The sequence below is a fragment of the Neorhizobium alkalisoli genome (genome assembly GCF_002968635.1).
GTDB lineage: Bacteria > Pseudomonadota > Alphaproteobacteria > Rhizobiales > Rhizobiaceae > Neorhizobium > Neorhizobium alkalisoli.
In genome coordinates, this window is record NZ_PVBN01000006.1 from 57672 (window position 1) to 169262 (window position 111591).

Consider the following 111591-nt stretch of genomic DNA (forward strand, 5'->3'; position numbering starts at 1 on the left):
GCTGATCATCGCCGCGATCGGGGCAATCTCCGACAACCCGATCATCGTGCTGCTGATGATCAACATCATCTTGCTGATCCTTGGTACATTCATGGACATGGCGCCGATGGTCCTCATCGCGACCCCCATCCTGCTTCCGGTCGTCAAGGCCTTCGGCATTGATCCCGTGCATTTCGGCGTCGTGATGATCCTCAATGCCGGCATCGGTCTGAACACGCCACCGGTGGGCACGGTGCTCTTCGTCGGTTGCGCGGTCGGCGGCATCTCGATACGAGAGGCGATGCGTACGATCTGGCCTTTCTTTGGAGCCAGCGTCGCAGTATTGATGGCGGTAACTTATATCCCGGCCCTATCGCTCTGGCTGCCAAGCCTCTTCAAGTGAGCGCCGGAGCATAACGTTTCCTGACGGTCCCGCCTTAAGAAGCGGGACCTTTCACATGAGAGGAGAGGTCTATGACCATCTACCAGAACCTGATTGCCGGCGAATGGGTCGGTTCCGATGCTTCCAAGAACATCAACCCATCCGACACCAACGACGTCGTGGGCATGTATGCGCAGGGCAGCGCCGAAGACGCCAAACAGGCGATATCAGCCGCGAAAGCCGCCTTCCCGGCCTGGTCGCGTTCCGGCATCCTCGAACGCCACGCGATCCTGCGAAAGACCTCCGACGAAATCCTGGCCCGCAAGGACGAACTCGGCGCGCTGCTCGCCCGCGAGGAAGGCAAGATCCTTCCCGAAGCAACCGGCGAAGTCATCCGCGCCGCCCAGATCTTCGATTTCTTCGCCGGCGAGGCGCTGCGCCTGACCGGCGAACTGGTGCCCTCCGCCCGTCCGAATATCGGCGTCGAGATTACCCGCGAACCCCTCGGCGTCATCGGCATCATCACGCCCTGGAATTTCCCGATCGCCATTCCGGCCTGGAAGATTGCCCCGGCCCTCTGCTACGGCAATACCGTGGTCTTCAAGCCGGCCGATCTGGTTCCGGGTTGCGCCTGGGCGATCGTCGACATCCTGCACCGCGCCGGCCTTCCGAAGGGCGTGCTGAACCTCGTCATGGGCCGCGGCTCGGTCGTCGGCCAGGCCATGCTCGACAGCCCGGACCTCGCCGGCATCACCTTTACCGGCTCCACCGGCACCGGCAAGCGTGTGGCACTTGCTTCCATCGAGCATAACCGCAAGTTCCAGCTCGAAATGGGCGGCAAGAACCCGATGGTCGTCCTTGACGACGCGGATCTCAATGTCGCCGTCGAGGCCGCGGCCAATTCCGGCTTCTTCTCGACCGGCCAGCGCTGCACCGCCTCCTCACGCCTGATCGTGACGGAAGGCATCCACGACAAGTTCGTCGCCGCGCTGACCGAGAAGCTGAAGACGCTCAATGTCGACAACGCTCTGAAGGCCGGCAGCCATATCGGCCCGGTTGTCGACGACAAGCAGCTGAAGCAGGACACTGACTATATCGACATCGGCAAGTCGGAAGGCGCCAAGCTCGCCTTCGGCGGTGAGGTTATCAAGCGCGATACCCCCGGCTTCTATCTGCAGCCGACGCTGTTCACGGAAGCGACCAACCAGATGCGCATCTCCCGCGAGGAGATTTTTGGACCGGTCGCAAGCGTTATCCGCGCCAAGAACTACGAGGAAGCGCTGGCGATTGCCAACGACACGCCATTTGGTTTGTCCGCCGGCATCGCCACGACCAGCCTGAAATACGCCACCCATTTCAAGCGCAACTCCGAAGCGGGCATGGTGATGGTCAACCTGCCGACCGCAGGCGTCGATTTCCACGTGCCGTTCGGTGGCCGCAAAGCCTCCTCTTTCGGCCCGCGCGAACAGGGTAAGTATGCTGCGGAATTCTTCACTGTCGTGAAGACCGCCTACACCTTGGCCTAAACAAAAAAGGCGCTGCCATTTTGACATGGCAGCGCCTCCGATTCATGAATTGAGATAGGTTATTCGGCAGCAGCCACTTTGGCACTCTCGCTGCGCTTTGGCAGCTTCCAGTTCGGACGCGGGAAATGGCATGTATAGCCATTCGGATAGCGCTCCAGATAATCTTGGTGTTCCGGCTCCGCCTGCCAGAAGTCACTGACCGGTTCCACTTCCGTCACGACCTTGCCCGGCCACAGTCCGGATGCGTTGACATCGGCGATCGTGTCTTCGGCGACGCGCTTCTGCTCGTCGTTCTCGTAGTAGATCGCCGAACGATAGCTCATGCCGACATCGTTGCCCTGGCGGTTTTTCGTGCTCGGATCATGGATCTGGAAGAAGAATTCCAGGATATCGCGGTAACTGGTTCTGGCCGGATCGAAGATGATCTCGATAGCCTCGGCATGCGTACCGTGATTGCGATAGGTGGCATTCGGGACGTCGCCGCCGCTATAGCCGACGCGAGTGGAGATTACCCCCGGCAAACGCCGGATCAGGTCCTGCATGCCCCAGAAACAGCCGCCTGCCAGGACGGCCCGTTCGGTAGTCGTCGCCATGCTTTCCTCCTTCAGTTTTGGATTTGCCCCTAAAATGGCGATGCAGGCGGGGAAATTCAATGACGCCATGCCGGGCAGCATCGACTGGATGATCATCCGGGCGCTGTTCGCAATTATCATACTTATTCCAGATCACCCCTCGACAGGACGCCAGGCGGCAGGCTATCGAAAGGGCCGAAAACGCATCCGGAGGAATGACATAGCCATGCCGCAACCGACCTCGATCATCTTGGACTGGGGCACGAGTTCGCTGCGTGCCATGCTGGTTTGCGAAGCCGGCGAGACGCTCGATACGCGTGAGAGTTCCGAAGGCGGGATCCAGTTCGTCAAGGACGGCGCCTTTGAAGCGGCTCTCATGCGCACGGTCGGCGAGTGGTTTTCGGCTCACGTGGCCCTCCCTGTCCTTGCGACCGGTATGATCACCAGCCGCAACGGCTGGATCGAGGTGCCATACGTCGATGCACCTGCCGGCATCGCGGAATTGGCGGCCGGCACGCGCAAAAAGACGCTCGAAAACGGCGCCGTCATCACCTTCCTGCCAGGCATGCGCAACCCGGCCGCACAGCCGTTCCCAGATGTCATGCGGGGGGAAGAAACCCAGATCGTCGGTTTTGGCCTGGACAAGGACAGGACCCTGGTCCTGCCCGGCACCCACAGCAAATGGGCGCGCATCGCATCAGGTCGGATCGCCGGCTTCCAGACCTATGCAACAGGCGAGGTCTTCGCGCTTCTGACGAAACACTCGTTCATCGCCAAGGCCCTCGAGCCGCAGCCAGGCAGCGACACCAAATGGAGCGCCTTCGACAAGGGCGCCGAATTTGCAGCAAGCGACGCGGCCGGCGCCGACGCATTCCTCTCGGCGATCTTCAGCGCCCGCACCGGCATACTCGACGGCAAGCTGAAGCCCGAGGATATTCTCGACTACGTTTCCGGCCTCGTTATCGGCTCCGAGTTCCGCCAGGCCCGCGCCGCCGGCTGGTTTCAAAACGGGGATGAGATCGGCATCGTCGGCAACAATATCCTGAACAGCCGTTATGGCCGTGTCGCGCCGCTCTTTGCTCTGACTGTCGAGCCCGGCCCGGAAAACGCCGCCAAACGCGGCATTCTCTTGATTGCTGCCGAGGCGGCAAAGCACTGAAGCATTAAGGAGTTTCGACATGACGTTTGAAGAAGCACTCAAGGCCTGCAACCTCGTCGCCATCCTGCGCGGCATCACGCCGGGGGAAGTCGAAGCGGTGGGCGAAACGTTGATCGCCGCAGGATGGCGCATCATCGAAGTGCCGCTCAATTCGCCGGAGCCCCTGAAAAGCATCGAGAAATTGGTGAAACGTTTCGGAGAACAGGCAATTATCGGCGCAGGCACCGTATTGACGCCTTCCCAGGTCGCTGACGTGGCCGCTACCGGCTCCCGGGTCATCATATCGCCCAATGCCAATCCGGAAGTCATCAGAGCCACGCGCGCAGCCGGCATGGTGAGCCTGCCCGGAGTAGCCACGCCGACAGAGGCCTTCGCGGCGATCGAGGCCGGCGCCACCGGGGTCAAAGCCTTTCCCGCCGAGTCGATCCCGCCGTTGATCATCAAGGCCTGGAAAGCTGTCTTGCCGAAGGAAATTCCGGTACTCGCCGTCGGGGGCGTAACGCCGGAAAACATGACCGCTTACAGCCAGGCCGGTGCAGCCGGCTTCGGCATTGGCTCTTCTCTCTATAAGCCAGGTACGGATCTCGCCACCATTGCCGAAAGAGCAAAGAAGTTTATCGAAGCCATGCGCGCCGCATGAGCAAAGTCTGATTGCACCGTCGTAAAACGGCAATCTGCGGGAACCATCATCCCCCATCGAGAGTTTCACGGAACGTGACGAACTATCGATGGGGGGCGATCTTGGCAGAAATCCGGAACAATGTAGAGCATCAGCGAAAGGTCTATCAGCGCTGGGCTCCGATTTACGATCGTGTCTATCGCGGGCTCCTGCGCGACAGCCATCGGACGGTTGCGAAACTGGCGGCTGAAGCCGGAAGCGATATTCTGGAAGTCGGCGTCGGCACCGGCCTCATGCTTTCTTACTACCCCAAGCAATGCCGGGTGACGGGCGTTGATCTTTCAGAACCCATGATTGCCGAAGCCCGGAAAAAGGTCGCCCGCGATGGGCTGGATCATGTCGTGGCGCTGCATGTGATGGACGCCCACCGGCTTGAATTTGCCGATAGCTCCTTCGACGCCGTCTGCCTGCCCTTCGTCGTCACCCTTATTCCCGATCCCGAGTGGGCGCTGGATGAATGCGCCCGCGTATTGAGGCCAGGCGGTGAGATCATCATCGCCAGCAAGCTTGGCGACGGACGGGGTATTCAGGGCGTAATAGAGGAAGCGGTCGCGCCGCTCGTCCACAAGGTCGGCTGGAGTTCGGCTTTCCGTATCTCACGGATCTCCGAATGGGCTGAGCGTCGAGGCAATTTCGAGGTTGCCGATATCCGCCGGACCTTTCCGAACGGCTTCTTCAAGGTCATGCGCCTGAAGCACCGACCGGCTTCCGTGTAGATATCTATCTGGCCTTCAAGACCGAAACGGCGGTCTCGCTGTTGTGGACATAGTCGTTGGCGTCGGGCTGGCGCTGTATGAGGAGAATGAAAAGAAGGTCCGTCAGCATGAGCTGCGCATCGCGCGCCGTGATGGACGACGAACGCACCCTCTCCTCGTCGGCGACGGTATAAAGCCGGATATTGGCGACCTGCGTGAGCGGTACGCCGTTAAGGCCGGTGACAGCAACGACGGTGGCACCTCGCTCTCGCGCGAGTTCCGCAATCCTCAGCGTCTCGATGCTCGCGCCGGAATAGGAAAATGCGAACAGGACATCAGCCGCATTCAGGGTGGAGGCGTTGGCCATCTGGACATGGCTGTCGCTGTCATGCAGCACATTGCGGCCGAGCTTCATCAGCTTGTAGGAGAAGTCCCGGGCAACCAGCGACGATGCTCCAACGCCAGCCATGTGAATACGGCGCGCGTCGTTCAAAGCCGTCAACGCCCTCTCGATTTCCTGTTCGCCGTTGACCGCAAGCGTCTGCTGCATCGCAAGCATCTTGCTGCTGATCAGCTTCTGCAGGATCGTGAGATAGCCGTCTCCCACTTCGATCGAGCCGTGAATCATGCCTGGAGGAGCATGCCATTCCTGGGCCTTCGCCTTGCTGACGGCGAGCTTCAGCTCCTGGTAGCCCGCAAAACCCAGCTTCTGGCTGAATTTGACGACGCTCGATTGACTGCGGCCCGTTTCCGCCGCGAGCGCCGCCGATGACAGTTTCAGCATCTGGTCCGGGTGGTCCAGGATGAACCGACCGATCTGGCGATCCGCTGGAGCCATATCCTCAAGCTGTGCGTTGATCTTCCGTAGGACTGACATTGGCCTTTCCGTCGCGCCTCTCGTGTCGACATATCACACTAGCAGCAAAAAGTCGGAATAAAAAATTCCAAAAGATTGACACCGCAGATAGTGCGTTTACTTTCGTTGTCTAAGCAGAATCCCTGCACTCCTTCGGCAGGCTCCATCATGGACAGATTGCGAATTATCGGCGGTCATAAGCTTCAAGGCGCCGTCACCATTGCCGGCGCCAAGAATGCCGCGCTTCCCCAGATCGCAGCAGCCCTCCTGAGCCCCCACCCGGTCGAGCTCACCAACCTGCCGCAGGTCAGCGACGTCGAGAATATGCTTGGCGTCATCGGCCTGCATGGCGCCCAGGTGACGCGATCGGCACATTCCACGATTATCGATGCCGGCTCCATCGTCTCGACGGAAACATCCTACGATACCGTGCGCAGGATGCGGGCTACCGTTCTCGTGCTGGCGCCGCTCCTTGCCCGCTTCGGCCATGCGCGCGTGTCACTGCCCGGTGGCTGCGCCATCGGCGCCCGTCCCGTCGACATGCATATCAAGGTTCTGGCTGCACTCGGCGCGGAAATCCGCATCGAAAGCGGGCTCATTGTCGCCTCTGCCCCCAATGGTCTCAAAGGTGGACGCGTCGTTTTGCCCTCACCTTCGGTCGGCGCGACCGAGACGGCGATGATGACGGCAACTTCGGCAAAGGGTGAGACGGAAATCCTCAATGCCGCTCGCGAGCCGGAGGTCGCCGATCTTGCCGCCTGTCTCGGTGCGATGGGAGCCCGCATCGAGGGAGCCGGCACCCACCGTGTGCTCATCGAAGGACCGACGAATTGGCGGCCGGCCAAACACCACGGCATCCCCGACCGCATCGAGGCCGGAACCTATGCCGTTGCAGCGGCCATTACAGGCGGCTCGCTGGAATTGATCAATGCCCGGCTGGAAAACGTGGCTTCGGTCGTTCAGGTGCTGGAGGCCATGGGCGCCAGCGTCTGGCCGAGCGACCGTGGCCTTGTCGTGTCGCGCGACGGACCGCTCAGAGCCGCCGACATCACCACGGAACCCTATCCCGGCTTCCCGACTGACCTTCAGGCGCAGTTCATGGCGCTCGCCGCCTGCGCGGACGGCGCGTCCCTGATCCGCGAGACGGTGTTTGAGAGCCGGTTCATGCACGTTCCGGAATTGATGCGGCTCGGAGCTAACATTTCCCTTCAGGGCACTACCGCGCTGGTGCGGGGCGGCACGTCCCTCAAGGGCGCCCAGGTCATGGCGACCGACCTTCGCGCATCGGTTTCACTCGTATTGGCAGGACTTGTGTCGACCGGCGAAACCGTCGTCAACCGGGTCTACCATCTCGACCGCGGTTATGAGCAGCTCGACCGGAAACTGCGCCTCTGCGGCGCCGATATCGAACGGCTCAGCGAATGACGGCATCGGGCGAACACTATTTCCTGGGCGTCGACGGGGGCGGCACGGGTTGCCGTGCACGCGTCGAGGACGGTTCAGGCGCCGTGCTGGGACAAGGCCTCTCCGGTCCTGCCACCACCCGCCTCGGCATCGAAGAGGCTTGGGCCTCCATATCGCGCGCCTTCAACGCTGCATTGGACGAAGCCGGATTTGGTCCAGATGAGGTCGCCCAAACCCATGTCGGCATCGGCCTTGCCGGAATAGGTCGCAAGGGCGCGCTGGAGGCCCTGACGGCAATCCCGCATCCGTTTGCAAGCGTTGAATTTACCAGCGACGGCATGGGCGCCTGCCTCGGCGCGCATTCCGGCCGCGACGGCGCGATCGTGATCGCCGGCACCGGCTCGATCGGGCTGGGTGTCGTGGAGGGAAGGAACCTTCGCGTCGGCGGTTACGGCTTTCCCATCTCCGATGAGGGCAGCGGTGCCGACCTCGGCCTGAAAGCCATCCAGCTCGCATTGCGCTCCCACGACGGTCGGCTTGAGAAAACTGCCCTGCTCGGCGAAGTCATGCAGCGCTTCAAAGGCGACCCGATGGAGGCCGTCGCCTGGATGGATCGGGCAACCGCCACCGACTATGCGGCACTGGCGCCAATGGTGATGCGCCATGCGGATCAGGGCGATTCAGCCGGTCGCCGGATAGTCCAGTCTGCAGCAGAGCAGATCGACACGCTGGTCCGCACCCTGTTCGAACTTGGTGCGCCGCGCGTCACGCTGCTTGGCGGCCTCTCGAGCCCACTTGAGGCGTGGTTGGCCCCGGACGTCCGTCGGCGGCTGAAGCCGGCGGATGGCGATGCCGTATCGGGCGCAATCATCCTCTCGCGAAAAGCTGCTGTTAGCCGCTGAGCCGCTACTGCCGAGCCACGCGAACATCGTAGAAGTTAGGAATATAATATTCCTTTTCTGATTGACAGACGGAATGAACGATCCTACTCCTTTACCAAGGTTAACGGCGGACGGAAAAGGGCGCTCCGCCCGAGGTCGAAGGCAGGAACATGACGGAAGCGCAGCTGATATCCGAGCTGGAAGGACTGGTCTCGGAAGACCGCAATCCCCGCTCCATGGAGATCGATCTGTTCCCGACTGCGGAGGTCCTCCGATCGATCAACGAGGAGGACAAGGGCGTCCCCGCGGCTGTCGAAGAAGTCATCCCGCAGATCGCGGAGGCGGTCGACGAGATCGTCAGAGCTTTTCAGAAAGGCGCGCGGCTGGTCTACATCGGGGCCGGTACCAGCGGCCGACTGGGTGTCCTTGACGCGTCGGAATGTCCGCCGACCTTCAGCGTGCCGGAAGGCATGGTCGTGGGATTGATTGCCGGCGGAACCGAGGCCCTGATGCATGCGATCGAAGGCGCCGAGGACGATCCGGATCAGGGTCGCCAGGCTCTCCTGGATATCGGGCTGACGGCGGATGACGTGGTCGTCGGCATCGCCGTCAGCGGCCGCACGCCCTATGTCATCGGCGCGCTCACCTATGCGAAGACACTCGGGGCCAAGACCGTCGCCCTCTCCTGCAACCCGAATTCGGTGATTGCAGCCATTGCCGATATCGCCATTTCACCGGTTGTCGGTCCCGAAATCCTGACCGGTTCGACGCGGTTGAAATCAGGCACGGCGCAAAAACTGGTCCTCAACATGCTGACCACCGCCAGCATGATCCGCATCGGCAAGACCTACCAGAACCTGATGGTCGATCTCCACGCCAGCAACCAGAAGCTCGTGGCGCGCGCCGCCCGCATCGTCATGCAGGCGACCGGCTGTTCGCCCGACGAGGCAAGAGAGGTGCTCGATCTGACGCAGAACGACGTCAAGCTCGCGATCCTCATCCAGCTTACGGGAATGGAAGTCGGCAACGCGCGTGCGGCGCTTGAGGGTGCCGGAGGCTTCCTTCGCAAGGCTATAGGTGGAAAGACAGCGTAAAGCTGCGGAAGAACGGCTTTGCCGCTTGCTGCGGTCCGGCCGGAAGGGCAAACCAATCTCAGAGGGAGAATGAAATGGGAAGGCATTTTTCTACACGGCTGATATCCGGTTTCGCATTCGCTGCGACGCTCGGCGTCTCGTTCGTCACGTCGCCGGCGTCGGCGGCGACGCTCCGCATGGCATGGTCGCAGGACGCGACCGGCCTCGATCCTCATAAACAGACCGCGTTCTCGTCGATCCGGCTGCTCGAGCTGATTTACGAACCGCTGGTGCGCCTGGACAAGGACCTGAAGATCGTTCCGGCGATCGCATCGTCGTGGGAATTCTCCGACGGCGGCAAGCAGCTGACATTCAAGCTTAATCCGAACGCAAAGTTCCAGGACGGCAAGCCTGTCACGCCGGCGGACGTGAAGGCCTCCTTCGAGCGGGTCCTGGATGAAAAGACCGCGGCGGCAGCGCGCGCCAATTTCCGGTCCATCGCGTCGATCGAAACACCGGATCCGACGACCGTCGTCTTCAAGTTGTCGCAGCCGGACGTGCCTCTTCTGACGGCGATGGCAAGCATCAACGCCGCGATCGTTCCGGCAAGCGAGATCACCGCTGGATCGGTCGGCACGAAGGCGCTCGGTTCCGGGCCATTCAAACTGGAAAAATGGGATCCCAACTCGAAGGAAGTGTTGACTGCCAACAAGGACTGGGCGGGCGGCAAGGTCGGCGTCGACGGGATCGACATCAGTGTGCTTCCCGACGAAACGGCGATCCTCGCATCGCTGCGGACAAAGCAGATCGACTTCGCGCTCCTGAACGATCCGCTTGTGGCCACGCTCGTCCCCAAGGAAACGAACCTGACGCTCAACCGCACGCCGGTGCTTGCCTACCACGTTCTCCAACTGAATGCTTCACGCAAGCCGATGAACGAACTCGGTGTTCGTCAGGCGATCTCCTGCGCCATCGATCGCCAGGATGTCCTCGACACGGCTTCCGTGGGTGAAGGCAAGGTGACCGGTCCGCTGACGGCGCCCGGCTATACGACGGACGCAAGCCAGCTCTTCTGCTACAAGCGCGATGTGGAGAAGGCCAAGAAGCTGATGGCCGATGCCGGCTATGCCGATGGCTTTTCCGCAACCGTGATCGCCGCCAATGGCGAACCGGCGACGGCCGCCTCCGAAGCGCAGGTCATCCAGTCGCAGCTTGCGGAAATCGGCGTCAAGCTCGACATCAAGATGATGGAGCTGAATGTCTATGTCGATGCGTGGCTGAAGGGCGACTTCGACATGGCCGTCGCGCTGAACGGCGGACGGGCCGACCCCTATTCGATGTACAACAGGTACTGGACGAAGGCAGGCAATCTGCAGAAGGTCGCGAACTACATCGACGACACTCTCGACAGCCAGATGCAGAAGGGACGCGAGGAGACCGATCCCGCCAAACGCAAGGCGATCTTTGCCGACTTCGAGAAGCATTTGGTCGAGATGTCGCCCTGGGTCTGGCTCTACACGTCCTACAGCTACACGGCTCAGCAGAAGAACGTTCAGGGCTTCGTCCCGACGCCGGAAGGCTCCTTGTTCGGACTGAGCAAGGTCACGGTTCAGCAATGACGTCGACCTGAAGGAAAAGACAAAAGGCTGGCTGACCTATGAGTTACCTGACGCGACGGCTATCGACCTTCCCGCTCGTTATGCTCGGGGTCTCCATCCTCGTCTTCGTGGCGATCCGCATGGTGCCGGGTGATGCGATCACCGCAATGCTCGGCACCGAAGCAGGCCTTCTGACGCCGGCACAGAGAGAGGCTCTGGCAAACTATTTCGGCATCGACCAGCCGATTGCCGTGCAGTATTGGCACTGGCTGCTCGGCGTCTTCCGCGGCGATCTCGGCATCTCCGTCACCTACGGAAAGCCGGTACTCGGCGTGATCCTGGAACGATTTCCACTCACTCTGCAACTCGCTCTCATGTCGATGTGCGTCGCGCTTCTCGTCGGCTTGCCGGCGGGAGTTTTCGCTGCCACGCGTAACGAAAAGATGTCCGATCTCGCTGTGCGCATCTTTGCGATGATCGGCCAGTCTACGCCCAACTTCGTCGTCGGACTGCTGATCATCTACGCCTTGTCGGCCGGCTTCGGCATCCTGCCGACCATGGGCGAATTCACGCCGCTGCTCGTCGATCCCTTGCGCAATCTCGGACAGATGATCCTGCCCGCTGTAACGCTCGGCTTTGCCTTTGCCGCGTCCGTGACCCGTATCTCTCGCTCCGCCATGCTTGACGTCCTGAGTGACGACTATGTCCGAACCGCCCGCAGCAAGGGCGTGCCGAAGCGCAGCGTCATCTGGCGCCATGCGCTGCCGAACGCCTTGATCCCGGTCGTCACGCTGAGCGGCGTGGAATTCGGTTATCTGCTCGGCGGCGCCGTGCTGGTCGAGCAGATCTACGCCCTGCCCGGCCTCGGCCGGCTGGTGCTCGATGCGATCCTGCAACGTGACTATGCGCTGGTGCAGGGCTGCGTGCTCTTCATTGCCTTCAATTTCATGGTGGTCAATCTGATCGTCGATCTCGTCTATGTCGCACTCGACCCGCGCATCCGTCTTGGAGAAGGCGGCTGATGCTGCGGGCCATCTTTTCCCATCCGAGCGGCAGGATCGGCGGCACGATCGTCGTGATCTATGTCGTCGTCGCATTGCTCGGCATGTTTGACGTCACGCCGCACAATCCGCTGCAGCAATACCGCATCGACCGTCTGCATGCCCCGAATGCGAGTTACTGGATGGGCACCGATCTCTTCGGCCGCGACGTCGCTAGTCGCTTGATGAAGGGTGTCGGCCAATCCTTCTTCGTCGGCTTCTGCTCTGTGACGCTCGCAACGCTCGCCGGCACCGTGCTTGGTCTGACAGCCGCCTGGTTCGGCAAGGCCTGGGATGGCCTCGTCATGCGCATCATGGATGTATTGCTCGCCTTCCCCGCGATCCTGCTTGCGCTGCTGATCATCGCGATCGCCGGTCCGGGCACCTGGACAAGCATTGCAGCAATCGCGATCGTCTATACGCCGATCTTCACCCGCGTCGTGCGCGGCCCGGCGCTCTCCATCAAGGCACGAGAATTCGTGGACGCCGCTCGCACCTTCGGCAGCAGCAGGCGCTATATCCTGACCCGGCATCTTCTCCTGAACCTCGTCGCGCCGCTGACGGTGCAGGTCACCCTGGCGCTCGCGTGGTCGCTGCTGACGGAAGCCGGTCTGTCTTTCCTCGGCCTCGGAACCCAGCCGCCGGCCTCTTCGCTGGGCCTCATGCTTGCCGATAGCCGCAACCTGATGGAAACGGCCCCCTGGTTGCTGATCTTCCCGGCACTGGCGATCATGATCAGCATCCTCGGCTTCAACCTTCTCGGCGATGCGTTGCGCGACATTTTCGATCCCAGGACACGCAGGTCCGCCGCATGACTCCGCTTCTTTCCGTCTCGAATTTACGCGTCAGCTTTGGTCGAAACCCCTTGGAAAACGAGGTCGTTCGGGGCGTGAGCTTCGACCTGGCCGCTGGAGAAACTTTGGCGATCGTGGGCGAAAGCGGATCCGGCAAATCGGTCACCGCGCTCTCAATCAATCGCCTGGTCGATTTCGGCGGCGGCAAGATCATCAGCGGCACCATCAATCTCGCCCGAACCGGGAACAGCATTCTCGACCTCGCCCAGGCTAGCGAGCCCGTACTGGAAAAAATCCGCGGCTCCGAGATCGGCATGATCTTTCAGGAGCCGATGACCTCGCTCAATCCGGTGCTCACGATCGGCACGCAAATTGAGGAATCCTTCCGGCTCCATCGCGGCCTGACCGGCAAGCAGGCGACCGCAGCGGCAAAGGACGCGCTTGACCGGGTGCGCATCCCCGATGCCGCGCGCAGGCTCAAATATACGCCGAACCAACTCTCGGGCGGCATGCTTCAGCGGGTGATGATCGCGACGGCACTTGCCTGCAATCCGCGTCTGCTGATCGCCGACGAGCCGACCACCGCGCTCGACGTTACCGTTCAGGCGCAGATCATGGCGCTGCTCGCAGAATTGAAACGCGAAACCGGCATGGCGATGATCTTCATCACCCACGATATCGGGCTCGTCGCGGGCATAGCGGACAAGGTGATGGTGATGCAGGCCGGCGAAGCGGTCGAACAGGGTGCGCTGGGCGATGTTCTCGACCGGCCGCAGCACCCCTATACCCGGCACCTGCTCAGCGCCGTGCCGCATTTCGAATCCGGTCGTGCTGCGCGCTCGGATTACGCTCGCGGCCAGTCGGAAATGACAAGCCCGGCTCTCAGGGTGGATGGCCTGACCGTTCGTTTCAAGGTGGCCGGAGGCGTGTTCCGCCGCTCGCCCGGCTCCGTCCATGCCGTGGAAAATATCGACTTCGATCTGATGCCGCGCGAAACGCTGGCGATCGTCGGTGAAAGCGGTTCGGGCAAGTCCACCACGGCGCGCGCCATCCTCGGTCTCGTCCATCCGACCAGCGGCGGCTTCTCGACACATACAGGCAGGATTGCCGAGGCGACCGATCCGAGCGTCCAGATGGTGTTCCAGAACCCCTACGCCTCGCTCAATCCCCGGCTTCGCATCGACAGCATACTCGCCGAACCGGTAATCGCGGCCGGTGGGCGGGTAAACGGGGAGACACGCGCCAAAATGGCCGCGTTGCTGAAGCGCGTCGGCCTGCCGGAAAACTGCCTTGAACGCTACCCCCACCAGTTCTCGGGCGGCCAGCGGCAACGCCTCTGCATCGCACGCGCGCTCGTGCTCAATCCATCCATTGTCGTTCTTGACGAAGCGGTCTCCGCGCTCGATGTTTCCGTGCAGGCAAAGGTACTGGAACTGCTCGTGGACCTGCAGCGAGAATACGGGCTCGCCTATCTCTTCGTGTCGCATGACATGGCGGTGGTCGAGCGGATCGCCCATCGCATCGCGGTTCTTTATGCCGGTGAGATCGTCGAGATCGGCGATGCCGCTTCGGTGCTTTCCAATCCGCAGCACTCCTATACAAAGCGACTCATCTCCGCTGTGCCGAGCATCGATCGCCGCAACCAGCATTTCGAACTCGACACGCGCCAGGTGCCGTCGCTCGTCCGGCCGCCGGGTTTCGAGCCCCCGGTGGCGCAATGGCGTAGCTTCGGGCCGGATCACCGCGCGCGGGCGGAAGTTTGAGGTGGAACCATGGACGAGCAACTAGCTGCCGATGCCGAACTGATGGACACGTTCGATCGTGCCTTCGCACCCCTCGAAGGGGCGGTTGCGGATGGTCGCATACCGGGTGGTGTATTCGGCCTCGTCGACCTGAGCCATGGCCGCGCGACACGCGCCACAGGCTCGGCGCAGATCGTTCCGACAATCCGTCCCATGACGCTCGAAACCTGGTTCGATCTGGCATCGCTGACCAAGGTCATATTCACCACGCCGCGCATTCTTGAGCTCGCCGAGCAGGGCACGATCGATCTCGACGCGCCGCTGACCACGGTGCTGCCGGACCTGCGCCAGTACAATGCAGACGCCTGGGAACGGAAGGTGACGTTCCGTCAATGCCTCGGTCACCAGACGCCCTTTCCGGCGGTGGAAGCGATCTATACCTATGGCAGCGATCCGGAGCTCTTGCGCGCCTTTGTCCTGCAGCGCGAGTGGCGCCACGGCCCGCCCGTCTATTCCGACATCAACTTCATTCTGCTTGGGTTGGCGTTGGAGCGCCTGACCGGCAAACCTATCCGGGACCTCGATCCCGGCCAGGGTTTTGCGTTTTCTGCCGACCCCCACCAATCGGCGGCGACGGAAAACTGCACCTGGCGGCAGCGCGTACTCTCCGGCGAGGTGCATGACGAAAACTGCGCCGCTCTCCAGGGCTCCGGTCACGCGGGCCTGTTCGGTACAGTGAATTCCGTTCTCGATTTCGCCGAAGGTTTGCTGAACGGCACCGGTGTCTCGAAGCACGCGATTGCGCTGATGCGCACGCCGCTCTCGGACAAGCGGACGCACGGCTGGGAGCATCCCTATCAAAACTGGTCGGGCGGCCACGCATGCAGCCCCGGCACCATTGGGCATACCGGCTTCACCGGTACCGGACTCTGGATCGACTTCCACCGGTGCTGCGCCTGGACATTGCTCACCAACCGCGTCCATCCGACCCGCCATTTCGACAGCGGCATCGTTCAGTTGCGACAGACTGTGGGCGATCTTATCAATCAATCCTGAGGATCTCGATCATGGAGCCTATCTGGGCCGTCGGCCTGATGACCGGAACCGTCCTGGACGGCAATATCGACGTGGCGCTCCTGAAGACGGACGGCGAAACGATCGACACCTTCGGCGCCTATACGCTCGCCCCCTACCCTCCGGAAATCCGCGCTCTGCTTGAAGAGACGCTCCGGCAGGCGCGCGCCTGGAACTTCGAGGGGCCGGAGCCGGCGATCTTCCGGGAGGCGGAGGACGCCCTGACGCGTGCCCAATCGAAGGCGGTAAAAGACCTCGTCGAAAGCACCGGCCTTGGCATGGCAGATATCGGCATCGTGGGCTTTCACGGACAGACGGTGCTGCACCGCGCGCCGACGAGCACGCGACTGGGCGATACACGCCAGCTCGGCGATGGAGAACTCATGGCTTCCATCCTCGGCACCAAGGTCGCTTACGACTTCCGCTCTGCCGACGTTCGCGCCGGAGGCCAGGGCGCGCCCCTTGCCGCCGCATATCACGCTGCCCTGCTGCGCAGCGTGGACACAAGCGGCGAGACGGCCGTGCTCAATCTTGGCGGCGTCGCAAACATCACCTGGTGGGACGGCAGCGACACCGTCATCGCCTTCGACACCGGTCCGGCAAACGCCCCGCTCAACGATTTCATCAAGGCACGGGGCCTGGGCGAGATGGATCGCGACGGCGCGCTGGGTGCGGCCGGCAAGGTCGACGAGGAACGCCTCGCCCATCTCCTGCAACATCCCTACCTGACAGCCGCTTATCCGAAGTCTCTCGATCGGTTCGACTTTACCGCCGCCATGGCCGATGGTCTCGACCCGACCGATGGCGCAGCAACCCTGTCGGCCTTTACGGCGTCCGCCGTCGGCAAGGCTCTCGATCTTTTACCCCGCCGGCCGAAACGGCTGATCGTCAGCGGCGGCGGACGCCACAATCCGACGATCATGAGCATGATTGAGAGCAGAGCGGGTGTTGTTGCCGCCTCTGCAGATCAGTTCGGCTGGCGCGGCGATGCGGTGGAGGCGGAATGCTTCGCCTTCCTCGCCGTTCGCGTCCTGCGCGGCCTGCCGATCAGCTTCCCGACCACGACGGGCGCACCTCGCCCCTTGCCAGGCGGCAGACTGGCCGGATAAGCCACCCTCGATACAGTCCTGAGTCGGAGCGCTCGAACATCATGAACAAAAGAGTGGCTTCCACTTTGAGCGGCAACGCGGTGCTTCTCGGCGTGCTGCTGATGCTGCTCGGCGACTTCATGTTCTCGCTGAACGACGCCATGGGCAAATGGCTGGTTGCGAGCTTTTCCGTCGGCCAGGTTCTGGTCATCCGCTCGCTCGGCGCTTTCTTGGTCCTCGGCCCGATGATCGCCCGCCAACCCATTGCAGTTCTCTACAATGTGGAACGGCCGGGACTGCAGATATTGCGGGTTGTCTTCGCCACCGGCGACCTCGCGCTTTTCTACGCCGCCGTGGTCTACCTCCCGCTCGCCGACGTCATGACGTTCTACATGGCCGGCCCCATCTACGTTGCCGCTCTTTCTCATTTTCTGCTGGGAGAGCGGATCGGATGGCGGCGCTGGCTCGCGGTGCTCGTCGGTTTCGCGGGCGTGGTGATCGCGCTGCGCCCGTCCTCCGAGATGCTGACATGGCCCTCGGTCTTCGGCCTGATCGGCAGCTTCTCCTTCGCCCTGACGCTGGTGCTGAACCGCAGGCTCCGCGGCACTTCCGACGCGACCTTGGTGACCTGGCAGACGGTGGCTGGTCTCATCGCCGGGATTTTCCTCAGCGTCGGCAACTGGAGCCCGTTCAACGTGGGCGAACTCCTGGCGCTGCTCTTGCTGGGCATTGTAGCCTGCATCGCGCACCTGCTCATTACCCGCTCGCTGAAGCTTGCCCCCGCCTCGGTACTTGCACCGCTGCAATATACGCTGCTGCTATGGGCCGTCATCCTCGGCTGGCTATTCTTCGGCGATCTGCCGGACACTCAGACCTGGATAGGTGCAGGCATCATCGTTTTTGCCGGCCTGTTCATCTTCCATCGCGGCAACGTCAAACAGGATACCGAAGCTGTCGTTCCGACGGATTCGAGCCACGGCTAGGTTTGGCGATTACGGCATACTCGAAATCATCGAGCGCCGGCGCGGCGCGCCAGCAGGCCTTCCACGGCCGATAGTCCGTCATAGATCAGGACGGCCAAAGCTCCGACGATCAGGCCGCCCTGCAGTATGAAGGCCAGGTTGTTCGACTGCAGTCCGGCGATGATCACCTCGCCTAGCGTTTTTGCCGCAACCGTCGAGCCGATCGTCGCGGTCGAAAGGCTGATGACGACCGACAGCCGAATGCCACCGACGATAATCGCCAGCGACAGCGGCAGTTCGATCTGCATCAACCGCTGGAAACCCGTCATGCCGGCGCCGCGTGCCGCCTCTATGACCGACTGGGGCAGATTGGTGAGCGCGGTAAGGGTGTTCTCGAAGATCGGCAGGAGGCCATAAAGGAACAGTGCGATCAGGGTCGGCTTTTCGCCGAAGCCCACCGCCGGCACAGCCAGAGCCAGGACCGCAACCGGCGGAAACGTCTGACCGATATTCACGAGACTCCGAGACAGCGGCAGGAACTCGCTCCCGAACGGTCGGGTGACGAGTATCGCCAGAAGCACTGCGATGATCGTCGCCATCAGCGTGGCGAAAAATACGGTCTTCAGGTGCAAGAGCGTCAGGCTGAGCAGACTGCCCTGGTTGTAGATGGCCGGCGCGTTCGGCTGCACCAGAGACCTGAATAACGGCTCGAAACTCTCCGGAAAGAGCAGAAAGGCGATCAGCAGGAGAAGCAGCAGTGCCCGCAATGCAGTCGGCAACCAGACCTTCATAGAGGCCTCGCTGCCCGCTTGAGAAGAGCGTCCAGGGTGACACGCCCCATCGGCGTTCCGGTGACCGAAACGACGGGCAATGCCCTTCTTCCGCTCCAGAGGAGATCGGCGAGTGCCTCCTGCTGCGTCCTGTCTTCCCGAATTGGCTCGCCGGAGGCCTCACCCGGCTCCGCGGCCGTTCCTGCCGTTGATATCGAAAGCAGACGGAATGGCCGCTCCGCATCGCCGATCAGGGTTTCTACGAAAGATGTCGCCGGCATCTGCACAAGCTCGGCCGGTGGTCCGTATTGAACAACCTTGCCCTGATCCATCACGGCGATCTTGTTGGCGAGATGGAAAGCCTCGTTCATGTCGTGGGTCACGAGCACGATCGTCGTGCCGAAATGCTTCTGGATCGCAAGCAGATCCTCCTGCGCCTTGGCACGGATGATCGGATCGAGGGCGCCGAAGGGTTCGTCCATGAGGAGCACATTGGGTTCCGCCGCCAAGGCGCGCGCCACTCCCACCCGCTGCTGCTGCCCGCCGGAGAGCTCATGCGGGTAACGCGGCCCGTAGACTTCCGGCTCAAGCTGGAAGAGCGTCAGCAGTTCCGCGACCTTGAGGTCGATCCGTCGTCTTTCCCAGCCCAGCAGACTTGGCACGGTCGCAATGTTCTGCGCCACCGTGCGATGCGGAAACAGCCCGTGGCCCTGAATGGCGTAACCGATCCGCCTGCGAAGTTCGTAACCTGCGATCGACCGGTTGTCTTCGCCATCCAGCCTGATCGCTCCCGAACTCGCTTCCACCAGCCGATTGATCATTCGCAGCAGCGTGGTCTTGCCGGAACCGGACGTACCGACGACGACAGTAATCGTGCGCGGTTCGATCACCATGGAGACGTTATCGACGACGGCTACGCCGTCATACTGTTTGGTAATGGCGTCGATCTCGATCATGCCGACCTCGCTCCGTTTACGGCTCGGGAATTAAGCTCGATAAGTGCATCCAGTATTACGGCGGCTGCAAAGGAGAGTGCCACGGTCGGCACGGCGCCAAGCAACACGAGATCCATCGCCGTCTGACCGATGCCCTGAAAAACGAAAACGCCAAAACCTCCGCCGCCGATCAGGGCCGCGATCGTTGCAAGGCCGATATTCTGAACGAGCACGATACGGATGCCGGTAAGGATCACCGGCAGCGCAAGCGGAAACTCGATCTTCAAGAGCCGCTGCCGATTTGTCATGCCGATCCCGCGGGCTGCATCGACCGCGTCTTTCGGAACGCCGGAAAGTCCGATGACGGTGTTGGCGACCACCGGCAGCAGCGAATAGAGGAAGAGCGCGACAAATGCAGGTGCCGCCCCGATGCCGCGAATGCCGAGCGCCGCCGCACCGGGAACCGTCACGGCGATCCAGCCGAGCGGCGCGATGAGAATACCGAAAAGCGCGATGGACGGGATCGTCTGTATGAGATTCAGCGTGTTCAGAACGCTTGCCCGCAAGGGCTCGACCCGGTGACAGAGGATGCCCAGCGGCAGGCCGATCGCCACGGCGGCCACCAGTGACCCGAGCGCGAGCGTGACGTGTTTGCCCGCTTCGACCCAAAAGACATCGGCCCTGCCTGCATATTCCTTCATCATCGAAAGTCCGTCCCAGCTTCCCGAAACCAGGAGGCCCCCGACACCCGCGGCCGCCAGTATCAGAAACAGCACCCGCATCCACGGCGGCGGCTTCAGCCGCGTGATCGCATCGGCGGCCAGAAGCGCGAAGGCGAGAAGGAGAATCCAGAAACCTGAAGCCGGGGACACGCGCGCGTAAGTATTGCCCGGCGGCGTGAGGAAGTGCCCCGCCAACCCCATGGCAAGAGCAAGCGCCAGCAGCGTTGCCGCCGCCGCGAGGAGCTTGATCCAGGCGGCTGTGCGCAGCAGTGCCGCGACCGCGGCCACAAACAATAGCGCCATCAGGGCCCATGCGGCCCAGGACGGCAGCGCATCCAGTATCGGTTTCGCCTGCCCCTGCACGATGCGGTTCGGCTTCGATACGGCGAAGGAAGCCCCAAGCCCTCCATAAGCCGCAAGAAGAGCAATGACGATGCCGAGTTTATCGAGCCGAATTCTCAAACCGCCCCTGCCCCCTACCCGATCAAAAAGCCGGACACTTGGAAGCGTCCGGCCCATGTCGCATGAAAACCCTTGGAAGGAACTATTTCAAGAAGCCGTTTTTCTTCAGGAAATCCTCGGCAACCGCCTTGGCGGGTTCGCCGCCCACCTGCACGCGGCCATTGAGGTCCTGCAGCGTAACGAGATCGAGCTTCTCGAAAACCGGCTTCAACAGCGCTTCGATGTTCGGGGCCTTCTTCAACACCTCCTCGCGGATGATAGGTGCCGGCTGATAGACCGGCTGCACGCCCTTGTCGTCCTCGAGAACAACAAGCCCGGAGGGCGCGATACCGCCATCGGTTCCGTAGACCATTGCCGCGTTCGCGCCACTGGTCTGATTGGCGGCCGCCGCGATCGTAGCGGCCGTGTCGCCGCCGGATAGGGTGATGAGCTGGGCGGGCTGGAGCTTGAAACCATAGGTCGTCTGGAACGAAGGCAGCGCCGCAGCCGAATTCACGAATTCGGACGAGGCTGCCAATACGATCTTGCCGCCACCTGCGACATACTTGCCGAAATCGGTGAGCGTCTTCAGCTTGTTCGCGTCGGCAACATCCTTGCGGACGGCAATGGCCCATGTGTTGTTTGCCGGCGATGGTGAGAGCCAGACGATCTTGTTGGCGTCGTAGTCGAGTTTCTTGACCGTTTCGTAAGCTTTTTTCGGATCCTTCCAGGCGGGATCCTCAGCCTTCTCGAAGAAGAAGGCGCCATTGCCGGTATATTCCGGATAGATATCGATCTCGCCTGCGGCGATCGCCTTGCGGACAACCGGAGTGGCACCCAGCTGGATGCGGTCCGTCGCCTGGATATTGTTGGCCTTCAACACGGCAAGCACAATATTGCCGAGTACACCACCTTCGGTGTCGATCTTCGAGGAAACCACCACCTGGGCATGAGCCATTGTAGCCGAAGCACCCAGTGCAAAAGCGATACCCAGCAACTGCTTTTTCAGGGACATGACTAAATTTCCTCCGAACAGCGGGCGTCCCCCGCGAAAGTTAGAGCCGAAATGAGTTAGAGCCTTCCCTATGTAGGGTCAGCTTTGCACTCTACGAGTTCTGAATCCAGGCGGACCGCTAATTTTTTCGGCTTATGTAGCAAATGTCACTAACGCCCCTCCAGTCGAAGCGGCCTAGGTGGTTGAAAGCAAGATCCTGAGCTTCGCTTGAAGCTCAGGATCTTGCGCAGCCGGTATGATCTGGACTGTGTGTCGGAGCTTCGGTTTTCGATGCTCAGATTCCGAGGCCACCGGCTACATTAATGGTTTCACCGTTGATGTAACCCGCATGTGGTCCGGCGAGGAAAGAGATGGTTTCCGCCACTTCCTCGAGGGTTGCAATGCGACGGACCGGATGCATGTCCAGGATGGCGTCACGGTTCGGAAGCTCACCGGCAACGTCCGCGGCCATGTCCGTCGGCATGATTCCCGGCTGGACCACGTTCACAGTGATATTGCGCCGGCCAAGATCGCGGGCAATGCCCTTCGCGTATCCGGCGAGCGCCCACTTTGTTCCGGCGTAGTCGGCGACGCCGGGGAAGAGTACGTAGGAGCCGAGGAGTGAGCCGATGAAGATGATCCGGCCACCGTCGGTCAGCTTTTGCGCCGCCGCGCGGGTGTTGGCGATTGTGCCCATGACATTGACCTGCCACTGGCGATTATATGCCTCCCCGTCGAGCTCCGGATCGTCCACCATGTGACCCTGAACCGCTATGCCGGCGTTGTTCACGAGGATATCGAGCTTTCCGAATTCAGCAATCACTCGGTCGATCAGAGGCTTGGCGGAAGCAAGGTCCGCTTGATCGCTCTTGACCGCGATCGCGCGGACACCCTTGGCCTTGAGCTTCTCGACAACGGCTTCCGCCTTGTCGGCCGAGGCAGCGTAGCTGATTGCAACGTCTGCTCCGTGATCGGCGAATGCTTCTGCAGTCGCGGCACCAAGGCCGCGTGAACCGCCGGTGATGAGGGCGACCTTCCCCTTGAGTATATTCGACATGAGTATCCTTTCTCTTCAACTGGGTTCCGCTCGATCCTTCGAGCAGCGCCGGATATCTTAATGAGCATTACGATAACGACCGGTATGAAATTTGACAGCGACGGTCAAGAGGTTTAATAACGATCATTATGAAAAGGATTGAGTTGAGCTGATGGGACGCCATCGCGAATTTGATGTGGAGAAGGCGCTCGACGCCGCGTTATGCGTCTTCTGGCGCAAGGGCTACGAGGGTGCTTCCTACGCTGACCTGACCGAGGCCGCCGGCGTCGAGAGACCAGCCCTCTATTCTGCATTCGGCAACAAGGAAGCGCTCTTTCGCAAAGTCCTGGTGCGCTACTATGAGCGATACCTGGATTACCTTCCGGTAGCGCTGAAGCTCCCGGCGGCACGGGACGTTGTCACGCACCTCCTCTACAGCGCTGTCGACCTCAACACGCGTTATCCCGAACATACGGGGTGCCTGGGCATCAACGGTGTCCTGGCGGGATCGGATGAAGCTGAGCCTGTCCGGCAGGCCCTGATCGAGGCTCGCGCTGCTGCTGAGATGCAACTTCGTGAACGCCTTCAGCGAGCAAAGGCCGAGGGCGATTTGCCGGAGACAGCCAAACCCGATGCCCTTGCCGCATTCATCCTGGCTGTGCTTCACGGCATGGCGGTGCAGGCGAAAGCAGGCTTCAGCCGCGACATGCTCGAGGCTGTCGCCGAGCAGGCGCTTTCCACCTGGCCCCAGCCAGTTTCGCATGAACATAGCCGAGACGTACAAAAACCCCGCCATCGCTGACGGGGTTCGACGAGTTCGACAGAGACTTACTGATGAATGGTATAGGAGCCCATCGCGCAGAGATTCTGGCTATCTTCAAGATCCTCGAAGCCGGAGTCTTCGGTGAACTCGAAGCGCATGTCGTACTTGCAGACATCGCGGCCGTCGCCGATGGTCACCTTTATGCTCTCGCCCGGGCCTAGCACATCCTCACCGAATACGTCTTCTTCCCAATCGCCGACGCCAACCGGCGACGTATAGAAGCGCTCCAGCGTGCCCTTCGTCTTGTTCGTGAGCGTGAATACCAGATCCTCGGCACTGGATGCGCCGGCCGAAGCGAAGATGGCCACGAAAGCACCCGCGGCCGCATAGATAAACTTAGTCAATTGAATATCCCCTCTACCCAGAATCGGGCAGAAATACTTCTAGCACAGGTATTAAAACCCACAATATCGCCCTGAATTAACTATTAATCTTAAATTCAGAAGATCCATCCGACGTACACGCCCCCAATCCTGCGCATGGAGGTCTTATCAGCCCTCGGGACGGACTGAATCGGGATCGCGGACGAGAAGAAAGAAATAGCCCCCGCCGCCGCCCTGGATTTCCATCACCCCCACCAGTCGATGGTCATCGATCCTGCGGAAATGATCTGCAATCGGCTGTCGATCATAGACCATTGCCGCACTGGTCTTGCCTCTGTAATGCAGGGGCTTCAAAGACGCGACAGGCCCCCGCGCCCGCAGCGCTCTCTGCAGGTGGGTGAACCCGTTGCGGGCCATCCGGGTGCGGCCGAAATGGGCAGCAAGTTGAAGAACGAGCCTCAGCGGAAGCCCCCCGGGATCGAGCGGCGCCAATCTCTGGCGACCGATCTGGAACAGCAACGGGTCAGCGCGTAAGTCCGCGTTGAACCGCTTTCCATACCACCCAAGGTTTTCGAGAACCCCATCCAGCCGGTGCTGCGTGGGAATCGTATGTCCGCGCCACAGCCCGACAAGCCTCTCCGGCAATACCGGCTCGAGCCGGTCGAAAAAGGCGAAGGCGGCCTCCCGCGAAGCCTGAGGAAGCGGCAGGTCCGCATGCGTGATCGGCGGCAAGGTCTATTCCTCCCGGTCCTCCTCTTCCTCTGAGAGAAGGTCGACGAGTTCGGCAACCTTTCCGTTCGGAAGACGTCGGCCTTCGCCGATCAGCGCTTCGTCGCTATTGACCCAGGCCCATGCTTCGGCGAGCTCCTCCGCCTCGGCTCCGGTTGCAATGATCTCGGCAATCAGCGCCCGGTCAACAGGCCCAAGCACGGCGATGACGTCCTGCGAAGTTATTGTCATATCTTCCTCCGTTCTTGTTACCATCCAAGATCTGGATGACACTCGATATAGGAGGTCGCGTGACGAAGTCGAACCCGGCCGTCGTGAGGAAGAAGCTCTGGAACGGAGCCGGCTATTGGGCCAACGCCACCAGCCTTCCGCTCGATGGCTGGCGCAGGATATCCATACGCACGTCGTAAATGCGGACGAGTTCCTCCGGCGTCATGACGTCTTCCGGCGCGCCGTGGGCGATCAGGCGGCCCGAATGCAGGGCGACGATCTCGTCGCAGAACCGCGCCGCCATGTTCACGTCGTGCAACACGGTGATGATCGTGATCCCCTTGTCGCGGCACAGGTCATGGGCCAGCGAAAGAACGTCGAGCTGATGACCGATATCGAGGGCCGAAATAGGTTCGTCCAGCAGCAGACAGGCCGCATCCTGCGCGACCAGCATGGCAAGCCAGACACGCTGGCGTTCGCCGCCTGAAAGGCTGTCCACCATCCGCTCCGTAAACGGGGCGATGCCCGTAAGCTCTATCGCCTCCTCGACCTTCTGGCGGTCGGTCGGACTGAACCGGCCCAGTGCGCCGTGCCAGGGATAACGGCCAAGCGCCACGAGCTCCTTGACCAACATGCCAGGGGCTGCCGGCGTCCGTTGCGGAAGGTAGGCAAGCCGGCGCGCGAAGGCCCGCGAACCCCAGCTTTCCAGGGGTTTTCCCTCGAATTGGATGGTGCCGCCGCTCGATGCCTGCTGCCTGCCGATCAGCTTCAGGAGAGTCGACTTGCCGGAACCGTTGTGGCCAATCAGAGCAATGGATCTGCCGGCGGCAAGATCGATCGTCAGCGGATGCAGAAGGACGCGGCCCTGCACGGCAAAACTGACGTTTTTGAGCGACAGGAGCGGAGATTTTCCATCCGCGAGCTCTGGTTGCTTTGCATTGAGCGTCATAAGGCACTATCCGTCCGGGCTTGTCTTCGAATATGAGAAACGAACTCATGTTTCGCGAATTTTCCCTCCCCGGTCAACCTGCTGCCGGACCTGGAGCCATTTCGAGAGTTTAAAAATGGTACGCCGTTTCTTTTCATACTATCGGCCCTATCGCGGGCTTTTTATCCTTGATTTCGGTTGCGCCATCCTCTCCGGTCTCCTGGAACTCGGCTTTCCGATGGCGGTAAAGTTGTTCGTCGACCGGCTGCTTTTGAGCCAGGAATGGCTGCTGATCCTGTTGGCTTCCGCGGCCTTGCTCGTCGTTTATGCCGTCAATACGGGCCTGATGGCGGTCATCACCTACTGGGGACACATGCTCGGCATCAACATCGAAACGGACATGCGGCGGGCCGCCTTCAATCACCTTCAGAAACTGTCCTTCAGCTATTTCGATAACCAGAAAACAGGCCATATCGTCGGCCGGCTCACCAAGGATCTGGAGGAGATCGGCGAAGTTGCCCATCACGGGCCGGAAGACCTCTTCATTGCACTGATGACCTTTGCCGGCGCGCTGGTCCTGATGTTCTCGGTAAACGGGCAGCTTGCAGTGATGACGGCGATCATCGTGCCGCTGACGGCCTGGGTTACCAGCCACTACGGCAGCCGGATGACCAATAACTTCCGCCGGCTCTTTGATCGGGTCGGAGACTTCAACACGCGCATCGAGGAGAATGTCGGCGGCATCCGCGTCGTGCAGGCCTTCGCCAACGAACACTACGAGCGCACGCTCTTTGAACAGGACAACCAGAACTACCGCCGCGTGAAGCTCGAAGCCTACCGGCTGATGGCGGCCAGCAGCTCGCTGAGCTATATGAGCATGCGGCTGACCCAGATGGTGGTCATGGTCGCCGGAGCCTATTTCGTGCTGTCGGGCGAACTGACCGCCGGTGGGTTCATCGGCTTTCTCCTGCTGGTCGGCGTGTTCTTCCGTCCGGTGGAGAAGATCAATTCCGTGATCGAGACCTACCCGAAGGGCATCGCCGGATTTCGCCGCTTCACCGAACTCATCGACACGGAACCGGATATTGCCGATGCCCCGGATGCTATCGAGGTCAACCATCTGAGGGGCGAGATCGCCTATGAGGGCGTCTCGTTCGGCTATAGCGCGGAAAAGCCCGTGCTCGAAGAGGTAAACCTGACGATCCGGGCAGGCGAGACGATTGCCTTCGTAGGTCCATCCGGTGCCGGCAAGACGACCGTCTGTTCGCTGCTGCCGCGCTTCTACGAGGTCGCCGCGGGCCGCATCACCGTCGACGGCATCGATATCCGCAAGATGACCATGGTGTCGCTGCGTCAGCAGATCGGCATCGTACAGCAGGACGTTTTCCTGTTCGGCGGCACGATCCGCGAAAACATCGCCTATGGCAGGCTGGGCGCGAGTGAAAAGGAGATCCTCGAGGCGGCTCGCAAGGCGCGGCTCGAAGAGATGCTCGCAGGCCTGCCGGATGGCCTTGATACGGTGATCGGCGAGCGCGGCGTCAAGCTCTCGGGGGGCCAGAAGCAGCGGGTAGCGATCGCCCGAATGTTCCTCAAGAACCCGCCGATCCTGATTCTCGACGAAGCAACCTCGGCGCTCGACACCGAGACCGAACGCGCCATTCAGCGTTCTCTCGCCGAGCTGTCGACAGGCCGGACGACGCTGATCATCGCGCACCGGCTCGCGACCATCCAGGGTGCCGACCGGATCGTCGTGATCGACGGCAATGGCATCGTGGAACAGGGAACACACCAGGATCTGATCGCGCAACGCGGCCCCTACACCCGGCTGCACGCAGCGCAAGCGGCCGGATTGTCGGCCAGCCCATATCATACCGATTGATGGCCCCTTAAAAACTTGATAAATCCATACATGTTTTTATCGCTTGGGATATCCAGATGACATTCCAGCCACGAATGCAGAACAGGATCGAAGGTTTTTCTGTTCTTGGCGGGCTTCGTCGCCGCAATTGGAACGGCATAACCGCCGACCTCTGGGATGTGGAATGTGCATCTTACGCAGGCGGCTACTATGTCGCGCGCGATCCCCGGCTGTTCATCCTGCTCGATCATCGTGGCCGGGGCCGGCCGAGCGTCAAGCTTTCCCCCAAGGCGTCAGGATCACCGCAGGACAGACGCGAGAGCCCGATCTCCTATATTCCTGCCGACATGGATCTGTGGGTGGATATTACCGAAGTCCAGTATGTCCGCCACCTCGATATCCATTTCGATGCGGATGTGGTCAGCAAGCGGCTGATGGAGGATATCGATCCAAAGAAACTCAAGAATCCGCAGTTGCTCTTCTTCGACCAGAGGGTCATGGCGCTCGCCGAGCTCATAGCGGCGGAGATCGTCAACCCGGTCCCCCTGCACGACCTCTACGGCGACGGGCTGGCGCTGGCGCTGGTCATCGATGTTCTGAAGATGATGAAGACTCCGCCCCGCAAACGCGGCTCGCTTGCGTCCTGGCAACTGCGGCGCGCCACCGATTTCATCACCGCCAATTCCATGCGCAATATTCGCCTGCAGGAACTGGCGGATCTGACCGGCCTGTCGCAATCGCATTTCAGCCATTCCTTCAAGGCTTCCACCGGTATGGCGCCCCACGAATGGCAGATGAGCGTCCGCCTCGACCGCGCCAAAGAACTGCTCCTGGCCGACGATCAGCCCCTGACCTCCGTTGCCGTCGAGGCCGGTTTCTCCGATCAAGCGCATTTCACGCGCGCTTTTCGCAAGCACGTCGGCGCCACGCCGGCGCGCTGGAAGAAAGCTCGGCAGGCGTAATTTCTTGCAAAGATCTGCTCGCGCCTTCGAAATTTGCCCAAAATCGTTCAATTCCTGCAGACCGAACCAAGCCCAAAAAATAAAATTGAGTTAATTACTCACGTTATTGCAGTGCCGCATTCGGGGGCGGCCAATAGGAAATCGTGAGTGGGGTCGAGAAAATGGGTAAGAAAAAGAGGCTTTTCGGGATGAGCTTTGGCTTGCGGGCAAGCGTCGCTTTGATCGGCGTCTGCGCCGGCTGGTCGGCGCAGGCACAGAACGCCGATACGACACTGGCGCCGATCGTTCTTCAGGGCGAAGGTGCGGCGGAAAGTGCGACCGGTCCGGTCAAGGGTTATGTCGCGAAGAAATCGGCCACCGGCTCCAAATCCGACACGCCGTTGAACGAAATCCCGCAGGCCGTTTCGGTCGTCGGCAAAGAGGAAATGGACGATCGCGGCGTCGTCAACAAGATCGATGAGGCTCTGCGCTACACGCCGGGCGTGACCGCCGAGCCTTTCGGCGTCGACCCGGATACGGATTGGGTCTATATTCGCGGCTTCGATGCGACGCAGACCGGCGTCTTCTTAGACGGCCTCAACCTCTTCTCGTACGGCTTTGGCGGCTTCCAGATCGATCCGTTCATGCTGGAGCGGGTTGACGTCCTGAAAGGGCCTGCTTCGGTGCTCTACGGCGGCGGCAATGCCGGTGGCATCCTCAACTATGTCCGCAAGCGCCCGACCGACGAGCCTTATTATTACACCGAGACGGGGATCAACAGTACCGGCAATGCCTTCGGCGGCTTCGACATTTCCGATAAGGTCGGCAGCAGTGACACGATGACCTACCGGCTGACCGGCAAGGTATCCGGCGGTGACAACTATTCGGATTTCTCCCACGACCTGCGCGGCTTCATCATGCCGCAGCTCACCGTTTCGCCGGATGAAGCAACGAAGCTGACCGTCTGGGGCTCGCTTTCCGGCCTCGACCAGGTTCATACCGGGAACGGCTTCTTTCCTTATTACGGTACAGTAAAGGACGCGGCCTTCGGCAAGATCGATCGCGATGCCTTTTATGGCGAACCCGATATCGATGAGGGCAAATATACCCAGCAGATGCTGGGCTACGAGTTCGAGCACGAATTCGACAATAGCCTGAAGTTCGTCTCCAATGCCCGCTACGGTCACCTTTGGAAGCACGAACAAGGCCCATATCTCTACGGATATGATACCGGCAACCCCTATGTTCCGGGATCGGATGGCAGCGTGCTGAACCGTCTTGGCTTCGAGCACACCTCGAAGGCCCATTCGTTTGCCGCCGACAACCGTCTGGAAGGCGAAGCAGACACCGGGCCGATCAGCCACAACTTCATGTTCGGTTTGGACTACAGATACTACCAGCTGGACAACAAGCAGGCCTCGTCTCCATCGACCCCGATCAGCGCGACTGATCCGATCTACGGTACGCCGCAAGGTCCGAATGCCGTCTATAGCAACCAGCTGATTACGCAGAACCAGCTCGGCATCTACGCCCAGGATCAGTTGCGCTTCGGCAATGGGTGGCTTGTTACCTTGAACGGACGCTACGACTACGTTCATACGGATACAGACAATCGCGAGACTGCCTTCGGGACTTCGCCTGACTACGAATTCACCAAATCGGCCTGGAGCGGCCGTGCTGGTCTTGCGTATGAATTCGACAACGGTCTGACCCCCTATGCCAGTGTCGGCACCTTCTTCAATCCGACGGTCGCGGTCAGCGCGACGCCCAACAATGCACCGGAAGAAGGTGAGCAGTACGAAATCGGTCTGAAATACGATCCAACCTTTATCGATGGAACGTTTACCGCTTCGCTTTTCCATTTGACGAAGAGAAACGTCGTCGTCAGCAGCGGCGCTCCGCTATTCCTGTCCAGCCAGATCGGCGAGGTGGAATCCCGCGGGATCGAGCTTGAGGGTAAGATCAACCTCAACGACAACTGGAAACTTCTCGGCTCGTTCTCCTATACGGACCTCGAGGTCAAGGACGACATCGTTGCAGCCTATATCGGCAAGAAGCCTTATCTCGTACCGGACATGACCGCTTCTCTCTGGCTCGACTACACGGTTACCGAAGGTGCGCTTGAAGGCTTGAGCCTTGGCGGCGGTGTTCGTTATCAGGGTGAAAGCTGGGCGGATCGCCTGAACACGCTGAAAGTTCCTGACGCGGCGGTGGTCGATGCGGCTATCCGCTACAAGAAGGACGGATGGGAAGGCTCGATCAACGTCGCCAACGTCTTCGACAAGGAATACGTCAAGGGTTGCGGCGGCGAATTCACCTGCGGCTATGGCGATGCCCGGACCATCACGTTCAAGCTGAGCAAGGTCTGGTAGCCGAGCGGATCGGGACGAGTTAGCAGGAGGGCCCGTTTTGGGCCTTCCTTTGTCATTGGAGATACATCGAGAGTGCCGCAATTCACGCGTAGAAACTTGCTTTCCTGCACGACTGCGGCGTTTCTCGCCGCACCCGCCGTCCTTCGCGCGGAGACCAGCGGAAAACGCGTTGCCACGCTTGATTGGGCGCTTCTCGAAACCCTACTCGCAATCGGAGCTGATGTCGTGGCTGCAACCGAGCTTCGACAGTTTCGGCAGATCGCGGTCACGCCCGAAGTTCCGGAACATGTGACTGACCTCGGCCTGCGCGGCTCGCCGAACTTCGAGGTGCTGCGGTTTGCCCGCCCGGATCTGATCTTCAACTCGAATTTCTACGCCTGGGCCGATCCCCTGATGAGCCGCATTGCCCCGGTCGAAAGCCATGCGATCTACAGTCCCGGAGAGAGCCCCTACTCCCTTGCCGAGCGGGCGACACTTGCCATCGGCGAGCGGCTTCAGCTTTCGACGGCCAGAAAAATGGTCGAAGATCTTGCAGCCAAACTCGACAGGCTCCGACCACTCTTTGCGCGCGGCGATGGCCGGCCTGTGCTGCCGATCAATCTCGGGGATGCCCGGCACTTCCGCGTATTCGGCTCCGACAGCATGTTCGGCGAAGTTTTGAAACGCGTCGGCCTCGACAATGCCTGGACAGGCGCAACCAGCTATTCCGCTGCCGCGCCGGTCGGTATTGAAACTCTGGCATCCATGCCGGACGCCTGGATCATCTTCATCCCGCCTCATCCGGAAGACGCCTTCCGGTCGTTGACGCTAAGCACCTTTTGGAACGCCTTGCCGGCGGTGCGCGAGAAACGTGTCCTGAGGATCGGCTCCATCAACCCCTACGGGGCGCTGCCGTCCGCAAGCCGCTTTGCCGATTTCCTGGCGGAGGGATTTTCGGATGTCCGCAATGGCTGACCTGGCACCACCCGTCAGGGCTCAGGCAATGCCGCTGGTTGTAGCTGCCGGCCTTGGAATTGCCTGCATCGCCGGCTTCGTCCTGTTGGTGTTGCTCCGTCCGCTGGTCCCCGGCGGCGGGGCGGCTCTCGACGAGATCCTTTTATGGCAAAGCCTGCTGCCGCGGGCCGCGATTGCGCTGTTCTCCGGCGCGGCCCTCGGCCTTGCCGGCGCTTTGCTCCAACGCGTCCTGCGAAACCCGATTGCCGACGCGTCGACCTTGGGGATCGCTTCGGGAGCCGAACTGGCGCTCACGCTCGGCTTGAGCTTCTCGCCGCTCCTGACCGTTCTTTCGCGGGAGCTGCTGGCGTTCACGGGCGGGCTCGCAACGGTTGCAACCGTGCTTGCTCTCAGTTGGCGGCGCGGACTGGATCCTGTCACCGTGGCCATCTCCGGCATGATCGTCAGCATGATTGCGGCATCGCTGAGCGTTGCTCTGGTGCTTGCCCGTGGCGAATATGCCCTGTCGATCCATATATGGGGTGCCGGCGTCCTTAATCAGGGCGACTGGAGCGGCGTCGCTTCGCTCGCGCCCCGACTTGTCGCCGGCATAATTGCTGCCTTTCTCCTGCTGCGGCCGCTCAATGTCCTCACCCTCGATGATTCCAGCGCCCGGAGCTTGGGGGTTACACTGCATGCCGCCCGGTTCGCGATCCTCATCCTCGCTGTCTGGCTTTCGGCCTCCGTCACGGCAATGGTCGGGATCATCGGTTTCCTCGGGCTTGCCGCACCGACGATCGCCAGGCTGTGCGGCGCGCGCACGACCGGCCGGATCATGATCGCCGCACCTCTGACCGGCGCAGCGGTGCTGTTCCTCGCGGATTGCCTGACGCAACTGCTTGGGCCGGGTTTTACCGATCTTGCCCCGACCGGCGCTTTCACGGCGCTACTTGGTGGGCCTCTGCTGTTGATCATGCTGCCTCGCCTTCACGGCTTCTCTGCCGTCACGGCAAGCTCCGATACCATGCTCCGACCGCTGCGAAAGCCGGCAGCCGCTCTGGCTACTCTCGCCATTCTGCTGATCGCGATTTTCGCTGCCGCTCTGGCCTTCGGCCCGACGCCGGACGGTTGGCATTTTGCGACCGGCCCACTGTTTTCCGAGCTTCTGCCATTCCGCCTGCCTCGCATAGTCGCGGCAGGCTGTGCCGGCGCCCTGCTCGGGGTTGCCGGCCTTATCATGCAGCGGGTAACGGGCAACCCGATGGCAAGCCCGGAAGTGCTGGGCGTATCGACGGGCGCGGGCGCCGGCCTGACGGTTGCACTCTTCGTTTTTGGCTTTCCGTCGTCCGTCGTGATGCTGACCAGCATGGCGCTAGGCGCGCTCGTGGCATTCCTCGTGATGCTCACTGTCACCGCACGCTCCGGCCTCTCGGCTGAACGATTGCTGCTCGCCGGTATCGCGATCGGCGCCCTGTCCATGGCAATCATCGGCATGGCGCTGGCCCAGGGCGACATGCGCAGCTACATCCTGCTGACCTGGATTTCCGGATCCACCAACCGCGCCGGCGCCTTCGAGGCATGGATGGCGATTGCTTCCTTTGCCCTGCTGACCGCCCCCCTCTTCCTGACGACACGCTGGCTTTCGATCCTGCCGCTCGGCACAAGCCTGTCGCGCAGCGTCGGTCTGCGCATCATGCCCTCCCGTCTCCTGCTTGCCGTCCTGGCGGCGCTGATGACGGCGATCTCCTCGTTCCTGGTAGGCCCCTTAAGCCTTGTCGGACTTGTCGCGCCGCATCTCGCCCGGCTGATCGGCCTTCAGACGCCGCGCCAGCAGATCGCCGCGTCGATCTTGATCGGTGCCAGCGTTCTCATGCTCGCCGACTGGCTGTCCCGCGTAGTGATCTTTCCCTATCAGATCCCCGCTGGTCTCTTGGCCTCGCTGATCGGTGGGCCGTATCTTCTCTGGCTGCTTGGCAGGAAGGCAAAGCGCATGTGATCGACAAGCGTGCCGCGGATACGCGGCACCGTCGAATGCAGCGCAATGAAGGTCGCGAAATCCAGCAGGAATTCGCCTCTACTGCTGCCAGAAGAGAACGCCCGCTATGGCCACGGAGAACACGACGGCGGCGAACGAACTATAGCCCTGCAGAACGCCCATTCGCTTCAAGGCGATGGCGAATATGATGATGATCGGAGCGGCCATCAGAAGGCCGAGCTGTGCGTCAGACATGACAGATCCCTAATTTTGCCCGCATTCTAACCGGCCGACCTCCGATTTCTTTGCGAAAAGACAAAGAGCGGCGGCTGAGTTGCCTTCATTTTCCAGTCCGGCGAACAGCGGAGGCAGGTGAATGGCGGCGATTTCGACGACCGAGGAGTCGGATGAAGGTGGCGACCTTCTTCTTTGGGTGCTGGTATGGGGCGAACTGGCAGCTTTCGGAATCCTGCTGCTTGGCTATCTCGTGATGTCGGTATTGCATCCGGAAAGTTTCGCGCTCGCCAAGCTGCATCTTGCGCCACGTCTGGCCGGCTTCAATACCATCGTCCTTCTGACAAGCAGCTGGCAGGCGGCACTGGCGGTCCGTTATCAGGACAAGCCGCAGCTGCAGCGCCTGTTCCTGCTCCTTGCTGCGACACTGGGCTTTGTCTTCGTCGCGCTCAAATTCGTCGAGTACGGCTCCGAGTGGAGCGCCACCGGCGATCCGAACCTGCAGACCTTCTTTGAGCTCTACTTTCTCGTCACCGGCTTCCACCTCGCCCATGTCGCCTTCGTAGGTCTCCTTTTCGTGTTCGCGTCGATCCGGCTCGAGCGTTCAACGATCATCATCCTGACAACCGTCTGGCACGTCATCGATATCGTCTGGCTGGTGATGTTCCCCGTGATCTACCTGACCTAGGAGCACCGCAATGAACGGCTCGAAACTCTTCAGCAGCGCCAACTGGGTCATAATGCTGGGTATCGTCGCTGCGTTGATCGCAGCGCAATGGAAAGATCAGGCCATCCCGGTCGTGGCGCTCGCAGTCATTCTGGCCTTCACTATCGCCAAGGTGCGCCTCATCGTCCTCGATTTCATGAGCCTGCGCGGCACCCGGCCTAATCTCGCTCGGGCGCTGGTGATGTGGCCGGCCTTCTTTGCCGTCGCGGGGCTGGCGAAAGCTCTTGCTCCTGCCGTTTGGCAGTGATGCGGGAGCGGTAGATGGCACTGCTGCACTTTTTCGCCTGAAGTTGACATACGTCAACTAACGATTGCCGTTCCTGGCTATTGTCAAATGCAGCGCAAGCAAGACCGGGCAATCTGATCCTGACTGCGTATGGCAATCGTAAAAGGACAAGACGATGCATTCCGCTCGCCGGGCCGGATGGCTCACAACCGCGTTCACGCTTCTGCTGGCGGCCGAGCCAGCGTCCGCTCATGTCAAATGGTTCGCACCCTACATTGTCGGCGCCCCGCCTCAGGCGATTGGCGTGACCCTCTCCAATACCTGGTTCTGGCTGGGTATCGCACTTGTGCTGGTCTTCTTCCTCGCCACTCGGATGATTGAGAAATCCTCTGCGGGAGAGATGATCCTGGCAGGCATGGACCGGATTTCAGACCCTCTCTGGCGGCGCCTGGACGACTTTGTAAGGGTCGTCATCGGAGCGTTTTTCATCGCGATCTTCGCCGTCGGCGGCGTTTACCTCACGCCTGATTTGAAGACGCCATCGGAACTCGTCTCCTGGGGTCAGTTGCTGATCGCCATGCTGATCTTTTCGAGACGAACCCAGCCACTCGCCGCCGCGGGCATCATCAGCCTCTGGCTGCTCGCCCTTCGCGATTATGACATCTTCCATCTTCTCGACTATCTGGCATTGGGCGTTGGCGTGGCGGCCTATCTCGTTCTGGAGGCCTCGCCCAACCCCGAACTGCGCAAACACCGGTTTCAGGCTCTGCGCTGGGGCGTCGCCATCGCCTTGATGTGGTCGAGCCTGGAGAAATTCGCTTATCCGGACTGGTTCTATCCGCTGGTCGAAGAAAAGCCCTTTCTGACTTTTGGTCTGCCGCGTGACGTTTTCATTCCGATGGCCGGCGTCGCCGAGTTTACGATGGGTTTCGGTCTTCTATGGACGCCGCTCATCCGCCGGCTCTCGGCAATCGCGCTCTTCGTGATCTTCAACGCCGCGGTCTATCCCTTCGGCCGTATCGACCTGATCGGCCACGCCCTCATCATGGCCGTGATCGTGGCAATTGCTGCCGATCACACACGCGACGTTTTCTTTATGCCTCGACTGAAGAAGTTGCTCGCGGGGGTACCTGTTGGTCTTGCCGCCGCCATGATCCTATTCGTTTCGTCCTATTGGGGGCTGCATGTCGCCATCTACGGAAGCGAGGGGATAGTCGGCTCTACCGTGGAACGAGTCACGCACACGCCTGATCCCGAGCATCCTCATGCGCCGACCGGCCATGCAGCCGACTGAACCGACGAGTTTCCATACCTCCCGCCGCAGGCCAAGCCCGGCGGGAGTATCTTTTATTTGGTAAAACGCAAAGAACCCATCCCGGAATCCCCTCATAGAAGCTGTACGGGGTCCACGTCCGCAATTGCCGACGCAGCCCCCTGCACTTGCCGAAAGGCTTCCGTACATAGGGGACATGAGGATGTCAGAACGCCTCACAAAGACCGGGGCACGCAACGTCTTTTATGGCGGCTCCGCGTTCTTCTTTGCAATCTTCCTGGGGCTAACCGCCCACAGCCACTACTACATGCGCACCTCCTCCACAGACGAGACCACGCTGACCGACGCGGTCGCGCGCGGCAAACACGTCTGGGAGAAGAACTCCTGTATCAACTGCCACACGCTTCTCGGTGAAGGCGCCTATTTCGCGCCGGAACTCGGCAACGTGTGGAAGCGCTGGGGTGGAGATACCGACCCGGACACCGCCCGCTCCACGCTGAAGGCCTGGATGGCTGCCCAGCCGACCGGGATCGAAGGCAGACGGCAGATGCCGCAATTCAATCTGACCGAACAGGAACTCGACGATCTCGCGGATTTCCTGGAGTGGACCAGCAAGATCAAGACCCAGAACTGGCCGCCGAACGACGCCGGTTGATCTCAGGGGAAGGAAATCATCATGAAATATCAAACCCAGAAGGTCGCGATGCTGTATTTCTACGGCGCGCTCGGCCTCTTCGTCGCCCAGGTCCTGTTCGGCGTGCTTGCAGGCACCATCTACGTCCTGCCGAACACGCTCTCCGAACTTCTTCCCTTCAACATCGTTCGCATGGTGCACACCAATGCGCTGATCGTCTGGCTGCTTATCGGTTTCATGGGCGCCACCTATTATCTCCTCCCGGAAGAGGCGGAGACGGAACTCTTCAGCCCGAAACTCGCCATCGCGCAGTTCTGGATCTTCCTGGGAGCGGCGGCGGTCGCTGTCGTCGGATATCTTTTCAAGATCCACGAGGGCCGCGAGTTCCTGGAACAGCCCTTCATCATCAAGGTGGGCATCGTCGTTGTCTGCCTGATGTTCCTGTTCAATATCACCATGACAGTATTGAAAGGTCGCAAGACGGTCGTCACGAACATCCTGATCTTCGGCCTGTGGGGTGTGGCGATCTTCTTCCTGTTCGCCTTCTATAACCCGGCCAACCTCGCACTCGACAAGATGTACTGGTGGTATGTCGTCCATCTGTGGGTGGAAGGCGTCTGGGAACTCATCATGGCCTCCGTTCTGGCCTTCCTGATGATCAAGCTGAACGGCATCGACCGCGAAGTGGTCGAGAAGTGGCTCTATGTCATCGTCGGTCTTGCCCTGTTCTCGGGCATTCTCGGCACCGGCCACCACTTCTACTGGATCGGCGCTCCGGGTTACTGGCAGTGGATCGGTTCGCTCTTCTCGACGCTGGAAGTCGCCCCCTTCTTCACCATGGTCATCTTCACCTTCGTGATGACCTGGAAGGCCGGCCGCAAGCATCCGAACCGCGCAGCCCTCCTGTGGTCGATCGGTTGCTCCGTCATGGCCTTCTTCGGCGCCGGCGTCTGGGGTTTTCTGCATACGCTCTCCTCCGTCAACTACTACACGCACGGAACACAGGTCACCGCAGCCCACGGTCATCTCGCCTTCTTCGGCGCCTATGTGATGCTGAACCTCGCCGTCATGGCCTATGCCGTACCGGAAATCCGCGGCCGCGCGCCCTATAACCAGATGCTTTCCATGGTCAGCTTCTGGATCATGTGCACGGCGATGTCGGTGATGACCTTCGCGCTGACCTTTGCGGGCGTCCTCCAGGTTCATCTGCAGCGCGTTCTCGGCGAAGGCTACATGGACGTGCAGGACCAGTTGGCGATGTTCTACTGGATCCGCCTGGGTTCGGGGGTCTTCGTGCTCCTCTCCGCGCTGATGTTCCTGTGGGCGCTCTTCGTTCCTGGTCGGGAACGCCAGCCTGCCGGTCGTGCAGCCATCCAGCCTGCCGAATGATGCGATGCGGCTCCATCCTCGTGGTGGAGCCGCTCATCCCCCTAAAAGATCAAGGACACTCCGATGAACGCGATCCCCCAGATCAAGACCGCAACTGCCGAGGCGACGCCTCTTTATGTCCCTGCCGGTAACGAATGCGAACTGTTCGAAACGGCCTGGAGGCGGCAGCTCCCGTTGCTTCTGAAAGGTCCGACCGGCTGCGGCAAGACCCGCTTCGTCAGCCATATGGCAAAGCGTCTTGGCCTGCCGCTTTCGACCGTCTCCTGCCATGACGACCTGGCGGCCGCCGACCTTACCGGCCGCTTCCTCCTCAAGGGTGGCGACACGATCTGGGTTGACGGGCCCCTGACCCGAGCGGTCCGCGAAGGCGGCATCTGCTATCTCGACGAGATCGTGGAAGCCCGCAAGGACGTCGCCGTCGTGATCCATCCGCTGACGGACGATCGGCGCATTCTGCCGCTCGAAAGAACCGCCGAAGTGTTGGAAGCCCCGCCTGAGTTCATGCTGGTCGTCTCCTACAACCCCGGCTACCAGAACATCCTCAAGACTTTGAAACCCTCGACCAAACAGCGTTTCGTCGCAATCGAGTTCGACTTCCTGCCAAAGGATCAGGAGATTGCGATCGTTGCTGCCGAAAGCGGCCTCGAAGAGCGTCGGGTCGCCCCGCTGGTGGCACTCGCCCATCGCCTGCGCGCCCTCAAGGGGCACGATCTCGAGGAAGGAGTCTCCACCCGTCTGCTGGTCTATTGCGCCTCTCTGATCGAAAGCGGTCTGTCGCCGCGTGACGCGATCCGGGCCGCCTTGATCGAACCGCTGACCGACGATGCGGATGTCCGCGCCGCGCTATTCGAACTGGCGAAAGCCGTCGTCGCTTAAAGGATATCGCCATGCTGGACTTCCTCGAGCTGGAAGAAACTGTCGGCAAGGCCTGGCATCGGCTGGTCGGCCGGACACGGAGCATGCCGCGCTATCCCGAACACGCGGTCCCTCTGGACGAGGTCAAGACGATCCTCGCCTCCTGCTTTCGCGGCTTTGGCGGCGACCACGCCGTCCAGCTCGTCGCAGCCCATCAGCGCACGTCCAAGCATCGCCTGAAGCTTCGCCAGTTGGTCGGCCTCGGCGAAGAACGGATCGCCCGCTCCGGCAGGGATTTCGCGCGAGCGATGCTGCCGGAGACGATTGATCTCTTTCCGGACCGCGGTCTGAACCGGGAACTGTTCATCTGGCTCACGGCGTCTATCGCCACGCTGCCCGAAACCCTTCCCACTTCCGGCGATCCTCTCGTCAGGGATCTGGAGAGGTTGCATCTGTCATCCGCCAACGTGGACAGGACGCTTGCGGCATTCCCAGGCCTCCGGCCGGTCTATCGCAAGCTGTGCGAGGCAACGCTTGCAGAACGTCGGCGCGGATCGCTTCCCGCAGTCGAACGGCTTCTGGAAAGCAGGATCGTCAGCTTGCTCCGCAGCGGGGCGGGTTTTCCGGACGACACGCCGAAGGCGATCTTCCCGCGCCATGCGCCGTCCGGCTACCAGCCAATGATGGACGTTCCGCTCTGGCCGGAATTCTTTCCTCAAGAGGAAAGTCGTTCCAGCGCCCCGGATTCCGATCTGCCCGTCGATGATCCGCAAGATGGCGGCGGAAAGAAGCGCTTTGCCGCCGAACGCGAGCGCGAGGACGGCAAACGGTCCGAAAGAAGTCCGTTCATCCTGAACCGTTTCGAAAAGATCCTGTCTATGGCCGAAATGGTCAATGTCGACCGTCCGACCGACGATTCGCCCGAGGAGAATGGCAAGGCAGCCGAAGACCTTGACGAAATGATCCTCGGACGGCGTCGGGAGCGCCCCTCCTCCCGCTTCCGCTTCGATCTGGATCTTCCGCCGGAAATGGTCGACCTTGCGGAAATTGCCTCCGAATTGAGCTATCCGGAATGGGATTATCGAAAGGCTGCATACCTGAGGGACCACTGCCGCGTCCTCGCCGTTCCCGCCTCGGCAACGGGCGAGCATTCGGAAATCAGTCAAGAAACAAAGGCGCTGATCAGAAAGGTACGCAAGCAGTTCGAACTGCTTCGGCCAGGTCACGAGATGCTCAAGGCGCAGCTCGATGGCGTCGAACTCGACCTCGATGCAGTCGTCCGCTGCAGGACCGATCTTGTGGCCGGCGGTCAGGGGACGGATCGGATCCATCTCACCACGCAGCCGCGCACGCCTGATCTCGCCGTCAGCATCCTCGTGGACGTCTCTCTGTCCACCGACGCATGGATCGACAACCGGCGGGTGCTCGACGTTGAAAAGGATGCACTGCTGGTTCTTTCCCAGGGACTGTCGGCCTGCGGCACGGATCACTCCATAGTGACATTCACGTCGCGGCGACGTTCCTGGGTCAGGATGGAAACCGTCAAGGGTTTCGATGAGCGGACATCGCCTCTTGTCGAAGACCGGATTGCCGCCCTCAAACCCGGTTACTACACCCGCCTCGGCGCGGCTCTGAGGCACACCACCTCCCAGTTGACGAAACGTCCCAATCGGACCCGCTTGCTGCTCGTGCTGACCGACGGCAAGCCAAACGACATCGACCACTACGAGGGCCGGTTTGCGCTCGAAGACAGCCGGAAGGCTGTTCAGGAAGCACGCCGTCTGGGGGTCAATGTGTTTGCGGTAACGGTGGACAAGGAAGCGAAATCCTACCTCCCGGCCATGTTCGGTCGAAACGGATACGCCCTGGTCGGAGACATCGCCAAGCTCCCGGCCGCCTTGCCCGCTATTTATCGGGGTCTGACCGCATAACGAGGCGGCGGGCCTAAAAAAAGGCGCGGCAGCCCGTGACTGCCGCGTCTTTTTTCGTTTGTCTGATGGGACCCTCGCAGATCGGAAGCTCAGGCCGCCTTGCTGAAGGTGCGGCCGGTCTTGTTAAGATAAGCATCGAATGCCGAAGCCACGGCGCGGACAATGAACCGGTGCTGCTCCGACACCTTGATGGTGGCGTCCTCAAGGGTGATGAGACCGTCTCGCTGCAATGCATCCAGCCGTTCGTTCCCAGCCAGCAGAGTGTCCGCGTCAAACCCGTGAGCCAAGGCAGCAGCCGCAACGTCGACGGAGAAGTCGCACATCACCCGCTCGATCACGTCGGCTCGCAAACGGTCCTCCGCGGTTAGGCAATAGCCCTTCGAGGTCGGCAGCTCGCCACCCGCCACGCGGGAAGCATAGAGACCGGGAGGCACTTCGTTTTGAACATAGCCCTGCGGCAGCTTGCCGATCGAGGATGCTCCAAGGCCGATCAATGCGTCGCAGCCATCCGTCGTATATCCCTGGAAATTCCTGTGAAGTCGGCCTTCCTGCTGCGCGAGCGTCAGCTCGTCGGCTGGCAAGGCGAAATGATCGAGACCTATTCTCTGGTATCCTGCGGCGATCAAGGTCGCCGCAATTGCTTCGGCTTGCAGCGCGCGCTCGCGAACATCCGGAAGTGTCGCTTCATCGATGAGCCGCTGATGCTTCTTGAATGTCGGGATATGGGCATAGCCGAAAACTGCAAGACGATCGGGGCGCAGGCGGATCGCTGTCTCCACGGTCTCGATGCAGGATTGGACGGTCTGATAAGGCAGGCCATAGATGAGGTCGAAGTTGATCGCCTGAATGCCGTTTCCGCGAAGCCGCTCCACCGCCGTCATCGTCGTTTCGACGCTCTGTATCCGGTTGATGGCCTTCTGCACCTTGGGGTCGAAGCTCTGGACGCCGAGGCTCGCACGGGTCACGCCCGACGCGCCCAGGGCGTCCGCCATTTCGGCCGTCAATGTCCGCGGGTCGATCTCGACAGCGGTGTTGACATCCTCTGCAAATCCGAGACGATCCCGGAGAGCCTCCATCAACTGCACGAATTCTTCCGGCTTGATGATGGTGGGAGTGCCGCCGCCAAAGTGGATTTCGCCCACATGGAAGCTGTCGCCCCTGACCGCGGCCAGCAGTTCGACCTCCCGGTGGAGCACCTCCAGATAATCGAGGATCGGCTTGTCCCGCTCGGTAATCGTGGTGTGACAGCCGCAATACCAGCACATGGACCGACAGAAGGGGATATGGAGATAAAGGGAAGTGGCCCGCCCTTCCGGCAACGCCTTCAGCCACCCGTGATAGTCGGCAGGATCGAAGTCGCTCGAGAAGTTCGGCGCCGTCGGATAACTGGTGTAACGCGGCAATCGCGCATCGCCGTATTTTTCGATGATCGCTTCGGACATATCGGATACCTCGTTCAATTCAGTGTTGAAGAGGCTTTAACGCTGAAGGGACGCTTCATCTTTGTGCGAAATCAAGGACTGCCCCCCGTTTCGCTGAAATGTTTGTTCAGCCACAAATTTCTCAGGCGACGTCACTGCTAGTGCATGAAAATGGCCCGGGATTGCCCGGCGCCTCGTCATTCTGAAAGGCAAGGACAAAATATGCCGGATACGCAAATTCCCTCCATCGACGTCAGAGTTCTAGCGCCTGCCGAGCGTCACCCCAGAATCTTCGGTGTGCTGACCTCGCTCGCCCCGGGCGGCATCATGCACGTGACCAGCGACCACGATCCGCGGCCGCTGCATTACCAGATCGAGAGCCGGTATCCGGAGCAGTTCCATTGGCAGTATCTCGAGCAGGGTCCAGCCGTCTGGCGCGTCGAAATCCAGCGCGCCCAGAGTTCCGGCTGCGACTGCTGCTGCGGCCACTGAAAGAAAAGGTCATGCCCGGCGCCACCCTATCCCGTTGGACGATGTCGTATTTCGCTGCCGCATTGTCCTGCCTGGTCGCTGGATTGATCCTGACTGCCTCGGGCTTCGGTTATCCCTCGACCGCAATCGAGGACCCGGAGTCCCTGGCGGTCATCCACCTGATTGCGATCGGCTGGTTGGGGCTCCTGTTCGCGGGCTCGCTCCTCCAGTTCGTGCCGGTACTCGTCTCGCGGCCGCTGGAAACGCCCTGTCTCAGCCTGCCAGTCCTGCTTCTGATGATGGTCGGGCTCGGACTTTTGCTCACCGGCTTCCTGGGCCTTGCCGATATTCTGCCGCTCTGGAGCTGGACTCTGCCGCTCGGAGGCAGCGTTCTCACACTTGCATTTGCAGGTCTTCTCTGGATGGTGACAAAGACGCTCGCCGCAGCTCGTCCCCTGCCGCTCCCCGCCAAATTCGTTGCTCTTGGCTGTGCGGCGCTCGTTGGAGTGGCTGTCAGCGGCCTGCTCCTCGCCTTGCCGCTCTCCGGCGTCACCGCCAACCGATATCTGGTCGGCTTTCTGCTCGAAGCTGCTCCGTCGCACGCCTATCTCGGGCTCGTCGGCTGGATGACTGTTACCGCGATCGGCGTCAGCTACCGGCTTTTGGCAATGTTCCTGCTCTCGCCGGAGCGATCCCGGATGACGAGCCGAGCAGTGGGGTGGCTGATGGCGGCCGGACTGGGGATAGTCGTCGGCGGCATCTTGCTGGCCGGCTCCGGAATAAGCTCGACCGCAACAATCTATCTCGCAACGGCTATTGGAGGGGTTGCCGCCCTGATCTACGGCCTGGATGTTCATTTCATCTTTCGCGAACGAAAACGCAAATCTGCGGAGATGAACGTGCTCGCTAGCCTGGCGGCAGTCGCCATGCTGATTGCCTCTTTCGTTTTGTTTGAAGCATCTGCCTTGAGCGATCTGCCCATAGATCTCGCGCGTCCGGCCGCGTATCTCTTCGTGTTTGGCTGGCTGACGGGTCTCGGGCTGGGGCAGCTCTACAAGATCGTCGCCTTCATGACCTGGCTCGAGTGCTACGGACCAGTCCTCGGCCGCGCCCCGGTTCCACGGGTCCAGGAACTCGTCAACGAGCGGCGCTCGTCCGCATGGTTCCTGCTCTATTTCGGTGCCACCGTTGCCGCGACCGTCGCGCTGATTGCTGCGGCACCGACCGTATTCAGATGGATGACGCTGGCCCAGCTGGCGGCGATCTGCGCGCTGGTCTTCGAATTTGCCCAGGCTCGTCGTCTCGCAATTGTGCCACAGGAAATCCGGCTGCCCGACGGCGTCCGCCACCCGCAACTGTTTCTACCCAGCTTCAAGGGAAGTTCGCAATGACCATGGAATTCAAGGAACTCGACGTCAGACCGATCCTGCGAGACGGCGGCGAACCATTTGAAGAAATCATGAAAGCGGTTGCCGGGCTGCAGGAGGGTCAGGGACTTAGACTGCTGGCGCCCTTCAGGCCGCAGCCGCTCTTTCGGGTGATGGATTCGAAGGGTTTCGACCACGATGTCGTCGAACTAGAAGGCGGCCACTTCGAGGTGCGCTTCACCCCCAGAATGGAAGAGGCGGTCGCCGTATCCGAAAACGCGATTTCACCCGCGCTTTGGCCTGAGCCCGCAGTACAGCTCGATCTTTCCGACCTGCCGCCGCCCGAACCGATGCAGCAGATCCTTGCGGCGGCCGAAGGCCTCGAAGCCGGCAAGGTGATCTTCGCGGTACTCTCGCGCGAGCCGATCTTCCTCTTCCCCGAGCTTACCCGCCGAGGGCATCAGTGGGTCGGCAACTACGACCAGGGCGGCACTGCCTATCGGATTATGATCCGCGTCGGCTCGGGGGGCCGCAATGCTTGATCCGTTCGAACAGCAGGAAATGACGGACCGGGTGAGACGGCAGCTATCCACGATCATCGATCCCGAGATCGGCCGTGGCATCGTGGAAATGGGATTGATCTACCTGATCGAAATCAACGCCGAAGGCGATGTCAGCATCATCATGACCACCACGACAAAGGGTTGCCCCGCGGCGGGCTTCCTCACCGACGCCGTCAGATCCAGCGCAGCTTCTGTACCGGGCGTCGGCAATGTCGAGGTTACCCTCACCTATGAGCCGATGTGGCATCCGGAGATGATGCAATCATGAGCCTTTGGCGTGAGACGACAGAAACGCGTCGTGCGCAATCGCGCCTCAATCCGGCAGAAGGTCCGTTTGGCGAACTTCATCAACAGCGGCACCAAGATGCGCGAGCGATGGCCGAGGAAATTCTCTCCATCGGGGCCGCCGGCGACGTCGCAACCTTCCTTCTGTCGGAAGTTGAGCGGTTAGGCGAGCCGGTAGGCTGGGAATAGGCTTGAAGAAGAGAGGTCGAAACCGGCGGCAAAAAATCCGCAACTGCATGAAAGCACTGAATAAAAAACATTTAGCCCGACTCGAGCCGATCCGCAGCGCGCCTTGAGGGAACAACTGGGGCCGCTCAAATCGGGATAACTTGAGGAAGAGAAATGACAGATCGACGGCGGCCAAGAGGAGATAAAGCGGCCACCGCCCGATCGAGACGGTCGACTTAGACGCCGGCTGCAGCGATATCCGCATCCAGACGTTCACGGGCCTTCTTCGGCAGCTTCGCCGCCTTGATGGCATCAAGATTTTTCGGAGCGTCGCCGACGACGACCAGGCCGATCATGCCCATGCCGACATGCGGTGCGCATTTGACCGCATAAGCGCCTTCAACGTCGAAAGTGATCTTCACGCTTTCGTTCATCTTGCCCTTGAAAGCGGTGGCGCCATCCGGAATGAGCCCGTCGATCGTCTCGGCATTGTGGGACTTGTCCGTCGGAACGAAGGTCACCGTGTCGCCCTTGGCAATCTTGAGCGAGCTCGGTTCGAAAACCATGGCACCGTCCTTGCCCTTGTTGAGCATCTGGACCTCGAAATCCGCGGCCATTGCGCCGGTTCCGAAAGCTGCAGCGAGAATGGCTGCACCGATAAGGGAAGCGAAAGTCTTTTTCATCGTCTAACTCCTGTTTCAAGAGACCTCGTGCCTCTGTTGATAGGCAGCTTATCTCAGGAGCGGACTCTTTCTTTGACACACCGCAAACATGGGATGATTTGCGGTTGCCTACCCTTTTACGGTTTCGGCGAGCGCTGAAAGCCCATCGACATCCTTGACCGTCAGCTTCTGACGGCCGCCCTCCACGAGCCCTTTGGCCTCCCAGGCGCTCATGATCCTGGAAACGGTGTGGAGTGTAGTGCCGGTCATCTCGGCGATGTCCTGGCGGGAAATCGGAAAGTCGATGCGCACGGCGCCCCCTTCCTTCCTGCCGGCCTGCTTGGCAAGCCGCAGAACCGCATGCGCGACACGACGCTCGACCTCCTGCGTGGACATTTCCCGGATCCGGGCATGAGCCTCCTCCAGACGCTGCCCGATCGTCTGCATCGCAGTGACGGCCAAACGCGGGTTTTTGTCCACGAACTGAGGCCAGAGTTCCGTCGGCCATGACAGCGCTATGCTTTCGGCGACAGCTGTTGCGGTGCCGGGGTAATCACTGCGCATGAGCGCTTTGGCGAAGCCGAACAGGTCTCCGGGGTGAACCACGCGGACGATGATCTGCTGACCGTCCTCGGTCACCTGCGTGACTTTCAGTCTGCCATGCAGGAGAAGGAAGAAATGGGTCGCCGCCGCGCCCTGCTCGAAAACGGCCTCGCCGACCGGTACTCGACGCGAGGTCGAATGCACAAGAAGGGCTTCGGTGTCGGCGTCATCCATCTTCTCGAAAAGCGGGAAAGTTCGGACGAGGCTTTTGTCGATCTTCAAGGCGATGCGCTCCGCTAATTTGAACGCGACCTTAGCACGCCTCGCGGCGAGATCGAAGGCACTGGATTGCCGCACCTCGGGATTTAGGCCATCCAGCCCTTTTCGCGGAACTTCACCAGGAATGGTGCATACCATTTCGTCGATTTCACAAGACGAAAGCCAAGATTGTCGGGAGGAGTTCCGACCGAACACCCGCCCCCTTTCGGATCGCGGATGAAGGAACTGACCGGCGAACGATGGCTCGCGACGGTGACATAGACCCCACATATCGGCTCTGCATTCCGGACCGACCCGTTCGCATGAAGATGCACCCGCCGGTGACAGGTCGAGGTCCACTCCCAGACATTTCCACCGAAATCTGCAAGCCCGTGTTCATTTTCGCCGAAGCTTCCGAGCGGCCGGGGAACAGGATCGCGTTTCGACCGCTCCCGCGCCTCGCGCTCGTAGTCCGCCAGCCAGCGGAGCGCCGGGTTCTTGCTGTCGGGATCAAGCCCGAGCGCATCGTCAGGAAAGAGCTTGCCTGCGGCATGCGCAAGCTGCTGATCGGATGGAAGCGTCCAGTATTGGCCGGTCTTTTTTGAGAGCCAGTGGGCGTAGTCCATCGCGTCATCGAAACTGACGCCGGTGACCGGCACGTTCGCGCTACCGGCAGGAGGGGCGTCGGCCGCCGCGCAGGCGCCATCAAGGACGCAGGCCGCGTATTCGTTCGCTGTAATCTGATATTTCGTGACAGTGAGGCTTTCCGAAGCGATCACCGTCTTCATCGGCGGATCAACCGGCGCGGTGCCCTTCACGAACTCGCCGTCGCTCCGGTATTTGTATGTCCGCGCCGGCACCACGACCGTCTTCGGTTCATGGATCGCGCTTCGGGGCTCCGGGTCATCGAAAAAGCCGGCCTGCTGAACAATACCGGCCGACAGAGCGGCGATCAGCGTGATCGGAAGTGCAGTTTGAAAGATCGAGAGATTTCGCTTTGTCCGCGGCATGTTCGCCTCCTGGGCGAAACCGCATCCTTGAGGGAGGCGGGCCTGTTGAGGAAGCCGGCGGGGCAAGGACCACCCTGCCCCGCCTCGCCTGATCAGCTTCCGGTCGGTGCGACGATCGATGTCATCAGATCATCGTTCCAGTCGCCCGTGACCTTGAAGTGAGCCGCCGCCCCCAGTTCGAAAGCTTCGATCAGGTTGTGGTTCACGTAGGCGTAGATGCCAGGCTGTTCGAAGGTGTAGAACGCCGCACCGGCCGTGCCGCCCGGGATGAACCAGGTTTCCTGATCGCGGTCGGGAACGTTGTTGAACTTGCCCGTCTGCCAGACATAGTCGCCGTGTCCGCCGATGAGGTGCGGGCGTGTGTCACGGTTGGCCTGCGAATGGACGATCAGCACCTTTTCGCCGACGGCGGCGGTCAGCGCGTTTTCGCCGGTCAGGGCGCCGACCGCACCGTTGAAGACGATGTGGCTCGGGGTCAGCGTCCGCATGACCTTCAGCGTGTCTTCATAGGCATCGCCAACGCTCTCGTATTTCTTGAAGTTGCCGGCCTCGTCGCGCGGCACATAGAAGTCCTGTTCGCCGACATAATAAACCTTGTCGTAGACCAGTTCCTTGCCGTGACCGTCCGTCAGACCTTCACGCGGCAGCACCATGATCGCGCCGTTCATGCCCGAGGTGACGTGCCAGGGAACCATGCCGGGAGGTGCGCAGTGGTAGACGAAGACGCCAGCCTTGGTGGCCTTGAAGCGCAGCACCGCTTTCTCACCCGGGTTCACGATGGTGAGCGCACCGCCGCCGAGCGCACCCGTGGCCGAATGGAAGTCGATGTTGTGCTGCAACTCGTTCGTATCGGGATTGATGAGGGTCAGCTCGACATAGTCGCCCTGGTGCACGACCATCATCGGGCCGGGAACCGATCCGTCGAAGGTCATTGCGTTGATTTCCGTACCTTCCTTGTCGATCACCAGCTTCTTTTCCTGGATCGTCAGGGTGAATTCGACGATCTTCGGAGGACCATCGGCCTTTTGGGTATGGGCATGGACGAAGGGCGGCTTCACGAGGTCGACCTTGACGCGGCGCAGAGCCGAAAGATCGGTCGGCTTCATCTTGGCCGGAGGAGCTTCTTCCGCATGGGCGAACGACGCTTGGACGATTGGCGCCACGGCACCGACGATAGCTGCCCCCGCCAGGATCGAACGTCTGGTTATCTGTAATTTGTCAGTCATGGTCTCATCCTTCGGAACAAAGGGCGGAGTGGATCGCCGTCCTGTCGAAGGAGAAGCTACGACCGGTTCCCCATGTCTTCTTTGACCTGAAACAAACTTTCCCTTGTTTGCTTGCGACTTCGCAAAGATCAAAAATAACGGGGCGATATAGATCAAGTTGTCGCTCGAAGGAATTTTTGAAATGACTGATCTTCCCTCCCCCGCAATCCGCCGCGGCGGCATTCCAAGAGGCCTGTCGCCCACCGCCCCGGTGATCTTCTCCTATGGCTTCAGGCCCTTCTTTTTGGGTGCAGCGGCTTGGGCTGCAGTCGTCATGCTGTTGTGGATCGCCAGTCTCATCGGCGCGATCGAGGTCGCGGTCGATTATGGTGTGGTCCATTGGCACGCGCATGAGATGCTGTTCGGTTATGCAAGTGCCGTGCTCGCCGGCTTCCTCCTGACGGCCGTCCCGAACTGGACCGGCAGGCTTCCCGTCTCCGGATGGCCGCTTGTTTTTCTTTTCCTCATCTGGATGGCCGGCAGGCTGGCGCTGCTGTTGTCTGACGGGCTCGGAAACGTCGCAGCTATTCTCATCGACGCCGCTTTTCTTCCCGTGCTCCTGCTGATCTGCGTGCGCGAAGTGGTTGCGGGCAAGAAATGGAAGGACCTGAAGGTCATCGCCGGCCTGCTGGCGCTTTCAGCCGCCAACATCCTCTACCACATCCAGGTGGTGAGCGGTGAGCACCCCGCACCGGCGATCAAACTTGCGGTATCGGCTTATGTCATGATGATCCTGATTGTCGGCGGCAGGATCATTCCGAGTTTTACCCGCAACTGGATCAACAAGACGGGCCGTACGGACTTTCCAACGCCTTATAATCGCTTCGATACCGCAGCGATTATCTCGGGAATTGCCGCTCTGGCCACCTGGGTCGTCCTGGACGACGGACCGATCGTGGCCACCATCGCAGGCGGTGCAGCGCTCATGCAGGTAATCCGGCTCGGTCGCTGGCGCGGCTGGACGACGGCGGCGGAAATGCTCGTGGCGATCCTGCACATCGCCTATCTGTTCGTGCCGCTCGGCTATCTGGTGATAGCGCTTGCCGCAATCGACCTGTTCGACAAGACGGCCGCGCTTCACATGCTGAGCGTCGGCACGGTGGCGACCATGATGCTGGCCGTTATGACCAGGGCCACCCGCGGCCATACCGGCAGGATCCTGACCGCCTCTCGCACCACGACGATATCCTACGGCGCGATCGTGCTCTGTGCACTTGTCAGACCGAGCACCAGTCTGTTTCCGGAATTTTCGAACATCATCTACGCCGTGTCCGGGCTATTGTGGCTCCTCGCCTTCGGCCTCTTTATCTTCGAGTATGGGCCGATGCTGACGACGGTGCGGCGCGCCAAGCTTGGCTGATCGCGGCCGTTGTCGCCAGCGACGATCGCTTTCCGGGTAAACTACGGCCGCAAATTCAAGAGAGGTGCTTTTCCTGCGAAAGCGCCTCTCTTTATTTTTTCCTTATGGCCCGCCTGAAACTTTCCAATCGAAACCTGACCCGACTCGGATGCAGAATTCCCCTGTTGAAACAGGAGAATCGGAATGTCTGATTTGCTCTTTCTCGTCCTGGGCGGGGGCACGCTCATCGTGCTCGGATTTTACGCCCGTGCGCTTGAGCGTTTGTGAGGTGCGGCATGTTTGAACCGCTGATCGCGCTCGTCGTTGCCGCGGCGCTCGGAATCTATCTCGTCGTGACGCTGCTCCATCCCGAGCGCTTCTGAATCTCTTCCGGAGAACCATCATGACTATTATCGGGTGGCTGCAGATCAGCCTCCTCTTCCTCGCCGTGCTTGTGGTCATCAAGCCGCTCGGGCTTTACATGGCAGGCGTATTTGCGGGAGAGAGAACACTTCTTTCACCGCTGCTTGCGCCGATTGAGCGCGGCTTCTACCGGCTTGCCGGCGTCGACCGAACCAGAGAGCAGGGTTGGCTCGGCTATACGCTTGCGATGCTCGCTCTGTCCCTTGCAGGTTTCATCCTGCTTTACGGGATCCTGCGGCTGCAGGCATATCTGCCGCTCAATCCGCAGGGTTTCGCCAATGTGTCGGCAGACCTCGCCTTCAACACTGCCGTCAGCTTCGTCACCAATACGAACTGGCAGAACTATGCCGGCGAGACGACGATGAGCCACTTCAGCCAGATGGCTGGCCTCACCGTGCAGAACTTCCTCTCGGCCGCCACCGGCATGGCGATGGCGGTCGCGCTTACACGCGCTTTTGCTCGCTCTCAAGTCTCCGTCATCGGCAATTTCTGGGTCGATTTCACCCGAGCGACGCTTTACGTGCTTTTGCCGATCTCGCTGCTGATGGCGGTGGTTTTCGTCGCCATGGGCCTGCCCCAGACGCTCGATGCTTCGGCAACCGCCACGACGCTCGAAGGAGCGCAACAGACGATCGCCCTCGGCCCGGTCGCCAGCCAGGAAGCCATCAAGCAGCTCGGCACCAATGGCGGCGGCTTCTTCAATGCCAATGCCGCCCATCCGTTCGAAAATCCGACGGCATTCTCGAATTATCTCAACATTTTCGCGATGCTGTCGATTTCGTCCGCCCTCGTCTACACCTTCGGCCAGATGGTCGGCAGCCGGCGTCAGGGCTGGACCTTACTTGCCACCATGGCGATCCTGCTTATTGCCGGCGTCGGTCTTGTCTACTGGGCGGAAACCCAGGGCAACCCGATCCTCGGCGCACTCGGTCTTGACCCGGCGCAAGGCAATATGGAGGGGAAGGAGGTCCGCTTCGGACAAGCCATGACCGCCCTCTATGCGGCAGTCACCACCGGCCTTTCCGACGGCGGCGTCAACGGCATGCATGGCTCCCTCACCGGCCTCGGCGGTTTGGTGCCGATGTTCCTGATCCAGCTTGGTGAAGTCCTGCCCGGTGGCGTCGGTTCCGGCCTCTACGGCATGATCGTTTTCGCCATCCTCTCCGTCTTCGTCGCCGGTCTGATGGTCGGTCGCACGCCCGAATTCCTCGGCAAGAAGATCGAAGGCCGCGAGATGAAATTCGTGATGCTCGCCGTGCTGATCCTGCCGCTCGCCATCCTCGGTTTCACGGCCGCATCTGCGATGCTGCCGTTCGCGGTCGCCAGCGTCGGTACCGGAGGCCCGCACGGGCTTTCCGAGATCCTCTACGCCTTCACCTCGGCCGCCGGCAACAACGGCTCGGCCTTCGGCGGTCTGTCCGGCAACACCCCCTGGTTCAACACGACCCTGGGTATTGCAATGCTGCTCGGCCGCTTTGCCTATGTCGTGCCGGTCATGGCGATAGCCGGGTCGCTTGCTGGGAAGGTCAAGCTGCCGACGTCGGGCGGCACCTTCCCCACGGACACGCCGCTGTTTGTCGGCCTGCTCATCGGCATCATCCTGATCCTGGGGGGATTGCAGTTCTTCCCGGCGCTCGCACTCGGTCCCATTGTCGAGCATTTCGCCATGCTCGCCGGCCAGACTTTCTGAAGGAAAACCCTCATGTCGCACAAACCGGTGGCACCCAGCCTCGTTGACCCGGCAATCCTTATCCCGGCGGCAAGGGATGCCGTTCTGAAGCTCGATCCCCGCAAACTCGTACGCAACCCCGTCATCTTCGTAACGGAAGCGGTCGCCGTTGTTGTCACGGTCCTCTTCCTGCGAGATCTCTGGACCCGCCCGGCCGAGGCCGGTTTCTCCAGCCAGATTGCCGCCTGGCTTTGGTTCACGGTGATTTTCGCGACCTTTGCCGAGGCTGTCGCGGAAGGCCGCGGGCGCGCGCAGGCCGAGAGCCTGAAGCGGACCAAATCCGACCTCACGGCCCGCCGTCTTGCCGCAAACGGCGAAATCGAGCCGATACCGGCCACGACGCTGCGGATCGGCGATATCGTGATCGTCGAAGCCGGAGAACTGATCCCCGGGGATGGCGAAGTCATCGAAGGCGCCGCTTCGGTCAACGAGAGCGCGATCACCGGCGAATCCGCTCCCGTCATCCGCGAATCGGGCGGCGATCGGTCTGCCGTCACCGGCGGCACGCAGGTCCTGTCCGATGTGATCAAGGTGAAGATCACCGTCGCCCCCGGGTCGAGCTTCGTCGACCGCATGATCGGGCTTATCGAGGGCGCGCAGCGCCAGAAGACGCCGAACGAGATCGCCCTGTCGATCCTGCTGTCGGGTCTGACGCTCATCTTCCTGTTCGTCGTCGTCACCATCTGGGGACTCGCCGGCTATTCCGGCACCGTCTTGTCGGTCACGGTTCTTGCCGCGCTCTTGGTGACCTTGATCCCGACCACCATTGGCGGGCTGCTGTCGGCGATCGGCATCGCCGGCATGGACAGGCTCGTGCGCTTCAACGTGATCGCAACCTCCGGGCGGGCCGTCGAGGCAGCCGGCGATGTCGATACGCTGCTGCTCGACAAGACCGGTACGATCACCTTCGGCAACCGGATGGCCACCGATTTCGTGGCGATATCCGGCGTGACGCCGGGTGAGGTCGCCGAGGCGGCTCTTCTCGCAAGCCTGGCCGACGAAACCCCGGAGGGCCGCTCCATCGCCGCGCTGGCAACTGGGGAATACGGGTTGAAGACACCGGCGCTCGAAGCCGATGCGGTCGTGCCCTTCGCAGCCGAAACCCGGCTCTCCGGCGTCGATCTGGCAGGACGCCGTTTGCGCAAGGGCGCGGTCGACGCCGTGCTCAAATTTGCCGGCATTGCCCATTCCGACGCTCCTGCGGAATTCCATCAGGCCGTCGAGCGGATCGCGCGCACCGGCGGCACGCCGCTTGCCGTAGCCGACGGCTCCCGGGTTCTCGGCGTGATCCATCTCAAGGACGTGGTGAAACCAGGCATCAAGGAGCGCTTTGCGGCTTTGCGCGCCATGGGCATCCGTACGGTCATGGTCACGGGCGACAATCCGGTCACGGCGGCGGCTATCGCCTCGGAGGCAGGCGTCGACGATTTCCTGGCGCAGGCAACGCCGGAGGACAAGCTTGCCTTTATCCGCCGCGAACAACAGGGCGGCCGACTGATCGCCATGTGCGGCGACGGGACCAATGACGCACCCGCGCTCGCCCAGGCCGACGTCGGGGTGGCGATGCAGACCGGAACCCAGGCGGCCCGGGAAGCCGCCAACATGGTGGACCTCGATTCCAGTCCGACCAAGCTCATCGAGATCGTCGAAATCGGCAAGCAGCTTCTGATGACGCGCGGCTCGCTGACCACCTTCTCGATCGCCAACGACGTCGCCAAGTATTTCGCCATCATCCCCGCGCTCTTTGTCGCCACCTATCCGGCTCTCGATGCGCTGAACATCATGGGCCTTTCCTCGCCCCAATCGGCAATCCTTTCGGCGGTCATCTTCAATGCCCTCATCATCGTCGCGCTCATCCCGCTCGCCTTGAAAGGCGTCCCCTATCGGGCCGCCGCCGCGACATCCCTGCTTCGCCGAAACCTGCTCATCTACGGGCTCGGCGGATTGGTCCTGCCGTTTGCCGGAATCAAGGCCATCGATATGGCCGTCGCAGCTCTCAATCTGGTGTAATCATGCTCAATCAGCTTCGCGCCGCACTCGTCATGGTCATGCTAATGACCGCCCTCACCGGCATCGCCTATCCGCTGGCCGTCACCGCCATCGCCCAGGTCGCCATGCCCCATGCCGCCAATGGCAGCCTCTTTGAAAGAAACGGCGTTACCGTGGGCTCCGCGTTGATCGGGCAGGCCTTCGCATCCGACCGCTATTTTTGGAGCCGTCCCTCCGCAACCGGCCCGGAGCCGTACAACGCTTCCGCCTCGAGCGGCTCCAATCTCGGACCGACCTCGGCCAAGCTTCGTGATCGGGTAGCGGCCGATGTCGAGCGGTTGAAGGCAGACGGCACTGAGGCCCCTGTCCCCGCGGATGCCGCAACGACCTCCGGTTCCGGCCTCGATCCGCATATATCGCCGGAATTCGCCCGTTCGCAGGTTGCGCGGGTTGCGAAAGCGCGTGACCTTTCCGAAACGGAAGTCGCGGCACTGGTGGAGCGCATGACGGCGGGTCGCGCCCTCGGTTTCATCGGCGAACCTCGCGTGAATGTGCTAGAGCTGAACCTGGCGCTCGATGCGCTCAAGACCTGAGACGAGAATGCCAACGGACGATCGCGAACCCAAAGCCCGACCCGACCCGGATGCGCTGCTTGCCTTGGCGGAAAAGGACCGCCGGGGCAAGCTTACGGTGTTTTTGGGAGCAGCCCCAGGCGTCGGCAAGACCTACGCCATGCTGACACGAGCACGGCGGCTGAAGAGTGAAGGTGCCGACATCGTCGTTGGGCTGGTGGAGACCCATGGCAGAACCGAGACGGCGGCGTTGCTGGACGGCTTGGACGTACTGCCGCGGGCGAAATTCGAGCATCGCGGCGGGCTTCTCGAAGAATTGGACCTCGACGCGGCGCTGGCGCGGCGCCCTCGAATCATCATCGTCGACGAACTCGCCCACAGCAATCCGGACGGAAGCCGCCATCCGAAGCGTTACCAGGATATCGAAGAGCTGATCGGCGCCGGCATTGACGTGTGGACGGCGCTGAACATCCAGCATCTCGAAAGCCTTTCGGATCTGGTGGCGCAGATCACCGGGATCTCGGTACGGGAGCGAGTGCCCGATACGGTTCTGAAGAAGGCCGACGACGTGCTTCTGGTGGACCTGCCACCCGCCGAACTGATCGAGCGCCTGAGGGAGGGCAAGGTCTATCTGCCCGAAAGTGCGCAGCGGGCGATCGACCGCTTCTTCCGGCTCGGCAATCTTACCGCCTTGCGCGAACTCGCCCTGCGCCGCACCGCCGACCGCGTCGACGACCAGATGGTCGACTATCTCAGGCAGAACGCAATCGAAGGCCCCTGGGCGACCGGCGAGCGCCTGATCGTCTGCGTCGGCCCCGACCCGTTGTCGGAAAAGGTCGTCCGTGTAGCGAGCCGACTGGCGTCCGGACTTAACGCGCCATGGGTGGTCGTCAGCGTCGAGCGAGCCGATCGCGAATCACGGGACCAAGAAAGTCTCAAGCGCACCGAGCAGATCTTCCGACTGGCGGAACAACTGGGTGCCGAGACCCGGCGCATCATCGGCAACGACTTCGTCGAGGAGATCCTGAAGCTCGCCCGGCGCGAACACGCCACGCAGATCGTCATCGGCATCCGGCGGCGCAATATACGCGGTTGGCTGCGTCCCTCCTTGCCCGACGCGCTTTCCAAGCGTGCTGCGGGCATTGGTCTTCATCTGGTCACCTCGGAAAAAGAAGAGTCGCAGCCCGCCCCGCGGATGCGGCCGAGGTTCGCCCTTGCAAGCATCTGGCGCGCCGTCGCGATCGGATGTGCCTTCGCGCTCACCACAACCGTCCTGGGAATCGTGATCGACGGTTTTGTGGACTTACCGAACATCTCCTTGCTGTTCCTGCTCGGCGTACTCGGTTCGGCCATATCCGCGGGATATATATCGGCGCTCGTGGCCGTCTTGCTGTCGGCGCTCGCCTACAACTTCTTCTTCATCGAACCGATCCACACCTTTACCATCGCCGCGCCGCATGAAGTCTTCGCGTTGGTGGTGTTCCTGGCGGTGGCCCTGGTGACCGGCAGCTTCGCGTCGCGCATCAGCGACCAGGCGGATGTTGCAAGGGTTCGCGCAACGGCCCTGCAGCAGCTCTATGACTTTTCGCGCAAGCTGTCGGGAACGGAACGGGCCGATGACGTTCTCTGGGCTGCGGTAACCCAGCTGCAGGCGAGTCTGAGAAAAAGCGTCGTCCTGCTTCTTCCTGAAAAAGGCGACCTGACGATCTCCGCCGCCTGGCCTCCGGATACCGAACTCGACGTTTCCGACCTGGCCGCTGCGCGCTGGGCTCATGAGAAAAAAGAGCCGGCGGGCGGCGGAACCGGCACGCTGCCCAACAGCCGTTTCCAGTTCCGCCCGCTGACGAGCCCGCACGGCGTGGTCGGTGTCTGCGGCTTCGAACGGAAGGAGGAGGTCGTCGACGTCAACGCGGAGAGAATTCTATCGGCCATCCTTGACCAGACCGCGATCGCCATCGATCGGGCGCGCCTGTCGCAAGCGAGTATCGATCAGGCGGCAAGGCTCGAAGGCGAACGCTATCGCGAGGCGCTGCTGTCGTCGATTTCGCACGATCTGCGAACTCCGCTTGCGACCATCATGGGCGCAGTCACCAGCTTGCGGCAGCTCGGCGGGCGCATGAGCGCTGAAAGCCGCGACGATCTTCTCCAGTCGATCGAGGAAGAAGGAGGGAGGCTCACTCGCTTCGTCGCAAATCTGCTCGACATGACCAGGATCGAGGCTGGAACGATCGCGGCAAAGCGCGACTGGATCGATGTTTCCGACGTGATCCAATCCGCAGTCGAGAGGGCGCGTAAATATTTTCCCGGCCGCGACATCGGGACAGGCGTTTCTCCGAACCTGCCGCTCATCCAGGGCGACAGCGTGCTGCTCGGCCAGGTGCTGTTCAATCTGCTCGACAATGCGGTCAAATACGGTGGCAGCGAGCCCGTCCACATCTATGCAAGGCGCGACGGTGACGAAGTCCTGATTTCGGTCACCGACCTCGGAAGAGGAATTCCCGCGGACGATCTCGACCGGGTGTTCGAGAAGTTCTATCGAAGGGCAAAGGCCGACGGCCGTTCGCCCGGCACCGGTCTCGGTCTCTCGATCGCCAGAGGTTTCGTCGAGGCGATGGGCGGCCGCATCTACGCAGAAAGTCCGGCAGTGAAGAAGAAGGGAACCCGCATCGTGATGCGTTTTCCGGCAAACGGTCCATCGGTTGAGAAGAAGAATACCCTATGACGCTCGAGCGGGTTCTGCTCGTGGATGACGAGCCGCAAATCCAGCGTTTCCTTCGCCCCGCCCTTCGGGCGGCGGGTTACGAGGTCATCGAGGCGATGACGGGTGCGGAAGCCCTAAAGGCGATCGCAACCGCCGCGCCCGATATCGTCATCCTCGATCTCGGCCTTCCAGACATGGACGGCAAGGAGGTCGTCAGCAGTGTCCGGGGCTGGTCCCAGATCCCCATCGTCATCCTTTCCGCGCGCGACCGCGAAAGTGAAAAGATCGCCGCACTCGATCTCGGCGCCGACGACTACGTGGAAAAGCCGTTCGGCATCGGCGAATTGACGGCGCGCATCCGCACCGCACTGCGCCACAGGGCCAAGGCAGACGCGGTTATGCCCGTGATCGTCTCGGATGGCCTGTCGATCGACACGGTGCGAAGGCTCGTAAGCCGCGGCGAGGAGCATATCCGGCTGACGCCGAAGGAATACGACCTGCTCACCCTCCTCGCCCGGCACGCCGGTCGCGTCGTTACCCACAAGACGCTCCTCACATCCGTCTGGGGCCCGGCCCATGGCGAGGACCTGCATTACCTTCGGGTCTTCATAGGCCAGTTGCGCCAAAAGATCGAACGCGATCCCTCCGCACCAAGGATCGTCCGGACGGAGCCGGGGGTGGGATATCGATTCGCGGACAATGAAGACTGATGGTGGGCCCGGAGGGACTCGAACCCCCAACCAAGCGGTTATGAGCCGCCGGCTCTAACCATTGAGCTACAGGCCCGCCGTCAGGCGCAGGCGAGGCGCAATGGCACGCCTTGCCTTGGAGGTCCGTCTAACGCAATTCCCCCGAAGCCACAAGCCGTTGCCGCAATAGCTTCACAATCTATCGTCACGTAATGCGTGGATGTGCGTCAAAGTAGAATCGCCTCACCGCCACGCCATATCCGCCCGCCAACGCGCCATCCCGGCTGCAGCCGCGCCAACAGATCAGGAGTTATCCATGCGCTTCGCGCTTTCGCCGTCACGTCTTGTCCTGGCATCCTTTCTTGCAGGTGCTACCCTGGCTTCCTCGGCCGCACAGGTCGCCGCCCAGGATGTCCGGCCTCGCGAACCGGTCATCAATGTCTCCGGTGAAGGAGAAGCCTCCGTGGCGCCGGATATGGCGATCCTGACACTGTCGGTCGTCCGCAACGGCAAGACCGCCGAAGCTGCCCTCTCGGCCAACAGCGCCGCGATGAAGGAAGTCCTTGCCGCTTTGAAGGCCGAAGGCATAGCAGACCGCGACATCCAGACGAGCAATTTCTCCATCTATCCTCAGTACCGCCATCCGGAGCCGAAGAACGGCGTCGCCCCTCCGCCGGAAATCATCGGCTACGAGGTCGCCAATACGCTGACGCTCAAAGTTCGTGAACTCGCCAAGCTCGGCGGGCTGATTGACAGATCGGTGAAGCTCGGCGTCAATCAGGGCGGCCAGATCAGCTTTACCAACGACGATCCGGAACAGGCATTGACGGACGCCCGCAAGCAGGCCGTCGCCGAGGCGATCGCGAAGGCGAAGACCCTGACGGAAGCCGCCAACGTCAAGCTGGGACGGATCATCGAAATCAGCGAAAACTCCGGAAGGTCGATGCCGCAGCCGATGATGCGCATGGCAATGGCGAAAGATATGGCCGCCGAGGCCGTACCGGTCGCGACCGGCGAGAATACCTACACCGTCACCGTCAACGTCACCTTTGCCCTCGACTGACGGATAAAACGCAAAACCCTCGCCAGATCGGAACCTGGCGAGGGCGTCCCTCCGTCAACGGGCGATGGAGACGGAAGAATTTAGCGGCAGTCGTTAGCGGCGAATGACGGGGCAGCCGCGAACATTGGCGAAGACGACGCGATCGCGGCCACCGCGATCAAAGCCGACGACGGTGACGGTGCGACGCGATACGTCAACCACACGGGTGCGGCGCAGGCCCATCCGGTCGGCTTTCGCTTCGGCCAGCCAAGGCGCGCAGCCACGCGGACGGCGATCCGGGCGCCAACGGCGATCATCACGCCAGCCCCGATCATCCCGCCAGCCGCGGTCCTGGTGCTGCACATAGATACCGAATTCAGGTCCGCCTGCCGCCGCGATCGGCGCGGTGACGGAAATGCCGGTGAACGCGACGAGAGCGGCAATACCGGCTTTGACGAGCATGCTGGTCATGGGTGTTTCTCCGAAAATTCGGGCTATGCCCGAGGTTCTTGTCTCTCGCCTTTCCGAAGCGATTGGAGCAACACTATTCCGGCGCGCCTGAACCCTTTCCGAATCCGTCATTAAGCTGCCGTTCATATCCGCTTACGCGGAGAGATGCAGGACCACCTGACGGACATGCGGCTGGTCGCGATGTTCGAAAAGATAGATGCCTTGCCAGGTACCGAGCGCCAGACGCCTGTTTCTCACGGGAATACCGAGCGAGACGGCAGTAAGCGCCGATTTGATATGCGCCGGCATATCGTCCGGACCTTCGGTCGTGTGCGTCACCCAGCGCATTTCCGGATCATCGGTCGGCGGTACGAGGCGGGCGAAAAACATCTTCAGATCGCGGCGCACATCCGGATCCGCATTTTCCTGGATGATCAGGGAGCAGGATGTATGCCGCACGAAGACCGTCAGCAGCCCTTCGTCCGGGGAGAGGCCGCCCACGAAATCCTGCGCGGCCTCTGTAAATTCGTAGAGACCCTGGCCGCGGGTGGAGACGGAAATCACGGTCTGGGGCATGTATGTCCTTTCACGGGTCGCTGGCGGTTTAAAGCGTCACGAAGCTCTCGAAGCCGCCGTAGATCATCCGCTTGCCGTCGAAGACTTCTTTCCATTCGTCCCCGGAAAAACGCGGATCCGCTATGACCTTGCGGTTGGTCTCGTCACGCTGCGCGCGGCTCTCGTAGGTAATCCACGAAAAGATGACGGTCTCATCCTCCTTTGCCTGCACGGACCGCGGAAACGATGTGAGCTCTCCATACGGCACGTCATCCCCGATGCATTCCACATAGGTCAACGCGCCGTGCTCCTTCCAGACATCGCCGGCGAAGCGCGCCATCGCCTTGTAACGCTCCAGATTGGCTGTGGGCACAGCCAGAATAAATCCGTCGACATAGGGCATCGTCATTCCTCCTCCGTTGTTGAACAGCCCAAATACGATCCTATCGCGGCGCAGCCGACAGCGGCTTGCTCGTTTCTTCACACGTCAGAACTGGCCTACTTCAGGTGAAGGAAGTTCTTCTATCGAGTCGACCCTGCTCGGATAGAAGGCGACATAATCTTTGATGCTGCCGACGGCCTCATAGGGGTCCTCGTAGGACCAGACGGCATTCTGCGCACGTTCGCCCCCGTAAGGAATACTGAAATAGGACGCCTCGCCCTTGTAGGGGCAGTAGCTCTCGTGGTCGCTCCGCTCAAGGAGCGCCATGTCGACGTCCCTGCGCGGAATGTAGTGCACCGGCGGATAGGAGGCTTCCTGCAATGTCAGGGAATTGACGCTGTCGGCTATGACTTTTCCGCCGAGCGTCACCACCACGCGCGAAGGATTGTGCTCAACGGTAATCGGATGATCCGGACCTGGAATTTTCTGCGTCCTGACACTCATGGCTCGCCCTTTCGGTTTCGAAGCGTGAGGAGGAATCTAGAGCGCCGATCGCGGCCACCAAGCAGGGCTGCCGGAATACTTTGTCCCGCTCAGGCGAACAAGCGCGGGCGTTAGAAGCTGGTGATCACGCTGATCCCGGGCGTCTCCGACTTGTCCATCGTCATCAGGGCCGGCACTGCCTCCCCTAAGCTGATTCTCTTGGAAATCAGCTGCTGCGGCTTCATTCTGCCGGCCGTCAGCATCGCGAGCATGGCATCATACCGCCAGGCCTGCATGCCGTGGCTGCCGTAGATCTCGAGTTCATGACCGATCACCTGCGCCATCGGGATGCTCGGCGTCGCATGTTCTGCGAGCATCAGCCCGACCTGCACATGCCGGCCGCGGCGGCGCAGGTTCTTGATCGAATTGAAGCAGGTGACGGGATGGCCCAGCGCATCGATAGACACATGCGCGCCACCCTTGGTGATCTCGCGCACCGCCTCGACGACATCCGCCACAGTGCTGGCATTGATGGTCGCGACCGCACCGCACTGACGGGCGAGCGCCAGCTTCTCCTCCGACAGATCGATGCCGATGGCATTTGCGCCGAGCGCGGTGGCGATCATGATCGCCGAGAGCCCCACGCCGCCGCAGCCGTGCACCGCCACCCAGTCGCCCGGGCCGGTGCGGGCCTGGTCGGCGACGGCGCGAAAGGAGGTCGCGAACCGGCAGCCCAAGCTCGCCGCCGTCGCATCGTCGATCTCGTCAGGCAGATGCACGAGGTTCGTGTCGGCATAATCGATCGCCACATATTCGGCGAAAGATCCCCAATGGGTGAAGCCCGGCTGGAACTGGTTCGGGCAGACCTGCTGGTTGCCGGAATGGCACTCCGAGCAATGTCCACAACCGGAAACGAAGGGCACCGTCACCCGGTCGCCAATCTTGAAACGCATCACGCCCTTGCCGCTGGCCACGACCTTCCCGGCCAGTTCATGGCCCGGCACATGCGGCAGATTTATATCCGGGTCGTGGCCCATCCAACCGTGCCAGTCGCTGCGGCAAAGTCCGGTCGCGCCGACCTTGATCACCACGCCCCCGAATGTCGGCTCGGGATCCGGGAGGTTTCGAATTTCCGGCGCCTTTTCAAAGGCCTCGTAAAACATTGCTTTCATGACGAGTTCCCTGGATGAAGTCGCAGCAGCATATTCCAACGGTCCCACCGGTCAATCAACCGCGTGTCCGCCTCTATCGCTGATGCGCGCGGACGACCTTCAGGAAGGCATCCCCATAACGCTCCAGCTTCGACTGTCCGACGCCGGAAATGCCGAGCAGCGCGTCGCGGCTCGTCGGCCGCTCGGTCGCGAAAGCGACCAGCGTGGAGTCGGGAAAGACGACATAGGGCGGCACCGAAAGCTCCTTGGCGATCGCCAGGCGGGCGAGGCGAAGCGCTTCGAAGAGTTCGGCATCGGCCCCTTCCAGCGCGGACCGGGCGCTCGCCGAACCGGGTGACGCGTTTCTCGATGCCTTGCCCGTCGTCGGCCGATCCTTGCGGAAACGAACTTCGCGTTCGCGCTTGAACACGGCGCGGGACTCCGGCTCCAGCTTCAGCGCACCGAAGGCATCGTGATCGACGCTGACGAGGCCGGCCGCCAGCAATTGACGATAGACCGACTGCCAGGTTTTCGATGGAATGTCCTTGCCGACGCCGAAAACCGGCATGTCGACATGGCCGAAACGGGTGGTCTTCTCGTTCCTGGTTCCGAGCAGCACGTCGATCAGATGGCCGGTGCCGAAGCGCTCGCCGGTCCGATAGACCGCCGCCAGAGCCTTGATGGCCGCCTCAGTCCCGTCCCAGGTTTCGACCGGCTTGAGGCAGGTGTCGCAATTGCCGCATTGGCCGGCATGCGCCTCGCCGAAATGCGCAAGGATCGCCTGCCGGCGGCAGCCGGGAGTTTCGCAGATGCCGAGCAGTGCATTGAGTTTGGCGCGCTCTACCCGCTTGACGTCGTCGCCCGACGCGCCCTCATCGATCATCCTGCCGCGCTGGATGACGTCCGCCATGCCATAGGCCATCCAGACATCGGATGGCAGGCCGTCGCGGCCGGCACGGCCGGTTTCCTGGTAATAGGCCTCGACGGAACCGGGCAGATCGAGATGTGCGACATACCGCACATTCGGCTTGTCTATCCCCATGCCGAAGGCGACGGTTGCCACCAGGCAGAGGTCTTCCTCCTTCAAAAACGCATCCTGATTGGCGTCGCGAACGCTGCGGTCCATGCCGGCATGATAGGCGCGCGCGCGGACGCCCTGCCCGTTCAGCCATTCGGCAGTATCCTCGACTTTGGCACGCGACAGGCAATAGACGATGCCGCTCGAACCCTTGTGGCGCGACAGGAAGCGCAGGAGTTGCTGGCGTGGCTGGTCGCGTTCGACGATCTCATAGGAAATGTTAGGCCGATCAAACGACGTCGTGAAGACTTCCGCCGAGCGCAGGGCAAGCCTGTCGATGATGTCTTCGCGGGTATGCGGATCGGCTGTCGCCGTCAGCGCGATTCGCGGCACGCCGGGATACTGCTCGGCAAGATGGCCGAGTTCGCGATATTCCGGCCGGAAATCATGTCCCCATTGGGAAACGCAATGAGCCTCGTCGATAGCAAAGAGCGCGATCTTCGCATTGCCGATCAGTTCCTTGAAGCCTGACGTGACGACGCGCTCGGGGGTGACGTAGAGAAGATCGAGACCGTCACCGGCAATCGCCCGGCGGACATCTGCGAATTCCTCGCGCGTCAGCGACGAATTTAGCGCCGCCGCCCGGACGCCGAGCTGCTTCAAAGCCTCCACCTGGTCGCGCATCAGCGCGATCAGCGGCGAGATGACGATGCCGACACCGTCGCGGCAGAGCGCCGGAATCTGGAAGCACAGCGACTTGCCCGCCCCCGTCGGAAACAGCACGACCGCGTCGCCGCCCGACACGACCTGATCGACCACGGCCGCCTGCTTTCCCCGGAAAGCGGAATAACCATAGATCTGCTTGAGAATGGCGAGCGGATTTTTCGCACCTTCGTCGTCAAACAGGGGATCGGTGCTGTTCTGGGTTCGGGCCATGGAATCGCTTTCGTGGGAAGAACAGCACTATGGCATAGGTAGAGCGGTGGCGGCGAGTGTTGCCAGGTAAGGCTGGAATTCGACGAGTTCTTCGGAACTCCAGAAGGCTACCTCTGTTCAGGGTGGCGAAGCCAAAAAACGTTCCGCGTCCGAATCCATAGGAGCATGCACTCGATCAGAATGCCGGAAAGCCACGCTTGCGCCACTCGCTGCGAGGCACGGGGGCTCCAACCTTGAAGGCAAAGGAGAGAACCTTAGTCGCATCATCGTTTACTTCACAACGGTAAGTGACATCAAACCACTGCCCGTCGGCACGGAAACCTGCCTCTTTAACATCGAGAACCGTTCCATGCGGCAAACCCATCCTTGGATAGTAGTCCGGTTGATAGGAAGTGTGCCTTAGCTGCTCAACCAGTTCCGTAGAGCAGAGTTCACCGACCCGTGCGGCTCTAGGAATGCCGGCCATGGCTATCTTAGCAACCGCATCGTTTGTCATATGCTTGGAAAACAGCGTCTTAGCCTCCGTCAACTCGGGAGGCTTTTCCGCCGGTGGCGTCTCTACCGGCTCGGTCTTCGGCGCCGCCGGCTGTGATGCGACGATTGCCATCTTCGTATCGGCCGGCGCCGCCTGCGAGATCGGGCCATCTTGCTCGGGGTTGACAGCGGTTACGTCCACCTCCGGCAGTTGGATATCGTCTGGCACGGGATTGGCAGGCGGCGCTTCGGCAGGCTCCTGCTGTACCGTCGCGGGCTTCGACACTTCGGCAGCTTCGGTCCCAGGTGGCTCTTCGGCTGGCGGTTTCGGCAATTCCGCGGGCTTTGCATCCGGCTCTATCTCGGGAGGCGACCTCGCCGCCCCCTCCTCCGGCGAATTGCCGTCCCCCGCCTTTCGCGGCCCGGCATCCTTTTCACCGAACTCAAAGACCGGGCGAAGGACCGGTATAGGCTGCCCCCTCGCCTGTTCCTTCGCGGGCGGCTGGTCTTCGGGATTCGGCTCCGGCTCCGGCGGAGGCGGCTCCTCCTTTTTGGCTTCTTCCTGCTTTGGTGGTTCGGGTGGTGGCGGAGGTGGCGTCGGCACTTCCTCCTTCTTTACTTCCTCAGGCTGCGGTTCCTCCGCTGCCTTCGGCTCTTCCTCCGCCTTCTTTTCCGGCTCTTCCGGCGGCGGGACGATTTCGACGTTCACGCTCTCCTCCTTCTGCGGCTCGGAAAAATCGAGGGGCAGATGGAAGAAGAGGACGAAAGCGAAAACGACATGCAGGAGGATCGAGGCTGGAATGCCCCAGCCCATATCGCTGCGCCGCTTCTCAAGTTCATCCGTCATGGCAGTCGATGTAAGATGGAAAACCGTCAGGATCGAGTCCCGGCTGATCAAAACAGAACAAATTCCAGCTCTTCCCTTTCTTCACCGCCCTTTCCCCTTCTACCTGGCCTCCACAGGAAAAATTCCGGCATTGCAAAGAAACCGACCATACGGTATCTTTATGTCATGTCAGAAGCTCATCGACGTGAAAAACAACCGGAACAGGTGCGGCGCTCTCTCTTGGATCAGGCGGCGCGATGCGCCGTGGATCAAGGGCTCGGCAGCCTGACGCTGCAGGCGGTCGCAGATGCGGCCTCCGTGACGAAAGGCGGATTGCTGCACCACTTTCCAAGCAAGCAGGCGCTGATCGAAGCCGTCTTCCAGGATCTGCTCCAGAAACTCGACGATCAGATCGACCGATCGATGAATGAGGACGACAGCGAGAGAGGCGGCTTCACCCGCGCTTATATCGATGCCTTTTTCGAGGTGGCCTCCGAGGGCGCGGAAAGCCCTTGGGCAGCGCTCTCGATCTCCTGCATGACCGATCCGCATCTGCGCACGCTATGGTCGGATTGGATGCAAAAACGGATCGAGCGTCATGCCGAGACGGACGATTATCCCGATCTGAAGATTGCTCGCTACGCTGCCGACGGCATCTGGCTCGCAAACCTTACCGAGACCAATGGTCTATCGCCGAAGGAACTCGGAGCGCTCCGCGCGCAATTGAAGAACCTTACGAAATAAGAGTGAGTACCATGAACCCCGCAATCCTCACCTATGGCTCCCTCGCCGCCGCGATCGTGCTGGAAGTCATCGGCACGACCTTCCTGCAGCAGAGCCAGCAGTTCACCCGCGCCCTGCCGACCATCCTGATGGGGATTTGTTATCTGGCTGCCTTTTATCTTTTGTCGATCGCGCTCCGCACCCTGCCGGTCGGCATCGCCTACGCGATCTGGAGCGGCCTCGGCATCGTTCTGATCTCGGCCGTCGGCCTGATCCTGTTTCGTCAGACGCTCGACACCGCCGCCATCATCGGCCTCGGCCTGATCATTGCCGGCGTCGTGGTGGTCAACGTGTTTCAAGTTCGATTTCGCATTAAAAAAACCGGCCTGCTTTCACAGGCCGGTTTTTGATGTGAAGTCTCGGACTGCTTAGCTATCCAGGAAGCTGCGCAGCTTGCGGCTGCGGCTGGGATGCTTGAGCTTGCGGAGCGCCTTCGCTTCGATCTGACGGATACGTTCGCGGGTAACCGAGAACTGCTGGCCGACTTCTTCGAGCGTGTGGTCGGTGTTCATGCCGATGCCGAAGCGCATGCGCAGCACGCGCTCTTCGCGCGGCGTGAGCGAGGCCAGCACGCGGGTCGTCGTTTCGCGCAGGTTCGCCTGGATGGCGGCGTCGATCGGAAGCAGCGCGTTCTTGTCCTCAATGAAATCGCCGAGATGCGAATCCTCTTCGTCACCCACGGGGGTTTCGAGCGAGATCGGCTCCTTGGCGATCTTCAGGACCTTGCGGACCTTTTCGAGCGGCATGGCGAGCTTCTCGGCCAATTCTTCCGGCGTCGGCTCGCGGCCGATCTCGTGCAGCATCTGGCGCGACGTGCGGACGATCTTGTTGATCGTCTCGATCATATGCACCGGAATGCGGATCGTGCGGGCCTGGTCGGCGATCGACCGGGTGATCGCCTGACGAATCCACCAGGTCGCATAGGTCGAGAACTTGTAGCCGCGGCGGTATTCGAACTTGTCGACCGCCTTCATCAGGCCGATATTGCCTTCCTGAATGAGGTCGAGGAACTGCAGGCCGCGGTTGGTGTACTTCTTGGCGATGGAGATGACGAGGCGCAGGTTCGCTTCGACCATTTCCTTCTTGGCGATGCGCGCTTCGCGCTCGCCCTTCTGCACCATCGACACGATCCGGCGGAATTCGGCGATCGAGATGCCGGTTTCAGTCGCAAGGTTCTGGATCTCCTGGCGGATGTCGCGGATCGTCGTATTCTCGGCGCGTGCGAATTCCTTCCAGCCGCGGGCGGCCAGATTGGCGATCGACTTCATCCAGTTCGGATCGAGCTCGGCACCCTGATACTGCTCCAGGAAGCTGTCGCGCTTGACGCCGTAGGATTCGGCGAGACGCAACAGGCGGCCCTCGTTCTGCATCAGGCGCTTGGAAATGTCGTAAAGCTGCTCGACCAGGGAATCGACGCGGTTCTGGTTGAGCGACAGCGATTTGACCGCCGTGATCAACTCGTCCTTGAGCTCCTTGTAACGGCGCTCCTGGGCGGACGACAGCGTGCCGGTCGCAGCAAGACGCTGCTCGACCTGCTGGTCCTGCAGCTTCCGCAGCTTCTTGTACGTGTCGGCGATCAGGTCGAGGGTTTCCATGACCTGCGGACGCAGTTCCGCTTCCATGGCAGCGAGAGAAAGGCTCGACTCGTCGTCGTCCTCTTCCTCTTCCTCCATGATAAGCCCGTCGCCGCCGACAGCCGTGATGTCGTCGTCGTTGGCGGCAGTCATCCGCGCCTTGCGGCTCTTTTCCTTCTCTTCAGCCGCCTTGCGGTCGGCCTCGATCTTTTCCGGGCTCTGGAACTGCGGGGCAGCCTTTGCTTCCGGACCGGAATAGGTCGTTTCGAGATCGATGATCTCGCGCAGCAGGGTCGTGCCTTCGTTGAGTTCGTCACGCCAGATGATCAGCGCCTGGAACGTCAACGGGCTCTCACAGAGACCGGCGATCATCGTCTCGCGGCCGGCTTCGATCCGCTTTGCGATAGCGATTTCGCCTTCGCGCGACAAAAGCTCGACGGAACCCATTTCGCGCAGATACATGCGAACGGGATCGTCGGTCCGGTCGGTCGGCTCTTTCTTTTTCGCGGTCGCGAGCGCGGTGCTGGAGGTGGGGGCGAGTTCGCCGCCTTCGCTCTCCTCACCATCGTTGTCGCTATCGCTGTCGTCGTCACCACCGGCGGCGTCTTCCGCCTCTTCGTCCTCGACGACATTGATGCCCATGTCAGAGAGCATGGCCATCGTGTCCTCGATCTGCTCGGAGGTAACTTCCTCCGAAGGCAGGACCGAGTTCAATTCGTCCATGGTGACATAACCGCGCTTCTTGGCGGCCTTGATCATCTTCTTGACTGCGTCGTCAGAAAGATCGAGAAGCGGACCGTCCTGCGTGCCTTCGCGCTCGTTTTCTGCTTCTTCGTTTTCTTTGACTTTTGTTGCCATGTATTTCGTCACTTTCCCTGAACGCCACTTTCGCCGCGCTTCGTGGACACCGGCTTAAGACGACCGCTCGCCTTGCCGCGAATCACTGTTCAACACGTAACGGAATGACCTTTAATTCCCGATTACTATTCGGCGGCCGCATTTGACACAGGACCGTCCCGTCAGGAGATCACCGGTCATGTTCGGTGCTATTGACCCACTCCGCCTATTCTGCCTTGAAATGGTGATTCCCACAAATTAACGCTCCGTCAAGCTTTTCCATAAGTTATGCCCAGGAAAATTGGGAAAACCCGGTCAAAACCGGTTTTATTGTGGGTATACTCACCAGATTTAGCCGATATGTAGGCGGCGCCCCCTAAAAGACAAGGGTTTGCGTCTACACAAACGGAGCGCACGTCGCTCAGCCGCGTTCCTCAGCGAGATGCTCCGTCATACTGGGTTACCGCAAGGGCCGCAAGATTGATTTCCGGAACGCATCTGAGGTTGATCGCCGCCATCTCGGCGCCGTCAGGCAAAACCGCTTCGCTGAACGGAGCCACTCCGCAACTGGCACAGAAATGGTGGGCGATCACCTCTTTGTTGAAGTGATAGGTCGACAGGTTCTCCCGTGGCGTCGTGAGACGCATCCTGTCGCGCGGCACGAAGGCAAGCAGCACGCCTTTTCGGCGACAGAAGGAACAATTGCATTCCATGGCCTTGTCGAACTCGCCTTCCGCCTCGAAGGTGATGTTGCCGCAATGGCAGCTTCCCGAAATTCTCATTGATCTCCCCAACAACAGAATCACTCGCCATAGGGTAGGATCGAGACCTCGTTCGGCAAGAGCGGGATTACTCGCTTCGTCAGCCATGGCTGACGGCAGCACCCTTCACCCGCCCGGACAAGACCCCGAAGCCGTCGATGATGGCCTCCTGGTTTTCCATGCGGATAATCTCGAGCTGGACTTCCGAAAGCGCCCTGAGCAGCGGCTCGATTTCCCCTGCATCGCCCGCCTCGGTCGTCTCGGCAATCTCGCGTTCCAGTTCGATCTTCTGGAAGCGAAGCGCCTTCGTTCGTTTGTGAAGGGACAGAGCCTGGCGGTAACCTTCGCGGGCGTCTTCGGGAGCTGCCTGTTGCGTCGCCGTCCACAGCCGGGCATTGCGTATCTGCTGATCCAGCAATTTCAGGATCGCGTCGAAACCTTCAGCGGAGAGCCGCTGTGTGAGATATTCCCGTGAAAGGTTCGCACCCGCAGTTGCGGCAGCCGGCAGCATGGCGGACCAGAAACGCTGCAAGTCCCGGTTCTCGAAATCGATGGCGGCTATCTCGTCGTATTCCTCGAGCAGAAGCTGCGGATGGTTGACGATGGTCAGCGCCAGCACGCTCTCGCGAAGAGCCGGAAGGTCTCGATGCCCGCGGACCAGGCCGGAACGGGCCAGACGATCGGAAACGCCTACGCCGCGGCTGCTCGCTCCCGCTCCCTGAGGTGCGACCCCGCCGCGCCCTCCTGCCCGAGCTCCACCACGTTGGAAACCCTCGCGGCGGCCGTTGCCGCCACGTTGCACGGGCGAAAAGAAACTGTTCAGGCGGTCCCGGATCTCCTGCTGGTAATGACGGCGGACATTCTCATCGGCGATGACGGAAACGATCTGTTTCAGCCGGGCCTCAAGCTCTGCGCGCTGTTCGGGCGTTTCGAAATTGGCCGAGGCGGCTTCGCGCTGCCAGATCATGCCGACAAGCGGCCGTGCATCCGAAATCACCTTGTCGAACGGCGCCCTACCCTCATGCTTAACCAGATCGTCCGGATCCTTACCATCAGGCAACAGCGCGAAACGCACAGAGCGTCCCGGCTTCAGGAACGGTAAAGCCAGATCCGCGGCACGGCTCGCGGCCCTGAGACCCGCCCCGTCGCCATCGAAGCAGAGGACCGGCAGCGGCGAAATCTTCCAGAGAAGATCGAGCTGATTTTCCGTCAATGCCGTGCCGAGGGGAGCGACCGCATTTTCAACGCCGGCCTGATGCAGCGCGATCACGTCCATATAGCCCTCGACCGCGATGATCGTGGCACCTTCGGTCTTGCCGCCGGTGGCCTGCGCCGCCCGCCTGGCGCGCGCGAAGTTGTAGAGCACCTGCCCCTTGTGGAAGAGTTCGGTTTCCGGCGAGTTCATGTATTTCGCCGGTGCATCCGGCGCCATGGCGCGGCCGCCGAAGGCGATCACCTTTTCCCGCGACGACAATATGGGGAACATGATGCGGTCGCGGAAATAATCATAGGAGACCGGGATGTCGTCGCCATGCCGCACCAGGCCGCAGGCCTCGATCTGCTCCTTCGGCACGCCCTTGCCGGCAAGAAACTCCTTGAGTGCATTGCGGCTTTCCGGTGCGTAACCCAGCCGAAACGTCTCGATGGTGCGACTTGTCAGACCGCGGTCGCGCAGATAGGCCCGCGCCTTGGCGCCACCCGCACCCTGGAGCTGGTCCTGAAAGAAGCGCGTCGCCATTTCCATGACGTCGAGCAGCGAAGTCCGCTCCTTCTCGCGCTTTTCGGCCTGCGGATCCGGTTGGGGCAGAGAGATACCGGCCATGTCGGCAACCTGCTGCACAGCCTCCGGGAAGTTCAGTCCCTCGAGGTCGGTCAGGAAGCGGAAATGATCGCCGGATACGCCGCAGCCGAAGCAATGGTATCGGCCCTTACGGTCTTCGCAGTGAAAACTCGGGCTCTTCTCGCCATGGAACGGGCAGCAGGCCCAATAATCGCCGCGCGAGACATTGGTTTTCCTGCGATCCCAGGTCACCCGACGGCCGACCACAGCCGATATCGGCACGCGATCGCGGATTTCGTCGAGAAAACTGTTGGAAAAGCGCATCTTCACCTCTGAGCCAAACTTCATATAAGCGCCGGCCCAAAGGAATGCCACACCGATGACACACGGTACCCGCTATTCACAGGTTGGAGATGGACGAACTGCCCACGCCGGTGACGCGGCATGCCTCCCAGTCACCACCGAGCGACAAGAAAAGCAAGGAAGGCGGGAATCCGAAATCGGATTCCCGCCTCTTGCTTTTCCGGCTGCTATGGTGAGCTTACTTCAGAAGCTCTTTCACCACGCCTGAAGCCTTGGCAAAATCCATCTGGCCCGGATATTTTTCCTTCAATACGGCCATGACCTTGCCCATGTCCCGCAGGCCCTGCGCGCCAGTTTCAGTGACCGCCGCCTGGATGAGGCCGCGCACCTTTTCATCGGAAAGCTGCTCCGGCATAAAGCCCTTGATGACCTCGATTTCCTCGCGCTCCTGCGTGGCGAGCTCGGCGCGGCCGGCATCCTCGTAAATCTTTGCGGATTCCTCGCGCTGCTTCACCATCTTCTGCAGGATTTGCAGAATATCGTCGTCGCTGACCGGATCTTTGCCCACACCGCGGTTGCCAATGTCACGATCCTTGATGGCCGCCTGGATCAGGCGCACGGTGGAAAGCCGGCGGGTATCCTTGGCCTTCATTGCATCCTTGAGCGCTTCGGAAAGCTTGTCGCGCATCATCATTTTTCTCCTTGGGAAAAGCCGGGGCAGGCTCGGTGAATTGTGGCTTTTCCTTGTCATCCAAGCCGGTGTCATAAACGACGGGCCGGGGTCAATCAATTCAATTCACTTAAGCCACTGAATTCTGACGAGGATAATCGTCAGGGATTCTTCGGCTCACGTGATTGACCATCCCGCCCGCTTTGTTTATTTTCCGGCACCTGCACGAGATTTAGAATGTCAGGGCTAGCGCCGGTGTTCCTGCGCGCCCGTTCCTACGACCATAGATGGCCTCTACAGCCTGTCTCTTCAAGGGATGGGGCCGGTGAGGCAGAAGGATGAACATGACTGCGACCGCTCCAGCCACCGCCCCTTGGACCACCAAGAAACCCACCGCCATACTCGTTCTTGCCGACGGTACGGTGATCGAAGGAACGGGCATCGGGGCAACCGGCAAGGTGCCTGCCGAAGTGGTCTTCAATACCGCGCTGACGGGGTACGAAGAAATCCTGACCGACCCTTCCTATCTGGGCCAGATCGTCACCTTCACCTTCCCCCATATCGGCAATGTCGGCACCAATGAAGAAGACATCGAGGACCTGACGCCCGCCGCCCGGCGCGGCGCGGTCGGCGTCATCTTCAAGGCCGACATTACCGAGCCCTCCAACTACCGTGCCGCCAAGCACCTCGATGCCTGGCTGAAGGCCCGCGGCATCATTGGGCTTTCGGGCATCGATACCCGCGCGCTGACGGCCTGGATCCGCCAGAACGGCGCGCCGAACGGGGTGATCGCCCACGATCAGAACGGTGTCTTCGACATTGAAGCGCTGAAGGCCGAAGCCGGGGCATGGAGCGGTTTGGAAGGCCTCGATCTCGCCAAGGAAGCAACCTCCGGCCAGTCCTCGCAGTGGACGCAGAAGCCTTGGGTATGGAACGAGAGCTACAGCGATCTCCAGCCGGAAGATGCGAAATACCATATCGTTTGCGTCGATTACGGCGTGAAGCGCAATATCCTGCGCCTCTTCACCGGCCTGGATTGCAAGGTTACCGTCGTGCCGGCGCAAACCTCGGCTGAAGACATTCTGGCCTTGAAGCCGGATGGCATTTTCCTGTCGAACGGCCCGGGCGATCCGGCGGCAACCGGCGAATATGCGGTGCCGGTCATTCAGGATGTCATCAGGACCGATATCCCGACCTTCGGCATCTGCCTCGGCCACCAGATCCTCGGCCTGGCGCTCGGGGCGAAAACCGAGAAGATGCATCAGGGTCATCACGGCGCCAATCATCCGGTTAAGGATCATACGACCGGCAAGGTCGAGATCGTTTCCATGAACCACGGCTTTGCAGTCGATTCGAAGTCTCTGCCGGAAGGTGTTGAAGAGACTCACATTTCGCTCTTCGACGGCACCAATTGCGGCCTGCGTCTTTCTGGCAAACCGGTCTTTTCCGTACAGCATCATCCCGAGGCTTCGCCGGGACCGCAGGACAGCCACTACCTCTTCCGCCGCTTCATCAACCTCGTTCGCGAGCGCAAGGGCGAACCGGCTCTCGCCGAGCGCTGACCTGCAGCCGTAAAAAATCGATCATGACCTATTGACCTCAACCTTGCTTGAGGTCGCACAAAGCCCCTGTTCAAAACGAGCAGGGGTTTTTCTATGAGCGAAATACAGAAGGCACGCGTCGTTCGCGTCAACAGGTTCTCGGTGCCGGAGGATGCCCGCGACGAGTTTATGCGTCTCATCGGAAGGACGCACGAGGTCATCCGGTCGCAGCCCGGCTTCGTCGAGGATCTGATCCTCGAACAGCATTCGGGGCCGGGAGAATTCAACCTCCTCACCATCATAAAATTCGAAGGAGAACACGTCCTTCAACCCGTCATCGCCGCAGTCGCGAAATCGGATGCCGAGGCCGGCATCGACCGCCAGGCCCTGAACAGGCGTCTTGGGGTCGAAGCCAATGTCGGATTCTATCAGCCGGTCACGCTACGCGAACTTCTGCCGGCGTGAAGCGGCAGCCGGCTCGCTGTTCTCAGCGGGCCGTTTTCTGGCGGCGGACGAGAAGCCAGAACCGCCCGCAGAGAAAGACAGCGGCTGCGGCAAGACCGAGGACAAAACCGAACCAGACACCCTCCCCTCCGAAACCAAGCGGGAAGGCAAAGATCCAGGCGCAGGCAAACCCGATCGGCCAGTATGCGATGAGAGCCAGTATCATCGGCACCTTGGTATCCTTGACGCCTCGCAGCAGCCCGGCTCCCACCGCCTGCAGTCCGTCGACGAGCTGAAACGCACCGGCAATTGCGATCAGCGGCACGGCAAGGGCCAGCACGGTTTCTGCATCTGCCTGCCGGGTATCGAGGAACAAGGCACCGAGCGCGCGTGGAACCACCGCGTAAAGCACGCTGCCGATCGCGGTGAAGAAAATACCGATAGCCAGCACGGCGACCGCCGCGCGCCTGACGCCCAACGGATCGTTGCGGCCATTGGCAAGACCCACGCGCACCGTCGCAACCTGGGCAAGGCCGAGCGGGATCATGAAGGCGATGGATGCAAGCTGCAGCGCGATGCCATGCGCGGCAAGCTGCAGCTTGCCGATCATTCCCATGAGCAGCGAGGCGGCGGAAAACAGGCTGGTTTCCGCCAGGATGGTAAAGCTGATCGGTAAGCCGAGCGCCACAATCTCGCGGACCATGGCCCAGTCCGGGCGCCAGAACCGCACGAAGATCTCGTAGGCCCGCATCCGCGGCTGGCTTTCCACATAGATGACGGCAATCAGGAAGCCGCAGAGATTGGCGCTCACCGCTGCGATCGCTGCCCCATGCAGCCCGAGCGCCGGCGCACCGAAATGGCCGAAAATCAGCGTATAGGCGACGGCTGCGTTCATCAGGAACATGCCGATCGTGACGTAAAGCACGATGCTGCCCTTCTCCAGGCCCGTGACGAAGCTGCGAAGCGCCATCAATCCGAGCGCGGGGAAGATGCCCCATTGAGCGATCCTGAGATAGCTCTGCGCGAGAGCTGCAACATCGGGCGCCTGACCGAGCCGCAGCAGGATCGGTTCCGAAAACCACAGGAGCGGCGCTGTGAGAACGCTATAGGCGAAGACGATCCAGAAGCCCATTCGCACGGAGCGGCGGACGCGGATAGCATCGTTGTGCCCGAGAGCTTGCGCGACGAGCGGCACCACGGCACTCGTAAAGCCGGTGCCGAAGATGAAGACGATGAAGAACATCTGCGTCGCAAGCACGACGGAAGCGAGCTCCGTCGTGCCGAGCCATCCGACCAGGATGACATCGGTCGTGTGGATCGCCATCTGTGCAAGCTGTGCCCCCACCAGTGGCACGCCAAGGGCGAAGGTCGCGCGCATATGCGAAGACCAGGAGTTGTCCGTGGACCCCTGGAACGTCATGGCCTGGCTCGAGCTCGACATGGGCACCTCCGCAGACGAAAAACGCCGCTTCCAGGAACTGGCGAGCGGCGGATGCCTCGCGTATAAAGAAGCATTCGCCGGGCGGCAACACTTTGCCGCGATTCAGCAGAATTTTTGGCCGTCTCTTCAAGAAATCTGATGGCTGAGTTCGTTTTCCCGCACCACGAGTGGAACTTTCCGCGAAATCTTGCTCAAAAACACCAAAATGGCCACCAGCATGAAGATCGCCGCCATCATGTAGGGTGCGCCGGCGAACTCCACCGCCGCATGCGGACCGGTGAAGGCACCGAAGAGTTGCGTAAAGATCGCGGGACCGATGATCGTCGTCAGACTCGTGAGACTGGCCATCGCGCCCTGCAGTTCACCTTGGGCAGACGGGGGGACCTTGCCGGCCGCTATGCTTCTCAGCGGCGGATCGGCAACATTTTCGATCGTCGTCGCAAGGATGATCGCATAGACCATCCAGCCTTCCCAGGCGAAAGCATATCCCATCAGTCCGAGGCACGAAAAGGAAAGACCAAGGACCGCCGTCTTCCATTCGCCGAGGACCGGCACGAGCTTCGGCAGGACAAATGCCATGACGAGCGCCGCACAGATTCCGAAAAGCCCTAGCGAAAGACCGATTTGACCTTCGCTCCAGCCGTAGCGATAGGCCGAAACGAAGGACCAGACGGATGGGTAGACGGCATGCGCCAGCCAGTAGAGGAACATCACCAGCATGACCCAGCCGATGCCCGGATAATGGCGCATCTGGCGCAACGCTCCGAGCGGGTTTGCCCGCCGCCATTCAAACCTGCGGCGATTGGCCCTGTCGAGGGTCTCCGGCAGCAGGAACCAGGCAGCGATGAAATTGGCGAGTGACAGGAGACCGGCCCCCAGAAACGGCACGCGTGGGCCTAATTCTCCAAGGAGGCCCCCGATGACCGGGCCGACGGTAAAGCCGACACCGAATGCGATCCCGATCAGGCCGAAATTCTTGGCGCGGTTTTCGTCATTGCTGATATCGGCGATATAGGCTGAGCACGTCGCGAAGCTGCCGCCGGAAATGCCGGCCAATACCCGCCCAACGAACAGCATCCAGAAGCTGGTCGCCGCCGCGCAGATCAGGTTGTCGAGCGCGAAGGTAAGGACGGATGCCAGCAGGATCGGTCGTCGCCCGAAACGGTCGCTCAGGTTTCCGAGGAGCGGCGCGAAGAGGAACTGCATGGCGGAATAGATAAGGAGAAGCCAGCCACCGTCGACGGCGGCAGCGCTCATGTCGTCGCCCGTCAATTCCCGCAGGAACGTCGGCAGCACGGGCATGATGATCGCGATCCCGATGACATCCAGGAACAGGATCATGAAGACCAGAAAAAGACCGCGGCGAACGAATTTCGGGTCGAGCATCGGATGTCTCTCTAGGATCTGGTGGTTTCTGGAAAGACGACCGTGTCGCCGCGAAGCCTACATAAACGCAAACGGAAAAGGAAACAATCCGTGAACATTTCAAAGTTTTTGATGCGAGATGAGCCGGCTTGATATCGGTTACGGCGCGCGCCGCTGTTCCGCCTTGAGAAAATCGAGGAAAGCCCGCAGCGGGGCCGGAATGTGCCGCCGCCCGTGATAGTAGAGAAACGGACCGGAGAACTCCTGGGCCCAGCCTTCCAGCACCGGCAGCAGTTCGCCCCTACCCAGGGCAGGAGCCAGAAACTCCTCGAAGCTGAAGATGATCCCGATCCCCTGGCAGGCGAGGCTCACTTCAAGCTCGGTGGTTTCGGCCACCAGTACGGCGGGCGGATGGATCGTGAACTCCCTGCCGTTTTCCTCGAAGGTCCAGGGCACGATCCGCCCGCTTGCAAAGCGGTGCAATATGCATCGGTGCTGCAGGAGGTCGCGCGGGTGCTGCGGCATCCCGTATTCCTCAAGATAGGACGGCGCGGCCGCCCCGACAAAGCGCTGGACCCGCTGACCGATCGGCACGGCGATCATATCCTGATGCAGTGATTCCTCGTAACGCACACCCGCATCAAAACCTTCGGCGAGAATATCGATAAAAGCGTCGTTGCTTGATACCTCCAGCGTGATGCCGGGATATTGCTTCAGGAACCGACCGGCTATGTCCGGCAGGATATTGCGCGCAACGATACCCGGCACGTTCAGTCTGAGCCGCCCGACGGGCGTATCGCGGAAACTGTTGATGCCATCGATTGCCGCTTCGATCTCCGCCAGCCCCGGTCCGAGACGCTCCAGCAATCGCTCGCCTACCTCCGTAAGCGTTACCGTTCTTGTGGTACGATTGAGGAGCCGGACCCCCAGACGCGTCTCCAGCCGCCGCATCGCTTCGCTGAGCGACGAGGCGGATACGCCGCGCACCTTGCCCGCCGCACGGAAACTTCTGAGCCTCGCAACGGTTGCAAATGCGTCGAGATCGGCCAGCGGAAGATCAGGCATTGTACGAAAATCCAAACACCCTGTGCATGACCATACGGATTATCGCACAAAGAAATCCGGCGTAAAAGGGCCTCGCATCTGACAGAGATTTTAAGCAAGGAGCAAAGCAATGGACACGCGCCAACTTGGAAAGACCGGTCCGCGGGTTTCCGCAATCGGCCTCGGCTGCATGGGAATGTCCGATTTTTACGGCCCCACGGACCGCAGCGAAAGCATAGCCACGATCCATGCCGCCCTGGATGCAGGTATCAATGTCCTGGATACCGGCGATTTCTACGGCATGGGCCACAATGAAATGCTGATCGGAGAGGCCTTGCGCGGGCGGCGACGGGAAGACGCCATCATCAGCGTCAAGTTCGGGGCTTTGCGCGATCCGAAGCGCAACTGGTACGGCTACGACTCGCGCCCGGCAGCTGTCCGAAACTTTCTGGGCTATAGCCTGACCCGGCTTGGGGTCGACTATATCGACATTTATCGGCCGGCCCGGCTCGATCCCAATGTCCCGATCGAGGACACGATCGGCGCGATGGCGGATCTCGTGAAGGAAGGCTATATCCGCCATATCGGGCTCTCCGAGGTCGGAGCCGAGACTATTCGCCGTGCAGCCAAGGTCGCCCCCATCTGCGATCTACAGATCGAGTATTCGCTCATCTCGCGCGGCATAGAGGACGAAATCCTGCCGACCTGCCGCGAACTCGGCATCGGCATCACCGCTTATGGCGTCCTGTCGCGCGGCCTCATCAGCGGTCATTGGAAGAAGGAAAACGCGGCCCAAGGCGACTTCCGGGCCTTCAGTCCCCGCTTCCAGGAGGGCAATGTCGACAGCAATCTCGCGCTGGTCGAAGCGTTGCGGGAAATCGCGGACCGCAAGGCCGTCTCGGTGGCGCAAATCGCGATCGCCTGGGTTGCGACGAGAGGAGGCGACATCATCCCGCTTGTTGGCGCCCGCCGCCGCGACCGGCTGACGGAATCGCTCGGCGCACTCGATGTGACGCTGTCTTCGGACGATCTTGCCGCCATCGAAAGAGCGGTACCGAAAGGTGCCGCCGCCGGCGCGCGTTATCCTGCCGCCCAACTCGCCCATATGGACAGCGAGAAATAGTCGATCAGCAGCACCAGGCGAGCGCCCAACCGCTCGCCTGGCAGCAATACGTGCATCAGAAGTAAGATTGACAGCGAAGCCGGTTCGCTACAGTCTAACGGAAGGGGAATTCCGCAAAAAAATGGGGGCTTCTTATGCGCAACCTGCTGGCAATCGCATTTATACTCATGTCGGGCGGCACAGCATTGGCAGACATGAAGGTTTCTTTCGACTGGGGCTCGACGAAGAAGTGCTTCGACTCCAAGTCGCCGCCGATATCTTTGTCCGGGGTTCCCGCCGGAACCAAGAAGCTCGACATCCGGATGAAGGACATGAACGTCCCTGACTACAATCACGGTGGCGGCAAGGTCGACTATACCGGTCAGAAATCGCTGGGCTACGGCGCCTTCAGCTATACCGGCCCCTGCCCGCCGTCGGGAAAACACAAATACCGTTTCACGGTCAAGGCGCTCGACGCCGGCGGCAAGACGATCGCCACAGCAACCGCCGATAAGATGTTCCCCTGACCGCACGGTCCGGCTCGACATTCGCGGCTGGAGATCATAGAGAGAAACTCTTCTCCTATGGCGGCCTTCCCATGATCGAACTTCTCTGGCGCGGCATTCTGATCGGCATCGGCGCCACCATCCTTATGGACCTCTGGGCAATCCTGCTGCACCGCGTTTTCGGCCAGCCCAAGGCCAACTGGGCACCGGGCGGACGCTGGTTCTGGCATCTCTCCCGCGGGACCGTGTTCCACGAGAGCATCGCCGCAGCAGAACCCCATACCCACGAGCTGGCGCTCGGCTGGGCGGGCCACTACGCAGTCGGCGTCGTCTATGGGGTGGCTTTCGCCTTCATCGTCGGGCTCGGCTGGTTCTCTGCCCCGACCTTTGTGCCGGCATGGATCTTCGGCATAGTTACGGTCGCCGCCGGCTGGTTCCTCATGCAGCCTGGAATGGAGCTTGGCTGGGCCGCGTCGAAGACGCCGAAGCCGAACAAGGTCCGCTTTCTCAATCTCGCCGCTCACACGGTTTTCGCGCTCGGGCTCTACGGATCTACACTCCTGATCCGCTGATCCTCCAGACCCCGCTTCACGCGGTCGAGCGTCCCGCAGCGATCGCACCTTGGAAAAGGCGATGGTCGCCCGCCCTTCTATTTCCTGAATCGCCCTGCGAACCGGCAGAACCAACACCCTGAAAAGCCCGGTACTTTTCTCGCGGCTTGACATGTTGTTTTTTTATAACATTATTCTGAACGGAACAAGGGAGAAGGATGATGGAACTGAAGTTCAAGGTATCGGGCCGGATCGCAAAGCCGGTCGAGGAAGTGTTCGAGGCCGTCGCCGATCCGAAGAAGCTCTCCGGCTATTTTACGACTGGCGGCGCACAAGGGCGACTGGAAACCGGCGCAACGGTCACCTGGGATTTTCACGACTTTCCGGGCGCTTTCCCCGTGCAGGTCGTGAAGGTCGAGAAAGACAAGGAGATCGTTCTGAAATGGGAGGCCAATGAAGGTGAACCCGGCGAGGCTCCCGGCGACAATCCGGCCGGCAAATACATGACGACCGTGACCATGACCTTCGAACCACTCGAAGACAACCGCACCCTGGTGACGATCGCCGAAGAAGGCTGGAGGGAAACACCCGGCGGACTGACCGCCTCCTACGGCAATTGTCAGGGCTGGTCTCAGATGCTCTGCGCCATGAAGGCCTATGTCGAATACGGCATCAACCTCCGCGAGGGAATGTACAAGTGAGCTTCGATCGAGAGATTGAGGCGCCGCTGCCGTCGGCACACCGCGCCTCCCTCGACCTTAAAGCAAGCTGAAGACCGGCCAATCTCGGCTAAACCTCAGACCTCCCCGGAGAACGTATCGCAGGCCTTCATGTCGCCGGTATCGAAACCGCGCTTGAACCAGCGCATGCGCTGCTCCGAGGTGCCGTGGTTGAAGCTTTCCGGCACGACATAGCCCTGGCTGCGTTTCTGCAGCGTATCGTCACCGATCTGCTGTGCGGCATTCAGCGCCTCTTCCAGATCGCCGCGTTCCAGAATGCCCCTTTGCTCGGTGAATTTGCCCCAGACGCCGGCAAAGCAGTCCGCCTGCAATTCGACCCGCACCGACATCTGGTTTGCCTCGGTCTCGCTCATCCGCTGGCGCGCCTGGTTGAAGCGCGGCAGGATGCCGAGCAGGTTCTGCACATGATGCCCGACCTCGTGCGCGACGACATAGGCTTCCGCAAAGTCGCCGGCGGCATCGAAACGCTGCTCGAGTTCGCCGAAGAATTCCGTATCGAGATAGACCTTGCGATCGTTAGGGCAGTAGAAGGGACCGGTTGCGGAGGAAGCAAAGCCACAGGCCGAGTTCACCTGTCCGGAAAACAGCACCAGGCTTGGCTCCTGGTAGGTCTGGCCGTTCGCCTGGAAAATGCCGTTCCAGGTATCCTCTGTTTCGGCGAGGACGGTACGAACAAAGGCAGTGGTGTCGTCATTGGCGGGCGCTCTGTTTGTCTGCTGCTGCGTGCCGGAGCCATCCAAACCGATATCGCCGCCCGAAAGCAGCGTCAGGGGATTGATGCCGGTGATCCAGCAGATGATCAGAATGAGGACGATGCCGCCGATGCTGAGCCCGCCCCCGCCTCGGCGCCCGCCGCCGATGGGGATGCGGAACCCGCCGCCACGCCCGAACGGGCTGCCGCCCGTGGAGGCACCGCGCCGGTCCTCGACATTGTCCGATTGACGGCGGCCTTTCCATTCCATCTCAGGATCTCCTATCGCGAATAACGCTCATCACGCGATATAACGCAGATGACGGGAAAAAGGAGCCATCACCCCGCGGAAGATTTGTTCTCAGGCGACCTGCAGCATCTTCTTGCCAGGCAGGAAGACCGTCAGCAGCCCAAGTGCCGGAAGAAAGGCGCAGATGGTATAGACGAAACTGATGCCGTAAAGGTCGGCAAAGATGCCGAGCACGGCCGCCGCAATGCCGCCGATGCCGAAGGCGAGCCCGAAAAAGATGCCGGCGATCATGCCGACACGGCCGGGCACCAGTTCCTGCGCCATCACCACGATCGCCGGGAAGGACGAAGCCATGATGAAGCCGACGATCGCAGAAAGCGCGATGGTCACGGGAAGGTTCGCAAACGGCATGGCGAGCGTGAAGGGCAGCGCACCGAGGATCGAGAACCAGATGACCACCTTTGAGCCGAACCGGTCGCCGATCGGGCCGCCGACAACCGTTCCCAGCGCCACGGCGCCGAGGAAGATGAAGAGCATGATCTGCGACTGCTGTACCGTGACGCCGAAACGTTCGATCACGAAAAACGTGTAGTAGCTGCTGATGCTCGCCATGTAGATGTTCTTCGAGAATGTCAGCAACGCCAGCACGACGAGCGCCGTCGCCACCGTCCGCTTGGAAAGGCTGTGCGCGTTCAAAATCCTTTTCCGGCCCTTGTTGGCCGCCATATGCGCCTTGTACCAGCGCGCCACCCAGGCCAGGATGACAATTCCGAGCATGGCGATGACCGAGAACCAGGCAACGCTCCCCTGCCCGTTCGGCACGATGATGAAGGCGGCGAGCAGCGGACCAATCGACTGGCCGAAATTGCCGCCGACCTGGAATGTCGCTTGCGCGAAACCGTAGCGGCCGCCGGAGGCAAGCCGGGCGACGCGGGAAGATTCCGGGTGGAAGACGGCCGAGCCTATGCCGATCAGCGAGGCGGCGATCACAAGCATCGGGTAGGAATGTGCCCATGCCAGGATGAACAGGCCGACAAAGGTGGAGCCCATGCCGACCGGCAGCGAATAGGGAAACGGTTTCTTGTCGGTAACGATGCCGATCACCGGCTGCAGCAGCGATGCCGTGCACTGGAAGGCGAGCGTCAGGATCCCGATTTGCCAGAAGTCGAGCGCAAAGTCGGTCTTCAGCATCGGATAGATCGCCGAAATCATCGACTGCATGATGTCGTTCAGCATGTGGCAGAAACTGACGGCAAAAATGATCGGCAGGACCGTCACCTCCGCTGCGGCAGCGGCGACGGGCTTCGAAGTTGCATCGGCCATGAGCATTTCCTCCGCGCAAGCGGTCCTCAGCGATGGCCGTTGCGGCAAATTCCTTATTGCCGGTGTTTATTCCCGCAAGCCGCAGCTGTCCATGACAGCAAGGCTGATATCGGTACGGTTCGGGATTTTTTGTCGGATCAGGCGCGACGGGACGCAAGCCGATGCTGCAAGACGAACATTGCAACGATGGCGGCCAGCGTGAGCAACAGGATCCAGCTCGGCCCGCCGGAAAAGACGACCGCATTCATGATGCGGCCGGGGATGAGCGTGAAGAGGCCGGCGCCGACGATACCGCCGAGATACATGCCGATCACCGAAGCCTTGTGCGCCCGAATGTTATGGGCACGCGCCGCGCTGATCGCCCGCCAGGCGCCGGCGAGGACGAAGATCGAAAGCAGATGAATCGGGCTGAAGCCGTAGAAGAGGTTGATCCCATGGATGAAGAAGCTGGAGAGCGAAGTGACCACCATCAGCACCATCCAGATCTTGCCAAACAGCCGGTGCTGCGGCGTACCCTTGCGATCGAGGAGAATGTAAGCGCCAAGCAGGGCGGCCGGCAGGACCGCCGCCACATGGATCTGCACGGCAAGCGGGGCGTCGAGAAGCGGTTGAAGGTTCACAAGGCTACCTCTGGATCATCAAGCGATTGAACTCGCCGCCTGTTTCGGCCAAGACTGCCCGCATCTTCAACCGAAATGGCGCAGACAGCGGACAAACTTCGTGAAACAGGCGTTTTTCAGTTCCACGCTTCGTGAATTGCAACTCTTCATCCGCTCGCCGCGCTTCTGGATGACCTTTTCGCTCGTCGTCCTCATCTTCGCGGTCAGCGGCCCCTACGGCACATTTGAACGCATGACGTTCGGCATACGGCTTGGCTATTGGTTGATCGTGCATGCCGTCACCTGGGCGATCGCCATCACCTTTGCGCTCGCCGCCGAAGTCCTCCTGCGCGAACGGCTCGGCAACACGCTGCTGCGCATGATGACCGGCTCGCTCGCCGCGGCCTTGCCGATCGGCTTTGCGCTCGGTCTTGTCGACTTCGCTTTCACCGGAGCCTGGGGGGAAACGGCTAACGGCTTCCACCGTGCGCTGATGGCGCTTCCGCTCTGCGCCCTCTTCTGTCTGCTCACCTATACGGCGATGCATCGGCAGATCGCCGCGGTGGCTACGCCATCGGCAGCATCGGAACAGTTCCCCGGCCGCCCCTCAGGTGCTAGCCGCCAGCCGTCCGACCCGGAGATCCTCGGCCGCCTGAAACCGCAGAATCGCGGACCGCTCGTGCGTCTGTCCGTCGAGGATCACTATACCGAGGTCGTCACCGTCCGCGGCCGCGAACTTGTCCTCCTGCGCTTTGCGGACGCGCTGAAGGAACTCGGCGATACGCCCGGCCTCCAGGTGCACCGCTCGCATTGGGTGGCGGAAGCGCATGTGCAAAAACTGAAGCGCGAAGGCGGCAAGCTGTACGTGATTACGAAAGATGGTGCCGAGATCCCGGTGAGTCGCACTTATACAGACGCGGTGCGCATTCGCCTAAGCCACCTTTTACCCTAGGCGGACAGAGCCACACGCGGATGGAGGAAGGCGTTGGCCGCACCGGTTGCAACGCGCACAGCCGCGATGCAAAGGCATGCCACCGCAATACCGGCCGGAATGTCCACCAGATAGTGGCTGCCATGCGAGACGGCTGCTGCCGCCATGCCTATATTCAGGACCAGCAAGGGATAGCGTAGCAGACGAATCTCCCAGGCCGCCCATGCACAGAGTGCGGCAGTGGCGGCATGAACGGAAGGAAATGTCAGAATGCCGGCCGCGTTCGCGATGGAGAAAACGAAGTCTGGATTGTCCCTGACGCCGTTGAACTGGTCGAGAAAGAAATAGCCAAAGTGGATGTTGATGTTCTGGAGGGCATCTGCATCAACCCGGTAGTAAGGATAGGCTCCGATTGCGGGAAACCAGATTGAAATGGCGCTGGCGAGGAAGCAGATCAACGCATAACCGGCAACCATCAGATATGCCCGCTCCGCCCTACCGAGAATGGAAAGCAATACCGGCAGGGCAAGCAGCTGCACAACAAACGACTGATAGGCCAGACCCAGACTGTTGGCCAACCACGGCCGGGAATCGACAAAGGCGACAAAAGCGACCCAATCAAATCCGATAGCGGCATCAGCCATCGCCAACGAGGCGTCGGCAAGCGGCAACCCCGCTCCGATGGCGAGATATGTCGAGATTACTGTGGGGACGACCAGGAGCAAACCGATGGATAGCGGCTCGACAGCGCTTCTCAGTGCCTGCATGTTTCGCCAGGAGCAGTATGCGGTGCACAGAACAGTGGCGCCGCCGAACCACAAGAGTGGCGGCAGGAGAACGCCGTAGTCCACGCGCAAACCGGCAATCCAAAGAAGCGGAAAAACAGCCACATACGATGTCGCTGCAATACCCAGAAGCGTATACCGCGCCCTTCGCAAATTGCCAGACATGATCCGCCCCACGTTCTGGCCATGTGATTACGACAAAATCATTAATTATGCCGTAGCATCAAAGGCAGATTTCTCCACAATCGACGCCAGGCGCTTTTCCTGTCGATTTGGCGATTTATGGGGTTCCGTTCGGGGAAACATTTGCCTATAAGCCGCGTCTAGCCTGAAAAGACATGCGCGCGCGACCCGACCGGTGCCCTCCACACCGTGCCGGTTTTTCGCGCAGGAAAAAAGCGGAAAGATACCCCATGCCCAAGCGCCAAGATTTGAAATCGATCCTCATCATCGGCGCGGGTCCGATCGTCATCGGTCAGGCATGCGAATTCGACTATTCCGGCACTCAGGCCTGCAAGGCGCTGAAGGAGGAAGGTTACCGGGTCATCCTGGTGAACTCCAACCCGGCGACCATCATGACCGATCCCGGTCTCGCCGACGCGACTTATGTCGAGCCGATCACCCCGGAAGTCGTCGCCAAGATCATCGCCAAGGAGCGGCCGGACGCTCTGCTGCCGACAATGGGCGGCCAGACCGCGCTGAATACCGCGCTCTCCCTGAAGCGCATGGGCGTGCTGGACCGCTACAATGTGGAAATGATCGGCGCCAAGCCCGCTGCCATCGACAAGGCTGAAGACCGCGCCCTCTTCCGCGAAGCCATGGCGAAGATCGGACTGGAAACGCCGAAATCGATGCTGGCGAACGCCACCGATATCAAGGACACCGACCGCAAGACCCATGAGGCCGAGCGGGCCAAGCTGCGCGAGAGCCTTTCCGGCGGGGATCTGGACAAGGCGCTCGACGAACTGGAAAACCAGTGGAACCTCGGAGAGAGCGACCGCAAGCAGCGCTACATGAGCCACGCCATGGCGATCGCCGCCCAGGCAATCGACGTCGTCGGACTGCCGGCGATTATTCGCCCGTCGTTTACGCTCGGCGGCACCGGCGGCGGCATCGCCTACAACCGCACGGAATTCTTCGAGATCGTCAATTCGGGCCTCGACGCCTCGCCGACCACCGAAGTGCTTGTCGAAGAGTCCGTTCTCGGTTGGAAAGAATATGAGATGGAAGTGATCCGCGACAAGGCGGATAACTGCATCATCATCTGCTCGATCGAGAACATCGATCCGATGGGCGTCCACACGGGCGATTCCATCACCGTCGCGCCGGCGCTGACGCTGACCGACAAGGAATATCAGATCATGCGCAACGCCTCGATCGCGGTTCTGCGCGAGATCGGCGTCGAGACCGGTGGCTCCAACGTGCAGTTTGCGGTCAACCCGAAGGACGGCCGCCTTGTCGTCATCGAAATGAACCCGCGCGTCTCGCGCTCTTCCGCGCTGGCATCGAAGGCGACCGGCTTCCCGATTGCCAAGGTAGCAGCCAAGCTCGCCGTCGGTTACACGCTTGACGAGCTTGAGAACGACATCACCGGCGGCGCGACGCCCGCTTCGTTCGAACCGTCGATCGACTATGTGGTCACCAAGATCCCGCGTTTCGCCTTCGAAAAATTCCCGGGCGCCGAGCCGATCCTGACCACCGCGATGAAATCCGTCGGTGAAGTGATGGCGATCGGCCGCACATTCGCGGAGTCGCTGCAGAAGGCATTGCGCGGCCTCGAAACTGGCCTCACCGGCCTCGACGAGATCGAGATCCCCGGCCTGGAAGACGGCGAGAACTCCAAGAACGCCATCCGCGCCGCAATCGGCACTCCGACACCGGATCGTCTGCGCATGGTGGCCCAGGCCCTCCGCCTCGGCCTGACCGAAGCCGAAGTCCACGAAGCCTGCAAGATCGACCCGTGGTTCATCGCCCAGTTCAAGGCGATCGTCGATATGGAGACGCGCATCCGCGAACACGGCCTGCCGACCGACGCGGAAAACCTGCGCATGCTGAAGGCCATGGGCTTCTCCGACGCCCGCCTCGCTTCGCTGACCGGCAAGCGTCCGAAGGAAGTCGCCGAACTCCGCAACTCGCTCAACGTGCGTCCGGTCTTCAAGCGCATCGACACCTGCGCGGCCGAATTCGCCTCGCCGACCGCCTATATGTATTCGACCTACGAAGTACCCTTCGTCGGTGCGCTCCGCTCCGAAGCGGAAGTCTCCGCCGCCAAGAAGGTCGTCATCCTCGGCGGCGGCCCGAACCGCATCGGCCAGGGCATCGAGTTCGACTATTGCTGCTGCCATGCCGCCTTCGCACTGAAGGATGCGGGCTACGAAGCGATCATGATCAACTGCAACCCGGAAACCGTGTCGACCGACTACGACACCTCCGACCGCCTCTATTTCGAGCCGCTGACGGCCGAGGATGTGATCGAGATCCTGCGCGCCGAGCAGGAAAAGGGCGAGGTCGTCGGCGTCATCGTGCAGTTCGGCGGCCAGACGCCGCTGAAGCTCGCCGAGGCGCTCGAAAAGAACGGCATCCCGATCCTCGGCACGGCGCCTGACATGATCGATCTGGCCGAAGACCGCGACCGCTTCCAGAAGCTGCTGATGAAGCTCGACCTCAACCAGCCGAACAACGGCATCGCCTACTCCGTCGAGCAGGCTCGCCTCGTCGCCGCCGAAATCGGCTTTCCCCTGGTCGTTCGCCCGTCCTACGTGCTCGGCGGCCGCGCCATGCAGATCATCCACTCGGAATCGATGCTGCAGACCTACCTGCTCGACACCGTGCCGGGCCTCGTGCCGGAAGACATCAAGCAGCGTTACCCGAACGACAAGACCGGCCAGATCAACACGCTGCTCGGCAAGAACCCGCTGCTGTTCGACAGCTATCTCACCAATGCGATCGAGGTGGACGTCGACTGCCTCTGCGACGGGACCGACGTCTACGTCGCCGGCATCATGGAGCATATCGAGGAAGCGGGCATCCATTCGGGCGACTCTGCCTGCTCGCTGCCGCCGCGCACGCTCTCGCCGGAACTTATCGACGAACTGGAGCGGCAGGCGACAGCCATGGCCAAGGCGCTCAATGTCGGCGGCCTGATGAACGTCCAGTTCGCCATCAAGGACGGCACCGTCTACGTCCTCGAGGTCAATCCGCGCGCCTCGCGAACCGTGCCATTCGTCGCCAAGACGACCGGCGCGCCGATCGCCAAGATTGCTGCACGCGTCATGGCCGGCGAGAAGCTCGATCCGACATTTGCCGCCTACGGTAAAAAACCCGACCCGCGCAACCTGACGCACATCGCGGTCAAGGAAGCGGTTTTCCCGTTCGCCAAATTCCCGGGCGTGGACACCCTACTCGGGCCGGAAATGCGCTCGACCGGGGAAGTTATCGGCCTCGACACCGATTTTGCGCTTGCGTTTGCCAAGTCGCAGCTCGGTGCAGGTGTGGAACTCCCGCGCACCGGCACGGTCTTCGTCTCCGTCCGCGACGAGGATAAGGCCCGCGTCCTTCCGGCGATCCGCATCCTGACCGAGATCGGCTTCAAGGTTCTGGCAACCGGCGGAACCGCGCGTTTCCTGGGCGAAAACGGCATCGAGGCCACAAAGATCAACAAGGTTCTCGAAGGCCGGCCGCATATCGAAGACGCGATCCGCAATCGTCAGGTCCAGTTGGTCATCAACACCACGGATGGCAACAAGGCGATTTCGGACTCGAAGTCGCTGCGCCGTGCCACGCTGATGCAGAAGGTTCCGTATTACACCACCATGGCCGGCGCCGAAGCCGCAGCCCTGGCCATCAAGGCGCTGAAGGCTGGCAATCTCGAAGTCCGCCCGCTGCAAAGCTATTTCGCCTGAACGGATCTGCTTTCGCTATCTGATGGACGCCCCTTTCCCGCGAAGGGCGTCCACTCATGTCTGTCAAAACCTCTGGAAAAGCTAGGCGTTCCGTCCTCTGATCGGCGCCACACCCAGTCTACAAATAGTCCCGGATCAGCCGCCACACCAGAAAAGCGACCGCGATGATGGTCGCCCACATCACAAGCGAAATCAGTACCGAGACAATCAGATATCTCAGCCGCCTCGTCATAGGCGAGCCCTCCAGAATCGACGCTGAAGGCATTTAAGAACAAGCCGGCATCATGTCTTTGTTAGCCAATCATCAAGGTTGATGGCTTCTGAACAGCCGGGGTTCGTGTCGTTACGCCTGCGCCAATCCCGCACGTTTGTGATCCGTAAAACGACAATACCCCTATTTCGGGCTTGTGGATAATCCCCCGGAAGATCGACCTGCCTACCCCCTTAAGCGACGTTCGAAGGACCGGAATGATATGTTGCATTGGTTCTGACCAGGTGTTGAATCGATCGCATATCTTCTCTGAAGCGGCCCAACTCTCTCATTCTCTGGGCCTCATCCGGAATCCGGAGCAGATAGGATGGATGCACGGTCACGAAGAGTATGCGCCCATCCGCCATCGCCATGGGCTCTCCGCGCACATCCTCGAGCTTTTGGCGCATATCCGTCAACGCGAAGAGGGCTGTTGCGCCCATCGCTACCACGAGCTCCGGTTTCACCAGTTCAAGCTCCTGCATCAGCCACCAGCGGCATTGCCTGATCTCACCCATATTCGGTTTCTGATGGATGCGCCGTTTGCCTCGCGGCACGTATTTGAAGTGCTTGACGGCGTTGGTAATATAGAGAGAGCGCCGATCGATGCCGACTTCGGCCAGTGTGTCGTTGAAGAGCTTTCCGGCCGGCCCCACGAACGGCTTGCCCGCAAGATCCTCCTGATCACCCGGCTGTTCGCCGACGAACATGACCCTGGCGTCAGCTGGGCCGTCCCCGAAAACCGTCTGGGTTGCCAGACAGTGGATGTCGCAACGCGTACAGTGCCGCGCTTCCTGCTTGAGAGCCGGAAGGGTGCCGGCAGCGGGGGCCGACGGCACCGGCGCCCTGGCTGCGGCCTCCTGGATGCGGTGGTGGAAGGGCAACGGCTCACTGGCCGCTTTTTTCCCCATCTCGATCACGCTCGCCTCCGCATTCGCGATCAGATCCGGAATGAGCGCAGCTTCGGGCAGGTTCTTCCAGTATTTCTTCGGCATCTCCTTTGTCATCATCTTCACCTTGAGCCGCGCCGGATTGAAGATGGATGCATAATAGGTGCGCCAGAGATCCTCGGTCTCATCCTTCAAGTCAGGTTTTGCCGCAGGTTCGTCGCAGGTCCTCAAAGTCTCCCCATCCCAGGAGGCCGAGCCCTTCGGCGTGGCAATCAGCCAATCCATGTCCGTGAAGCGGCGCTGGAAGAAAGGCGCTACGCGCGCGAGGATGAAATGATCGGGTTCGAACCAGGAGAAGAATCGCCGGCGTCCTGCAGTCCCGGCCGACAACGGCAACTCCTTGAAGCGAACGAAGGCGGTCATCTTGTGGTAGTCCCGCCCGACGGCCTTGGCCATGCGCTGCGCCGCAACGACGTCGGTATCCGATGCCATCTGCAGGAGATGCCGCCCATGCATCAGTCGGAAGAGCAAGCGGTAGAGCAGAGCAAAACGTGTCGGATCGGAATGACAGATCACGGCCCCGGCCAGCCGGATGAAGGCCGGCGGCACGGAGAGCGGCGGATGTGCCTCATGAGGTGGCGGCAGGTTGTTGTCGTCGAACCCGAACAGGCCGTCGGCGTCGTCCATGGTCCGCCATTCGATGACATCGGGCACGATACCCGCCATCAGATATGCTCGGGCCGCGTCGCGCCACTCGGTAAGGTCTCCCCTGCCCCTGAGCGAATAGCGGTACATCATAGAAGCGAAAGCTGTTCCGGCTTCGACTGGAACATGGCAGCAAGGTCGGACCGGTCGACAAGTCGATGCGGTGTCCAGCCATCGCAGGCAATAAACGGCTGGACCTTCTTCAGCGATACGCCGAGCCGCTTGAGATCATCGAGCCTCAGCCGCCGGAAGCGTCGAGCCGAGAGAATTCCCTTCACGGTCTTGGTGCCGAACCCCGGCACCCGCAGCAGCCGTTCTTTGTCCGCTCTGTTCACGTCGACGGGAAACTGCTCCCGGTGTCCCAGTGCCCAGGCAAGCTTGGGATCGAGATCGAGATCGAGCATCCCGCCCGGCCGGGTTGCGGTAATCTCGCCGATTTCGAACCCATAGAAGCGGTAAAGCCAGTCCGCCTGGTACAGCCGATGCTCACGCATCAGCGGCGGCTTGATGAGCGGCAGGTTCCTGGACGAGTCGGGAATGGGGCTGAATGCCGAATAATAGACCCGCTTCAGACCATAGCTTCCGTAGAGCCGGGCGCTCGTGCCGAGGATCGTCGCATCGTTGGCGCCATCGGCCCCGACGATCATCTGCGTGCTCTGCCCGGCCGGAGCAAACTTCTTCCTCCGTTTGGATTGCAGCGTCGGCTCCGCCATTTCCTCGATCTTGAGCCGGAGATTGCCCATCGACTGCCGGATGCCATCCGGCCGCTTCTCCGGCGCGAACTTGGCAATGCCGTTATCGGTGGGCAGCTCGATATTGATCGACAACCGGTCCGCATAGAGCCCGGCTTCCTCGATCAGGGAGGCCGAGGCCTCCGGAATGGTTTTCAGGTGGATGTAACCCCGGAAATTATGCGTCGTCCGCAACTCGCGGGCAATCAGCACCATTTCCTCCATCGTGTGATCGGAGGAGCGTATGATTCCCGAAGACAGAAAGAGGCCTTCGATATAATTCCGCCGATAGAATTCCAGCGTCAGCCAGATCACTTCCTGCGGAGTAAATCGAGCCCTTTCGACATTGCTGGAGGAGCGATTGATGCAATAGGCGCAATCATAGATGCAGAAATTCGTGAGCAGGATCTTGAGAAGGGAAATGCAGCGGCCATCGGGCGCATAGGCATGACAGATCCCCGAACCCTCTGTCGAGCCTAGCCCTCCCGAGGCGGAAGAGTCCCTTTTAACCGTTCCGCTGGACGCACAGGAAGCATCGTATTTCGCGGCATCGGAGAGAATTGCCAATCGTTCTTTTAGCGACTTCTTCATTACGTGTTCTTTATTTGTTCCGCTTAAGGAAGTCAAGACATTGACAAATGGATGGGCTTGGACTCTCATGCGGAGGCTTGGATCCCTCCCGACAGAGCTTCGAAATTTCTAGCGTTCGTTGTCAAAGTTCTGTTATAGTGAACCAAATTTTGATCTTACGATGGTTCCGAAGTTTTACTCCGGAACCTGTTTCTTTTTGTGTTCGCGGCATCCGCGGACATGAGTCTGAAGGACAGTGAAATGGTTGATAAGGTACCGATGACGCCAAACGGTTTTGCCAAGCTGCAGGAAGAACTGCGCTGGCGCCAGCAGGAGGAGCGTCCCCGTATCATCGAGGCGATTGCGGAGGCCCGCGCTCACGGCGATCTTTCGGAAAATGCCGAATACCATGCCGCCAAAGAAGCCCAGAGCCACAACGAAGGCCGCATCACCGAGCTTGAAGACCTGACGGCGCGCGCCGAGATCATCGACCTCACCAAGATGTCCGGCTCGAAGATCAAGTTCGGCGCCACCGTCAAGCTCGTCGACGAGGATACCGACGAGGAGAAGACCTACCAGATCGTTGGCGACCAGGAAGCCGATGTGAAGGCAGGCCGCATTTCCATCTCTTCCCCGATTGCCCGCGCGATGATCGGCAAGGAAGCCGGCGAATCGATCGAAGTTGTCGCGCCAGGCGGCTCCAAGGCCTACGAGATTCTGTCCGTTTCCTGGGGCTGATTGTCCGTGGGGAAAAACGGCGATCCCGCCATCATCGATATCCGTGACGTCGAGGTCGTCGCCCCGAACTTCAAGCGGCGGCTCTCCGGCGTCACCTCGACGATCATCCAGCTCGTGCCCGTACAGAGATCGCTCGGCCAGAAGGTGGCGACGCTGGGGCCGGGATTGCCTGCCGATCTTCCGCACATCCGCTACCGCGATCTTTGGGCGCTATGGGTTCCTCCGCGCGGCAAGCGGTTCCGCGTCTGGCATGCCCGCCGCAATATCGAGATGCTGCCGGCCATCCTGATGCGGGGCATGCTTCGCATGCCCTTGAAGATCGTCTTTACATCCGCCTCGCAGCGACGCCACACCGGCTGGACCAAGTGGCTGATCTCGAAGATGGACGCCGTCATCGCGACCAGCAACAAGACGGCCGACTATCTTGCCGTGCCGAACACGGTAATCCTGCACGGCATCGACACTGATCGTTTCTCGCCGCCGGTCGAAAAGGCCGAGGCGAAACGCGCCCGAGGTCTGGACCCGATGAAAAAATTCGTGGGCTGCTTCGGACGCGTGCGGCACCAGAAGGGCACCGATGTTTTCGTCGATTCGATGATCCGCCTCCTGCCGGCACGGCCCGACTGGGCCGCGGTGGTTGCCGGTCGCGCCACCGGCCCGCATGTCGATTTCGAAAACGGCCTGAAGGCGAAGGTGGCCGCTGCGGGTCTCGCCGACCGCATCCTCTTCGTTGGCGAGCACACTGATATCAACGAGTGGTATCGGGCGCTCGATCTCTTTATCGCGCCGCAGCGCTGGGAAGGGTTCGGGCTGACCCCCCTCGAAGCCATGGCGACCGCCCTTCCGGTCATCGCCACCGATGTCGGTGCCTTTCCGGAGCTTCTGGTGACAGGCGACCAGGAGACCGGCGTGATCATTGCGGGTGGCAGCGCCGATGCGATGATCGAAGCCGCAGCCTCCTTCATGGATAACGAAAGCCGCAGACACGCGGCCGCTGCCCGCTCGCGGGCGCATGTATTGGAGAACTTCAGCATCGAGGGCGAAGCAAAACGCCTCGGCAACATCTACCGGATCACGGCTTCTGCTTGAAAAGCTCGAGATAGGTGTCGGTGATCGCTTCTTCGGAGAAACGTTGGGCCAGAGTCCTGGAAGCGCCCTGAACGAGGTTGGCCGCGAGTTCCTTGTCGCCGAGAACCTGGGAGATGGCACGAGCCAGACCGGCGGCATCATCAATGTCGACCAACAGACCGCTCTCGCGGTCACGGATACACCAGCTCGGCCCTTCCGCACGGGTGGCGACGATCGGCCGCTTCTGCGCCCAGACCTCGAAGATGACATTTCCCAAGGGCTCGTGGCTGGACGGCATGGCAAAGACGTCCGCCGCAGCGACATAGGGCCGCGTATCGGTCTGCCAGCCGAGGAAGCGCACGCGTTCCGTCATTCCACATTCCCGGACAAGCGCCTGCAGCGCCTCTCCCTCCTCACCCTCCCCTGCAAGCCATAACCAGACGTCCGGCAAGGTCGCCAGCGCGGCGATCAGCGTATGGAATCCCTTCCGCTTCACGAAACGCCCCATGGCCATGACAAGCGGGACGCCTTCCGGCGTATTCACCGCGGACCGGGCGATCGAGGCCACGGCTTGGGTATTGGTGAAGTTGGCAATCACCTCGATGCGGCGCGTCCAGCCGAGGCCTCGCACGTGGTCGGCCATCGCCGGTGTCAGACAGACGATCACATCCGTATTGCGGAAATAGCTGAGCCTCTTTGGATAGTCCCCAAGGCGCGAAATCTTGATGCAGCCGGGATAGGCCGGCAGGAGCTCGCTGCCGCGGGTGCCCCATGCCATCAGCGCATCCGGCTTCTCACGCTCGGCCAGCCGCTTTGTCTTCAAGGGCAGCAGAAAACGATCGAGGGAGACATTGCGGAAATTGCTTTCCGTGATCGTGACGACGTTTTCGATATCCTTGCGCCAGCTCCGACCGGGTCGGATGATCGCGCGCTGCTCGACGCCGCGGCGCGCCAATGCGTTGGCCAAGTGAGTGAAAAAGCGTTCGAGGCCGCCCTCCTTGCCGAAATGATAGTGATGGACCTTCATGGCTTGCTCGTGCCCGTGGAAAACAGGCGCAGATACGCGTCGGTGACAGCCTCTTCTGAAAAGCGTTCCCGCATGGTCTGCCGCCCGCCCTCGACCAGACGCTGCCTGAGTGCAGGATCATCCCTGACCCGCCGAATTGCGGCGGCGAGCGCTTCGAAATCCTCGCAATCCACGAGCAGGCCGTCCTTTTCATCGGTCATCATCCATGAAGGACCTTCGGACCTCGTGGAGACGGTCGGTTTCTCCGCACACCAGCCCTCCAGGCACACATTGCCCAGTGGTTCGTGCGTCGACGGCACGGCAAGCACATCCGCGGCGGCCAGAAAGGAATAGACGTTCGTCTGCCAGCCCGCGAAGCGGACGCGATGCCGAATTCCGAACTCATCGACCAGACGCTCCAGGTTTTCCCGCTCGATGCCTTCGCCGAGCAGCCAGAGATAGGCGTTTTCCACCTTCGCCATGGCCTGAACGAGTGTATGAAACCCCTTGCGGCGGACGAACCTGCCCATGCCAACGACGACAAAGGCACCCTCAGGCGTCTGGAGCGTCTCACGCGAGACCACGGGCCCGGGAAGCGAATAGGTGAAGTTGGTGATCACCTCCAGCCCACGCTGCCACCCGAGTTCGCCGACCTTGCGAGCGATGTCCGGCGTGTTGCAGACAAGGATCTCGGAGTTTCGATAGTAGTTCAGATGGTGCGGGTAATCGCCGAGACGGGATATCCGCCTGGCCTTCTTGTAGTTCGGCAAGGCGCGGCTTGCACGCATCTGCCAGGCCATGATGACATCCGGCTGGAAATCCCTGAGGATCAGCCTGAGCCGGGCAGCAAAAAGGAAGCGGGAGGGCGAATACCGCCGGAAGATGCCCTCGTAAACCTGTCCGTACTGGCCGATTTCTTCCTTCCAGGTCCGGTCTGGGCGGATCAGCACCCTCTGCTCGACGCCGCGCCCGTGGAGCGAATGGGCAAGATTGACCAGGAACCGTTCCGCACCGCCTTCTTTCCCGAAATGGATGTGCAGGACCTTCATAGTATTCTCCATCAACGCGTCAGCGCGTCGTCCCTGTTCGGCCGCTCCTTGAGCGCCTGACGCTGGTATAGCTTGGCTTCGGTAAGAAACGCATAGACGGCGACAGTCATCGCCTCGATGAACCCGGGCGCCCCGCAACGCCAGAGTCCGTTTCTCAGATACAGACGATAGAAGTAAAGCACCGGCGAAATGAACAATTTGATCGGCCTCGGCTTTTTCCCGGCCGCAAATCTCTGATCCGCCTTGAGCGTCGAGTATTTGTTTTCCTTGAGAATCTGCTCGTCGATGACGATCGGTCGGTAGTGCAGCAGGCTGCCCGCCTTCGTTTTCTCGACCCGCCCCTCGGGAACGATCCCCTCGTGCACCGCCTGCGTCAGGTCGAAAGCCCCCTTGCCCTTGCGGATCAACCTCAGGATCTTGCGCTCTCTGACCCGCTCGGGCGTGTAGCCGTAGCCGATCAGATAGGGCCGCCTCGCCATCTTCCAGCCGACAATGCCCTCGTCCGCCGCGATCATCTCGGGGAGCAATTTCCGCAACGGCGCATCGAGCCGCTCGTCGGCGTCGATGCTGAAGCACCACTTCTCCTGACAAAGCTCCAGAGCAAATTGCTTCTGAGCCGCGTAGCCGCGCCATTTCTCATGAAAGAGCCTGATCGGCCACCCGCTGTCGATGTAGGACTGGATGAGTGCGATGGTGCCGTCGGCCGACCCGGAATCGACTATGACGATGTCGGAAAAATCGGCGAGGCTCTCGATGCAGTTACCGAGATAGCGTTCCTCGTCCTGGCAGATGATGAAGGCCGATATCGGAAGCTTAGACATGACCGCCGCCATCGGACCTGTCGAAGGGCGACATCGCAAATCCCTGCGCGACGAATTGACCGGGGTCAAGGAAGTGCACGCTCCCCGGATAGCCGAATTCGACTTCTCTATCGGCGGAAATCTTCTGCATGATCTTCACGTATTCCTGAGCGCCACCGAAATGCTGCCCGCTCGCGATCGCTTCCTGCACGCGCTCCTGATAGTCGGAGAAGAACTTGAAATGCAGCAGGACGCCGAAGATCGGCGAAAAATTCCGCTGATAGGGCAAGGGCTGATGAATATTCTCTCCGAGCGAACATTCCTTGTCCCAGAACATTAGCGGATATTTCATCAGGTCCACGTTGGAGCCGAACAGGCGTTTCCGCGCCCCGCCGCGGATCCGCTGGAAACGCGCGTTCCTGACGACCGTATATCCGTCGCGGTCATAACAGTCCGCGACCTGCCATGGCATCTGCCCCTCTTCGCCGGTAAATTCGGCAGCTGAAATGTCGCTTGAGGGGTACATGTCGATCATCGGCGCCGCCAGCCGCCGTATGGAGCGCTCTTCGAGCCGCGCGATCAGCCTGGGCAGCGGTATATCGAAACAGCGGTCGTAGATCAGGAACTCGTCCGAATCGACGTTCAGATACCAGCGATCGAAGCCGTAGATCGAAAACAGTTCCTCCCGCCAGCTTTTCCCGCGCCTGGCGTCCTTGTAGCGAAGCGGAGAAGCCCAGAGATCGGTATCCGCCTGCGCGGTCAGATATTCGGCAGTCCCGTCCGTGGATTGGTCATCCACACATATGAAGCGCGTTACGCCGAGCTGGCGGTAATGGGAGAAGAAGGACGGCAGCAGACGGCGATCGTTGCGGCAAAGGAAAACGAGCGGAATGTCGTCCTGAGCGAGCACTCTGAACTGCCGCGGTGACGCCAGACCGAGCGAGCTTGCCTGGCTCAGGGAGCGGATGCGCTTTCGCGACTTCCTCGTCCCATGCCACGTCAACAGCCGCTCGACGGGAGAACGCCGCCAAAGCGCGCCTTTCATGCCCGGCGCTGGATAGACCGTCTCAGGCATTCAACTCTCTTTCATAGATCCGGACACCCAGGGCCAGCACCCACTAAATCTCCACCAGGCCGAGCTGCTTCACCTGCCGGATCGTCAGCATGGTCCGAACCGTGTCCACATGCTCGTCGGCGGTCAGGACTTCGATGACGAAATCCTGGAAAACTGTAAGGTTCTGCGCCGCGCAACGCAGCAGGAAATCGCTGTCCCCGTTGACCATCCACGCCTCCCGCACCAGAGGCCATTGCTGCACCTTGGAAGCAAAACCCTTCAAGTCCGCATCGGACTGGCGCTTGAGACCGACCATGCAGAAGGCGACAAGATCGAAGCCGAGCCGCGGACCATTGAGAAGCGCGTGATAGCCCTCGATGATCCCGGCCTCCTCGAGCTTGCGCACGCGGCGCAGACAGGGTGGCGCCGAAATGCCGACGCGTTCCGCGAGCTCGACATTCGTCATTCTCCCGTCACGCTGGAGCTCCCGGAGGATCTTGATGTCGATGGCGTCCAGATCGGCGCGGAACACGGTTTTCCCCTTTTGTCGGCAAGGCTTTTAGCGGAAACGGGATTTAACGCAAGGAGCAGCCTCTATGCCAACTGATCTGTTATTAACGCAAGGCTGCCCTTGCATTGCTGCATAGACCGATCTTACATGGCATTTTGAAAGCGGCAGACCGGAAATCGACCCCCTATATGAGGGGCAATAGAATACGAGTCGATCGGTCTTTGAAAGGAATCACACATGTCCGCCCGTCATACCGAGGTCCTGATCATCGGTTCCGGCCCGGCCGGTTATACCGCCGCCATCTATGCCGCCCGCGCCATGCTGAAGCCGGTGCTGATCGCCGGCATGGAACAGGGCGGCCAGTTGATGATCACCACCGACGTGGAGAATTATCCGGGCTTCGGCGATCCGATCCAGGGGCCTTGGCTCATGGAGCAGATGCTGAAACAGGCGACCCATGTGGGCGCAGAGATCGTCAACGACCTGGTGACCGAGGTTGATCTCGACCGTCGCCCCTTCACGGTGCGCACCGACTCCGGCGCCGTCTGGACGGCGGAGACGATCATTATTTCGACCGGCGCCAAGGCCAAATGGCTGGGTATCGAAAGCGAGCAGCACTTCCAGGGCTTTGGCGTGTCCGCTTGCGCCACCTGCGACGGCTTCTTCTATCGCAACAGGGACGTGATCGTGGTCGGCGGCGGCAATTCCGCCGTCGAAGAGGCGCTCTACCTTTCGAACATCGCCAAGTCCGTCACCGTGGTTCATCGTCGCGACTCGTTCCGCTCGGAGAAGATCCTGCAGGAACGTCTCTTCCAGCGCCCGAATGTCAGCGTGTTGTGGAATACCGAAATCGCCGAGATCACCGGCAAGCCCGCCAAGGCGCCGATGCCACCCTCGGTGGAAGGGGTGAAGCTGCGCAATACCCTGACCGGCGCCATCACCGACTTTCCGATCCACGGCGTGTTCGTGGCGATCGGTCATGCGCCGGCGACCGAACTCTTCAAGGGCAAGCTGAAGATGAAGCCGAACGGTTATCTGTGGACGGCCCCGGATTCGACCGCGACCGACGTGCCCGGTGTCTTCGCCGCCGGCGACGTGACCGACGACACCTTCCGCCAGGCAATCACCGCCGCGGGCATGGGCTGCATGGCAGCGCTCGAGGCCGAACGTTATCTTGCCGGCATTCAGCCGGTGGCCGTGGCCGCGGAGTGACATTGAGACATGGGTGTGCCGCTCGACTGGGACAAGTTGCGAATTTTTCATGCGGCGGCAGAGGCGGGCTCCTTCACCCATGCCGCCGACAAGCTCCATCTTTCCCAGTCGGCAATCAGCCGCCAGGTCAGCGCGCTTGAACAGGATGTCGGCGTCAAGCTTTTTCACCGGCATGCGCGCGGCCTGATTCTCACCGAACAGGGCGAACTGCTCTACCGCACCGCCCATGACGTTCTCTTGAAGCTCGAAACAGTGAAGATGCAGCTCACCGAGACGACGGAAAAACCGTCCGGCAAGCTGCGCGTCACGACGACGGTCGGGCTTGGCCAGGGCTGGCTCACCGACAAGGTGCAGGAGTTTCTGCAGCTCTATCCCGAAATGTCGATCCAGCTCATCCTCGATAACGAGGAAGTGGACGTGAATATGCGCCACGCGGACTGCGCCATTCGCCTGCGCCAGCCGCAGCAGTCCGACCTGATCCAGCGCAAGCTGTTCACCGTCCATATGCACGTCTACGCGGCCCCCTCCTACATCAACCGCTATGGCGAACCGCAATCGGTCGAGGACCTCGACACGCATCGGATCATCACGTTCGGGGAACCGGCGCCGAGCTACCTGCTCGACGTGAACTGGCTGGAATATGCCGGCCGCTCGTCCGACAACAGCCGCACGCCGCATCTGCAGATCAACAGCCAGACCTCGATCAAGCGCGCCTGTCTGCTTGGCATCGGAATCGCTTGCCTTCCCGACTACATCGTCGGCCGCGATCCGGGCCTCATTCAGCTCGCGATCAACGCAGACATTCCCTCTTTCGACACCTACTTCTGCTATCCCGACGAAATGAAGAACGCGGCGAAGCTCAAAGTCTTCCGTGATTTTATCGTCGGCAAGGCGCGCAACTGGAATTTCTGATTTTTCAGCTGCCGTCTGCGAGGTCTTAAATCTCCTTATATTCCAATGATTTCAGTCGTATACGGCCGCCAGATATGCGGAGGCTGCCTCTTTGCTGCAACAGTGTTGCGCATCACGCATGGCTGACCTGCACAAAAGGGCATTGTTCACTGCACAAAAAACCACCATATCGCACATAGCTGATGCACATGGTGGCTTTTCCTCCCAGTTCCACCGCAGCAGCTGTTCCCCTCTGGAGGTTTTTTGACCTTCACACTTATAGGGCCCTGGAGCGATCCGGTGGCCCTCTTTTTTTGCCTGTCAGCGCGATAGGCCTCCCTGGAAGCCATCGGCGAAACTTCTTTTCAAAACCGAAGATTGCATCTTGTCGGGCAGATATCCCCTCCCCATATACCTGACAGCTGACGCCCCCGGCGACCTCCCCGTCGTCCGCGTTGGCTGTTCCCCTCTGGAGGTTTTGACCTTCACAACTGAAAGGGCCCTGGAGCGATCCGGCGGCCCATTTTTTTTAAAAGCCGCCGCTCTTTTAGAAATCGCACCCTTCATATCGTCATTATGCGATCTATATATCGTATAAGTTCGATACGAGATCCAGACGATGGACAAGACGGAAATTCTGAAAGCGCTCGCGCATCCCACCCGGATCGAATTCCTGGAATGGATGAAGGAGCCGGAGCGTAATTTCTCCGATCAGGCGCATCCGCTCAGCATGGGCATCTGCGCCAACCAATTCGAAAAACGCTGCGGCCTCTCCCAATCCACGGTCTCGGCGCATCTTTCGACGCTCGAAAAGGCCGGGTTGCTCAAGATCAACCGCGTCGGCCAATGGGCGTTCTATCACCGCAATGAGGATACCATTGCAACCTTCCTCGACGAGCTTCGGTCGACGCTTTGACCCGGGCTGACTTCTCCCAACTGCAGACAAAGGAATTTCTGATGGCCAAGCTTTTTGATCCAACCTCCTTCGGCGATATTCAACTTGCCAATCGCATCGTGATGGCACCCCTGACGCGCAACCGTTCGCCAAGGGCTGTTCCGAATGACCTCAATGTCACCTATTACGAACAGCGCGCCGCAGCGGGTCTGATCATCACCGAAGGTACCCCGGTAACCCAGCAGGGCCAAGGTTATGCGGATGTGCCCGGCCTTTACCTGCCGCAGGCTATCGACGGATGGAAGAAGGTCACGGACGCCGTTCATCGCAAAGGCGGTAAGATCGTCACCCAGATCTGGCATGTCGGTCGCGTATCGCACACGTCGCTTCAGCCGAATGGCGGCGCTCCGGTCGCGCCGTCCGCCATTCCCGCCGGAAGCAAGACCTATGTCATCAATCCGGACGGCAGCGGCGCCTTCGTCGACACATCCGATCCTCGCGCGCTCGAACTTTCCGAAATCCCGGGCATTGTGGAGGACTTCCGAAAGGGTGCGCGTGCCGCAATCGACGCCGGGTTCGACGGCGTCGAGATCCACGGAGCCAACGGCTACCTGATCGACCAGTTCCTGAAGTCCGGCGCCAATCAGCGCACCGACGAATATGGCGGCTCCATTGAAAACCGCGCCCGTTTCGTCCTGGAAGTCGTCGATGCAGTCACCAGGGAAATCGGCGCCGGCCGCGTCGGTATCCGCCTGTCGCCGGTGACACCCGGCAACGGCATTACCGAAACCAACCCGCAGCCGCTGTTCAATCATGTTGCCGAACAGCTCGGCTCGCGTGGCCTCGCCTTCATCCACGTGATCGAAGGTGCGACCGGCGGAGACCGGAACTTCTCCCAGGGAGACAAGCCCTTCGACTATCAGGAGATGAAGGCAGCCTACCGGAAGGCAGGCGGCACGGGCGGCTGGCTGGTCAACAACGGCTATGATCGCGAAAGCGCCAAGGCAGCTGTCGAAAGCGGTTATGCCGATGCCGTTGCCTTCGGCAAACTCTTCATCGCCAACCCGGACCTGGTGCAGCGTTTCAAGGACAATGCACCGCTCAACGAAGCCGACAAGTCCACCTTCTACGGCGGCGGCGCCAAGGGCTACACGGACTACCCGGCGCTCGAAGCAGTCGCCTGACCGAAAATGACGAAGGGGCCGCCATGAGCGGCCCCTTTTCATTCTAGCGTCCCGTCAATACGGAACGCGCCAGGAGAACGCTGACGACCGTCATTGCAATCGCATTTGCCGGATGCAGGGACTGGATGAAACCTATGCCTATGCCCTTGCCCGCGATCACGAAGACAAATTGCAGGCAATAGAGGCCGAGCAGCATGAGGACGGATACCCTGTACTGGCGCAGTTCCTGCCGCAGGAAAGCAAGCGCGACCATTCCAAGGATCGGCACGGCCAGCGCTCCGCCCGTCGCAGCGTGCACTCCCACAGGGAGCCGTCGGAAAAGATCGCGAGACGTGCAAGAAACACCTGGCCGCCGATCAGGGCCGGCATCGCGATAGCGAGGATGCGAAAGGCGGTCGGCACGGCCTTGCGCTCGACAAGAGCATCGGTCATGCCGCCCTCCCCGGCCGGCGAGCCAATTCCGGCAGCCTCGCCATGGAAGGTTCCGGCAGGTCCAGGCATTTAAGATCGAGAAGTGCGGCGCGAACCGCCTCGTCGATCGGAGTTGACGGCTCTTCGCCGAGCACGGCCAGCAGCCTGTCGTTGCTCATCCGCACCGGCAGCTTCCACAGATAGTGCATCTCGCCAAGCTCCCGGAATATCGGCACGAAGGGCGAACCGAGCTTCAGCAGCCACCACGGGAATGCCCTCACTTTCGGCTTGCCACCGGTGACCCGGCCGATCGCCGCGATCATCTGCTCGCCATCCTCATCCCAGAACCCGCGCATCTGGAAGCGTGCGAAACGCGGCAATTCCCGCTCGCGATCGATCAGCCGCAACATGGTTTCGGCCACATCCGGCAGATAGGCCCATTGATGGCCGACACCTTTCGCATTGGGCCGGCTGACCGACAGAACCGGCTTTCCGGGCTTCACCAGCCCCTGGCTGAACCAGCTATTGGCGGCGCCAGGGCCAAAATAGTCGCCGGCCCGCACGATCAGCACCGGGATGCCCTCCTTCGAGGCGGTCTCAAGTCGCCGCTCGAGCTCGACGCGGATCGCGCCCTTGCGCGTCACCGGGTTCTGCGGGCTTTCCTCGGTGATATCCGGAAAGGCGTCCGGCCCATAATTGTAGACAGTCCCGGGCAACAGGATACGGGCGCCGACGGCACGGGCCGCCGCAATGGTATTGTCGAGCATCGGCAGGACGAGCTTCTCCCAGTCCTTGTAGCCCGGCGGATTGACCGCATGAACGATGAGATGCGCGTCCTGGGCGGCATGGCGAACGTCGGCCGCCCTCATCGCATCGCCCTGCAGCCAATGGAAACGAGGCTCGCGCTTCGCCGCTTCGGCGGCCTTTCGGTGCAAGGCACGGACATTCCAGCCGCGAGCGACGAGGCCCCGGGCCACGTGGCCGCCTATGCCTCCGGTAGCGCCGAGAACGAGAGCGACGGGCGGGAAATTCGAGATATTGCTCATATCGATACTCCATTTCAGGGTTGCCGTTTTGATGATTGGAGTATCGTCCCTCCCTCTGATATACGGAATTCTCGAATCTCATTGAGCATCCATACAAAAATGAATGACGTTAGTTGGGACTTCTATCGGACTTTTCTGGCCGTCCTCCGTTCGGGTTCCCTGTCTGCCGCCGCCCGCGAACTCGGCCTGACACAACCGACCGTCGGCCGGCACATCGATGCGCTGGAGGAAGCTGTGGGTTATCAGCTCTTCACCCGTTCGCAGCAGGGATTGCTGCCGACCGAGCCGGCGCTGGCGATGAAACCCTATGCGGAAAATCTGGCGGTCACGGCCGCCGCCATGGAGCGGCTGGCGTCGGGTGAAATCGGCACAGTCAAGGGAACGGTGAGGATCAGTGCAAGCGAAGTGATCGGCGTCGAAGTGCTGCCGCCGATCCTGGCGAGCCTTCAGGACGAGCATCCCGGGCTCGAACTGGAATTGTCATTGTCGGATTCGCTGGAGGATCTCTTGAACCGCGAGGCGGACATCGCAGTCCGTATGACCAATCCGGCTCAGGATGCACTGATTGCCCGCCATATCGGCGAAATCCCGCTCGGCCTTTATGCTCATCGGCGCTATCTGGACCGGCATGGAATTCCCGAAAGCCCGGAGCAACTGGCACACCATCGGATGATCGGTTTCGACAGGCGGACTGCCTTCGTCCGGGCGGCGGCAGTCCGCATCCGCTCCATGGCTCCGGGCTTTCCCGACATCGACGATATCCGCTGGAGTTATCGGGCCGACAGCAATCTCGCACAGCTTGCGGCCATTCGAGGCGGCGCCGGGATCGGCATCTGTCAGATTGGTATTGCCGAGCGAAATCCGGAGCTTGTCCGCGTCCTTCCTGAGGTCTTCGAACTGCCGCTCGATACCTGGGTAGCGATGCACGAGAACTTGAAATCGTCACCGCGCTGGCGCGTCACATTCGATGCGCTCGTCAAAGGCCTGTTGGAATACGTCCGCGGCTGAGATCTCAGCGGGCATCGACGCCTTCCTCGCCATCCACCACCTCCGCCTCGGGGCGGTCACCACCATCGCTGTATTCGGTATGCCAGACACCTTTTTCGTCCTGCCAGCTGATCTCTTCCGGCTCACCTCCGACTTGCTGTTCCGTCGCGACGATGCGCGCCGCCTGCAAAGCATCGGAATGAGTAGGAAAAGTTTCCGAATAGACGTCACCCAGACGGTAGGCCCAGCCACCATCGTGCTGCACGACTTTATAGACAACCTTGGTCATACTCCCTCCGTGTTCCTTGTGGCCGCATTTATCCTGCCGGAACCAAGTCCGGACGCGGCATCGGGGTGGGAAAGCGAAAAGGGTGCCGCGAAGTTCCAGGCCACGATGAAATTATGTCATCAAAACGCGGATGCCGCAAACCGTCGATGGAAAAACGGCACTCTTGATGCTGATGCCTGCGGCGTTACATGCGCCAACACCAACAGCAGGAGCCGCCAGTGGGATTGCCCTCTCTCGTGAAGCAGGAAAAATTTCTTGTCATCGCGCTCGCTGCTGTCGGGATCAGTTTTTTCACCGAACATTCCATCCTGGAGGCGGGCAAGGCGGCATCCCTGATCGCAGCGGCCGCACTGATCTGTGTCATCATTCTCGCTTCCACACGTGTTGCCCATCACGCGGAAGTCCTTGCCCACAAGGTCGGCGACCCCTACGGCACGATGATCCTGACCCTATCTGCCGTTGCGGTCGAGGTTCTGATCCTCGCCATCATGATGAGGACCACGACATCCCCCACGCTGGTCAGGGATACGATCTACTCGGCCGTCATGCTCGACATCAACGGCATCCTTGGGCTCGCGGCGTTGCTCGGCGGGCTGCGACATGGCGAGCAGCCCTATAACGACGACTCCAGCCGCACCTACAGCGTCATGATCCTGACTGCCATGGGCATCTCCATGATGGTGCCGGAATTCATTCCGGCGGCCAAATGGCATTACTACTCGGCATTCACCATCGGCGCGATGGTCGCCCTCTATGCCCTTTTTCTCAGGATGCAGGTGGGCACGCACAGCTATTTCTTCAGCTACAGCTATCCCCGGGCCAAACAGGCTTCGGGCGAACCTGCACCCGACGAAGACGCCGAAAACGAGTCATCGGCGCTCTCGATCTCCATCATCCTCGCGGGCGTGCTGATCATCGGCTTCCTTGCAGAATTCATGTCGGCCTTCCTCAATACCAGCCTCGAAGGCAGCGGCGCGCCGCCGGCACTGATGGCGGTCACCGTGGCAGTGATTTCGGCCGCGCCCGAAATATTCACGGCTCTGCGGGCGGCGCTAAGAAACCGCATGCAGTCCGTCGTGAACATCGCCATGGGTGCTTCTTTATCGACGGTGATCCTGACCGTGCCGGTCATGGAAGGCATCGCCCTGTATACAGAACAGCCCTTTATCATGGCGATGACGCCTGTTCAGACGGTGATGGTGGTGATCACGCTGGTTGTCGCTGCCATCAACCTGAACGACGGCCAGACTAACGCCATCGAGGGTATGACGCACTTCGTTTTGTTCGCCACATTCATCATGTTGACCCTTCTTGGTCTATAGAAAATCCATATCCCTCGAGCCCTTGCTGGCTGGATCGGAATCATATTGAAAACCTCTTAAACCCGTTTCTCCATTTGCCATGGACGGCGGGCCGAGCGTATACAGGCCGGGCATCCGGAAAGATTCTTCAAGCCTTCGATCTATTCCAGTGGAGGAACCCCATGTCGACACCACCTTACAGAGCCGATCACGTCGGTTCGCTGTTGCGCCCGGCTTCCGTCAAGGAAGCCCGCAAGAAGTTCTACGAGGAAAAGAGCATTCCCGCGGCCGAATTGAAGGCTGTCGAGGACGAAGCGATCAAGGATCTGGTCAAGTTGCAGGAAGGCGTCGGCCTCAAGGTCGTGACCGATGGTGAAGCGCGCCGCCACTTCTGGCACTACGACTTTCTGGGCGAACTGGACGGCATGGAATTCGTCACGCGCGAAGCCCACAAGGGCGTTACCTTCCACGGCGTAAAGCTTCCCCCGACCTTCCCGACGATCAACGGCAAGCTCGATTTCCCCGACAATCATCCGCATCTCGAACACTTCAAATACCTGGCATCCGTGACGAATGTTACGCCGAAGATTTCCATTCCCGGCCCGAGCGTCGCGCATTACCGCACGGCCAAGGCCGACATCCATCCGGCCGAATATCAGGACGTCGAGGCGCTGTTTGCCGATCTCGCAAAGACCTATTCCAAGGCAGTGCAGAAATTCTACGAAGCCGGCTGCCGCTATCTGCAGATGGACGATATCTACTTCGCCTATCTCGGCGACGAAAAGCAGCGCGCCATGAAGCGCGAGGAAGGCTTCGATCCGGATTGGCTGATCAAGAAATACGCCTGGATGATGCACGAGGCGATCAAGGACCGCCCGAAGGACATGTTGATCGGCATGCATATGTGCCGCGGCAACTTCCGTTCCACCTGGGCGGCCGAGGGCGGTTATGATGCGGCAGCCGACGCCATCTTCAATCACACCGGCGTCGACATGTTCTTCATGGAATACGACACCGAACGCGCCGGCGGCCTGCAGCCGCTGAGCCTGCTTCAGAAGGGTTCCAAGCAGCGCGTCTATCCGGGCTTCATCACCACTAAGACCGGTGAGCTGGAAAGCCTGGACTCGCTTCGCCGACACTTCGACGACGCGGCGAAACATGTCGATATCGACCAGCTCGGCATCGCGCCCCAGTGCGGCTTCGCCTCTACGGAAGAAGGCAATTCGATCACCGAAGACGACCAGAAGCGCAAGCTGGAACTGGTGGTTAAAACCGCCGAAACCATCTGGGGTACGGCCTAGTCGCCCATGCCGACCGCGGGTAGTCTTTTTACTCGCGGTCGGCCCTTGAGAAATCCTCGCTCCGCCCGACGTTTCCCTGAGAGACAATCCAAGGGAGAGCACAATGGGTATTTTCGACAAGATCAAAAATGCGATTTTCGGGGGCAGCGCTGAAGCGGCGACAGGCGCAAAACCGGCAGAACCATTGAAGCCAGCCGCTCCAGTCGCCGCTTCGACTTCGGCGGCGCCGGCATCCACTTCCGCCGCCGCGCCCGCGTCCCAGACGGCGCAGGCCTCCCCTTCATCGTCCGGCCCGGTTGATATCACCCCGATACTCGATGCGGCCGTCAAGAAAAGCGGCCAGAAGCTCGATTGGCGCAAGTCAATCGTCGATCTCATGAAAGCGCTCGATCTGGATTCAAGCCTTACGGCCCGCAAGGAACTGGCTGACGAATTGGGCTATACCGGCGACAAGGACGGCTCGGCCGAAATGAACATATGGCTGCACAAGGCTCTCATGAAGAAGCTGAGCGAAAATGGCGGCAAGGTACCCGCCGATCTCCTCGATTGAGCCTCAACGCCCCAATCTGAAGGCAAGCCCGCCCTCCTGGCGGGCTTTTGCTATCAACCGCGCCGCTTGCCAGGATAAAATTATCTTGAACGATGCGTGTACAACCATTTCGGATGGCTGCCCTAGATGAAGGCTATTGCTTGATGCTCCATGACCGCGTGCGGGGAGTATCGCTTTAGCCGTGCGGCGAATGCCGCGATCGAAGGGAATTCACAATGAAACGTCTCGGTATTCTTCTGATTGCTTCGGCTCTCTCCGCCGGCGTCGCTTCTGCTCCGGCCCTTGCCCAGACCGCAAGCCAGCCCGCCGAAACCAAGAAACCCAATGCGCCCAAACAGAAACCAGCCTTCAGCGGGCAAACGCGAGCGCCTCAGCCGACGCAGATCCCAAAAATCGCCCAGGAAGTCGTCGCCGAGGACCTGCCGCACCTCTGGGCTATGGAATTTTTGCCAGACGGCCGCATGCTGGTTACCGCAAAGGCGGGCGCCATGCATATCATTTCCGAGGAGGGTCAAGCCGGTCCGAAAATCGGCGGCGTGCCCAAGGTCCTCTCCGGCGGCCAGGGCGGACTGCTGGATGTGACGCTGGCTCCCGACTTCGCGAGTTCCAACATGATTTTCTTCTCCTTCTCGGAAGCGCGGGAGGGAGGCAATGGCACATCTGTCGCTTCGGCAAAACTGGTGACCGACGACCGCGGCGGCGGCAAGCTGGAAAACGTCAAGGTCGTCTTCCGCCAGATGCCGAGCTATGACGGCAACAAGCATTTCGGTTCGCGCCTCGTCTTCGGCCCGAATGGCGAACTTTACGTCACTGTAGGTGAGCGCTCGGATCCGAAGCCCCGGGTTCAAGCCCAGGACTTGAAGAGCGGCCTCGGAAAAGTCTTCCGCATCGACACGAACGGCAAGGCTCTTCCCGACAACCCATTTGTCGGGCGCGAAGGCGCGCAGCCCGAGATCTGGAGCCTCGGCCACAGAAACCTGCAATCGGCCACGCTCGACGGACAAGGACGCCTCTGGACTGTCGAGCATGGTCCGCGCGGCGGCGACGAACTCAATCGTCCCGAACCCGGGAAGAACTACGGCTGGCCGGAAGTCACCTACGGTATCGATTATAGCGGCAAACCGATAGGCAAGGGCATCACCGCGATGAAAGAAACGGAACAGCCGGTCTATTACTGGGATCCGGTCATCGCCCCCTCCGGCATGGCTTATTATAACGCCGACGCCATTCCCGAATGGAAAGGCTCCTTCCTGGTCGGCGGCCTTGTCTCGCAAGGGATCGTCGTTCTCCACATGGACGGCGACAAAGTTGCTTACGAGGAGCGCGTTCCGCTGAAAGCACGTATCCGCGATGTGAAGGTCGGACCGGACGGCGCCGTCTATGCCGTCACCGAACAGCGCGGCGGCGGAGGATCGACGATCCTGCGGCTGACGAAAGGCTGAAGCGTCGAAAGCAAAAAGCCCGCCGTCGCCGGCGGGCCTCTCGTTAAATTGCGTCGAAACGCTTACTTGCAGTTGGCGCAGAAACGCTGGATGCGCTTGCAGGCTTCTTCCAGCAGTTCTTCCGAGGTCGCATAGGAGATGCGGAAATTCGGGCCGAGGCCGAAGGCCGATCCGTGAACGACGGCAACGCCTTCCGTCTCGAGCAGCTCCGTCACGAAATCCTCATCCGTCTCGATGACCTTGCCGGACGGCGCGGTCTTGCCGATCAGGCCGGCGCAGGACGGATAAACGTAGAAGGCGCCTTCGGGCGACGGGCAAACGATGCCCTTGGCCTGGTTCAGCATCGACACGACGAGGTCACGTCGTCCCTCGAAGATCTTCTTGTTCTTGCCGATGAAGTCCTGCGGACCGTTGAGCGCTTCCACGGCGGCCCACTGGGCGATCGAAGTCGCACCGGATGTCTGCTGGCCCTGGATCATGTCCATTGCCTTGATGAGCTGCAGCGGGCCGGCAGCATATCCGATACGCCAACCGGTCATTGCGTAAGCCTTGGAAACGCCATTCATCGTCAGGGTACGATCATAGAGCTTCGGCTCGACCTCGACCGGCGTCGCGAACTTGAAGTCGCCATAGGTCAGGTGCTCGTACATGTCGTCGGTCAGGATCCAGACGTGCTCGTGCTTTAGGAGAACGTCGGTCAGAGCCTTGAGCTCTGCATGCGTATAGGCAGCCCCGCTCGGGTTGGACGGGGAGTTGAAGACGAACCACTTGGTCTTCGGCGTGATGGCCTTTTCCAGATCTTCGGCGGTCAGCTTGAAGTTGTTCTCCTGCTTGGTGCCGACAAAAACCGGAGTACCGCCGCACAGCGCCACCATTTCCGGATAGGATACCCAATAGGGAGCCGGAATGACGACTTCGTCGCCAGGATTGAGAGTGGCCATGAAAGCGTTGAAAAGAATCTGCTTTCCGCCCGTCCCGACGATTGTCTGGGCAGCCGTGTAGTCCAGATTGTTTTCGCGCTTGAACTTCTTTGCGATGGCTTCCCGAAGCGGCGGAATGCCGGAGACCGGGGTGTATTTCGTCTCACCCCGATTGATCGCATCGATGGCGGCTTTCTTGATGTTGTCCGGCGTATCGAAATCCGGCTCGCCAGCGCCGAGCCCGATAACGTCGCGGCCTTTCGCTTGGAGCTCGCGGGCTTTCTGGGCAACGGCGATGGTGGCGGAGGGCTTTACGCGGGAAAGAGCGTCGG

General features: G+C 60.8%; 109 protein-coding genes and 1 tRNA gene (2 of these 110 running past the window's edge). 63 read left to right on the plus strand and 47 right to left on the minus strand.

Going from position 1 to position 111591, the window contains the following annotated elements; genetic code table 11:
- Together C5L13_RS14530 and C5L13_RS14535 are read left to right on the plus strand one after the other, a co-directional pair.
- On the plus strand, positions 1-382 hold the 3' end of the coding sequence (locus C5L13_RS14530) for a TRAP transporter large permease (RefSeq protein WP_105384010.1). The gene continues 899 nt to the left of window position 1, outside the view; 382 of the gene's 1281 nt are visible here — the last part of the coding sequence; its start codon lies off the left edge, out of view; it ends in the stop codon at positions 380-382.
- 71 nt (positions 383-453) lie between these two features.
- A complete protein-coding gene (locus C5L13_RS14535) occupies positions 454-1887 on the plus strand; it encodes an aldehyde dehydrogenase family protein (protein ID WP_105384011.1) in 1434 nt (477 codons plus the stop codon).
- A 59-nt stretch (positions 1888-1946) separates the two neighbouring features.
- Here C5L13_RS14535 and msrA read toward each other — a convergent pair whose 3' ends face one another.
- Positions 1947-2480, minus strand: a complete 534-nt coding sequence (gene msrA, locus C5L13_RS14540) for a peptide-methionine (S)-S-oxide reductase MsrA (protein ID WP_105384308.1) — start codon at positions 2478-2480, stop codon at positions 1947-1949.
- 205 nt (positions 2481-2685) lie between these two features.
- On the opposite strand from msrA, the gene C5L13_RS14545 reads away from it, so the two are divergent.
- The 3 genes from C5L13_RS14545 (at position 2686) to C5L13_RS14555 (ending at position 5013) form a co-directional block, all read left to right on the plus strand.
- Complete coding sequence (locus C5L13_RS14545) at positions 2686-3618, plus strand: 2-dehydro-3-deoxygalactonokinase (protein ID WP_105384012.1); 933 nt, start codon at positions 2686-2688, stop codon at positions 3616-3618.
- Between the two features lie 19 nt (positions 3619-3637).
- Positions 3638-4258 (plus strand): 2-dehydro-3-deoxy-6-phosphogalactonate aldolase, encoded by a 621-nt coding sequence (locus tag C5L13_RS14550; RefSeq protein ID WP_105384013.1) that lies wholly within the window; start codon positions 3638-3640, stop codon positions 4256-4258.
- Between the two features lie 101 nt (positions 4259-4359).
- Positions 4360-5013, plus strand: a complete 654-nt coding sequence (locus C5L13_RS14555; RefSeq protein ID WP_105384014.1) for a class I SAM-dependent methyltransferase — start codon at positions 4360-4362, stop codon at positions 5011-5013.
- 4 nt (positions 5014-5017) lie between these two features.
- Here the strand turns inward: C5L13_RS14555 and C5L13_RS14560 are convergent, their stop codons facing one another.
- On the minus strand, positions 5018-5869 hold the full coding sequence (locus tag C5L13_RS14560) for a MurR/RpiR family transcriptional regulator (protein WP_105384015.1): 852 nt from the start codon (positions 5867-5869) through the stop codon (positions 5018-5020).
- 147 nt (positions 5870-6016) lie between these two features.
- Between C5L13_RS14560 and murA the strand changes: the two genes are divergently transcribed.
- The 10 genes from murA (at position 6017) to C5L13_RS14610 (ending at position 17525) form a co-directional block, all read left to right on the plus strand.
- Positions 6017-7273: a UDP-N-acetylglucosamine 1-carboxyvinyltransferase gene (gene murA / locus C5L13_RS14565; protein WP_105384016.1), complete on the plus strand. Its 1257-nt coding sequence runs from the start codon at positions 6017-6019 to the stop codon at positions 7271-7273.
- Positions 7270-8154, plus strand: coding sequence for an N-acetylglucosamine kinase (locus C5L13_RS14570; RefSeq protein WP_105384017.1), 885 nt, complete (start codon positions 7270-7272; stop codon positions 8152-8154). Before murA ends, C5L13_RS14570 begins: the two co-directional genes overlap by 4 nt.
- 149 nt (positions 8155-8303) lie before the next feature.
- Entirely contained in the window at positions 8304-9227 is a 924-nt protein-coding gene (murQ, locus tag C5L13_RS14575) for an N-acetylmuramic acid 6-phosphate etherase (protein ID WP_105384018.1), read from the plus strand.
- A 74-nt stretch (positions 9228-9301) separates the two neighbouring features.
- A complete protein-coding gene (locus C5L13_RS14580) occupies positions 9302-10825 on the plus strand; it encodes an ABC transporter substrate-binding protein (RefSeq protein ID WP_105384019.1) in 1524 nt (507 codons plus the stop codon).
- 38 nt (positions 10826-10863) lie between these two features.
- Positions 10864-11826 carry an ABC transporter permease gene (locus C5L13_RS14585; RefSeq protein ID WP_105384020.1) on the plus strand — a complete coding sequence of 321 codons (963 nt, stop codon included), beginning with the start codon at positions 10864-10866 and terminating at the stop codon, positions 11824-11826.
- Positions 11826-12659 (plus strand): ABC transporter permease, encoded by an 834-nt coding sequence (locus C5L13_RS14590; protein ID WP_105384021.1) that lies wholly within the window; start codon positions 11826-11828, stop codon positions 12657-12659. Before C5L13_RS14585 ends, C5L13_RS14590 begins: the two co-directional genes overlap by 1 nt.
- Complete coding sequence (locus C5L13_RS14595) at positions 12656-14401, plus strand: ABC transporter ATP-binding protein (protein WP_105384022.1); 1746 nt, start codon at positions 12656-12658, stop codon at positions 14399-14401. The genes C5L13_RS14590 and C5L13_RS14595 overlap by 4 nt, the downstream gene beginning before the upstream one ends.
- A gap of 9 nt (positions 14402-14410) precedes the next feature.
- Positions 14411-15436, plus strand: coding sequence for a serine hydrolase domain-containing protein (locus C5L13_RS14600; RefSeq protein WP_105384023.1), 1026 nt, complete (start codon positions 14411-14413; stop codon positions 15434-15436).
- A gap of 11 nt (positions 15437-15447) precedes the next feature.
- Complete coding sequence (locus C5L13_RS14605) at positions 15448-16563, plus strand: anhydro-N-acetylmuramic acid kinase (RefSeq protein WP_105384024.1); 1116 nt, start codon at positions 15448-15450, stop codon at positions 16561-16563.
- Positions 16564-16604: 41 nt separating this feature from the next.
- Positions 16605-17525, plus strand: coding sequence for a DMT family transporter (locus C5L13_RS14610; protein WP_105384025.1), 921 nt, complete (start codon positions 16605-16607; stop codon positions 17523-17525).
- Positions 17526-17551: 26 nt separating this feature from the next.
- On the opposite strand, the gene C5L13_RS14615 is transcribed toward C5L13_RS14610, so the two are convergent.
- The 5 genes from C5L13_RS14615 to C5L13_RS14635 form a co-directional block, all read right to left on the minus strand.
- Positions 17552-18295 carry an ABC transporter permease gene (locus C5L13_RS14615; protein ID WP_105384026.1) on the minus strand — a complete coding sequence of 248 codons (744 nt, stop codon included), beginning with the start codon at positions 18293-18295 and terminating at the stop codon, positions 17552-17554.
- Positions 18292-19230, minus strand: coding sequence for an ABC transporter ATP-binding protein (locus C5L13_RS14620; protein ID WP_105384027.1), 939 nt, complete (start codon positions 19228-19230; stop codon positions 18292-18294). The genes C5L13_RS14615 and C5L13_RS14620 overlap by 4 nt, the downstream gene beginning before the upstream one ends.
- Positions 19227-20450 (minus strand): ABC transporter permease, encoded by a 1224-nt coding sequence (locus C5L13_RS14625; RefSeq protein ID WP_105384028.1) that lies wholly within the window; start codon positions 20448-20450, stop codon positions 19227-19229. Before C5L13_RS14625 ends, C5L13_RS14620 begins: the two co-directional genes overlap by 4 nt.
- Positions 20451-20475: 25 nt before the next feature.
- A complete protein-coding gene (osmF, locus tag C5L13_RS14630; protein ID WP_105384029.1) occupies positions 20476-21387 on the minus strand; it encodes a glycine betaine ABC transporter substrate-binding protein OsmF in 912 nt (303 codons plus the stop codon).
- A gap of 274 nt (positions 21388-21661) precedes the next feature.
- The gene (locus tag C5L13_RS14635) at positions 21662-22423 is read right to left on the minus strand and encodes an SDR family NAD(P)-dependent oxidoreductase (RefSeq protein ID WP_105384030.1); all 762 of its coding nucleotides are present in this window, start codon (positions 22421-22423) and stop codon (positions 21662-21664) included.
- Between the two features lie 151 nt (positions 22424-22574).
- Here C5L13_RS14635 and C5L13_RS14640 point away from each other — a divergent pair, with 151 nt between their 5' ends.
- Complete coding sequence (locus C5L13_RS14640) at positions 22575-23204, plus strand: TetR/AcrR family transcriptional regulator (RefSeq protein WP_105384031.1); 630 nt, start codon at positions 22575-22577, stop codon at positions 23202-23204.
- Between the two features lie 26 nt (positions 23205-23230).
- On the opposite strand, the gene C5L13_RS14645 is transcribed toward C5L13_RS14640, so the two are convergent.
- From C5L13_RS14645 to C5L13_RS14660, 4 genes are all read right to left on the minus strand, one after another.
- Complete coding sequence (locus tag C5L13_RS14645) at positions 23231-23569, minus strand: hypothetical protein (protein ID WP_105384032.1); 339 nt, start codon at positions 23567-23569, stop codon at positions 23231-23233.
- Between the two features lie 147 nt (positions 23570-23716).
- Positions 23717-24271, minus strand: coding sequence for a DUF4334 domain-containing protein (locus C5L13_RS14650; RefSeq protein WP_407070433.1), 555 nt, complete (start codon positions 24269-24271; stop codon positions 23717-23719).
- 12 nt (positions 24272-24283) lie between these two features.
- Positions 24284-24508: a hypothetical protein gene (locus tag C5L13_RS14655; protein ID WP_105384033.1), complete on the minus strand. Its 225-nt coding sequence runs from the start codon at positions 24506-24508 to the stop codon at positions 24284-24286.
- Positions 24509-24620: 112 nt separating this feature from the next.
- Positions 24621-25436 (minus strand): ATP-binding cassette domain-containing protein, encoded by an 816-nt coding sequence (locus C5L13_RS14660; protein ID WP_105384034.1) that lies wholly within the window; start codon positions 25434-25436, stop codon positions 24621-24623.
- Between the two features lie 115 nt (positions 25437-25551).
- Here C5L13_RS14660 and C5L13_RS14665 point away from each other — a divergent pair, with 115 nt between their 5' ends.
- From C5L13_RS14665 to fhuB, 5 genes are all read left to right on the plus strand, one after another.
- Positions 25552-27294 (plus strand): ABC transporter ATP-binding protein, encoded by a 1743-nt coding sequence (locus tag C5L13_RS14665; protein WP_105384035.1) that lies wholly within the window; start codon positions 25552-25554, stop codon positions 27292-27294.
- Between the two features lie 56 nt (positions 27295-27350).
- On the plus strand, positions 27351-28235 hold the full coding sequence (locus C5L13_RS14670; RefSeq protein ID WP_105384036.1) for a helix-turn-helix domain-containing protein: 885 nt from the start codon (positions 27351-27353) through the stop codon (positions 28233-28235).
- Positions 28236-28396: 161 nt separating this feature from the next.
- On the plus strand, positions 28397-30586 hold the full coding sequence (locus C5L13_RS14675) for a TonB-dependent siderophore receptor (protein WP_105384037.1): 2190 nt from the start codon (positions 28397-28399) through the stop codon (positions 30584-30586).
- 72 nt (positions 30587-30658) lie between these two features.
- Positions 30659-31540, plus strand: coding sequence for an ABC transporter substrate-binding protein (locus tag C5L13_RS14680; RefSeq protein WP_105384038.1), 882 nt, complete (start codon positions 30659-30661; stop codon positions 31538-31540).
- Positions 31533-33515, plus strand: coding sequence for a Fe(3+)-hydroxamate ABC transporter permease FhuB (gene fhuB / locus C5L13_RS14685; protein WP_105384310.1), 1983 nt, complete (start codon positions 31533-31535; stop codon positions 33513-33515). The genes C5L13_RS14680 and fhuB overlap by 8 nt, the downstream gene beginning before the upstream one ends.
- 78 nt (positions 33516-33593) lie before the next feature.
- Here fhuB and C5L13_RS29015 read toward each other — a convergent pair whose 3' ends face one another.
- A complete protein-coding gene (locus tag C5L13_RS29015; RefSeq protein ID WP_170117276.1) occupies positions 33594-33749 on the minus strand; it encodes a hypothetical protein in 156 nt (51 codons plus the stop codon).
- A gap of 121 nt (positions 33750-33870) precedes the next feature.
- Between C5L13_RS29015 and C5L13_RS14690 the strand changes: the two genes are divergently transcribed.
- The 7 genes from C5L13_RS14690 (at position 33871) to C5L13_RS14720 (ending at position 40763) form a co-directional block, all read left to right on the plus strand.
- Positions 33871-34416: a cytochrome c oxidase subunit 3 family protein gene (locus tag C5L13_RS14690; RefSeq protein ID WP_105384039.1), complete on the plus strand. Its 546-nt coding sequence runs from the start codon at positions 33871-33873 to the stop codon at positions 34414-34416.
- A gap of 10 nt (positions 34417-34426) precedes the next feature.
- Positions 34427-34702, plus strand: coding sequence for a cytochrome C oxidase subunit IV family protein (locus C5L13_RS14695; RefSeq protein ID WP_105384040.1), 276 nt, complete (start codon positions 34427-34429; stop codon positions 34700-34702).
- Between the two features lie 154 nt (positions 34703-34856).
- Entirely contained in the window at positions 34857-35975 is a 1119-nt protein-coding gene (locus tag C5L13_RS14700; RefSeq protein WP_245571270.1) for a hypothetical protein, read from the plus strand.
- Between the two features lie 181 nt (positions 35976-36156).
- Positions 36157-36609: a c-type cytochrome gene (locus C5L13_RS14705; protein ID WP_105384041.1), complete on the plus strand. Its 453-nt coding sequence runs from the start codon at positions 36157-36159 to the stop codon at positions 36607-36609.
- A gap of 21 nt (positions 36610-36630) precedes the next feature.
- The gene (locus C5L13_RS14710) at positions 36631-37977 is read left to right on the plus strand and encodes a nitric-oxide reductase large subunit (RefSeq protein WP_105384042.1); all 1347 of its coding nucleotides are present in this window, start codon (positions 36631-36633) and stop codon (positions 37975-37977) included.
- Positions 37978-38040: 63 nt separating this feature from the next.
- Complete coding sequence (locus C5L13_RS14715) at positions 38041-38853, plus strand: CbbQ/NirQ/NorQ/GpvN family protein (protein WP_105384043.1); 813 nt, start codon at positions 38041-38043, stop codon at positions 38851-38853.
- 11 nt (positions 38854-38864) lie between these two features.
- The gene (locus C5L13_RS14720; protein ID WP_105384044.1) at positions 38865-40763 is read left to right on the plus strand and encodes a nitric oxide reductase activation protein NorD; all 1899 of its coding nucleotides are present in this window, start codon (positions 38865-38867) and stop codon (positions 40761-40763) included.
- Positions 40764-40852: 89 nt separating this feature from the next.
- Here the strand turns inward: C5L13_RS14720 and hemN are convergent, their stop codons facing one another.
- The gene (hemN, locus tag C5L13_RS14725; protein WP_105384045.1) at positions 40853-42205 is read right to left on the minus strand and encodes an oxygen-independent coproporphyrinogen III oxidase; all 1353 of its coding nucleotides are present in this window, start codon (positions 42203-42205) and stop codon (positions 40853-40855) included.
- 201 nt (positions 42206-42406) lie between these two features.
- Between hemN and C5L13_RS14730 the strand changes: the two genes are divergently transcribed.
- Genes C5L13_RS14730 through C5L13_RS14750 form a run of 5 tightly spaced genes read left to right on the plus strand, consistent with a single transcriptional unit; the run spans position 42407 to position 45059 of the window.
- On the plus strand, positions 42407-42676 hold the full coding sequence (locus tag C5L13_RS14730) for a DUF2249 domain-containing protein (RefSeq protein WP_105384046.1): 270 nt from the start codon (positions 42407-42409) through the stop codon (positions 42674-42676).
- 11 nt (positions 42677-42687) lie between these two features.
- Positions 42688-44046, plus strand: a complete 1359-nt coding sequence (locus C5L13_RS14735) for a hypothetical protein (RefSeq protein WP_105384047.1) — start codon at positions 42688-42690, stop codon at positions 44044-44046.
- Positions 44043-44564, plus strand: a complete 522-nt coding sequence (locus tag C5L13_RS14740) for a DUF2249 domain-containing protein (protein ID WP_105384048.1) — start codon at positions 44043-44045, stop codon at positions 44562-44564. The genes C5L13_RS14735 and C5L13_RS14740 overlap by 4 nt, the downstream gene beginning before the upstream one ends.
- The gene (locus C5L13_RS14745; protein ID WP_105384049.1) at positions 44557-44853 is read left to right on the plus strand and encodes a metal-sulfur cluster assembly factor; all 297 of its coding nucleotides are present in this window, start codon (positions 44557-44559) and stop codon (positions 44851-44853) included. Before C5L13_RS14740 ends, C5L13_RS14745 begins: the two co-directional genes overlap by 8 nt.
- Positions 44850-45059, plus strand: a complete 210-nt coding sequence (locus C5L13_RS14750) for a hypothetical protein (protein WP_105384050.1) — start codon at positions 44850-44852, stop codon at positions 45057-45059. Before C5L13_RS14745 ends, C5L13_RS14750 begins: the two co-directional genes overlap by 4 nt.
- A gap of 215 nt (positions 45060-45274) precedes the next feature.
- Here the strand turns inward: C5L13_RS14750 and C5L13_RS14755 are convergent, their stop codons facing one another.
- From C5L13_RS14755 to nirK, 4 genes are all read right to left on the minus strand, one after another.
- Positions 45275-45721 carry a pseudoazurin gene (locus C5L13_RS14755; RefSeq protein WP_105384051.1) on the minus strand — a complete coding sequence of 149 codons (447 nt, stop codon included), beginning with the start codon at positions 45719-45721 and terminating at the stop codon, positions 45275-45277.
- A gap of 108 nt (positions 45722-45829) precedes the next feature.
- Entirely contained in the window at positions 45830-46525 is a 696-nt protein-coding gene (locus tag C5L13_RS14760; protein WP_105384312.1) for a Crp/Fnr family transcriptional regulator, read from the minus strand.
- 83 nt (positions 46526-46608) lie between these two features.
- Positions 46609-47511, minus strand: coding sequence for an SUMF1/EgtB/PvdO family nonheme iron enzyme (locus C5L13_RS14765; RefSeq protein WP_245571271.1), 903 nt, complete (start codon positions 47509-47511; stop codon positions 46609-46611).
- A gap of 92 nt (positions 47512-47603) precedes the next feature.
- The gene (gene nirK, locus C5L13_RS14770; RefSeq protein ID WP_105384052.1) at positions 47604-48737 is read right to left on the minus strand and encodes a copper-containing nitrite reductase; all 1134 of its coding nucleotides are present in this window, start codon (positions 48735-48737) and stop codon (positions 47604-47606) included.
- A 181-nt stretch (positions 48738-48918) separates the two neighbouring features.
- On the opposite strand from nirK, the gene C5L13_RS14775 reads away from it, so the two are divergent.
- The 7 genes from C5L13_RS14775 to C5L13_RS14805 all read left to right on the plus strand — a co-directional run bounded on the left by C5L13_RS14775 (position 48919) and on the right by C5L13_RS14805 (position 58239).
- Entirely contained in the window at positions 48919-50136 is a 1218-nt protein-coding gene (locus C5L13_RS14775) for an NnrS family protein (protein WP_105384053.1), read from the plus strand.
- 263 nt (positions 50137-50399) lie between these two features.
- Entirely contained in the window at positions 50400-50498 is a 99-nt protein-coding gene (gene kdpF, locus C5L13_RS14780; protein ID WP_205836839.1) for a K(+)-transporting ATPase subunit F, read from the plus strand.
- 20 nt (positions 50499-50518) lie between these two features.
- Positions 50519-52228: a potassium-transporting ATPase subunit KdpA gene (kdpA, locus tag C5L13_RS14785; protein ID WP_105384055.1), complete on the plus strand. Its 1710-nt coding sequence runs from the start codon at positions 50519-50521 to the stop codon at positions 52226-52228.
- Between the two features lie 12 nt (positions 52229-52240).
- Positions 52241-54277, plus strand: coding sequence for a potassium-transporting ATPase subunit KdpB (gene kdpB, locus C5L13_RS14790; protein ID WP_105384056.1), 2037 nt, complete (start codon positions 52241-52243; stop codon positions 54275-54277).
- A 2-nt stretch (positions 54278-54279) separates the two neighbouring features.
- Complete coding sequence (gene kdpC, locus C5L13_RS14795; RefSeq protein WP_105384057.1) at positions 54280-54849, plus strand: potassium-transporting ATPase subunit KdpC; 570 nt, start codon at positions 54280-54282, stop codon at positions 54847-54849.
- 7 nt (positions 54850-54856) lie between these two features.
- Complete coding sequence (locus C5L13_RS14800; protein WP_105384058.1) at positions 54857-57550, plus strand: sensor histidine kinase; 2694 nt, start codon at positions 54857-54859, stop codon at positions 57548-57550.
- Positions 57547-58239, plus strand: a complete 693-nt coding sequence (locus C5L13_RS14805; RefSeq protein ID WP_105384059.1) for a response regulator — start codon at positions 57547-57549, stop codon at positions 58237-58239. Before C5L13_RS14800 ends, C5L13_RS14805 begins: the two co-directional genes overlap by 4 nt.
- Here the strand turns inward: C5L13_RS14805 and C5L13_RS14810 are convergent.
- A tRNA-Ile gene (locus C5L13_RS14810) sits at positions 58240-58315 on the minus strand. It abuts the gene before it with no gap.
- A 219-nt stretch (positions 58316-58534) separates the two neighbouring features.
- Here C5L13_RS14810 and C5L13_RS14815 point away from each other — a divergent pair.
- The gene (locus C5L13_RS14815; protein ID WP_105384060.1) at positions 58535-59281 is read left to right on the plus strand and encodes an SIMPL domain-containing protein; all 747 of its coding nucleotides are present in this window, start codon (positions 58535-58537) and stop codon (positions 59279-59281) included.
- A 93-nt stretch (positions 59282-59374) separates the two neighbouring features.
- Here C5L13_RS14815 and C5L13_RS14820 read toward each other — a convergent pair whose 3' ends face one another.
- The 7 genes from C5L13_RS14820 to C5L13_RS14850 all read right to left on the minus strand — a co-directional run bounded on the left by C5L13_RS14820 (position 59375) and on the right by C5L13_RS14850 (position 65607).
- Positions 59375-59731 (minus strand): hypothetical protein, encoded by a 357-nt coding sequence (locus C5L13_RS14820; RefSeq protein ID WP_105384061.1) that lies wholly within the window; start codon positions 59729-59731, stop codon positions 59375-59377.
- Positions 59732-59863: 132 nt separating this feature from the next.
- Positions 59864-60286, minus strand: a complete 423-nt coding sequence (locus tag C5L13_RS14825; protein WP_105384062.1) for a secondary thiamine-phosphate synthase enzyme YjbQ — start codon at positions 60284-60286, stop codon at positions 59864-59866.
- Positions 60287-60314: 28 nt separating this feature from the next.
- Positions 60315-60668 (minus strand): DUF1428 domain-containing protein, encoded by a 354-nt coding sequence (locus C5L13_RS14830; RefSeq protein ID WP_105384314.1) that lies wholly within the window; start codon positions 60666-60668, stop codon positions 60315-60317.
- Between the two features lie 84 nt (positions 60669-60752).
- Entirely contained in the window at positions 60753-61151 is a 399-nt protein-coding gene (locus tag C5L13_RS14835; protein ID WP_105384063.1) for a DUF427 domain-containing protein, read from the minus strand.
- Positions 61152-61261: 110 nt separating this feature from the next.
- Positions 61262-62302: a zinc-dependent alcohol dehydrogenase family protein gene (locus tag C5L13_RS14840; RefSeq protein ID WP_105384064.1), complete on the minus strand. Its 1041-nt coding sequence runs from the start codon at positions 62300-62302 to the stop codon at positions 61262-61264.
- 73 nt (positions 62303-62375) lie between these two features.
- The gene (gene recQ, locus C5L13_RS14845; RefSeq protein WP_105384065.1) at positions 62376-64235 is read right to left on the minus strand and encodes a DNA helicase RecQ; all 1860 of its coding nucleotides are present in this window, start codon (positions 64233-64235) and stop codon (positions 62376-62378) included.
- Between the two features lie 175 nt (positions 64236-64410).
- Positions 64411-65607: a DUF930 domain-containing protein gene (locus C5L13_RS14850; RefSeq protein WP_245571273.1), complete on the minus strand. Its 1197-nt coding sequence runs from the start codon at positions 65605-65607 to the stop codon at positions 64411-64413.
- 192 nt (positions 65608-65799) lie between these two features.
- Here C5L13_RS14850 and C5L13_RS14855 point away from each other — a divergent pair, with 192 nt between their 5' ends.
- On the plus strand, positions 65800-66279 hold the full coding sequence (locus C5L13_RS14855; RefSeq protein WP_245571274.1) for a TetR/AcrR family transcriptional regulator: 480 nt from the start codon (positions 65800-65802) through the stop codon (positions 66277-66279).
- Positions 66280-66290: 11 nt separating this feature from the next.
- Positions 66291-66668 carry a DMT family transporter gene (locus tag C5L13_RS14860; RefSeq protein WP_105384067.1) on the plus strand — a complete coding sequence of 126 codons (378 nt, stop codon included), beginning with the start codon at positions 66291-66293 and terminating at the stop codon, positions 66666-66668.
- Between the two features lie 18 nt (positions 66669-66686).
- On the opposite strand, the gene rpoD is transcribed toward C5L13_RS14860, so the two are convergent.
- The 4 genes from rpoD to C5L13_RS14880 all read right to left on the minus strand — a co-directional run bounded on the left by rpoD (position 66687) and on the right by C5L13_RS14880 (position 72264).
- Positions 66687-68750 carry an RNA polymerase sigma factor RpoD gene (rpoD, locus tag C5L13_RS14865; RefSeq protein ID WP_105384068.1) on the minus strand — a complete coding sequence of 688 codons (2064 nt, stop codon included), beginning with the start codon at positions 68748-68750 and terminating at the stop codon, positions 66687-66689.
- A 413-nt stretch (positions 68751-69163) separates the two neighbouring features.
- Positions 69164-69511, minus strand: coding sequence for a GFA family protein (locus C5L13_RS14870; RefSeq protein WP_105384069.1), 348 nt, complete (start codon positions 69509-69511; stop codon positions 69164-69166).
- 79 nt (positions 69512-69590) lie between these two features.
- A complete protein-coding gene (gene dnaG / locus C5L13_RS14875) occupies positions 69591-71594 on the minus strand; it encodes a DNA primase (protein WP_105384316.1) in 2004 nt (667 codons plus the stop codon).
- A gap of 217 nt (positions 71595-71811) precedes the next feature.
- Positions 71812-72264, minus strand: coding sequence for a GatB/YqeY domain-containing protein (locus C5L13_RS14880; RefSeq protein WP_105384070.1), 453 nt, complete (start codon positions 72262-72264; stop codon positions 71812-71814).
- Between the two features lie 323 nt (positions 72265-72587).
- Between C5L13_RS14880 and carA the strand changes: the two genes are divergently transcribed.
- A complete protein-coding gene (gene carA, locus C5L13_RS14885) occupies positions 72588-73805 on the plus strand; it encodes a glutamine-hydrolyzing carbamoyl-phosphate synthase small subunit (RefSeq protein ID WP_407070429.1) in 1218 nt (405 codons plus the stop codon).
- A gap of 93 nt (positions 73806-73898) precedes the next feature.
- Entirely contained in the window at positions 73899-74249 is a 351-nt protein-coding gene (locus C5L13_RS14890) for an antibiotic biosynthesis monooxygenase family protein (RefSeq protein ID WP_105384072.1), read from the plus strand.
- 22 nt (positions 74250-74271) lie between these two features.
- Here C5L13_RS14890 and C5L13_RS14895 read toward each other — a convergent pair whose 3' ends face one another.
- Positions 74272-75669: an MATE family efflux transporter gene (locus C5L13_RS14895; RefSeq protein WP_105384073.1), complete on the minus strand. Its 1398-nt coding sequence runs from the start codon at positions 75667-75669 to the stop codon at positions 74272-74274.
- Between C5L13_RS14895 and C5L13_RS28755 the strand changes: the two genes are divergently transcribed.
- Complete coding sequence (locus tag C5L13_RS28755) at positions 75668-75808, plus strand: hypothetical protein (protein WP_158693451.1); 141 nt, start codon at positions 75668-75670, stop codon at positions 75806-75808. The two genes, C5L13_RS14895 and C5L13_RS28755, sit on opposite strands and share 2 nt — an antisense overlap.
- On the opposite strand, the gene C5L13_RS14900 is transcribed toward C5L13_RS28755, so the two are convergent.
- Together C5L13_RS14900 and C5L13_RS14905 are read right to left on the minus strand one after the other, a co-directional pair.
- A complete protein-coding gene (locus C5L13_RS14900; protein ID WP_105384074.1) occupies positions 75796-77055 on the minus strand; it encodes a TCR/Tet family MFS transporter in 1260 nt (419 codons plus the stop codon). The genes C5L13_RS28755 and C5L13_RS14900 overlap by 13 nt on opposite strands.
- Before the next feature lie 138 nt (positions 77056-77193).
- The gene (locus tag C5L13_RS14905; protein ID WP_105384075.1) at positions 77194-78099 is read right to left on the minus strand and encodes a LysR family transcriptional regulator; all 906 of its coding nucleotides are present in this window, start codon (positions 78097-78099) and stop codon (positions 77194-77196) included.
- 109 nt (positions 78100-78208) lie between these two features.
- On the opposite strand from C5L13_RS14905, the gene C5L13_RS14910 reads away from it, so the two are divergent.
- From C5L13_RS14910 to C5L13_RS14925, 4 genes are all read left to right on the plus strand, one after another.
- Positions 78209-79201, plus strand: a complete 993-nt coding sequence (locus tag C5L13_RS14910; RefSeq protein ID WP_105384076.1) for an aldo/keto reductase — start codon at positions 78209-78211, stop codon at positions 79199-79201.
- 134 nt (positions 79202-79335) lie between these two features.
- Positions 79336-79707, plus strand: coding sequence for a phospholipid-binding protein (locus tag C5L13_RS14915; RefSeq protein WP_105384077.1), 372 nt, complete (start codon positions 79336-79338; stop codon positions 79705-79707).
- 71 nt (positions 79708-79778) lie between these two features.
- A complete protein-coding gene (locus tag C5L13_RS14920; protein ID WP_105384078.1) occupies positions 79779-80258 on the plus strand; it encodes a DUF2938 domain-containing protein in 480 nt (159 codons plus the stop codon).
- 200 nt (positions 80259-80458) lie between these two features.
- The gene (locus C5L13_RS14925) at positions 80459-80938 is read left to right on the plus strand and encodes an SRPBCC family protein (RefSeq protein ID WP_105384079.1); all 480 of its coding nucleotides are present in this window, start codon (positions 80459-80461) and stop codon (positions 80936-80938) included.
- A gap of 95 nt (positions 80939-81033) precedes the next feature.
- Here C5L13_RS14925 and ypfJ read toward each other — a convergent pair whose 3' ends face one another.
- From ypfJ to C5L13_RS14940, 3 genes are all read right to left on the minus strand, one after another.
- Complete coding sequence (ypfJ, locus tag C5L13_RS14930) at positions 81034-81939, minus strand: KPN_02809 family neutral zinc metallopeptidase (protein ID WP_105384080.1); 906 nt, start codon at positions 81937-81939, stop codon at positions 81034-81036.
- 90 nt (positions 81940-82029) lie between these two features.
- Entirely contained in the window at positions 82030-83241 is a 1212-nt protein-coding gene (locus tag C5L13_RS14935; RefSeq protein WP_105384081.1) for an MFS transporter, read from the minus strand.
- 137 nt (positions 83242-83378) lie between these two features.
- Positions 83379-83861 carry a DUF2306 domain-containing protein gene (locus tag C5L13_RS14940; protein WP_105384082.1) on the minus strand — a complete coding sequence of 161 codons (483 nt, stop codon included), beginning with the start codon at positions 83859-83861 and terminating at the stop codon, positions 83379-83381.
- Between the two features lie 100 nt (positions 83862-83961).
- On the opposite strand from C5L13_RS14940, the gene C5L13_RS14945 reads away from it, so the two are divergent.
- Positions 83962-84792: a LytTR family DNA-binding domain-containing protein gene (locus tag C5L13_RS14945; protein ID WP_245571276.1), complete on the plus strand. Its 831-nt coding sequence runs from the start codon at positions 83962-83964 to the stop codon at positions 84790-84792.
- On the opposite strand, the gene C5L13_RS14950 is transcribed toward C5L13_RS14945, so the two are convergent.
- Positions 84789-85721: a phosphatase PAP2 family protein gene (locus C5L13_RS14950; protein WP_105384083.1), complete on the minus strand. Its 933-nt coding sequence runs from the start codon at positions 85719-85721 to the stop codon at positions 84789-84791. The two genes, C5L13_RS14945 and C5L13_RS14950, sit on opposite strands and share 4 nt — an antisense overlap.
- Before the next feature lie 248 nt (positions 85722-85969).
- Between C5L13_RS14950 and carB the strand changes: the two genes are divergently transcribed.
- The gene (gene carB / locus C5L13_RS14955; RefSeq protein WP_105384084.1) at positions 85970-89458 is read left to right on the plus strand and encodes a carbamoyl-phosphate synthase large subunit; all 3489 of its coding nucleotides are present in this window, start codon (positions 85970-85972) and stop codon (positions 89456-89458) included.
- A 444-nt stretch (positions 89459-89902) separates the two neighbouring features.
- On the opposite strand, the gene C5L13_RS14960 is transcribed toward carB, so the two are convergent.
- Entirely contained in the window at positions 89903-91393 is a 1491-nt protein-coding gene (locus tag C5L13_RS14960) for a UdgX family uracil-DNA binding protein (protein ID WP_170117279.1), read from the minus strand.
- Positions 91393-92625 carry a putative DNA modification/repair radical SAM protein gene (locus C5L13_RS14965; protein ID WP_105384086.1) on the minus strand — a complete coding sequence of 411 codons (1233 nt, stop codon included), beginning with the start codon at positions 92623-92625 and terminating at the stop codon, positions 91393-91395. The genes C5L13_RS14960 and C5L13_RS14965 overlap by 1 nt, the downstream gene beginning before the upstream one ends.
- Positions 92626-92865: 240 nt before the next feature.
- Between C5L13_RS14965 and greA the strand changes: the two genes are divergently transcribed.
- Positions 92866-93342: a transcription elongation factor GreA gene (greA, locus tag C5L13_RS14970; RefSeq protein WP_105370242.1), complete on the plus strand. Its 477-nt coding sequence runs from the start codon at positions 92866-92868 to the stop codon at positions 93340-93342.
- Positions 93343-93372: 30 nt separating this feature from the next.
- Entirely contained in the window at positions 93373-94431 is a 1059-nt protein-coding gene (locus C5L13_RS14975) for a glycosyltransferase family 4 protein (protein ID WP_105384318.1), read from the plus strand.
- On the opposite strand, the gene C5L13_RS14980 is transcribed toward C5L13_RS14975, so the two are convergent.
- From C5L13_RS14980 to C5L13_RS15000, 5 genes are all read right to left on the minus strand, one after another.
- A complete protein-coding gene (locus C5L13_RS14980; protein ID WP_105384087.1) occupies positions 94415-95437 on the minus strand; it encodes a glycosyltransferase in 1023 nt (340 codons plus the stop codon). The genes C5L13_RS14975 and C5L13_RS14980 overlap by 17 nt on opposite strands.
- Positions 95434-96465 (minus strand): glycosyltransferase, encoded by a 1032-nt coding sequence (locus C5L13_RS14985; RefSeq protein WP_105384088.1) that lies wholly within the window; start codon positions 96463-96465, stop codon positions 95434-95436. Before C5L13_RS14985 ends, C5L13_RS14980 begins: the two co-directional genes overlap by 4 nt.
- Before the next feature lie 11 nt (positions 96466-96476).
- Positions 96477-97286: a glycosyltransferase family 2 protein gene (locus C5L13_RS14990; protein ID WP_105384319.1), complete on the minus strand. Its 810-nt coding sequence runs from the start codon at positions 97284-97286 to the stop codon at positions 96477-96479.
- The gene (locus C5L13_RS14995; protein WP_407070434.1) at positions 97279-98271 is read right to left on the minus strand and encodes a glycosyltransferase family 2 protein; all 993 of its coding nucleotides are present in this window, start codon (positions 98269-98271) and stop codon (positions 97279-97281) included. The genes C5L13_RS14990 and C5L13_RS14995 overlap by 8 nt, the downstream gene beginning before the upstream one ends.
- A gap of 112 nt (positions 98272-98383) precedes the next feature.
- Positions 98384-98851 (minus strand): Lrp/AsnC family transcriptional regulator, encoded by a 468-nt coding sequence (locus tag C5L13_RS15000; RefSeq protein WP_105384090.1) that lies wholly within the window; start codon positions 98849-98851, stop codon positions 98384-98386.
- 216 nt (positions 98852-99067) lie between these two features.
- Between C5L13_RS15000 and trxB the strand changes: the two genes are divergently transcribed.
- The 4 genes from trxB (at position 99068) to C5L13_RS15020 (ending at position 103012) form a co-directional block, all read left to right on the plus strand.
- Positions 99068-100042 (plus strand): thioredoxin-disulfide reductase, encoded by a 975-nt coding sequence (gene trxB, locus C5L13_RS15005; protein ID WP_105384091.1) that lies wholly within the window; start codon positions 99068-99070, stop codon positions 100040-100042.
- Between the two features lie 15 nt (positions 100043-100057).
- Positions 100058-100954: a LysR family transcriptional regulator VtlR gene (locus C5L13_RS15010; protein WP_162711247.1), complete on the plus strand. Its 897-nt coding sequence runs from the start codon at positions 100058-100060 to the stop codon at positions 100952-100954.
- A gap of 598 nt (positions 100955-101552) precedes the next feature.
- The gene (locus C5L13_RS15015) at positions 101553-101849 is read left to right on the plus strand and encodes an ArsR/SmtB family transcription factor (protein ID WP_105384092.1); all 297 of its coding nucleotides are present in this window, start codon (positions 101553-101555) and stop codon (positions 101847-101849) included.
- Between the two features lie 41 nt (positions 101850-101890).
- Positions 101891-103012, plus strand: coding sequence for an alkene reductase (locus C5L13_RS15020; RefSeq protein ID WP_105384093.1), 1122 nt, complete (start codon positions 101891-101893; stop codon positions 103010-103012).
- A gap of 43 nt (positions 103013-103055) precedes the next feature.
- Here the strand turns inward: C5L13_RS15020 and C5L13_RS15025 are convergent, their stop codons facing one another.
- Both C5L13_RS15025 and C5L13_RS15030 read right to left on the minus strand, forming a co-directional pair.
- Entirely contained in the window at positions 103056-103280 is a 225-nt protein-coding gene (locus tag C5L13_RS15025) for a hypothetical protein (protein WP_158693452.1), read from the minus strand.
- A 160-nt stretch (positions 103281-103440) separates the two neighbouring features.
- On the minus strand, positions 103441-104469 hold the full coding sequence (locus C5L13_RS15030; RefSeq protein WP_105384095.1) for an NAD-dependent epimerase/dehydratase family protein: 1029 nt from the start codon (positions 104467-104469) through the stop codon (positions 103441-103443).
- 99 nt (positions 104470-104568) lie between these two features.
- Here C5L13_RS15030 and C5L13_RS15035 point away from each other — a divergent pair, with 99 nt between their 5' ends.
- Complete coding sequence (locus C5L13_RS15035) at positions 104569-105477, plus strand: LysR family transcriptional regulator (protein WP_105384096.1); 909 nt, start codon at positions 104569-104571, stop codon at positions 105475-105477.
- Between the two features lie 4 nt (positions 105478-105481).
- Here the strand turns inward: C5L13_RS15035 and C5L13_RS15040 are convergent, their stop codons facing one another.
- The gene (locus C5L13_RS15040; RefSeq protein WP_105384097.1) at positions 105482-105745 is read right to left on the minus strand and encodes a DUF2188 domain-containing protein; all 264 of its coding nucleotides are present in this window, start codon (positions 105743-105745) and stop codon (positions 105482-105484) included.
- 188 nt (positions 105746-105933) lie between these two features.
- Here C5L13_RS15040 and C5L13_RS15045 point away from each other — a divergent pair, with 188 nt between their 5' ends.
- The 4 genes from C5L13_RS15045 (at position 105934) to C5L13_RS15060 (ending at position 110339) form a co-directional block, all read left to right on the plus strand.
- A complete protein-coding gene (locus C5L13_RS15045) occupies positions 105934-107067 on the plus strand; it encodes a calcium:proton antiporter (RefSeq protein WP_105384098.1) in 1134 nt (377 codons plus the stop codon).
- Positions 107068-107228: 161 nt separating this feature from the next.
- Positions 107229-108347, plus strand: coding sequence for a 5-methyltetrahydropteroyltriglutamate--homocysteine S-methyltransferase (locus C5L13_RS15050; protein ID WP_105384099.1), 1119 nt, complete (start codon positions 107229-107231; stop codon positions 108345-108347).
- Between the two features lie 103 nt (positions 108348-108450).
- On the plus strand, positions 108451-108897 hold the full coding sequence (locus tag C5L13_RS15055; protein ID WP_105384100.1) for a DUF3597 domain-containing protein: 447 nt from the start codon (positions 108451-108453) through the stop codon (positions 108895-108897).
- A gap of 215 nt (positions 108898-109112) precedes the next feature.
- The gene (locus C5L13_RS15060) at positions 109113-110339 is read left to right on the plus strand and encodes a PQQ-dependent sugar dehydrogenase (protein WP_105384101.1); all 1227 of its coding nucleotides are present in this window, start codon (positions 109113-109115) and stop codon (positions 110337-110339) included.
- A gap of 62 nt (positions 110340-110401) precedes the next feature.
- Here the strand turns inward: C5L13_RS15060 and C5L13_RS15065 are convergent, their stop codons facing one another.
- A protein-coding gene (locus C5L13_RS15065) for a pyridoxal phosphate-dependent aminotransferase (RefSeq protein WP_105384102.1) crosses the window boundary here: on the minus strand, positions 110402-111591 show its 3' portion. 13 nt of this gene lie beyond the right edge of the window; 1190 of the gene's 1203 nt are visible here — the last part of the coding sequence; the start codon falls outside the window, past its right edge; the stop codon is at positions 110402-110404.

What these genes read in the sequence shown, in the direction of transcription:
- C5L13_RS14535 (WP_105384011.1), top strand. Translation starts at nt 454, where the DNA reads ATGACCATCTACCAGAACCTGATTGCCGGCGAATGGGTCGGTTCCGAT.
- msrA (WP_105384308.1), bottom strand. Translation starts at nt 2,480, where the DNA reads ATGGCGACGACTACCGAACGGGCCGTCCTGGCAGGCGGCTGTTTCTGG.
- C5L13_RS14545 (WP_105384012.1), top strand. Translation starts at nt 2,686, where the DNA reads ATGCCGCAACCGACCTCGATCATCTTGGACTGGGGCACGAGTTCGCTG.
- C5L13_RS14550 (WP_105384013.1), top strand. Translation starts at nt 3,638, where the DNA reads ATGACGTTTGAAGAAGCACTCAAGGCCTGCAACCTCGTCGCCATCCTG.
- C5L13_RS14560 (WP_105384015.1), bottom strand. Translation starts at nt 5,869, where the DNA reads ATGTCAGTCCTACGGAAGATCAACGCACAGCTTGAGGATATGGCTCCA.
- murA (WP_105384016.1), top strand. Translation starts at nt 6,017, where the DNA reads ATGGACAGATTGCGAATTATCGGCGGTCATAAGCTTCAAGGCGCCGTC.
- C5L13_RS14570 (WP_105384017.1), top strand. Translation starts at nt 7,270, where the DNA reads ATGACGGCATCGGGCGAACACTATTTCCTGGGCGTCGACGGGGGCGGC.
- murQ (WP_105384018.1), top strand. Translation starts at nt 8,304, where the DNA reads ATGACGGAAGCGCAGCTGATATCCGAGCTGGAAGGACTGGTCTCGGAA.
- C5L13_RS14580 (WP_105384019.1), top strand. Translation starts at nt 9,302, where the DNA reads ATGGGAAGGCATTTTTCTACACGGCTGATATCCGGTTTCGCATTCGCT.
- C5L13_RS14585 (WP_105384020.1), top strand. Translation starts at nt 10,864, where the DNA reads ATGAGTTACCTGACGCGACGGCTATCGACCTTCCCGCTCGTTATGCTC.
- C5L13_RS14590 (WP_105384021.1), top strand. Translation starts at nt 11,826, where the DNA reads ATGCTGCGGGCCATCTTTTCCCATCCGAGCGGCAGGATCGGCGGCACG.
- C5L13_RS14595 (WP_105384022.1), top strand. Translation starts at nt 12,656, where the DNA reads ATGACTCCGCTTCTTTCCGTCTCGAATTTACGCGTCAGCTTTGGTCGA.
- C5L13_RS14600 (WP_105384023.1), top strand. Translation starts at nt 14,411, where the DNA reads ATGGACGAGCAACTAGCTGCCGATGCCGAACTGATGGACACGTTCGAT.
- C5L13_RS14605 (WP_105384024.1), top strand. Translation starts at nt 15,448, where the DNA reads ATGGAGCCTATCTGGGCCGTCGGCCTGATGACCGGAACCGTCCTGGAC.
- C5L13_RS14610 (WP_105384025.1), top strand. Translation starts at nt 16,605, where the DNA reads ATGAACAAAAGAGTGGCTTCCACTTTGAGCGGCAACGCGGTGCTTCTC.
- C5L13_RS14615 (WP_105384026.1), bottom strand. Translation starts at nt 18,295, where the DNA reads ATGAAGGTCTGGTTGCCGACTGCATTGCGGGCACTGCTGCTTCTCCTG.
- C5L13_RS14620 (WP_105384027.1), bottom strand. Translation starts at nt 19,230, where the DNA reads ATGATCGAGATCGACGCCATTACCAAACAGTATGACGGCGTAGCCGTC.
- C5L13_RS14625 (WP_105384028.1), bottom strand. Translation starts at nt 20,450, where the DNA reads ATGGGCCGGACGCTTCCAAGTGTCCGGCTTTTTGATCGGGTAGGGGGC.
- osmF (WP_105384029.1), bottom strand. Translation starts at nt 21,387, where the DNA reads ATGTCCCTGAAAAAGCAGTTGCTGGGTATCGCTTTTGCACTGGGTGCT.
- C5L13_RS14635 (WP_105384030.1), bottom strand. Translation starts at nt 22,423, where the DNA reads ATGTCGAATATACTCAAGGGGAAGGTCGCCCTCATCACCGGCGGTTCA.
- C5L13_RS14640 (WP_105384031.1), top strand. Translation starts at nt 22,575, where the DNA reads ATGGGACGCCATCGCGAATTTGATGTGGAGAAGGCGCTCGACGCCGCG.
- C5L13_RS14655 (WP_105384033.1), bottom strand. Translation starts at nt 24,508, where the DNA reads ATGACAATAACTTCGCAGGACGTCATCGCCGTGCTTGGGCCTGTTGAC.
- C5L13_RS14660 (WP_105384034.1), bottom strand. Translation starts at nt 25,436, where the DNA reads ATGACGCTCAATGCAAAGCAACCAGAGCTCGCGGATGGAAAATCTCCG.
- C5L13_RS14665 (WP_105384035.1), top strand. Translation starts at nt 25,552, where the DNA reads ATGGTACGCCGTTTCTTTTCATACTATCGGCCCTATCGCGGGCTTTTT.
- C5L13_RS14670 (WP_105384036.1), top strand. Translation starts at nt 27,351, where the DNA reads ATGACATTCCAGCCACGAATGCAGAACAGGATCGAAGGTTTTTCTGTT.
- C5L13_RS14675 (WP_105384037.1), top strand. Translation starts at nt 28,397, where the DNA reads ATGGGTAAGAAAAAGAGGCTTTTCGGGATGAGCTTTGGCTTGCGGGCA.
- fhuB (WP_105384310.1), top strand. Translation starts at nt 31,533, where the DNA reads ATGGCTGACCTGGCACCACCCGTCAGGGCTCAGGCAATGCCGCTGGTT.
- C5L13_RS29015 (WP_170117276.1), bottom strand. Translation starts at nt 33,749, where the DNA reads ATGTCTGACGCACAGCTCGGCCTTCTGATGGCCGCTCCGATCATCATC.
- C5L13_RS14690 (WP_105384039.1), top strand. Translation starts at nt 33,871, where the DNA reads ATGGCGGCGATTTCGACGACCGAGGAGTCGGATGAAGGTGGCGACCTT.
- C5L13_RS14695 (WP_105384040.1), top strand. Translation starts at nt 34,427, where the DNA reads ATGAACGGCTCGAAACTCTTCAGCAGCGCCAACTGGGTCATAATGCTG.
- C5L13_RS14700 (WP_245571270.1), top strand. Translation starts at nt 34,857, where the DNA reads ATGCATTCCGCTCGCCGGGCCGGATGGCTCACAACCGCGTTCACGCTT.
- C5L13_RS14705 (WP_105384041.1), top strand. Translation starts at nt 36,157, where the DNA reads ATGTCAGAACGCCTCACAAAGACCGGGGCACGCAACGTCTTTTATGGC.
- C5L13_RS14710 (WP_105384042.1), top strand. Translation starts at nt 36,631, where the DNA reads ATGAAATATCAAACCCAGAAGGTCGCGATGCTGTATTTCTACGGCGCG.
- C5L13_RS14715 (WP_105384043.1), top strand. Translation starts at nt 38,041, where the DNA reads ATGAACGCGATCCCCCAGATCAAGACCGCAACTGCCGAGGCGACGCCT.
- C5L13_RS14720 (WP_105384044.1), top strand. Translation starts at nt 38,865, where the DNA reads ATGCTGGACTTCCTCGAGCTGGAAGAAACTGTCGGCAAGGCCTGGCAT.
- hemN (WP_105384045.1), bottom strand. Translation starts at nt 42,205, where the DNA reads ATGTCCGAAGCGATCATCGAAAAATACGGCGATGCGCGATTGCCGCGT.
- C5L13_RS14730 (WP_105384046.1), top strand. Translation starts at nt 42,407, where the DNA reads ATGCCGGATACGCAAATTCCCTCCATCGACGTCAGAGTTCTAGCGCCT.
- C5L13_RS14735 (WP_105384047.1), top strand. Translation starts at nt 42,688, where the DNA reads ATGCCCGGCGCCACCCTATCCCGTTGGACGATGTCGTATTTCGCTGCC.
- C5L13_RS14740 (WP_105384048.1), top strand. Translation starts at nt 44,043, where the DNA reads ATGACCATGGAATTCAAGGAACTCGACGTCAGACCGATCCTGCGAGAC.
- C5L13_RS14745 (WP_105384049.1), top strand. Translation starts at nt 44,557, where the DNA reads ATGCTTGATCCGTTCGAACAGCAGGAAATGACGGACCGGGTGAGACGG.
- C5L13_RS14750 (WP_105384050.1), top strand. Translation starts at nt 44,850, where the DNA reads ATGAGCCTTTGGCGTGAGACGACAGAAACGCGTCGTGCGCAATCGCGC.
- C5L13_RS14755 (WP_105384051.1), bottom strand. Translation starts at nt 45,721, where the DNA reads ATGAAAAAGACTTTCGCTTCCCTTATCGGTGCAGCCATTCTCGCTGCA.
- C5L13_RS14765 (WP_245571271.1), bottom strand. Translation starts at nt 47,511, where the DNA reads ATGCCGCGGACAAAGCGAAATCTCTCGATCTTTCAAACTGCACTTCCG.
- nirK (WP_105384052.1), bottom strand. Translation starts at nt 48,737, where the DNA reads ATGACTGACAAATTACAGATAACCAGACGTTCGATCCTGGCGGGGGCA.
- C5L13_RS14775 (WP_105384053.1), top strand. Translation starts at nt 48,919, where the DNA reads ATGACTGATCTTCCCTCCCCCGCAATCCGCCGCGGCGGCATTCCAAGA.
- kdpA (WP_105384055.1), top strand. Translation starts at nt 50,519, where the DNA reads ATGACTATTATCGGGTGGCTGCAGATCAGCCTCCTCTTCCTCGCCGTG.
- kdpB (WP_105384056.1), top strand. Translation starts at nt 52,241, where the DNA reads ATGTCGCACAAACCGGTGGCACCCAGCCTCGTTGACCCGGCAATCCTT.
- kdpC (WP_105384057.1), top strand. Translation starts at nt 54,280, where the DNA reads ATGCTCAATCAGCTTCGCGCCGCACTCGTCATGGTCATGCTAATGACC.
- C5L13_RS14800 (WP_105384058.1), top strand. Translation starts at nt 54,857, where the DNA reads ATGCCAACGGACGATCGCGAACCCAAAGCCCGACCCGACCCGGATGCG.
- C5L13_RS14805 (WP_105384059.1), top strand. Translation starts at nt 57,547, where the DNA reads ATGACGCTCGAGCGGGTTCTGCTCGTGGATGACGAGCCGCAAATCCAG.
- C5L13_RS14815 (WP_105384060.1), top strand. Translation starts at nt 58,535, where the DNA reads ATGCGCTTCGCGCTTTCGCCGTCACGTCTTGTCCTGGCATCCTTTCTT.
- C5L13_RS14820 (WP_105384061.1), bottom strand. Translation starts at nt 59,731, where the DNA reads ATGACCAGCATGCTCGTCAAAGCCGGTATTGCCGCTCTCGTCGCGTTC.
- C5L13_RS14825 (WP_105384062.1), bottom strand. Translation starts at nt 60,286, where the DNA reads ATGCCCCAGACCGTGATTTCCGTCTCCACCCGCGGCCAGGGTCTCTAC.
- C5L13_RS14830 (WP_105384314.1), bottom strand. Translation starts at nt 60,668, where the DNA reads ATGCCCTATGTCGACGGATTTATTCTGGCTGTGCCCACAGCCAATCTG.
- C5L13_RS14835 (WP_105384063.1), bottom strand. Translation starts at nt 61,151, where the DNA reads ATGAGTGTCAGGACGCAGAAAATTCCAGGTCCGGATCATCCGATTACC.
- C5L13_RS14840 (WP_105384064.1), bottom strand. Translation starts at nt 62,302, where the DNA reads ATGAAAGCAATGTTTTACGAGGCCTTTGAAAAGGCGCCGGAAATTCGA.
- recQ (WP_105384065.1), bottom strand. Translation starts at nt 64,235, where the DNA reads ATGGCCCGAACCCAGAACAGCACCGATCCCCTGTTTGACGACGAAGGT.
- C5L13_RS14860 (WP_105384067.1), top strand. Translation starts at nt 66,291, where the DNA reads ATGAACCCCGCAATCCTCACCTATGGCTCCCTCGCCGCCGCGATCGTG.
- rpoD (WP_105384068.1), bottom strand. Translation starts at nt 68,750, where the DNA reads ATGGCAACAAAAGTCAAAGAAAACGAAGAAGCAGAAAACGAGCGCGAA.
- C5L13_RS14870 (WP_105384069.1), bottom strand. Translation starts at nt 69,511, where the DNA reads ATGAGAATTTCGGGAAGCTGCCATTGCGGCAACATCACCTTCGAGGCG.
- dnaG (WP_105384316.1), bottom strand. Translation starts at nt 71,594, where the DNA reads ATGCGCTTTTCCAACAGTTTTCTCGACGAAATCCGCGATCGCGTGCCG.
- C5L13_RS14880 (WP_105384070.1), bottom strand. Translation starts at nt 72,264, where the DNA reads ATGATGCGCGACAAGCTTTCCGAAGCGCTCAAGGATGCAATGAAGGCC.
- carA (WP_407070429.1), top strand. Translation starts at nt 72,588, where the DNA reads ATGACTGCGACCGCTCCAGCCACCGCCCCTTGGACCACCAAGAAACCC.
- C5L13_RS14890 (WP_105384072.1), top strand. Translation starts at nt 73,899, where the DNA reads ATGAGCGAAATACAGAAGGCACGCGTCGTTCGCGTCAACAGGTTCTCG.
- C5L13_RS28755 (WP_158693451.1), top strand. Translation starts at nt 75,668, where the DNA reads ATGGGCACCTCCGCAGACGAAAAACGCCGCTTCCAGGAACTGGCGAGC.
- C5L13_RS14895 (WP_105384073.1), bottom strand. Translation starts at nt 75,669, where the DNA reads ATGTCGAGCTCGAGCCAGGCCATGACGTTCCAGGGGTCCACGGACAAC.
- C5L13_RS14900 (WP_105384074.1), bottom strand. Translation starts at nt 77,055, where the DNA reads ATGCTCGACCCGAAATTCGTTCGCCGCGGTCTTTTTCTGGTCTTCATG.
- C5L13_RS14905 (WP_105384075.1), bottom strand. Translation starts at nt 78,099, where the DNA reads ATGCCTGATCTTCCGCTGGCCGATCTCGACGCATTTGCAACCGTTGCG.
- C5L13_RS14910 (WP_105384076.1), top strand. Translation starts at nt 78,209, where the DNA reads ATGGACACGCGCCAACTTGGAAAGACCGGTCCGCGGGTTTCCGCAATC.
- C5L13_RS14915 (WP_105384077.1), top strand. Translation starts at nt 79,336, where the DNA reads ATGCGCAACCTGCTGGCAATCGCATTTATACTCATGTCGGGCGGCACA.
- C5L13_RS14920 (WP_105384078.1), top strand. Translation starts at nt 79,779, where the DNA reads ATGATCGAACTTCTCTGGCGCGGCATTCTGATCGGCATCGGCGCCACC.
- C5L13_RS14925 (WP_105384079.1), top strand. Translation starts at nt 80,459, where the DNA reads ATGGAACTGAAGTTCAAGGTATCGGGCCGGATCGCAAAGCCGGTCGAG.
- ypfJ (WP_105384080.1), bottom strand. Translation starts at nt 81,939, where the DNA reads ATGGAATGGAAAGGCCGCCGTCAATCGGACAATGTCGAGGACCGGCGC.
- C5L13_RS14935 (WP_105384081.1), bottom strand. Translation starts at nt 83,241, where the DNA reads ATGGCCGATGCAACTTCGAAGCCCGTCGCCGCTGCCGCAGCGGAGGTG.
- C5L13_RS14950 (WP_105384083.1), bottom strand. Translation starts at nt 85,721, where the DNA reads ATGTCTGGCAATTTGCGAAGGGCGCGGTATACGCTTCTGGGTATTGCA.
- carB (WP_105384084.1), top strand. Translation starts at nt 85,970, where the DNA reads ATGCCCAAGCGCCAAGATTTGAAATCGATCCTCATCATCGGCGCGGGT.
- C5L13_RS14960 (WP_170117279.1), bottom strand. Translation starts at nt 91,393, where the DNA reads ATGTACCGCTATTCGCTCAGGGGCAGGGGAGACCTTACCGAGTGGCGC.
- C5L13_RS14965 (WP_105384086.1), bottom strand. Translation starts at nt 92,625, where the DNA reads ATGAAGAAGTCGCTAAAAGAACGATTGGCAATTCTCTCCGATGCCGCG.
- greA (WP_105370242.1), top strand. Translation starts at nt 92,866, where the DNA reads ATGGTTGATAAGGTACCGATGACGCCAAACGGTTTTGCCAAGCTGCAG.
- C5L13_RS14980 (WP_105384087.1), bottom strand. Translation starts at nt 95,437, where the DNA reads ATGAAGGTCCATCACTATCATTTCGGCAAGGAGGGCGGCCTCGAACGC.
- C5L13_RS14985 (WP_105384088.1), bottom strand. Translation starts at nt 96,465, where the DNA reads ATGAAGGTCCTGCACATCCATTTCGGGAAAGAAGGCGGTGCGGAACGG.
- C5L13_RS14990 (WP_105384319.1), bottom strand. Translation starts at nt 97,286, where the DNA reads ATGTCTAAGCTTCCGATATCGGCCTTCATCATCTGCCAGGACGAGGAA.
- trxB (WP_105384091.1), top strand. Translation starts at nt 99,068, where the DNA reads ATGTCCGCCCGTCATACCGAGGTCCTGATCATCGGTTCCGGCCCGGCC.
- C5L13_RS15015 (WP_105384092.1), top strand. Translation starts at nt 101,553, where the DNA reads ATGGACAAGACGGAAATTCTGAAAGCGCTCGCGCATCCCACCCGGATC.
- C5L13_RS15020 (WP_105384093.1), top strand. Translation starts at nt 101,891, where the DNA reads ATGGCCAAGCTTTTTGATCCAACCTCCTTCGGCGATATTCAACTTGCC.
- C5L13_RS15030 (WP_105384095.1), bottom strand. Translation starts at nt 104,469, where the DNA reads ATGAGCAATATCTCGAATTTCCCGCCCGTCGCTCTCGTTCTCGGCGCT.
- C5L13_RS15035 (WP_105384096.1), top strand. Translation starts at nt 104,569, where the DNA reads ATGAATGACGTTAGTTGGGACTTCTATCGGACTTTTCTGGCCGTCCTC.
- C5L13_RS15040 (WP_105384097.1), bottom strand. Translation starts at nt 105,745, where the DNA reads ATGACCAAGGTTGTCTATAAAGTCGTGCAGCACGATGGTGGCTGGGCC.
- C5L13_RS15045 (WP_105384098.1), top strand. Translation starts at nt 105,934, where the DNA reads ATGCGCCAACACCAACAGCAGGAGCCGCCAGTGGGATTGCCCTCTCTC.
- C5L13_RS15050 (WP_105384099.1), top strand. Translation starts at nt 107,229, where the DNA reads ATGTCGACACCACCTTACAGAGCCGATCACGTCGGTTCGCTGTTGCGC.
- C5L13_RS15055 (WP_105384100.1), top strand. Translation starts at nt 108,451, where the DNA reads ATGGGTATTTTCGACAAGATCAAAAATGCGATTTTCGGGGGCAGCGCT.
- C5L13_RS15060 (WP_105384101.1), top strand. Translation starts at nt 109,113, where the DNA reads ATGAAACGTCTCGGTATTCTTCTGATTGCTTCGGCTCTCTCCGCCGGC.